91 protein-coding genes and 4 pseudogenes (1 of these 95 running past the window's edge) are annotated in these 96,257 nt (G+C 70.1%); 26 read left to right on the forward strand and 69 right to left on the reverse strand.

The window, feature by feature from the left end:
* A protein-coding gene (locus ACZ4SA_RS15775) for a MerR family transcriptional regulator (protein ID WP_468274389.1) crosses the window boundary here: on the forward strand, positions 1-347 show its 3' portion. Its footprint begins 76 nt before the window's first position; the window shows 347 of its 423 coding nt (coding positions 77-423); its start codon lies off the left edge, out of view; its stop codon occupies positions 345-347.
* A gap of 93 nt (positions 348-440) precedes the next feature.
* On the opposite strand, the gene ACZ4SA_RS15780 is transcribed toward ACZ4SA_RS15775, so the two are convergent.
* The 8 genes from ACZ4SA_RS15780 to ACZ4SA_RS15815 all read right to left on the reverse strand — a co-directional run bounded on the left by ACZ4SA_RS15780 (position 441) and on the right by ACZ4SA_RS15815 (position 7,634).
* The gene (locus ACZ4SA_RS15780) at positions 441-1,322 is read right to left on the reverse strand and encodes a cytochrome c biogenesis CcdA family protein (protein ID WP_468274391.1); all 882 of its coding nucleotides are present in this window, start codon (positions 1,320-1,322) and stop codon (positions 441-443) included.
* Between the two features lie 5 nt (positions 1,323-1,327).
* Positions 1,328-1,900 carry a redoxin domain-containing protein gene (locus ACZ4SA_RS15785; protein ID WP_468274393.1) on the reverse strand — a complete coding sequence of 191 codons (573 nt, stop codon included), beginning with the start codon at positions 1,898-1,900 and terminating at the stop codon, positions 1,328-1,330.
* A 91-nt stretch (positions 1,901-1,991) separates the two neighbouring features.
* Complete coding sequence (locus ACZ4SA_RS15790; RefSeq protein WP_468274395.1) at positions 1,992-2,693, reverse strand: Crp/Fnr family transcriptional regulator; 702 nt, start codon at positions 2,691-2,693, stop codon at positions 1,992-1,994.
* A 176-nt stretch (positions 2,694-2,869) separates the two neighbouring features.
* The gene (locus tag ACZ4SA_RS15795) at positions 2,870-3,355 is read right to left on the reverse strand and encodes a hypothetical protein (RefSeq protein WP_468274398.1); all 486 of its coding nucleotides are present in this window, start codon (positions 3,353-3,355) and stop codon (positions 2,870-2,872) included.
* A 295-nt stretch (positions 3,356-3,650) separates the two neighbouring features.
* A complete protein-coding gene (locus ACZ4SA_RS15800) occupies positions 3,651-4,457 on the reverse strand; it encodes a class I SAM-dependent methyltransferase (RefSeq protein WP_468274400.1) in 807 nt (268 codons plus the stop codon).
* On the reverse strand, positions 4,454-6,028 hold the full coding sequence (locus ACZ4SA_RS15805; protein WP_468274402.1) for a radical SAM protein: 1,575 nt from the start codon (positions 6,026-6,028) through the stop codon (positions 4,454-4,456). Before ACZ4SA_RS15805 ends, ACZ4SA_RS15800 begins: the two co-directional genes overlap by 4 nt.
* Before the next feature lie 329 nt (positions 6,029-6,357).
* Positions 6,358-6,813, reverse strand: coding sequence for a MauE/DoxX family redox-associated membrane protein (locus ACZ4SA_RS15810; RefSeq protein ID WP_468274404.1), 456 nt, complete (start codon positions 6,811-6,813; stop codon positions 6,358-6,360).
* 251 nt (positions 6,814-7,064) lie between these two features.
* Entirely contained in the window at positions 7,065-7,634 is a 570-nt protein-coding gene (locus tag ACZ4SA_RS15815; RefSeq protein WP_468274406.1) for an SRPBCC family protein, read from the reverse strand.
* 637 nt (positions 7,635-8,271) lie between these two features.
* On the opposite strand from ACZ4SA_RS15815, the gene ACZ4SA_RS15820 reads away from it, so the two are divergent.
* Positions 8,272-9,543 carry an APC family permease gene (locus ACZ4SA_RS15820; protein WP_468274409.1) on the forward strand — a complete coding sequence of 424 codons (1,272 nt, stop codon included), beginning with the start codon at positions 8,272-8,274 and terminating at the stop codon, positions 9,541-9,543.
* A gap of 26 nt (positions 9,544-9,569) precedes the next feature.
* Positions 9,570-9,725 (forward strand): hypothetical protein, encoded by a 156-nt coding sequence (locus ACZ4SA_RS15825; protein WP_468274411.1) that lies wholly within the window; start codon positions 9,570-9,572, stop codon positions 9,723-9,725.
* Here ACZ4SA_RS15825 and ACZ4SA_RS15830 read toward each other — a convergent pair whose 3' ends face one another.
* The 4 genes from ACZ4SA_RS15830 to ACZ4SA_RS15845 all read right to left on the reverse strand — a co-directional run bounded on the left by ACZ4SA_RS15830 (position 9,726) and on the right by ACZ4SA_RS15845 (position 12,218).
* Positions 9,726-10,031, reverse strand: a complete 306-nt coding sequence (locus tag ACZ4SA_RS15830; RefSeq protein WP_468274413.1) for an Rv3488 family transcriptional regulator — start codon at positions 10,029-10,031, stop codon at positions 9,726-9,728. It lies immediately after the preceding gene.
* 115 nt (positions 10,032-10,146) lie between these two features.
* Positions 10,147-10,851, reverse strand: coding sequence for a cation efflux transmembrane domain-containing protein (locus tag ACZ4SA_RS15835; RefSeq protein WP_468274415.1), 705 nt, complete (start codon positions 10,849-10,851; stop codon positions 10,147-10,149).
* Positions 10,852-10,853: 2 nt separating this feature from the next.
* Positions 10,854-11,189 (reverse strand): ArsR/SmtB family transcription factor, encoded by a 336-nt coding sequence (locus ACZ4SA_RS15840; protein WP_468274417.1) that lies wholly within the window; start codon positions 11,187-11,189, stop codon positions 10,854-10,856.
* A 354-nt stretch (positions 11,190-11,543) separates the two neighbouring features.
* On the reverse strand, positions 11,544-12,218 hold the full coding sequence (locus ACZ4SA_RS15845; RefSeq protein ID WP_468274420.1) for an ArsR/SmtB family transcription factor: 675 nt from the start codon (positions 12,216-12,218) through the stop codon (positions 11,544-11,546).
* A gap of 83 nt (positions 12,219-12,301) precedes the next feature.
* Here ACZ4SA_RS15845 and ACZ4SA_RS15850 point away from each other — a divergent pair, with 83 nt between their 5' ends.
* The gene (locus ACZ4SA_RS15850) at positions 12,302-13,684 is read left to right on the forward strand and encodes an MBL fold metallo-hydrolase (RefSeq protein ID WP_468274423.1); all 1,383 of its coding nucleotides are present in this window, start codon (positions 12,302-12,304) and stop codon (positions 13,682-13,684) included.
* Positions 13,681-14,958, forward strand: coding sequence for an MFS transporter (locus ACZ4SA_RS15855; protein ID WP_468274425.1), 1,278 nt, complete (start codon positions 13,681-13,683; stop codon positions 14,956-14,958). The genes ACZ4SA_RS15850 and ACZ4SA_RS15855 overlap by 4 nt, the downstream gene beginning before the upstream one ends.
* Before the next feature lie 416 nt (positions 14,959-15,374).
* On the opposite strand, the pseudogene ACZ4SA_RS15860 reads toward ACZ4SA_RS15855, so the two are convergent.
* The 3 genes and pseudogenes from ACZ4SA_RS15860 to ACZ4SA_RS15870 form a co-directional block, all read right to left on the reverse strand.
* Positions 15,375-15,696, reverse strand: a pseudogene (locus tag ACZ4SA_RS15860) (MFS transporter); the annotation flags it as partial.
* Positions 15,693-17,090 carry an NAD(P)-binding domain-containing protein gene (locus ACZ4SA_RS15865; RefSeq protein WP_468274588.1) on the reverse strand — a complete coding sequence of 466 codons (1,398 nt, stop codon included), beginning with the start codon at positions 17,088-17,090 and terminating at the stop codon, positions 15,693-15,695. The gene ACZ4SA_RS15865 and the pseudogene ACZ4SA_RS15860, both read right to left, overlap by 4 nt.
* Positions 17,091-17,120: 30 nt before the next feature.
* Positions 17,121-17,330 (reverse strand): hypothetical protein, encoded by a 210-nt coding sequence (locus ACZ4SA_RS15870; RefSeq protein WP_468274428.1) that lies wholly within the window; start codon positions 17,328-17,330, stop codon positions 17,121-17,123.
* A gap of 123 nt (positions 17,331-17,453) precedes the next feature.
* On the opposite strand from ACZ4SA_RS15870, the gene ACZ4SA_RS15875 reads away from it, so the two are divergent.
* Positions 17,454-18,044 carry a hypothetical protein gene (locus tag ACZ4SA_RS15875; RefSeq protein WP_468274430.1) on the forward strand — a complete coding sequence of 197 codons (591 nt, stop codon included), beginning with the start codon at positions 17,454-17,456 and terminating at the stop codon, positions 18,042-18,044.
* A gap of 362 nt (positions 18,045-18,406) precedes the next feature.
* On the forward strand, positions 18,407-19,513 hold the full coding sequence (gene pstS / locus ACZ4SA_RS15880) for a phosphate ABC transporter substrate-binding protein PstS (protein WP_468274433.1): 1,107 nt from the start codon (positions 18,407-18,409) through the stop codon (positions 19,511-19,513).
* 9 nt (positions 19,514-19,522) lie between these two features.
* Here pstS and ACZ4SA_RS15885 read toward each other — a convergent pair whose 3' ends face one another.
* The 3 genes from ACZ4SA_RS15885 to ACZ4SA_RS15895 are packed head-to-tail and all read right to left on the reverse strand — an operon-like array spanning position 19,523 to position 21,977.
* Positions 19,523-20,587, reverse strand: coding sequence for an ArsO family NAD(P)H-dependent flavin-containing monooxygenase (locus tag ACZ4SA_RS15885; RefSeq protein ID WP_468274435.1), 1,065 nt, complete (start codon positions 20,585-20,587; stop codon positions 19,523-19,525).
* Positions 20,584-21,666 carry an ACR3 family arsenite efflux transporter gene (arsB, locus tag ACZ4SA_RS15890; RefSeq protein ID WP_468274437.1) on the reverse strand — a complete coding sequence of 361 codons (1,083 nt, stop codon included), beginning with the start codon at positions 21,664-21,666 and terminating at the stop codon, positions 20,584-20,586. Before arsB ends, ACZ4SA_RS15885 begins: the two co-directional genes overlap by 4 nt.
* Entirely contained in the window at positions 21,663-21,977 is a 315-nt protein-coding gene (locus ACZ4SA_RS15895; protein WP_468274440.1) for an ArsR/SmtB family transcription factor, read from the reverse strand. The genes arsB and ACZ4SA_RS15895 overlap by 4 nt, the downstream gene beginning before the upstream one ends.
* 91 nt (positions 21,978-22,068) lie before the next feature.
* Here ACZ4SA_RS15895 and ACZ4SA_RS15900 point away from each other — a divergent pair, with 91 nt between their 5' ends.
* From ACZ4SA_RS15900 to trxA, 3 genes are read left to right on the forward strand one after another with little or no spacing between them, the layout of a single operon-like run.
* The gene (locus ACZ4SA_RS15900) at positions 22,069-22,482 is read left to right on the forward strand and encodes an arsenate reductase ArsC (RefSeq protein WP_468274442.1); all 414 of its coding nucleotides are present in this window, start codon (positions 22,069-22,071) and stop codon (positions 22,480-22,482) included.
* 8 nt (positions 22,483-22,490) lie between these two features.
* Complete coding sequence (gene trxB, locus ACZ4SA_RS15905; RefSeq protein WP_468274590.1) at positions 22,491-23,474, forward strand: thioredoxin-disulfide reductase; 984 nt, start codon at positions 22,491-22,493, stop codon at positions 23,472-23,474.
* A gap of 20 nt (positions 23,475-23,494) precedes the next feature.
* Positions 23,495-23,830 carry a thioredoxin gene (gene trxA / locus ACZ4SA_RS15910; RefSeq protein WP_468274445.1) on the forward strand — a complete coding sequence of 112 codons (336 nt, stop codon included), beginning with the start codon at positions 23,495-23,497 and terminating at the stop codon, positions 23,828-23,830.
* Positions 23,831-23,961: 131 nt separating this feature from the next.
* Here trxA and ACZ4SA_RS15915 read toward each other — a convergent pair whose 3' ends face one another.
* A complete protein-coding gene (locus tag ACZ4SA_RS15915; protein ID WP_468274448.1) occupies positions 23,962-24,333 on the reverse strand; it encodes an ArsR/SmtB family transcription factor in 372 nt (123 codons plus the stop codon).
* 147 nt (positions 24,334-24,480) lie between these two features.
* On the opposite strand from ACZ4SA_RS15915, the gene ACZ4SA_RS15920 reads away from it, so the two are divergent.
* Positions 24,481-25,146: an arsenate reductase/protein-tyrosine-phosphatase family protein gene (locus ACZ4SA_RS15920; protein ID WP_468274451.1), complete on the forward strand. Its 666-nt coding sequence runs from the start codon at positions 24,481-24,483 to the stop codon at positions 25,144-25,146.
* Positions 25,147-25,462: 316 nt separating this feature from the next.
* On the opposite strand, the gene ACZ4SA_RS15925 is transcribed toward ACZ4SA_RS15920, so the two are convergent.
* From ACZ4SA_RS15925 to ACZ4SA_RS15945, 5 genes are all read right to left on the reverse strand, one after another.
* On the reverse strand, positions 25,463-26,254 hold the full coding sequence (locus ACZ4SA_RS15925) for a response regulator transcription factor (RefSeq protein WP_468274453.1): 792 nt from the start codon (positions 26,252-26,254) through the stop codon (positions 25,463-25,465).
* Between the two features lie 54 nt (positions 26,255-26,308).
* A complete protein-coding gene (gene pstB / locus ACZ4SA_RS15930) occupies positions 26,309-27,157 on the reverse strand; it encodes a phosphate ABC transporter ATP-binding protein PstB (protein WP_468274593.1) in 849 nt (282 codons plus the stop codon).
* Between the two features lie 68 nt (positions 27,158-27,225).
* Positions 27,226-28,134 carry a phosphate ABC transporter permease PstA gene (gene pstA / locus ACZ4SA_RS15935; protein ID WP_468274456.1) on the reverse strand — a complete coding sequence of 303 codons (909 nt, stop codon included), beginning with the start codon at positions 28,132-28,134 and terminating at the stop codon, positions 27,226-27,228.
* On the reverse strand, positions 28,131-29,081 hold the full coding sequence (gene pstC, locus ACZ4SA_RS15940) for a phosphate ABC transporter permease subunit PstC (protein WP_468274457.1): 951 nt from the start codon (positions 29,079-29,081) through the stop codon (positions 28,131-28,133). Before pstC ends, pstA begins: the two co-directional genes overlap by 4 nt.
* Entirely contained in the window at positions 29,078-30,052 is a 975-nt protein-coding gene (locus ACZ4SA_RS15945) for a PstS family phosphate ABC transporter substrate-binding protein (RefSeq protein ID WP_468274459.1), read from the reverse strand. Before ACZ4SA_RS15945 ends, pstC begins: the two co-directional genes overlap by 4 nt.
* Before the next feature lie 415 nt (positions 30,053-30,467).
* Between ACZ4SA_RS15945 and ACZ4SA_RS15950 the strand changes: the two genes are divergently transcribed.
* Entirely contained in the window at positions 30,468-32,546 is a 2,079-nt protein-coding gene (locus ACZ4SA_RS15950) for a PhoX family protein (RefSeq protein ID WP_468274461.1), read from the forward strand.
* Positions 32,547-32,826: 280 nt separating this feature from the next.
* Here ACZ4SA_RS15950 and ACZ4SA_RS15955 read toward each other — a convergent pair whose 3' ends face one another.
* From ACZ4SA_RS15955 to ACZ4SA_RS16015, 13 genes are all read right to left on the reverse strand, one after another.
* Entirely contained in the window at positions 32,827-33,849 is a 1,023-nt protein-coding gene (locus ACZ4SA_RS15955) for an ABC transporter substrate-binding protein (RefSeq protein ID WP_468274596.1), read from the reverse strand.
* Between the two features lie 15 nt (positions 33,850-33,864).
* Positions 33,865-34,650: an ABC transporter ATP-binding protein gene (locus ACZ4SA_RS15960; RefSeq protein WP_468274464.1), complete on the reverse strand. Its 786-nt coding sequence runs from the start codon at positions 34,648-34,650 to the stop codon at positions 33,865-33,867.
* A complete protein-coding gene (locus tag ACZ4SA_RS15965; protein ID WP_468274466.1) occupies positions 34,650-35,759 on the reverse strand; it encodes a FecCD family ABC transporter permease in 1,110 nt (369 codons plus the stop codon). The genes ACZ4SA_RS15960 and ACZ4SA_RS15965 overlap by 1 nt, the downstream gene beginning before the upstream one ends.
* 529 nt (positions 35,760-36,288) lie before the next feature.
* A complete protein-coding gene (locus ACZ4SA_RS15970; protein ID WP_468274469.1) occupies positions 36,289-37,824 on the reverse strand; it encodes an ABC transporter ATP-binding protein in 1,536 nt (511 codons plus the stop codon).
* Complete coding sequence (locus ACZ4SA_RS15975; protein ID WP_468274472.1) at positions 37,821-38,606, reverse strand: ABC transporter permease; 786 nt, start codon at positions 38,604-38,606, stop codon at positions 37,821-37,823. The genes ACZ4SA_RS15970 and ACZ4SA_RS15975 overlap by 4 nt, the downstream gene beginning before the upstream one ends.
* Positions 38,603-39,556: an ABC transporter permease gene (locus tag ACZ4SA_RS15980; RefSeq protein WP_468274475.1), complete on the reverse strand. Its 954-nt coding sequence runs from the start codon at positions 39,554-39,556 to the stop codon at positions 38,603-38,605. Before ACZ4SA_RS15980 ends, ACZ4SA_RS15975 begins: the two co-directional genes overlap by 4 nt.
* Positions 39,553-41,160 (reverse strand): ABC transporter substrate-binding protein, encoded by a 1,608-nt coding sequence (locus ACZ4SA_RS15985; RefSeq protein ID WP_468274477.1) that lies wholly within the window; start codon positions 41,158-41,160, stop codon positions 39,553-39,555. The genes ACZ4SA_RS15980 and ACZ4SA_RS15985 overlap by 4 nt, the downstream gene beginning before the upstream one ends.
* Before the next feature lie 72 nt (positions 41,161-41,232).
* The gene (locus ACZ4SA_RS15990; protein WP_468274479.1) at positions 41,233-42,027 is read right to left on the reverse strand and encodes a class I SAM-dependent methyltransferase; all 795 of its coding nucleotides are present in this window, start codon (positions 42,025-42,027) and stop codon (positions 41,233-41,235) included.
* A 14-nt stretch (positions 42,028-42,041) separates the two neighbouring features.
* Positions 42,042-43,301 (reverse strand): MFS transporter, encoded by a 1,260-nt coding sequence (locus ACZ4SA_RS15995; RefSeq protein WP_468274481.1) that lies wholly within the window; start codon positions 43,299-43,301, stop codon positions 42,042-42,044.
* Entirely contained in the window at positions 43,298-44,356 is a 1,059-nt protein-coding gene (locus ACZ4SA_RS16000) for an enolase C-terminal domain-like protein (protein WP_468274483.1), read from the reverse strand. The genes ACZ4SA_RS15995 and ACZ4SA_RS16000 overlap by 4 nt, the downstream gene beginning before the upstream one ends.
* Positions 44,353-45,444, reverse strand: coding sequence for a PLP-dependent cysteine synthase family protein (locus ACZ4SA_RS16005; protein WP_468274486.1), 1,092 nt, complete (start codon positions 45,442-45,444; stop codon positions 44,353-44,355). Before ACZ4SA_RS16005 ends, ACZ4SA_RS16000 begins: the two co-directional genes overlap by 4 nt.
* The gene (locus ACZ4SA_RS16010) at positions 45,441-46,274 is read right to left on the reverse strand and encodes a Rossmann-like domain-containing protein (RefSeq protein WP_468274489.1); all 834 of its coding nucleotides are present in this window, start codon (positions 46,272-46,274) and stop codon (positions 45,441-45,443) included. Before ACZ4SA_RS16010 ends, ACZ4SA_RS16005 begins: the two co-directional genes overlap by 4 nt.
* Positions 46,271-47,527, reverse strand: coding sequence for an ATP-grasp domain-containing protein (locus ACZ4SA_RS16015; protein WP_468274490.1), 1,257 nt, complete (start codon positions 47,525-47,527; stop codon positions 46,271-46,273). The genes ACZ4SA_RS16010 and ACZ4SA_RS16015 overlap by 4 nt, the downstream gene beginning before the upstream one ends.
* Positions 47,528-48,025: 498 nt before the next feature.
* Between ACZ4SA_RS16015 and ACZ4SA_RS16020 the strand changes: the two genes are divergently transcribed.
* Together ACZ4SA_RS16020 and ACZ4SA_RS16025 are read left to right on the forward strand one after the other, a co-directional pair.
* Entirely contained in the window at positions 48,026-48,574 is a 549-nt protein-coding gene (locus ACZ4SA_RS16020) for a GNAT family N-acetyltransferase (RefSeq protein ID WP_468274492.1), read from the forward strand.
* A 47-nt stretch (positions 48,575-48,621) separates the two neighbouring features.
* A complete protein-coding gene (locus tag ACZ4SA_RS16025) occupies positions 48,622-48,834 on the forward strand; it encodes a transcriptional repressor (protein ID WP_468274494.1) in 213 nt (70 codons plus the stop codon).
* A gap of 238 nt (positions 48,835-49,072) precedes the next feature.
* Here ACZ4SA_RS16025 and ACZ4SA_RS16030 read toward each other — a convergent pair whose 3' ends face one another.
* Together ACZ4SA_RS16030 and ACZ4SA_RS16035 are read right to left on the reverse strand one after the other, a co-directional pair.
* Positions 49,073-49,858, reverse strand: a complete 786-nt coding sequence (locus ACZ4SA_RS16030) for a TIGR03943 family putative permease subunit (protein ID WP_468274496.1) — start codon at positions 49,856-49,858, stop codon at positions 49,073-49,075.
* Positions 49,825-50,862 (reverse strand): permease, encoded by a 1,038-nt coding sequence (locus ACZ4SA_RS16035; RefSeq protein ID WP_468274499.1) that lies wholly within the window; start codon positions 50,860-50,862, stop codon positions 49,825-49,827. Before ACZ4SA_RS16035 ends, ACZ4SA_RS16030 begins: the two co-directional genes overlap by 34 nt.
* A gap of 166 nt (positions 50,863-51,028) precedes the next feature.
* On the opposite strand from ACZ4SA_RS16035, the gene ACZ4SA_RS16040 reads away from it, so the two are divergent.
* Positions 51,029-51,172 (forward strand): hypothetical protein, encoded by a 144-nt coding sequence (locus tag ACZ4SA_RS16040; RefSeq protein ID WP_468274502.1) that lies wholly within the window; start codon positions 51,029-51,031, stop codon positions 51,170-51,172.
* 21 nt (positions 51,173-51,193) lie between these two features.
* Here the strand turns inward: ACZ4SA_RS16040 and ACZ4SA_RS16045 are convergent, their stop codons facing one another.
* The 7 genes from ACZ4SA_RS16045 to rpmG all read right to left on the reverse strand — a co-directional run bounded on the left by ACZ4SA_RS16045 (position 51,194) and on the right by rpmG (position 54,941).
* The gene (locus ACZ4SA_RS16045) at positions 51,194-51,328 is read right to left on the reverse strand and encodes a hypothetical protein (protein ID WP_468274504.1); all 135 of its coding nucleotides are present in this window, start codon (positions 51,326-51,328) and stop codon (positions 51,194-51,196) included.
* A 272-nt stretch (positions 51,329-51,600) separates the two neighbouring features.
* On the reverse strand, positions 51,601-52,785 hold the full coding sequence (locus ACZ4SA_RS16050; RefSeq protein ID WP_468274506.1) for a GTP-binding protein: 1,185 nt from the start codon (positions 52,783-52,785) through the stop codon (positions 51,601-51,603).
* A 6-nt stretch (positions 52,786-52,791) separates the two neighbouring features.
* The gene (gene rpmF / locus ACZ4SA_RS16055) at positions 52,792-52,962 is read right to left on the reverse strand and encodes a 50S ribosomal protein L32 (protein WP_468274508.1); all 171 of its coding nucleotides are present in this window, start codon (positions 52,960-52,962) and stop codon (positions 52,792-52,794) included.
* An 86-nt stretch (positions 52,963-53,048) separates the two neighbouring features.
* On the reverse strand, positions 53,049-53,294 hold the full coding sequence (gene rpsR / locus ACZ4SA_RS16060) for a 30S ribosomal protein S18 (protein ID WP_468274509.1): 246 nt from the start codon (positions 53,292-53,294) through the stop codon (positions 53,049-53,051).
* A 39-nt stretch (positions 53,295-53,333) separates the two neighbouring features.
* Positions 53,334-54,485, reverse strand: a complete 1,152-nt coding sequence (locus tag ACZ4SA_RS16065) for a CobW family GTP-binding protein (protein ID WP_468274511.1) — start codon at positions 54,483-54,485, stop codon at positions 53,334-53,336.
* Positions 54,485-54,730 (reverse strand): type B 50S ribosomal protein L31, encoded by a 246-nt coding sequence (locus ACZ4SA_RS16070; protein ID WP_468274513.1) that lies wholly within the window; start codon positions 54,728-54,730, stop codon positions 54,485-54,487. The genes ACZ4SA_RS16065 and ACZ4SA_RS16070 overlap by 1 nt, the downstream gene beginning before the upstream one ends.
* A 46-nt stretch (positions 54,731-54,776) precedes the next feature.
* Positions 54,777-54,941: a 50S ribosomal protein L33 gene (gene rpmG, locus ACZ4SA_RS16075; RefSeq protein WP_383254956.1), complete on the reverse strand. Its 165-nt coding sequence runs from the start codon at positions 54,939-54,941 to the stop codon at positions 54,777-54,779.
* Between the two features lie 69 nt (positions 54,942-55,010).
* Between rpmG and rpmB the strand changes: the two genes are divergently transcribed.
* Both rpmB and rpsN read left to right on the forward strand, forming a co-directional pair.
* Entirely contained in the window at positions 55,011-55,247 is a 237-nt protein-coding gene (gene rpmB / locus ACZ4SA_RS16080; protein WP_365936277.1) for a 50S ribosomal protein L28, read from the forward strand.
* Positions 55,247-55,552, forward strand: a complete 306-nt coding sequence (gene rpsN, locus ACZ4SA_RS16085; RefSeq protein ID WP_468274515.1) for a 30S ribosomal protein S14 — start codon at positions 55,247-55,249, stop codon at positions 55,550-55,552. The genes rpmB and rpsN overlap by 1 nt, the downstream gene beginning before the upstream one ends.
* Before the next feature lie 891 nt (positions 55,553-56,443).
* On the opposite strand, the gene ACZ4SA_RS16090 is transcribed toward rpsN, so the two are convergent.
* From ACZ4SA_RS16090 to ACZ4SA_RS16135, 10 genes are all read right to left on the reverse strand, one after another.
* Positions 56,444-58,108, reverse strand: coding sequence for an FAD-dependent monooxygenase (locus ACZ4SA_RS16090; protein WP_468274517.1), 1,665 nt, complete (start codon positions 58,106-58,108; stop codon positions 56,444-56,446).
* Between the two features lie 189 nt (positions 58,109-58,297).
* Positions 58,298-59,140, reverse strand: a complete 843-nt coding sequence (locus tag ACZ4SA_RS16095) for an SAM-dependent methyltransferase (protein WP_468274519.1) — start codon at positions 59,138-59,140, stop codon at positions 58,298-58,300.
* A gap of 141 nt (positions 59,141-59,281) precedes the next feature.
* Positions 59,282-59,893, reverse strand: a complete 612-nt coding sequence (locus ACZ4SA_RS16100) for a dTDP-4-dehydrorhamnose 3,5-epimerase family protein (RefSeq protein ID WP_468274521.1) — start codon at positions 59,891-59,893, stop codon at positions 59,282-59,284.
* A gap of 55 nt (positions 59,894-59,948) precedes the next feature.
* A complete protein-coding gene (locus tag ACZ4SA_RS16105; RefSeq protein ID WP_468274523.1) occupies positions 59,949-61,058 on the reverse strand; it encodes a DegT/DnrJ/EryC1/StrS family aminotransferase in 1,110 nt (369 codons plus the stop codon).
* A 100-nt stretch (positions 61,059-61,158) separates the two neighbouring features.
* Positions 61,159-62,160 carry an NAD-dependent epimerase/dehydratase family protein gene (locus ACZ4SA_RS16110; RefSeq protein WP_468274525.1) on the reverse strand — a complete coding sequence of 334 codons (1,002 nt, stop codon included), beginning with the start codon at positions 62,158-62,160 and terminating at the stop codon, positions 61,159-61,161.
* Positions 62,157-63,596 (reverse strand): NDP-hexose 2,3-dehydratase family protein, encoded by a 1,440-nt coding sequence (locus tag ACZ4SA_RS16115; RefSeq protein ID WP_468274527.1) that lies wholly within the window; start codon positions 63,594-63,596, stop codon positions 62,157-62,159. The genes ACZ4SA_RS16110 and ACZ4SA_RS16115 overlap by 4 nt, the downstream gene beginning before the upstream one ends.
* A gap of 82 nt (positions 63,597-63,678) precedes the next feature.
* Positions 63,679-64,506 carry an SAM-dependent methyltransferase gene (locus ACZ4SA_RS16120; RefSeq protein ID WP_468274530.1) on the reverse strand — a complete coding sequence of 276 codons (828 nt, stop codon included), beginning with the start codon at positions 64,504-64,506 and terminating at the stop codon, positions 63,679-63,681.
* A 41-nt stretch (positions 64,507-64,547) separates the two neighbouring features.
* On the reverse strand, positions 64,548-65,804 hold the full coding sequence (locus ACZ4SA_RS16125) for a cytochrome P450 (protein WP_468274533.1): 1,257 nt from the start codon (positions 65,802-65,804) through the stop codon (positions 64,548-64,550).
* Between the two features lie 59 nt (positions 65,805-65,863).
* Positions 65,864-69,211 (reverse strand): ferritin-like domain-containing protein, encoded by a 3,348-nt coding sequence (locus tag ACZ4SA_RS16130; protein ID WP_468274535.1) that lies wholly within the window; start codon positions 69,209-69,211, stop codon positions 65,864-65,866.
* Positions 69,142-70,590: a flavin monoamine oxidase family protein gene (locus ACZ4SA_RS16135; protein WP_468274538.1), complete on the reverse strand. Its 1,449-nt coding sequence runs from the start codon at positions 70,588-70,590 to the stop codon at positions 69,142-69,144. The genes ACZ4SA_RS16130 and ACZ4SA_RS16135 overlap by 70 nt, the downstream gene beginning before the upstream one ends.
* 490 nt (positions 70,591-71,080) lie before the next feature.
* Here ACZ4SA_RS16135 and ACZ4SA_RS16140 point away from each other — a divergent pair, with 490 nt between their 5' ends.
* A complete protein-coding gene (locus tag ACZ4SA_RS16140; RefSeq protein ID WP_468274597.1) occupies positions 71,081-72,331 on the forward strand; it encodes a glycosyltransferase in 1,251 nt (416 codons plus the stop codon).
* Positions 72,328-73,554: a cytochrome P450 gene (locus ACZ4SA_RS16145; RefSeq protein ID WP_468274541.1), complete on the forward strand. Its 1,227-nt coding sequence runs from the start codon at positions 72,328-72,330 to the stop codon at positions 73,552-73,554. Before ACZ4SA_RS16140 ends, ACZ4SA_RS16145 begins: the two co-directional genes overlap by 4 nt.
* Positions 73,555-74,221: 667 nt before the next feature.
* Here ACZ4SA_RS16145 and ACZ4SA_RS16150 read toward each other — a convergent pair.
* Together ACZ4SA_RS16150 and ACZ4SA_RS16155 are read right to left on the reverse strand one after the other, a co-directional pair.
* Positions 74,222-76,990: a LuxR C-terminal-related transcriptional regulator gene (locus tag ACZ4SA_RS16150; protein WP_468274543.1), complete on the reverse strand. Its 2,769-nt coding sequence runs from the start codon at positions 76,988-76,990 to the stop codon at positions 74,222-74,224.
* Between the two features lie 836 nt (positions 76,991-77,826).
* Positions 77,827-78,240 (reverse strand): DUF302 domain-containing protein, encoded by a 414-nt coding sequence (locus ACZ4SA_RS16155; RefSeq protein WP_468274545.1) that lies wholly within the window; start codon positions 78,238-78,240, stop codon positions 77,827-77,829.
* 134 nt (positions 78,241-78,374) lie between these two features.
* On the opposite strand from ACZ4SA_RS16155, the gene ACZ4SA_RS16160 reads away from it, so the two are divergent.
* The 3 genes from ACZ4SA_RS16160 (at position 78,375) to ACZ4SA_RS16170 (ending at position 80,906) form a co-directional block, all read left to right on the forward strand.
* On the forward strand, positions 78,375-79,733 hold the full coding sequence (locus ACZ4SA_RS16160; protein WP_468274548.1) for an MBL fold metallo-hydrolase: 1,359 nt from the start codon (positions 78,375-78,377) through the stop codon (positions 79,731-79,733).
* Between the two features lie 67 nt (positions 79,734-79,800).
* Positions 79,801-80,166, forward strand: coding sequence for a rhodanese-like domain-containing protein (locus ACZ4SA_RS16165; RefSeq protein ID WP_468274600.1), 366 nt, complete (start codon positions 79,801-79,803; stop codon positions 80,164-80,166).
* Complete coding sequence (locus tag ACZ4SA_RS16170; RefSeq protein WP_468274550.1) at positions 80,163-80,906, forward strand: sulfite exporter TauE/SafE family protein; 744 nt, start codon at positions 80,163-80,165, stop codon at positions 80,904-80,906. The genes ACZ4SA_RS16165 and ACZ4SA_RS16170 overlap by 4 nt, the downstream gene beginning before the upstream one ends.
* Before the next feature lie 20 nt (positions 80,907-80,926).
* On the opposite strand, the gene ACZ4SA_RS16175 is transcribed toward ACZ4SA_RS16170, so the two are convergent.
* Positions 80,927-81,214 carry a metal-sensitive transcriptional regulator gene (locus ACZ4SA_RS16175; protein ID WP_468274552.1) on the reverse strand — a complete coding sequence of 96 codons (288 nt, stop codon included), beginning with the start codon at positions 81,212-81,214 and terminating at the stop codon, positions 80,927-80,929.
* 82 nt (positions 81,215-81,296) lie between these two features.
* Between ACZ4SA_RS16175 and ACZ4SA_RS16180 the strand changes: the two genes are divergently transcribed.
* The 3 genes and pseudogenes from ACZ4SA_RS16180 to ACZ4SA_RS16190 all read left to right on the forward strand — a co-directional run bounded on the left by ACZ4SA_RS16180 (position 81,297) and on the right by ACZ4SA_RS16190 (position 83,069).
* On the forward strand, positions 81,297-81,872 hold the full coding sequence (locus ACZ4SA_RS16180; RefSeq protein ID WP_468274554.1) for a rhodanese-like domain-containing protein: 576 nt from the start codon (positions 81,297-81,299) through the stop codon (positions 81,870-81,872).
* A 253-nt stretch (positions 81,873-82,125) separates the two neighbouring features.
* On the forward strand, positions 82,126-82,518 hold the full coding sequence (locus ACZ4SA_RS16185; protein WP_468274556.1) for a hypothetical protein: 393 nt from the start codon (positions 82,126-82,128) through the stop codon (positions 82,516-82,518).
* 5 nt (positions 82,519-82,523) lie between these two features.
* Positions 82,524-83,069, forward strand: a pseudogene (locus ACZ4SA_RS16190) (nucleotidyl transferase AbiEii/AbiGii toxin family protein).
* Positions 83,070-83,777: 708 nt separating this feature from the next.
* Here the strand turns inward: ACZ4SA_RS16190 and ACZ4SA_RS16195 are convergent.
* The 4 genes and pseudogenes from ACZ4SA_RS16195 to ACZ4SA_RS16210 form a co-directional block, all read right to left on the reverse strand.
* Complete coding sequence (locus ACZ4SA_RS16195) at positions 83,778-84,176, reverse strand: hypothetical protein (RefSeq protein ID WP_468274559.1); 399 nt, start codon at positions 84,174-84,176, stop codon at positions 83,778-83,780.
* Positions 84,173-85,027 (reverse strand): annotated as a pseudogene (locus tag ACZ4SA_RS16200) (IS5 family transposase). The gene ACZ4SA_RS16195 and the pseudogene ACZ4SA_RS16200 overlap by 4 nt, the downstream one beginning before the upstream one ends.
* A 102-nt stretch (positions 85,028-85,129) precedes the next feature.
* Positions 85,130-85,357 carry a hypothetical protein gene (locus ACZ4SA_RS16205; protein ID WP_468274561.1) on the reverse strand — a complete coding sequence of 76 codons (228 nt, stop codon included), beginning with the start codon at positions 85,355-85,357 and terminating at the stop codon, positions 85,130-85,132.
* A gap of 74 nt (positions 85,358-85,431) precedes the next feature.
* Positions 85,432-85,575, reverse strand: coding sequence for a hypothetical protein (locus tag ACZ4SA_RS16210; RefSeq protein ID WP_468274563.1), 144 nt, complete (start codon positions 85,573-85,575; stop codon positions 85,432-85,434).
* A 256-nt stretch (positions 85,576-85,831) separates the two neighbouring features.
* On the opposite strand from ACZ4SA_RS16210, the gene ACZ4SA_RS16215 reads away from it, so the two are divergent.
* Positions 85,832-86,344: an SMI1/KNR4 family protein gene (locus ACZ4SA_RS16215; RefSeq protein ID WP_468274565.1), complete on the forward strand. Its 513-nt coding sequence runs from the start codon at positions 85,832-85,834 to the stop codon at positions 86,342-86,344.
* A gap of 73 nt (positions 86,345-86,417) precedes the next feature.
* Here the strand turns inward: ACZ4SA_RS16215 and ACZ4SA_RS16220 are convergent, their stop codons facing one another.
* The 6 genes and pseudogenes from ACZ4SA_RS16220 to ACZ4SA_RS16245 all read right to left on the reverse strand — a co-directional run bounded on the left by ACZ4SA_RS16220 (position 86,418) and on the right by ACZ4SA_RS16245 (position 95,695).
* Positions 86,418-90,902, reverse strand: coding sequence for a golvesin C-terminal-like domain-containing protein (locus ACZ4SA_RS16220; RefSeq protein ID WP_468274567.1), 4,485 nt, complete (start codon positions 90,900-90,902; stop codon positions 86,418-86,420).
* Positions 90,903-90,919: 17 nt separating this feature from the next.
* Positions 90,920-91,900: a hypothetical protein gene (locus ACZ4SA_RS16225; protein ID WP_468274569.1), complete on the reverse strand. Its 981-nt coding sequence runs from the start codon at positions 91,898-91,900 to the stop codon at positions 90,920-90,922.
* 69 nt (positions 91,901-91,969) lie between these two features.
* Positions 91,970-92,798, reverse strand: a pseudogene (locus tag ACZ4SA_RS16230) (ABC transporter permease); the annotation flags it as partial.
* A 399-nt stretch (positions 92,799-93,197) separates the two neighbouring features.
* Positions 93,198-93,593, reverse strand: coding sequence for a hypothetical protein (locus ACZ4SA_RS16235; protein ID WP_468274571.1), 396 nt, complete (start codon positions 93,591-93,593; stop codon positions 93,198-93,200).
* A gap of 248 nt (positions 93,594-93,841) precedes the next feature.
* A complete protein-coding gene (locus tag ACZ4SA_RS16240) occupies positions 93,842-94,258 on the reverse strand; it encodes a hypothetical protein (RefSeq protein WP_468274573.1) in 417 nt (138 codons plus the stop codon).
* An 810-nt stretch (positions 94,259-95,068) separates the two neighbouring features.
* On the reverse strand, positions 95,069-95,695 hold the full coding sequence (locus ACZ4SA_RS16245) for a hypothetical protein (RefSeq protein WP_468274574.1): 627 nt from the start codon (positions 95,693-95,695) through the stop codon (positions 95,069-95,071).
* Positions 95,696-96,257 lie beyond the last annotated feature (562 nt).

A 96,257-nucleotide genomic window follows, 5' to 3' on the forward strand; every position in this document is an offset into this window, starting at 1 on the left:
AGGAGACCCGTCTGGTCGTCCCCTCCGCGCGCTCCCAGGGCGGCTTCCGCCTCTACACCGAGACCGACGTGCAGCGGCTCATGGTCATCCGCCGCATGAAGCCCCTCGGCTTCACTCTCGACCAGATGCGCGACCTCCTGGACGCCACCGACCGCCTCGACGCCGACACCGGCCTCGACGCCGACGAGCGCGAAGCCCTTCTGGAGCGCGTCCGCAGCTACGAACAGGCTGCCATCGAGCAGATCGACAAGCTCCGCGTCCAGCTCTCCCGCGCCGAGGACTTCGCCACCACCCTCCGCACACGCCTGGAACCCGACGCGATCGACGCCGGAACCCGAAGGAGATGAATTCGCCGGCCGGCCAATGGCGTTCTCCGCATGCCGCCGGGACTTCGCAGCCTTTCAGGCATCCGCGCAGAGCCGCTTGTGACGCTGCCGTCGTCAGGCCGGGTGGCGCGGCCCGTCCGGTACTTGCGCACGGTCTTGGCGCTGTCGGCGGCGGCGCAGCGTGACGGCAGTGAGCAGCAGCGCGGCGAAGGCCGCGGCGATCACGGGGATGCCGATGCCGTCCAGCAGGCCGGCGATGAACTGCTGGACGGTGCCTGCTGTCTCGATGACGGGGTCGCTGGTCCGGGCGTCGCGCAGGACTCGGATCTCGTACCAGCCGTAGTACGCGACGTAGGAACCGACCAGGAGAAGCAGGATGCCGCCGAGGCGCGAGGCGACGGAGCCGAGTTGGCGCAGCCGGCGTACGCGGGCGGTTCGGGTGAGGGCGACGGACAGGGCGGCGACGCCGACGACCAGACCCATGCCGGCCGCGTACGCCGTGAACAGGAAGGCACCTTCGAGAGCTGAGCCGCTGCGGAAGGCGGAGACGACGATGGCGAGGAAGGGGGCGATGGTGCAGCCGAGGGACGCGATGGCGTAGGCGGCGCCGAACAGGGCCATCGACGGCACGGAACGGGTCACCGTGGGGGCGCGTCGGAGTTTCGGAAGCAGGGTGGGCAGGTCCCGTCCGGCCAGCAGCCAGCCGCCGGCTACGGCCAGGAGGAGGCCGAAGGCGATGGTGAACCAGGGCAGATGATGCTGGACCTGGCCGGCGACGGGCGCGACGGCGAGGCCGAACAGGGCGAACACGGCGGCGAATCCGGCGGTCATGGCGGTGGTCGCGGTCAGCGCGCGGGTGACGGCCGCGGTGCGGGTGGGTGTGTCGTCGCCGAGGACGAGCAGGGAGAGATAGGCGGGCAGGAGGGCAAAGCCGCAGGGGTTGACGGCGGCGAGCATGCCCGCTGTCAGAGCCAGGGCGAGAGGCAGGTCCGACACGGCGGTCAGCCCACGAGCGGGCTGATCTTGTCGGCGAGCCCCTTGCCGGCCGGGAGGCTTCCGGTGAAGACGGTCTTGCCGTCCTTGTCGAGGACCACGTAGAAGCTCTGCTGGGTGATCTCGAACTTCTTCCAGATCTCCCCGCGTTCGTCGGACAGATTCGGGAAGGCGCCGACCTTGGTGTCGGTGACGAAGTCCTTCATGGCCTGCGGCTTGTCGAGTCCGGCCACCCCGATCACGTTCGCCTTGCCGCGGAACTGGGCGGCGACCCTGGCGGTTTCGGGTCCCTGGGCCTTGCAGGTGGGGCACCACGGGGCCCAGAACCACAGCACGGTGGGCTTGCCCGCCAGTGTCGCGGCGTCGAAGGGCCGGCCGTCCACGGTCGTGCCGGTGAAGCGCAGCGCCTCGGGTACCGCTGAAGCCCCGGACTGCCCGCCTGCCGGCGCGGAGGAGCCGGAGGCCGCCGGAGCGGCCGTATCCGCTGCGCCGCGGGGGGAGGCGCCGTCGTCGCTGCCGCAGCCGGCCAGGGTGAGTGCGGTGGCGGCCACGAGGCCGGGGAGGATGAGGCGGGCACGCATGGGTTGGTCGCTCCTGGAGGTCGGGGTCGGCTGAACTGTAGGCCGTGCGGACGAGTTGGGTGCGGTCCTGGTGGCTTACGGTTCGGTGACGTCAGCCCGCGTGATCGGCAAGGCGCTGCGGGTCGAGGACGGTGATGCGGCCCCGGGCGAGGCGGATGAGGTGCTGGTCGGCGAAGTCACGCAGCACCTTGGTGGTGGTCTCCCGGGAGGTACCCGCCAGAGCGGCGATCTGCTGGTGGGTGAGCGCGATCTGCGGGCTTCGTGCACCGAGCACCCTGGGCCGGGTCTCGGCCGCGAGGGTGAGCAGGGTGGTGGCGATGCGCTGCGGCACGGACTTGAAGACGCTGTCGGACAGGCGCTGTTCGAGGTCGGTGAGGCGGCGGCCGAGAATCTCGGTGATGCGGGCTGAGATGCGGGCGTCGGTCAGCAGGAAGCGATGGACGTCGGCGCGGCTCATGACGCAGACGGTGACGTCGTCGAGGGCCTCGGCGAAGTTGTCGTACATCCTCTGCCCGAGGAGGACCATCTCGCCGAAAATGGTGCCCGGGCTGATGATCGCGCAGGTCAGGGCGCGGCCGTCGGCGGAGACCCGGAAGATGCGGACGCGGCCCTTCTTGAGGATGAACAGCACCTCGGAGGGCTGGGAAGGTGAGTACAGCAGTTCGCCGGCGCTGTAGGCCTTCATCGGAGCCGCGGCGGCAATGGCGTCCATCTCCGCCTCGTTCAGGTCGCGGAAGATGTCGACCTCGGAGATGCACCAGGTCTTCTCGGTGTCGTCACCGGTGTGGGTCATGTGGTGTGTTTCCTCGCGTCGTCCCGGTGCCCACGGCGGAGGCACGGATCCCCACGGCGGGCTGGCCAGCGCTCCCGCGCTGTCGGCCAGACAGTAGTGCTCCGGGGCACCGAGGAAAGGTCCAGCACCCCGGAACGGTGCGCCGGGACCAGGTGTTGACGCCGGTGATGGCGGTGTCATCCCGTGGCCCGGCCGGTCCGCTTGTCTGCCATCGTTGCGATGCAGGAGAAGGTGAGTCCGGCCAGGAGGCCGAAGACGAGGTGGCCGCCGAGGCTGGAGGCGGTGACGTCGTTCCATTCGAAGACGGGCATGCCCATGTTGGCCGGCATGATCCACAGGGCTCCGAGGAACCACCACACCCCGCCGTAGACCAGGCCGAGGGCGACAGCGGGCGCGAGCCGCTGCGCGAGGTGGCCGAACACGACGCCGAAGACCGTGCCGGCCGCCAGCGCGATCGCGAGGTGGATCAGCCAGCCCACGAACGCGTTGGTGGAGCCGAGCAGGCCCGCGACCATCGTGATCATCGCGGTGTCCATCATCGGCCGGGAGACCGACATCCAGATCCCGAATCCGATTCCGCCGACCAGTCCGGCCGCGGCACCCCACACGGCGTGGACCGGGACGGCGGCGGTCTTGGGGGATACATCTGCTGCGGTGGCCATACTGATCATCCCATCCGGTGTGTTCGCTCCGGTGCTTTCGCCACTGACGCTAGGACGCATGGCGTGGACAGGTATGTGACCGCCCTTACCTACGCACCGGTAGACCACCACACCACGGCACACGAAACCCGGCGGACGCGACTGCTGGGCATCGGCGGCGGCCGGCATCCGCGCGACAGCCGGCGTGCGGCCCACCGGGCAGCGCGTCCAGTTGCCCACTGGTACCCGCCGGGGCTGCTGGAGCAGGGACGCGGGCGGCGGCGCCTGACGAACGGCGCCGCGGAGCCACAGGCGATCAGGCGTCCCCGTCCTTCTCCGCGCTCAGCAGGACATAGCCGAGGGCACTGTCCGCCACGGCCGTACGAGCCGCTTCGAGGGCGACGGGGGCGGCGTCGAGGTCGACGCCGGCGGCGGTGAGCTTGTCCACGGCGGTCATGCGCAGCAGGTTCAGTCTCGCCTCGATCTGGTCGATCATGCGCAGCATGGCCTCGTCGTGGCGATCGGTACGCAGGGTGCGCAGGCCCGCGGCAGCCAGGAGCTCTGTGTACTCGTCCAGCGGCCGGGCGTCGGCGACGCAGGCGATACGGCCGCCGAGTCCGGTGAGTTCGGGCGGGAGGCGGTCGGGGTCGATGGTGACGTCGGTGATGCCCAGTCGGCCGCCGGGTTTCAGGACGCGGGCGAATTCGGCCGCCGCTTGCGCCTTGTCCGGGAAGGTACACAGCGCGCACTCGCACATGACCGCGTCGAAGACGCCATCGGGGTACGGGAGTTGCTCGGCGTCGCCGGTGGTGAAGCGCACCCGGTCGGCGAGCCCGGCAGCCTGGGCGGCGCCCTGGGCGAGGGCGGTGTTGGCGGCGGAGTAGTCCACCCCGTCAACCTGTGCGCCGTAGGCATCGGCGACGAGCAGGGCGGTGGTGCCGCGTCCGGAAGCGACGTCGAGAACACGTGCCCCCGGGGCCACGGCGAGGACGTCGGCGAGGCGCCGGGTCAGGGCGGTACCGCCGGGGTGGTAGGAGTCGCCGAGCAGCAGGGCGACGATGTCGGACGAGTACGCGGCGGCGCAACATGCCTTCAGCTCCTCGCCGGTGGGGGGCTGCGTCATGACGGGGACTCCCCTGCTCCGATCGGGGTGGTGGCGGTCTTCGACCCGTACGGGGTTGCGGTGAGACGGTCGGCGAGCGGCAGCGCGTTGGGTACGACGTCCGAGACCGGTACGCCGGACATCTGCGCGCGGACCTGTTCGCGGTAGCCGACCGAGTTGTACGCGCAGAACGGGATGAGCCGGCCGTCGGGGGTGATCTCCTCGACGCAGCACTTCATCAGCTGCTTGACGTTGAGTGTGTACGGGTCCTGGAAGTCCTGAACCACGATCATGAACGCCTTGTCGTTCAGGTCCTTCACGGCCTCGGGCAGGTCGATGCCGCATGAGTCCGCGCAGTCCAGGGCCTCGGCAGCCGCCCGCAGCTTCTCCTCCGTCGTGGTCGTGCCCATGAAAGCGGAGGCCGACCACAGCTTCTCCAGGGCCTCGCGGATCCCGGCGTCGGGCATCACGCGGTTGGTGACGTAGTCGAGGTGGTCCTCCACGTTCAGCAGCCGCGGGATGGGCACGATGGTGCGGTTGCCCGGCTCGCCGTCGACAAGCAGATAGGTGATGGAGCGGCAGGTCGGGAAGCAGCACGGAACGGGGAAGAAGTCGCCCTTGGCGAACCAGTCCGGCCTCTGCTCATTGATCAGCTTGATCACGTCGGGGTTGGTCAGCCGGTTGAGCGGGTCGAAGGCAAGATGCCGGCCGGAGTGGGTGACCGGCTGGAAGGCGACCGAGCGGACGGCGGGGTGGTCGATGCCGTATTCGATGATCGCGCCGAGTTCGTGTTCGTTGAGGCCGCGCTCGACGGCGGCGACGAGGGTGACGGTCAGCCCGGCCTCGGCGCAGTTGTCCAGTGCCCGCTGCTTGAACGTACGCAGGTCACGGCCGCGGATTTCCAGGTGGGTGCGTTCGTCGAAGCCGTCGAACTGGAGGTAGATGTTCACCGAGCGGCCCGCGACCTGGTTGCGATTGCCGAGTTCGCCGACGAAGGTCTTGTCGGTGGCCAGGCGGATGCCGTTGGTGTTCAGGTTGACGTTCTTGATCGGGCGGGCCTGGGCGAGGTCGATGAAGTCGAGGATGTGTTTGTGGATGGTGGGCTCGCCGCCGGAGAACATCACCACCTCCGCCTCGCCCTCGCTCTCGACGAAGACGTCCAGCATCCGCTCGCACTGCTCGCGCGTGATCGAGTAACCATCCGGCTGGTGGCCGGAGTCGGCGAAACAGATCGGGCAGTCCAGGTTGCAGCCGGTGTTGACCTCGATGATGCCGAGACACGCGTGCTGCTTGTGCTCCGGGCACAGCCCGCAATCGGACGGGCAGCCGTCCCTCACCTCGGTCTGGAAGGTGAGCGGGATGGTGCCCGGCTTGTTGAACCGGGCCGAGGACAGGTACTCCTCCGCGTCCCCGTAGACCAGCGCCTCGAACTCACCGTGCTCGCGACAGCGTTTACGCAGGTAGACCTTGTTGTCGCGGATGTTGACCTGGGCGTCCACGGAGGTCTTGCACATCGGGCAGATGGACTTGGTGAACTCCAGGAACACCTCGTCCCGGTCCACCTTGCGCCGCGGCGCCGGTGCCTGAGTCATAGGGGGAACTCCTCTTCCAGGGGGTGGCTGCAGCCGTTTCACCGCGCGTCGCGGCCGGGGGTGTCCTCTGTCTGTGGCGGGGGCGGTTCCGGGACGGTCGGGCAGCAGTCCTCCGGTCCGGCGCCGCGGCGCCGTCGCGCCCGGCACCGCAGGGCATAGCCGGCAGAGGCGACCGGAACCAGCGCACCGACCGTGTTGCCACGGGTTGCGCAGAGCGCCGCCGACGGCGCCGAGCGCCCCGCCCGGCCGGCAGCAGCGGGCCCGCGCAGCACACCACCGTGCAGCGGCCCGGTGCCCACGACGGCCACGATCCCCCGAGGCCGGCGCACTCACGGGATGCGGGCATGACGGCTCACTTCCGTGCGATCGGCTCGCTCAGGGGCGGGAGTCCTGCGGGCCTGGCGCAGCAGCAGCCACGCGTAGAACAGGGTGAGAGCATCCTGGAGCAGGACGAGCCAGCCGAGCCGCTGGGTCAGGTAGATCCCGAAACAGCCGCAGTTGGCCACTTCCAGCCCGCGTGCGTACGCCTGCACGGCCAGCAGCGACCACACCAGTGACACCGCGCCGTACACCCATACCGGCGTGAGGGCCTTCGAGCGGGGGCGGGCCAGGAACCAGATGCCGCACACCAGCTCCCCTGCGATCACGACGGCGGCGAGTGCGGTCGCGGCGCTGCCGGTCACCAGCCCGTACGCGGACAGGATGGCCGGCATGCGGCCGAAGGAGGCGAGCTGGCCGATGGCCATCGCCGTGTACACCGCGCCCAGCACGATCCTCAGCACCATGATCCGAACGTAGGCCCCGGTGCGGCGCGAGAACTGTAAGCGCGCTCACCGACCAGCCACCCGGCTCGCGGCACGATCGTCCGTACGAAGCCGTGTACGAGTACCGCCGAGCCCCCGGTGTTCCAGGAGATGGCGGCGCCATCGGCGTGGAGTCGGCCCAGGTGTCCGCCCGGTTCGGGACGGTCGTGACCGTCGTGGAGGCGTGCCCTGGGGGTGGGCCCCGCCGGGGCCGCTCCACAGCATCCCGTGCCTTACCGGAGGGCCGAGCGCCGCTCCGCCTCCTTCTTGACCGACGCCAGCGAGGCGGCGACCGTCTCCTCCCAGTGCGCGGCCACCGCCGCGCCCCAGCGCTGCCCCGGTCCCCACAGGTCCGTGCCCAGCTCTCCCTCGTACACCAGGCACGTTCCGGCCCCGTCGTCGGTGAGGAGGAAGGACTCCACGACGTGCGGGACGGGTCCCCGCACCAGCCGGAAGTCCACCCGCTCGGGCCGGGTGAAGCGCACGGTCTCGACGGTGACGGCCGTCAGCCTGCCGCCGGCCACCGGGGTGGAGTGCGCGGCGAGAACCATGTCGGCACCGCGCTCCAGAACCCTCACTTTCTCACGCATCGCCCGGGTGGCCCGCCCGAGATAGGGCTGCGCGATCACGTCGAAGACCAGCTCCTTAGGGGCCTGGATACCGACCACCTGCGGCCCCAGCGGCCGGGTCCGCCGGCCCACGCCCACATCCAGCGGCAGTGCCCCGGTGACCAGCCCCAGATATCCGCCCGCGGCGGCGCCGCCCAGCGCGGCCACGCCCACCAGCTTCGCAAGCCACGTCATGTCCCGCTCCCTCTTCCGCGCGCCGGTCCGGCTTCCAGGAACGACGCTACGGGCAACGCGTCCGCGTGACGGTAAGCGCGCTCACCTTCGCCCCTCGGGCAGGCCGTCTACCGTGAGCGCAGTACCTGTCGCGGGTGAAGCAAGGTCGGCCCACGTGCCCGGCCGGGCGCGGAGACGTGGACATCAGCGAACGCGCTCAGCGCATCCGCGCCGGACTCCCGCGGGGCTCTGTCGTCGACTCGTCTACAAGTCTCCGATGGACAGGGCCCAGCACGACGCCGACCGCGAACGAGTTCTACGAGAAAGTCCGTGCACGCGGAGACATCCCCGGCAGCGAGCGACGGCCGCGCCGGCGGATCCGCAGGCTCAAGGAACTGCCCGCCGCGGATGCCGAGGAGCTTCGCCAACTGCGTGAGGACAACGAAGCCCTCGTCGGAGCACTGCACCAGGCCGTGGCAGAGAACCGGCTCCTGCGCCGGCAGGCCGCCGAGCAGCACCGCAACGTCCGCGTCCTGCCCACCCCTGCGGCCGGTGGACAAGCCGGAGCGTCGTTCCCCGTCCAGCGGCAATCACCGGCTCATATATCGTCTCCCGATATCGGAGTCCGTAGGACCGGCTGTGGCCGAGGAGTGAACTCATGAGCAAGCCATCGCCCGCCGCCGGGATGCCGGACGAACTGCACCGGCGGCTGGGGGTGCCGGATGCCGTCGTGATCGGTCTGGGATCGATGATCGGCGCCGGGATCTTCGCGGCGCTCGCCCCGGCGGCGCGCGCGGCCGGTTCCGGGCTGCTGATCGGCCTGGCGCTTGCCACCGCGGTCGCCTACTGCAACGCCACCTCCTCCGCGCGGCTCGCGGCCCGGTATCCGGCGTCGGGCGGCACGTACGTGTACGGCCGCGAGCGCCTCGGGGCCTTCTGGGGCTACCTGGCGGGGTGGGGGTTCGTGGTCGGCAAGACCGCCTCCTGCGCGGCTATGGCGCTCACCGTCGGCTCGTACGTGTGGCCCGGGCAGGCGCACGCGGTCGCGGTCGCGGCGGTGGTGGCGCTGTCGGCGGTGAACTACGCCGGGGTGCAGAAGTCCGCGCTGCTGACCCGGGTCGTCGTGGCCGTGGTCCTGGCGGTGCTCGCCGCCGTGGTGGTCGCAGCCCTGACCTCCGGTGCGGCGGACGCGGCCCGGCTGGACGTCGGCTCCGACGCCACGGTCGGCGGGGTGCTCCAGGCGGCGGGCCTGCTGTTCTTCGCCTTCGCCGGGTACGCGCGCATCGCCACCCTGGGTGAGGAGGTACGCGACCCGGCCCGCACGATCCCGCGGGCGATCCCGATCGCGCTGGGCATCACCCTGGTCGTCTACGCCCTCGTCGCCGTGGCCGTCCTGATGGTGCTGGGCGCGGACGGGCTGGCCGAGGCGGCCGCCCCGCTGTCGGATGCCGCACGGGCCGCGGGCGCCGCATGGCTCGTCCCCGTGGTCCGCGTCGGTGCGGCCGTCGCCGCGCTCGGCTCCCTGCTCGCCCTGATCCTCGGCGTCTCCCGCACCATCCTGGCCATGGCCCGCGACCGACACCTGCCGCACGCCCTGGCCGCCGTCCATCCCCGCTTCAAGGTTCCCCACCGCGCCGAGCTCCTCGTCGGCGCCGTGGTGGCCGTGGTCGCCGCGACGGGGGACGTCCGCGGGACGATCGGGTTCTCCTCCTTCGGGGTCCTGGTCTACTACGCCGTCGCCAACGCCTCCGCCTGGACCCTCACGCCCGACGAGGGCCGCCCCCACCGCCTGATCCCCGCCGCCGGACTGGCCGGCTGTCTCGTCCTGGCCTTCGCCCTGCCCGTGCCGTCGGTCGTCTCCGGGGCCGGGGTGATCGCTCTGGGTGCCGCCGTCTACGCAGTACGTCGCGCCCTCACCGCGCGGGGCTGACCCCCTTCCGGTCGTTCCCCAGCCCGGTGGGAACGGCCGGGCCGCACGAATCACGCACCGACCTCGCACAGCCGTGCGGCAGCCTCTTCCTGCTCATCGTCGGCGCCGGCGCCCACTCTCTCGACGCCCGCCTCGCCCGGGCGCAGTCCGCGGTCCTGGCCGGGGCGACGACACGCGACTGATCAGGGCGCGTCGTCGGCCAGGACCTCGCGGGCCAGCTCCGCCAGCGCCCGGCGGTCCTCCGCCAGGGCCTTCTTCCCGGCCTCGGTCGCCTTGTAGACGCGCCGGGTGCGGCCGTCGACGACCCGCTGCTCGGAGACCAGCAGCCCGTCGGCCTCCAGCCGGTGCAGCGTCGGATACAGCGTGCCGGGGCTGATCGGGTAGCCGTGGGAGGCCAGCTCCTCGGTCATCCACGCGCCGTGGATCTCCTCCTCGGCCGCGTGATGCAGGATGTGCAGCCGCACGGCGCCCCGCTGGAACTCCCGCACCCTGGCCCACCTCCGGCAGTGACGAAACCGATATCGGTTCTCGATCCTAGCCGTCCCGAGCACACCAGACGGGCCCCGGCGTGATGCCGGGGCCCGCTTCGCGCTTGGCAGGCGGTCAGCTGCAGCAGTCGCAGCCGGGGCGGCAGCCACACGCGTCCGTCTCGGTACCGGCGGCCGTGGTCGCGCAGCAGCCCTTGCCCTGCCAGGCGTCGCGGCCTTCCTTCACGGCGATGGCGGCGATGACCAGGGCGGCAATGGGGTCGGCCCAGGACCAGCCGAGGGTGGCGTTGAGGACCAGCCCGGCCAGCAGCGCGGCGGACAGGTAGGTGCACAGCAGGGTCTGCTTGGAGTCGGCGACCGCGGAGGCGGAGCCGAGTTCACGGCCGACGCGGCGCTGGGCGGCGGACAGGAACGGCATGACGGCGAGGGAGAGTGCGGCGATGACGATGCCGGGGATGGAGCGTTCGGCCTCGCCGGTGCCGGTGAGCGCGCGGACGGCGTCGAAGGTGATGTACGCGGCGAGCGCGAAGAAGGAGACGGCGATGATACGGAGGGTCCGCTGCTCGCGGGCCTCGCGGACGGCGTGGTCGGAGGCGGAGAACTGCCAGGCGACCGCGGCGGCGGAGGAGACCTCGATGACCGAGTCGAGGCCGAAGCCGATCAGGGCGGTGGAAGAGGCGAGGGTGCCCGCGGTGAGGGCGACGATCGCCTCGACGAGGTTGTAGGTGATCGTGGCCGCGACCAGCAGCCGTATCCGGCGGGTGAGCGCGTCACGACGGGCCGGTGAGGGGCCGAGGGACATCGACATCTCGGCGGTCATGGTCAGCAGCAGCCCTTCGTCTCGGCGTCCGGGCAGGTGCGGTCGGCCTCGACGGCGACCACGGCGGTGCGCAGGTCGTCCAGCGCGTGGCCCAGACGTTCGTCTGCGAGTTCGTAGCGGGTGCGGCGGCCGTCGGGCACGGTGACCACCAGGCCGCAGTCGCGCAGGCATGCAAGGTGGTTCGACAGCCGGGTGCGGGAGACGCCGAGCGCGTCGGCGAGGTCGGCCGGGTAGGCGGGTGCGTCGCGCAGGGCGAGCAGGATGCGGCAGCGGATCGGGTCGGCGAGCGCACGGCCGAACCGGGCCAGCACCTCGATGTCAGAGGCAACGGTCAACACACCACGACAGTACAGGTGATCCTGAATTCACGAAACCATGGATCATTTCGTCGTCTGCTCCAAGAATCCCCGCCTTGCCCTTCAAGCCGAGTCGAAGGCATGGCCTCGGTGATGTGAGCACCATGGCGGATCCCCCAGCTCGCCGAACACTCCGGCGTTCCGGCCACCACGCCGCGGTTCCACGAGAGCGCCGGACCGTTGCCCGCCGACCGGTCCCCGGCCGGCTACCGCCCCTACGGCAAGGACGCCGTGGAGCGCCGCGCCTCGCGTTCATCGGCGCGGCCAAGGTGTAGTCGAGATACACCGGCCCGCGTGCGAGTCCGGGGTGCGGCGGGAAGCCGGCGGCGGGGGTTGTCAGGTCAGATCCGCGGCGTCGACGGGCAACTCCGACAGGCGCCACTCCAGCATCCCGTCGCCGAGACGGATGGCCCGCCGGCCACGATCGGTCAGCAGCCGTACGGCGTCGTAGGCGAGAACGCAGTACTCGCCGCGGCAGTAGACGACGATCTCGGTGTCCTCGGGCAGCTCGTTGATCCGGTCGGCCAGCTCGCCGACGGGGATGGAGATCGCGCCGGTGATGTGCCCGGCCCCGTACTCCTCCACCGGCCGCACGTCGAGCACGACGACGTCCCCTGCTGCCACGCGGGCTCGCAGTTCCTCGCGGCTCATCTCGGCTGTGGTGTCCTCGCCGAGGTAGGCATCGCGGGCGGCGGGGACGGCGGCCTGGTGGCGGTCGGCGACCTTCCGCAGCAGCGCGAAGAGCTGGGCGACGTCCTCGCCGGCGAGACGGTAGTGGATGCGTACGCCCTCGCGGCGGGTCGCGACGAACCCGGCGTGCTTCAGCGTCTGCAGGTGTGCCGACGCCGTGGTCAGGTTCAGCCCGGCCGCCTTCGCGAGTGCGTCGACGGTGCGCTCGCCCTGGGCGAGCAGATCCAGCAGCTCCAGGCGCTTTCCGTTGGCCAGCGCCTTGCCACTGACCGCGAACGCGTCGTAGAGGGCGGCCTTGGTGCCGCTCGTGGTGGCCCGCATTGCATCCTCCAAATATCTATGGATTACTGTAACTGATGCCCGGCGGAACCGCTCCCGCCCAGCACCCGTTTCGGGAAGGACACATGATGGGCTTCGCTGACGACCACCTGATTCCGCTGGTCGACGAGGGGCTGGGCAACAGCGCCTACCTCGTCGATCTCGGCGACGGACGTGCCCTCGCCGTGGACGCGAGCCGGGACCTGCGGGCCCTGAAAGCGACAGCCGCCCGGCGCGGGCTGCGGATCGCGTTCGCCGCGGACACCCACCTGCACGCGGACTTCCTCTCCGGCGCCGTCCAGCTCGCCCACGACGACGGGGCGAGCATCCTGGCCTCCGCGGCCGGGCGGCGGGTCTTCCCCCACACGCCGCTCGCCGACGGGGACGAGACCCACCTCGGCGGCCTGACCTTGCGGGCACTCGCCACCCCTGGCCACACGGACGAGCACCTGTCCTTCCTGCTGCTCGACGGCGATCGGGAGCTGGGCGTGTTCACCGGCGGTTCGATGATCGTGAACTCCGCCGCCCGCACCGACCTTCTCGGCGCCGACCGCGCCGAGGAACTGGCCCGTGCCCAGTACCGCTCACTGCGCCGGCTCGCCGCACTGCCGGACGCCACCGCCGTCTGGCCGACCCACGGAGCGGGGTCCTTCTGCTCTGCCCCGCCCGGCGCCGAACGCACCTCCACCATCGGCGACCAGAAGCAGACCAACCCCCTCCTCGCCGCCGCGGACGAAGACACCTTCGTACGACAGCTGGTAGCGAGCCTCGGCAGCTACCCGGACTACTTCGACCGCCTCGCCGAGGCCAATCGGCGCGGCCCCACCGTCCTCGCCGCTGCCCCACTGCTGCCCGCCCTCACCACCGGGCAGGTCAAGACCCTGCTCGCCGACGGCGGCCATCTGGTCGACGTGCGCCCGGCTGCCGACTACGCGGCCGGCCACATCCCCGGCTCCCTCTCCATACCGCTGCGCGGCCAGTTCGGGACCTGGCTGGGCTGGCTCCTGCCCGACACCGCCCCGCTCGTCTTCGTCACGAACGACGACCAAGACCTCAGCGAGATCGTCTGGCAGGCGTACAAGATCGGCTACGAGCGCCTCGCCGGGCGCCTCGCCGGCGGCATGTCCGCCTGGCGCGCCGACGGCAACACCCAGACCACCACCGCCTTCCTCACGGCCGACCAGGCGGAGAACCGCCCGTATCTCGACGTGCGGCAGGAGGCGGAGTTCGCTGCCGGACACGTCCCCGACGCCCTGAGCATCGAGCTCGGCGGCCTCGCCGCCGGCGCCCTCGACGCCCCTGACGGGGCGGTCGTGGCCTGCGGCCACGGTGAGCGCGCCATGACCGCCGCCAGCCTCCTCGAACGAGCCGGCCACACCGACGTCGCCGTCCTCGACGGCGGCCCCGGCGACTACGCCGCCGCCCACGGCCAGAAGCTCGTCCAGGGCACCGAGGACACGCACGCGTGAACACCACCACCTCAGCCACCACGCCGACCGACGCACACGGCCGGCCCGTACGCCTCGGACTGCGGGAGAACTGGCTCCAGTTCACCCTGCTGGTCATCGTCAACATCTGCGTCGGCGGCCTGGTCGGCCTGGAACGCACCACCGTCCCGCTCATCGGCTCCGAGACGTTCGGCCTGACCAGCGACCTGGCCGTCTTCTCCTTCATCATCGCCTTCGGCGTCACCAAGGCGCTCACCAACCTCGCCGCAGGAGCCCTCACCGCGCGCTTCCGCCGCAAGCAGCTCCTCGTGACCGGCTGGCTGATCGGCATCCCCGTGCCCTTCGCCCTCGCCTGGGCGCCCTCCTGGGGCTGGATCGTCGCTGCCAACGTCCTGCTCGGCCTCAACCAGGGCCTGACCTGGTCGATGACCGTCAACATGAAGATCGACCTCGTCGGCCCCTCCCGGCGCGGACTGGCCACCGGGCTCAACGAGGCCGCCGGCTACACCGCCGTCGGCGTCACCGCCCTGCTCACCGGCTACCTCGCCACCAGCTACGGCCTGCGCCCCGTCCCCGAGCTCATCGGCGTCGTCTTCGTCATCGCGGGCCTCGCGCTGGCCCTCGTCGTCCGCGACACCGCCGCCCACGTCGCCCTCGAACTCGCCCACCACACCAAGCCCCTGCCCACAGGCGAGAACACCGGCTTCAAGGCCACCTTCGTCCGCACCTCCTGGCACAACCGCTCTCTGCGCGGCGCCAGCCAAGCCGGACTGGTCAACAACCTCAACGACGGCCTCACCTGGGGCGTCTTCCCACTCCTGTTCACCGACCACGGCCTCGGCCTGGCCGCCGTCGGCGTCATCAAGGGCCTCTACCCGATCCTGTGGGGCATCGGCCAGATCCCCACCGGCCACGTCGCCGACCGCATCGGCCGCAAACCCCTGATCGTCTACGGCATGCTCGTCCAGTCCGTCGGCTTCGTCCTCGCCCTCGCCCTCCTCGACCGCCCCCTGCTCGCCGGCGTCCTGTCCGCTGTGGCACTCGGGCTCGGCACCGCCATGGTCTACCCCGCCCTCATCGCCTCCGTCTCCGACCACGCCCACCCCGCCTGGCGCGCCAACGCCCTCGGCACCTACCGCTTCTGGCGCGACATCGGCTATGCCGCCGGCGCCCTCGTCGCCGGCATCCTCGCCGACGCCCTCGGTCTCAACGCCACCGTCATCGCCGCCGCCGCCCTCACCGCCGGCTCCGGCCTCCTCGCCGCCCGCTGGATCACCGAACACCCCAACCGCTGATCAGCCCGCGAGTCCGCCTGTCCTGCGCATACGGGATTCCTGGGATCGCAGCGGCGAACCACACCCTCGAGACGGCTGGTGGAAGCCGGCCAGGCCCGCGAGCGCAGGCCGCTGAGAGCGATCCGGCCGGCTGCACCGACGCCGAGGTCAGCCGCATCCTCATCGGGACGAACGGCCGGCGCCCATGGTGAGCGCCGGTACCGAACCGGCCCGGCGCAACAGACCGTGCGGGAGGGTGAGCTCGGTCAGGGCGCGTGGGCGGTTGGCTGCTTGCCGTAGTGATCTGTGGGCGGCACCGGTGGGGAGCGTCATTGCGTTCGCGCTGCCTTCCGCCGTACCCACCGAGGTGCGCTGCCGAGTGCCGTCATGGCCGCCAAGAGCGAGAGCGCGGCAAGCAAGAGGAAGAGAGCCGGCGGCGGCCACGACGAGGAGGCTGAGCACGCCGAGGATGGAGCCGGTGGTCATTACGGCGCGGGGACCGCGGGAGTCGAGGATGCGGCCCACGTGGATTCCGGCGACGGCGGAGACGAGGAGCGCTGCCGAAAAGGCGGCGGTGGTCGCGCCGACGGGCCAGCCGGTGGCGGCGGTGATCTGGGGGTTGAGGACGGGGAAGGCGTAGTAGACGATGCCCCAGCTGGTGACCTGCGTGGCGCAAAGCGCGGGCAGTGCGGCGCGGGGCCGCGACCGAGTCCCTGTCCCGGTCGCGGGCCCGTCGGCGCGGGTGGGGAGGCTGCTCACGAGCCGCAGCAACCGCCCGCCGCGGCTTGGTCGGCGACCGCTGCCGGGGCAGGTGCACCGACACCGAGCTGCACGAGCGCGGGCGCCGGAGCGCGGCAGCCTCCACCGTCCGCCTGCCCGGCAGCCGGGTCGTCGAAGAGTCCGGCGCCGCCGCAGACCCCGGTCTCGGGGAGGGCGAGTTCGACTCGGTCGGCTGCTTCGAAGTCGCCGGCCAGGGACGCGGCGACGGAGCGGACCTGCTCGTAGCCGGTCATGGCGAGGAAAGTGGGGGCGCGGCCGTAGGACTTCATGCCGACCAGGTAGACGTCCTTCTCGGGGTGGGACAGTTCGCGGTGGCCGTGGGGGTAGACCGTGCCGCAAGAGTGCTGGTTGGGGTCGATCAGCGGGGCCAGCTCAACGGGTGCCTGGAGACGGTCGTCCAGGTCGAGGCGGAGCTCGTCGAGGAAGGTGAGGTCGGGGCGCAGGCCGGTGAGCACGAAGACCTCGTCGACCGGGTCGAGACGTCGGCCGTCGTCGCCGACGAGGACCAGGCGGCCGTCGCCGTCGCGGTCGATCGCCTCGGTGCGGAAGCCGGTGACGGCGTCGGCGTAACCGTCGTCGACGGCGGCCTTCGCGGCGAGGCCGAGGGCGCCGCGGGCGGGGAGCTGGTCGGCTTCGCCGCCGCCGAAGGTGGAGCCGGAGATGCCACGGCGCAGGATCCACACGCCGTGCGTGCCAGCGCCGTCGTCCGCCTTGGCCAGGTCGGCGAGGCTGGCGAGCGCGGTGAAGGCGGAGGCGCCGGAGCCGATGACCGCGGTGCGCCTGCCCGCGTAACGGGCCCGTACGGCAGGGTCCTTGAGGTCGGGGACGCGGTAGGTGATGCGGTCGGCGGCCGCCTTCTCGCCGAGCGCCGGGAGGCCGCTGCCGCCCGCCGGACTCGGGGTGGCCCAGGTTCCGGAGGCGTCGATCACGGCGCGAGCGAAGACACGGTCCTCGCCGCCGTCAGCCGTGCTGACGTGCACGACAAAGCACTGCGCCTCCCGGTCGGCATCGACGATCCGGTCACGACCGCTGCGAGAGACACCGGTGACCCGGGTGCCGAAGCGCACTCTGTCGCCGAGGACGTCGGCGAGCGGCCGGAGGTACTGCCGGGCCCATTCCCCACCTGTGGGGCAGGTGCCCGCGTCGGGCTTCACCCAGCCGCTCGGGGCCAGGAGCTTCTCGGCTGCCGGGTCGACGACTTCGCCCCAGGTGGAGAACAGCCGCACGTGCGACCACTCACGCACGGCCGCACCGGCGGCGACGCCTGCTTCCAGGACCAGGGGCTCGAGGCCGCGCTCGAGGAGGTGGGCGGCGGCCGCAAGTCCGGCCGGACCTGCTCCGATCACGACGACGGGAAGCTGCTGAGGGCTCATGGTGCTCGGGTCTCCTCGGTGCGAAAGGGGTCAGCGTGCGCAGATCAGGGCGGTCAGCTGCGCGTGCTGTTGATGTTGTGTCGCTCGGTCGACGTTGTCGCCGACCTGGGCGCAGGTGTCGCAATAGCTGATGCCGGCCAGGTGGCGGGCGGTGCGGCGCGAGCGGCGGCGGCGGCGGTGAGCGCGGTACGGATTGCCGTTGTCATGAGACGCCTTGATTCGATGCCTGTCGATGTCCAAGGTTGGCACTTGCTTCGACGCGTGTCAACATAGACGCACATCGAATTCAGAACTTGTGGGGCTGCCCGTCCTGCAGGAGGAGGCCGTGGTGGCCGTGCTGCGCAGCACCCACTGGGGCGGGATGTGCACTGGTGGTTCAAGCACACCCGCTTCGACATCGCCCCTCGCTGGCCGGCGAAGGTGCCGGTCCCCGTCCTCGACGACGGGGGCTACCGCACTGCCCTCGAGGAGTACGGCGTGGACCGACGGGAGATGTTCACCCGCCTCACCCAAGACGGCGTGCCGTGGGGCGACGGCACCAAGGATGCGATCGACACGGTCATCTGGGCCACCGGCTACAGACTCACCTTTCCTTACCTGAGCGGCAGCGGCGCCCTTGACGCTGACGGCCCGCCCCGGCGCCGAGGGGGCATCGCCACCGTGCCGGGGATCGGGTTCGTCGGCATGGAGTTCCAGCGCAGCTTCTCCCCCAAGACGCTGCGCGGTGTCGGCCGCGACGCGGCGCACGTCCCGGCCCAGCCGGACACGCTGACCGCACCGTCCTCAAGGGCGCGGTTCCACCCTTCGCTGCAGACCCGCAGTTCTTCCTCGGACAGGTCGAGGTCGCCGTGTACGCGCACCGTGCTGGTGTCTCACGGCCGCAGGCCGTCGCGGCACGGGGTGAGCAGGACCCCGAGGGTGGAGGATTCCTCGGTTCGCCCGTTGCGGAGGTGACTTCGTGGTGCCGCAGCTGCGAGCTCGTCAGAGATGCCGAACGGGGCAGAGCCTCCAGGGTGCGGGTGGATCACCACCACACGTGACTCGTCCGCCCGGCCCGATGCCGGTCGATGATGCGCAACTCTGCACGCCCGCAGTTGAGTCGCGAGAGCAAGGCCGGTCGGCCCCGCACCCACGACCAACACGTCGAGCGACGGCTCGGCAGCCATGACAGCAGTCCGCCGCGTCACGAGCAAGCCATCCTCCGAGCCGCCGCGCGTCAGCCGATGTTCGTCAGCGCGTCACCCCCGGCACACGTACATCGGCAAATATCTATGTTCATGGCCCTCCGGAAAAAGACCGCGGTGCACCACCGACCCATGGACCGCAAACGGCTGTACAGCGTCGCCGCGGCGGCGATGGTCGGCGCACTGAGCCTCGCGGCATGCGGCCGCGGCGATGCGAGCAGCGACGACCGTCCGTCCGAGACTCCCAACAGTCGCATTGACTGCGCCGAGTCGGGGAAGATCGCCGGCTCGGGTTCCACTGCGCAGCAGAACGCGATGAAGCACTGGATGCAGGAGTACCAGAGCGCGTGCCCTGGGGTGCAGATCCGCTATGTGCCCATCGGATCCGGTGGCGGTGTTGCCCAGTTCATGCGCGGAGCCACGAACTTCGGCGGGACCGATGCCCCTCTTTCGGAGGAGGACTTCGAGTTCTCCCGCAAGACGTGCCCGGGGAGCAGGGCCATCGACCTGCCGATGGTCGGCGGTCCCATCGCCATCGGCTACAACCTCGACGGCGTGGACAGCCTTGTCCTTGATGCTCCGGCCATCGCGCGGATCTTCGACTCGCAGATCACAAAATGGAACGACCCCGAGATCCAGCGTCTGAATCCTGGCGTGGAGCTGCCGGCTACCGAGATCAGCGCGGTGCACCGTTCCGACAACTCGGGCACCACCCAGAACTTCAACGCATATCTGGCGGAAGCCGCGCCGCAGGACTGGCCGTACGAGAAGGAGAAGGCGTGGCAGGCCAAGGGCGGTCATTCAGCGGCCGGTTCTGACGGGATCGTCTCGACCATGCGCAGCAGGGACGGCTCCATCGGCTACTTCGAGTTGTCCTTCGCCGAGGCGGAAGGCATGTCCACCGTCAAGCTGGACACGGGTGCACCGGAGCCGGTCGTCGTCTCTGCCAGGACTGCGTCCGCCGGTATCGCCGCGGCCCATGTCGCCGGAAGCGGCAAGGACATGACGCTGGAGTTCGACTACCGGACCAAGGCTCCGGGCGCTTATCCGATCGTCCTGGTCACGTACGAGATCGTCTGCGCCGGTGGGAACCAGGCCGATGTCCTGCCTGCGCTGAAGTCCTTCCTGACGTACACCGCGAGCGAGGAAGGCCAGAAGGACCTTGCCCGTATTCACTACGCCCCGCTGCCCGAAGTCGTGGCCGCGCGGGTCCGGCATGTGGTGAGCACACTGTCCTGATCCGCAGGGTCACACGGTCTGCAACAGTGCTGAGATCTCCCGGGCGGCGTCGCGGGCGGGGCGTCCGACGCCGATGAGGGTTGCGGAGGCGGGTCCGGTCCAATCGCCGTAGCCGAGCAGGTGCAGCCTCGGTTCGGCGGTGGCGCGGGTGCCGGTGGTGGGGATGTGACCGCGCGGGCCGCGCAGGCCGAGGGGCGCGAGGTGGGAGAGTGCCGGTCGAAAGCCGGTGCACCAGATGACCGCGTCCGCGTCGGCGGTGGTCCCGTCGGCCCACTGAACGCCGTCGGCGGTGACGCACGTGAACATCGGAGACGCCTTGAGCAACCCGGCGTCACGGGCTGCTCCTACGGGCGGTACGGCGACGATGTCGCCGAGCGAGGCGACTCCGCCGGTGTCGGAGCAGCCTTCGTCGAGGGCGCGGCGGCGGGCGGTGGCCGCGTCGAACAGCGCGCGGCCGTCGATGTCGTCGGCGAGATACCGGGGCGGGCGCTGGGTGACCCAGGTGAGGTCGACGCCGGCCAGCGCGAGGTCGGCGGCGATCTGAGCGCCGGAGTTGCCGCCACCGACGACGATGACGCGCTGTCCTGCATGGTCGGCGGGGTTGCGGTATGCGACGGCGTGCAGCCGGCGGCCGGTGAAGCGGTCGCGGCCCGGGACGGCGGGAAGGAAGGGCTGGGACCAGGTGCCGGTGGCGCTGACGACCGCCCGCGCCGACCAGTCCCCTTCAGCGGTCTCCACGCGGAGCCGATCACCGTCGCGGCGCACGGCCTGGGCCCGGATCCCGTGCTGGACGGGCAGTTCGTAGCGTTTCTCGTAGTCCGCGAGGTAGTCGACGACGTGCCGCGCGTCGGGGTACGTCTCGCCGGACTGCGGCGGCATGATCCGTCCCGGCAACGAGGAGTAGGCGGCCGGGGAGAACAGGCGCAGTGAGTCCCAGGTGTGCTGCCAGGCGCCGCCCGGCGTGGACTGTGCGTCGAGAACGACGAAGTCCACGCCGAGGCGGCGCAGGTGGTAGCCGGCGGCGAGCCCGGACTGGCCGCCGCCGATCACCACCACATCGGCGCTCTGTGTCACAGGGCCGTCGTGAACTTCTTGCGCCAGGCCAGCGACACGTATACGAGCGCCACAAGGACCGGGACCTCGATGAGGGGGCCGACGACGCCCGAGAGGGCCTGGCCGGAGGTCACGCCGAAGGTGGCAATGGCGACCGCGATCGCAAGCTCGAAGTTGTTGCCGGCCGCGGTGAACGCCAGTGTCGTCGTGCGCTCGTAGTTCAGGCCGATCATCTTGCCCAGCAGGAAGGTGCCGAACCACATGACCGCGAAGTACACCAGTAGCGGCAGGGCGATGCGGGCGACGTCGAGCGGCTGCGAGGTGATGGTCTTCCCCTGCAGGGCGAAGAGGATGACGATCGTGAAGAGCAGGCCGTAGAGCGCCCAGGGGCCGATCTTCGGGAGGAAGTTGCTCTCATAGCTCTCGCGGCCGAGCTTCTTCTCGCCGATGCGGCGGGTCAGGAAGCCGGCAAGCAGAGGTACGCCCAGGAAGATGACGACGTTGAACGCGATCTCCCACATGGAGATGTCGAGGGACTCACCGTTGCCGAGGCCGAGCCAGCCGGGCAGCAGGTCGAGGTAGAACCAGCCCAGCACGCCGAAGGCGATGACCTGGAAGACGGAGTTCAACGCCACCAGGACGGCGGCGGCTTCGCGGTCGCCGCAGGCCAGGTCGTTCCAGATGATGACCATGGCGATGCAGCGGGCGAGGCCGACGATGATCAGGCCGGTGCGGTACTCGGGCAGGTCCGGCAGGAAGATCCAGGCGAGCGCGAACATCACCGCCGGGCCGAGGATCCAGTTGATGACGAGCGACGAGATCATCAGCCTGCGGTCGCCGGTGACGGCGTCGAGCTTGTCGTAGCGGACCTTCGCCAGGACCGGATACATCATGATCAGCAGGCCGACGGCGATCGGCAGTGAGATGCCGCCGATCTCGACCTTCGCCAGGGCGTCGTTCAGGCCGGGGATCAGCCGGCCGAGCCCGAGTCCCAGGCCCATGGCGATGAGGATCCAGACGGCGAGAAAACGGTCGAGCGTCGAAAGCTTCGCGACGACCGAGGCTTCCTCGGTCGTCGCGGGCGCTTCGGTGCGGGTCACGGACATGCCCTCTTCGTGTCGGTGGCTTGGGTGGCACGGGCGGCCCTGGCGAGCTCCGCGAAGGACCCCGCCACGGCCTCGATGACGTCCGGGCGCAGCTTGTAGTACGTGAAGCGGCCGCACGGCTCGGACTCGACGACCCCGGCCTCGCGCAGCACCCTCAGGTGATTGGAGAGGTTGGTCTGCCGGGCGCCCGTCTCTTCCACGAGATGGGTTGTGCAGAGCGTCTCTTCGGCGAGGAGGGTCACGATCCGGAGCCTGAGCGGGTCGGCGAGCACCCGGATCAGTTCAGTGTCGACTGACGTCATCATGGGCTGATACTGTCACATCAGTGGCCGCTGACGCCACCGGGTGCTGATGTCACCGGTGCCTGATCGACGTGAGACAAGAGAGACCCGCCTGATGTCCGAGAAGCCCTCTGTGCTGTTCGTCTGTGTCCACAACGCCGGCCGGTCCCAGATGGCGGCCGCATGGCTGAGCCACCTGGCCGGCGACCGCGTAGAGGTCCGCTCGGCCGGGTCCGCCCCGGCCGACCAGGTCAACCCGGCGGCCGTCGAGGCGATGCGCGAGGTGGGCATCGACATCACCGCCGAGACGCCGAAGATCCTCACGGTCGACGCGGTCAAGGCGTCCGACGTTTGCATCACCATGGGCTGCGGCGACACCTGCCCGGTCTTCCCGGGCAAGCGCTACCTGGACTGGACGCTCGAGGACCCGGCCGGCCAGGGCGTCGAGGCCGTCCGCCCGATCCGCGACGAGATCAAGAAGCTCGTCGAGGGCCTGATCGCCGAGATCGCCCCGGAGAAGACCGCGTGAGCGAGAACGTGGACGAGATCCGGAACGTCATCGTCATCGGCTCCGGGCCCGCCGGCTACACCGCCGCGCTGTACGCGGCCCGGGCCCAGCTGAAGCCGCTCGTCTTCGGCGGCGCGATCTTCGTGGGCGGCTCGTTGACCACGACCACCGAGGTCGAGAACTTCCCCGGCTTCCCTGAGGGCATCGACGGCCCCGCCCTCATGGAGAACATGCGGGCCCAGGCGGAGCGTTTCGGTGCCGAGATCGTCGAGGACGATGTCGTTTCCGTGGACCTGCTCGGCCGCGTCAAGGAAGTCACCGACTCCACGGGCACCGTCCACCGGGCGCGCGCCGTGATCGTGGCGACCGGCTCCGGCTACCGCAAGCTCGGCCTCCCGAACGAGGAGGAGCTCTCCGGCCGGGGTGTGTCCTGGTGCGCGACGTGCGACGGGTTCTTCTTCCGGGACCGCGACATCGTCGTGGTCGGCGGCGGCGACACCGCGATGGAGGAGGCCACCTTCCTCACCCGCTTCGCCCGCTCGGTCACCGTCGTCCACCGGCGCTCCACGCTGCGCGCCTCGCAGGTCATGCAGAACCGGGCGCTCGCCGACGACAAGATCTCCTTCGCCTTCGACAGTGAGATCGCGGAGATCAAGGAGGAGAACGGCATGCTCGCCGGCCTCGTCCTGCGCGACACCTTCAGCGGCGCCACCCGCGACCTCGACGCCACCGGCCTGTTCATCGCCATCGGACACGACCCGCGCACCGAAATCTTCCAGGGCCAGCTCGACCTGGACGACGAGGGCTACCTGCTGGTCGCCTCCCCGTCGACGCGTACGAGCATCCCCGGCGTCTTCGGCGCCGGCGACGTCGTCGACCACACCTACCGCCAGGCCATCACCGCCGCCGGCTCCGGCTGCGCCGCGGCCCTGGACGCCGAGCGCTACCTCGCCGCCCAGGCGCACGAGGAGCCCGCGGAGCCGGAGAAGACTCCGGTCGCGGTCAGCGTCTGACTCGTTGAAAGGAGGCCGCGATGGCCCTGAAGACCGTGACCGACGATTCCTTCGAGTCGGACGTCCTGAGCAGCGACAAGCCGGTACTGGTGGACTTCTGGGCCGCGTGGTGCGGCCCGTGCCGCCGGCTCGCACCCTCGCTCGAGGCGATCGCGGCCGAGCACGGTGACGCGATCGAGATCGTCAAGCTCAACATCGACGAGAACCCCGCCACCGCTGCGGAGTACGGTGTGATGTCCATCCCGACGATGAACGTCTACGTGGGCGGCAAGGTCGCCAAGACGATCGTCGGCGCGAAGCCGAAGGCAGCACTTGAGCGCGACCTCGGGGAATTCCTTACCGGGCAGACCGTCTGACGCGCGGAACGACAGGGGTGCTGTCGGGTAGGGGCGGATCCCGGCCCGGCGGCACCAGGCCGTGCTGCCGCTGATGCCGCCCGGGCGGTTCAGCCCACTGTGGCGCGGCGAAGTGAGAGCGAGCGACGGGATCAGACCCGTACGGGTTCGAGGATGTCGCGGATGCGACGCAGTCCCTCGTGGTTCACGGAGAACCAGGCCCATGTACCCCTGCGCTCGCGGTCGAGCAGACCGGCCTCGGTCATGATCTTCAGGTGGTGGCTCACCGTGGGCTGACGCAGGCCGAGGCAGTCGGTCAGGTCGCACACGCACGCTTCGCCGGCCGGTGAGCGTTCGATCAGCCGCAGTATCTGCAGCCGTGTGGGGTCGGCGATCGCCTTGAGCGTGGCGGCCATGCGCTCGGCCTCTTCACGGTCGATCAGCAGGCATGCGAGATGAGACCCGCAGGTCGACGCGTCGTCATCCGCGACCGTCTCCGTCGCCTCGTATGCAGTGATAGCCATCTATTCACCATAAGTGCCGAGCGGTGGCGCACCCGGGCTCCGAACGCCCCACAGCTCCGAATTCACCGACCGTTCACTTTCGACCGAGGCAGGACACAAACATAGATGGTCACCTATGATTAGGTCCGGCCTGCGGAAAGGTGCGCCATGAGTGAACAGTCGCCGCTCGGTCCGGCCACACCGCCGTTGCGTGACACCGGCGCCCTGCTCGCCCGGATCGCCGCCCGACTCGCTGCCCGTCACAGCCGCGCCTTCTCAAGGGCGACGGTCGAGCAGTACGTCGAGGAGTGCGCCCTTCTCCTGAACGACAGCGCCCGTACCGACCGCCACCTTCCCGTTCTCATCGAACGCTTCGCCGACCACCGGCTGCGTGCCCTCGCGCGCGCCCGAGGTCTGTCGACCGGATCCGCGCCCGCGGTGCTGTTCGTCTGCACGGAGAACGCCGGGCGCTCACAGCTGGCCGGCGCCCTGCTGCGCCACTACTCCCAGGGAGCCGTTGTCGCCATGACCGCGGGCTCGGGGCCCACGGCGGACATCTCGCCTGTGGTGCTGTGGCTGCTGGCGGAGCAAGGGCTCGACATCGGCGAGGAGTTCCCCAAGCCGCTCACCACCGAGGCCGTCGATGCCGCGGATGTGGTGGTGACGCTCGGCTGCGGTGACGCCTGCCCCGTCAGGCCGGGCCGCCGCTACCTCGACTGGGACCTGCCGGACCTCAGCGGCCTCGACATCGAGAGCGCGCGTTCCGTACGGGATGCGCTGAAAGTGCGCGTCGAACAGCTTGTGGGTGAGCTGCGGGCGCAGGCAGCGGCCTGAGCGGCCGACCCGCCGGAGCAGGCCCGGACGACTGTTCCAAGCGGCCGTCCGGGCGCATGCGCGCGAGAGCCCGACATCAGTTCGTGGCACCGGACTTGGACGAGCGCAGCCGTTGTTGGCGGAGCATGTGACCTTGAGCATCTTGCGGTACGTCCGTGCGACCCTCTCGCAGGTCGCCGAGTGCGACCGTGCGCCGGCCACGAAACTGCCGCCGCCCCGGCCGTGGATGAAGAGCGCGCGGACGTTCTCCAGACCGGCTGACCCGCCTGCGTCTCGCTCCGCCATTTCCCCCACCCCCATTTCGCTGCCCAACAGCCTATGGCTTCGGGCTCGAGCGGGCAGGCTCGGGGTGCGCTCCGGCGGACCGGGACGAGCCGCACTCCAGGCGGTACCCCATCCCTCGGATCGCGTCGATGGTGCAGCAGCTCCCCGCGCCTTCCCGGAGCCGGTTGCGCAAGCGACGGACGTGGACGGTGAGCGTGTTGCTGTCCAGGGTGTCCGTGCCCCACAGCGCCTGTGTCAGCTCCCGGCGGGAGACGAGCCGGTTGGCATTCTCCATCAGGTGGCGCAACAGCATGAATTCACGTACGGGCAACTGGAGCGAGCGGCCCCGTACGTGCACGTGAAACCCGGCCGGATCAAGCTCGATGTCACCGACGACCAGCATGTCGGCCGACCCGTCACCCTGGGCCAGGCCGGTGAGGAGCGGCAGTATCTCCTCGATCCGGTACGGCCGGGTCACATACGCCACGGCGCCTGCGGACAGGGCGGCGGTGGCTTCCTCCGCCCCGTCCGGCCCGGCGCCGACGATGACGGGCACCGGGCTGAGGCGGCCGACGAGCCGGGTGACGTCGGCGGCCCCGACCACCGGCAGCGGAGCTCCGAGGAGGACCGCGCCGGGGTGCTGGGCTCCGACCTGGAGCAGCGCTTCGGCGCCGTCGTGGCAGGTGATCACGGTGACGCCGGCCGCCGCGAAGCGAGCCATGGCGCGGGCTGCGAGCTTCTCGTCGGGCTCGGCGAGCAGCAGTGCGGGCCGCTTGCCCTCCAGCGCCTCGTCCGGCTCGGCCTGGCGGGCGCTGCTCGGTGGTCGTCGTGCGTCGGGGTTCACCCGGGAACTCCTTCACGTGATGCGCGCAAAGGCGGGGATGTCGGGGACGGCATGTCAGCCGAAGCGACCCGAGATGTAGTCCTCAGTGCGCTGGTCGGAGGGGTTGGAGAAGATGCGCTCCGTCTCGTCGTACTCGACGAGGCGTCCGTGGCGCACGCCGTGGTCATCGACGTCGGCGGTGAAGAAGGCGGTGCGATGGGAAACGCGCGCGGCCTGCTGCATGTTGTGCGTGACGACGATGATCGTGAACTCCTGGGCGAGGTGCTCCATGAGGTCCTCGATCTTGGCGGTGGCGATCGGGTCCAGTGCCGAGCAGGGCTCGTCCATGAGGATGACCTCGGGTTTGACCGCGATGGTGCGTGCGATGCACAACCGTTGCTGCTGGCCTCCGGACAGGGCCAGGGCGGAGGTCTTGAGCTTGTCCTTGACCTCGTCCCACAGTGCGGCATGGGTGAGCGTCTCCTCGACGAGGTCGTCGAGGTTGCCCTTGAAGCCGCCGACGCGGGGGCCGTAGGCGATGTTGTCGTAGATCGACTTGGGGAACGGGTTCGGCTTCTGGAAGACCATGCCGATCCGGCGGCGGACCTCGATGGGGTCGACGTCGCGGCCGTACAGGTCCTCGTTGTGGTAGTGGACCTTGCCGGCCACGCGGGCGGTGGGGACGAGGTCGTTCATGCGGTTGAAGCAGCGCAGCACGGTCGACTTGCCGCAGCCGGACGGGCCGATCATCGCGGTGATCTGGCGATGCCCGATGTTCATGTTGACGTCTCGGACCGCTTCGTGGTCCCCGTAGAAGACCGAGAGGCTGCCGACCTCGAAGACGGGGCTGACGAGGGACGGCGCTTCGCGGAAGGTGACTTGGGGGGAGCGGGTGCCGCCGGGGGCGTCGGAGGGAGGGGTCATGGCGGTCTCCTGCGGATTCGGAGAGTCGGCGGGCTGGTGGAGCTGGTCGCTCACGGAGGTCATGGCGGTCACCAGGTGCGGGAGTAGCGGTTGCGCAGCCAGATCGCCAGGGAGTTCATCGCCAGCAGGATCGCCAGCAGGATGACGATGGCGGCGGAGGCGAGGGAGACGAACTCGGCGCGGGACTGGCTGATCCAGTTGAAGATCTGGATGGGCAGGACGGTGAACTGGCTCTGCACGCCGCTGGGGTTGAACGTGATGAAGGTCAGACCGCCGAGCAGCAGCAGCGGGGCCGCCTCACCGATGGCGCGGGACAGGGCCAGGATGGAGCCGGTGGCCATGCCGGGGACGGCGGAGGGAAGGACCTGGCGCCAGATGGTCTGCCACTGGGTAGCGCCCAGGGCCAGGGATGCCTGGCGGATGGACTGCGGTACCGCCCGGATGGCCTCGCGCGAGGAGATGATCACCACGGGCAGCACCAGCAGGGAGAGCGTCAGCGATGCGGTCAGTACGGTCTGCCCGAAGCCCAGGCCGCGGGAGATGACGCCGAGGCCGAGGATGCCGTAGACGATCGACGGAACGGCGGCCAGGTTCTGGATGTTGATCTCGATCGCGCGGTTCCACCACCGGTCCGGATCGGCGTACTCCTCCAGGTAGATGGCGGTGAGGATGCCGGTCGGCAGGCAGTAGACGGCGGTGAAGCCGATGACCCAGACCGTGCCCATGATCGCCGACTGGGCACCGCCCTGCGTCGGGTCGATGTAGTCGGGGAAGTTCATCCACAGCCGCGGGTCCAGGCGCGACCACCCCTCACTGATCACATAGGCGAGCAGCGAAGCGAGGAAGACGACGGCGACGGCGAGCGAGGCCAACAGGCTCAGGTGGAAGAACCGCTCGCGAAGAGGCGTCCCCCTGTCTTTCAGCCGGGGAGCGTCGTCATGGAGAACGACATCTCGGTCGATGACTTTGGAACTCATTCGTACACCTCGCGGTACTTGCGCACCAGACGGATGCTGAGCAGGTTCATCACCAGGGTCATCACGAAGAGCAGTGCGCCCACGGCGAAGATCGTCTGGTAGCCGGTCGAGCCGGTGGGCAGGTCGCCGATGCCGGCCGCGGCGATGAACGCGGTCATCGTCTGCATGCCTTCGAGCGGGTTGAAGGACAGGTTCGGCTGTCCGCCGGCCGCGATGGCGACGATCATCGTCTCGCCCAGGGCCCGGGAGATGCCGAGGACGACGGCGGCGACGATGCCGGAGAGCGCGGCGGGGAACACGACGCGGGTGGAGACCTGCATACGGGAGGAGCCGAGGGCGAAGGCGCCGTCGCGCAGCGCGCGGGGCACGGCGCTCATCGAGTCCTCGGCGAGCGAGGCGATCGTGGGGATGATCATGATGCCCATGACAAAGCCCGCGGCGAGCGCGTTGAAGATCTGCGGTCCGTCACCGGCGGGCCAGATGCCCTGCAGCAGCGGGGTGATGGCCTTCAGCGCGAAGAAGCCGTACACGACGGTGGGGATGCCCGCGAGTACCTCGAGCAGCGGCTTGAAGACCTTGCGGACGCGCCGGTTGGCGTACTCGCTCAGGTACACCGCCGCACCGAGGCCCAACGGGACGGCCACCAGGAGGGCGATGAGGGTGACCATCAGGGTGCCGCCGACGAGCGGCAGAACGCCGAAGGACGGCGGCTTGAACAGCGGCGACCAGTTGGTGCCGGTGATGAACTCACCGAAGTTGACCTTGGAGAAGAACTCGCCGGCCGGGGGGATCAGGGCGACGACGATGCCGATCGTGGTCAGCACCGAGACCAGCGAGGCGGCTACCAGGAGAACCTTGATGACCTTCTCGCCGTAGCGCGGCTGGGACCGCTTCAGGAAGCCGGGGCTTCCCGAAGCGGCCCGCCGGTCGGAGACGCTTGAACTCACTTCCGTGCGGCCTTCAGCGTCTCGAGGTCCTTCTCCAGCTCCTTCTGCTGCTCGGCGTTGAGCGGCACGAACTGCGCCTTCTCGGCAATCTCGGCACTGTTCTCGACGTAGTACTCGACGAACGCCGCGACCTCCGGCTTCTCCAGGGAGGACGCCTTCGGGTAGATGAACAGCGGCCGACCGAGCGGGGTGTACGTGCCGTCCTGGACCGTCTGGACGCTGGGCGCGACACAGCCGGCGCCGCCGTCGATCTGGACGGCCTTCAGCTTGTCCTTGTTCTCCTCGAAGTAGGACAGGCCGAAGTAGCCGATGCCGCCCTTGGAGCCCGACACGCCGGTCACGGTGACGTTGTCGTCCTCGCTCGGGTTGTAATCGGTACGCGAGGCGCCCTCCTCACCGTTGATCGCGTCGGTGAAGTAGTCGAAGGTGCCCGAGTCGGTGCCGGCACCGAACAGTTCCATCTTCTGGTTCGGGAACTTCGGGTCGACCTGGTTCCAGTTGTTCACCTTGGAGCCGGGCTCCCAGATCTTCTTCAGCTGCTCGACGGTGAGGCACTCGACGAAGTCGTTGTCCTTGCTCACCACGACGGAAAGCCCGTCATTGGCGACCGTGAACTCCTCGAACTTCACCCCGCCCTTGTCACAGGCGGCCTTCTCCTCGTCCTTGATCGGGCGGGATGCGTTGGAGATCTCGGTCTCACCCGCACAGAACTTCTCGAAGCCGCCGCCCGTGCCGGAGGTGCCGACCGTGACCTTCACTCCCGGGTTCGCCCCCTGGAAGAGCTGGGCCGCCACCGTGGACAGCGGGGCCACCGTGCTCGAACCGTCAGCCTTGATGCTTCCGGACAGCTTGTCGCCGTCCCCGCCGCCGGAGCCGGCATCGGCGCCGCCGCACGCACTCGCGGCCAGCATCACAGCAGCCGTCAGAGCCAGGGGAGCCTTGGCCCGGCGCAACGAAGTGGAAATGTTCACGACTCTCGACCCTCGTGTCTGCCGGGATGGTCCCCGGCTGTCTGGATCAGGTGCGCAGCGCGCTCCGTTCGGACACCTGGATCGAAGCTGGCCTATATGAACACGCGGTGTACGGGAGGGCCATCAGACATGAACGATAGCTGGTCATCTATATAGATGGATCATGTTTCAAGGTGACCGCGGATCCGGGGCCCGGCCGCCACCTGCGCTTCGCGTGACCTCCTGCAGCCGGTAGGGCGACGGGGGCGACGCGGGGCACCGACGAGCAAGTCGACCACCAGCCGGGGCACCTACGGCAGAGTTCGGCCGCCGTTCACCACCCGGCCGCCTATGAGTGAACCAAGTGCGCCTAGCGTCACGGATCGACGGTCACCTATATGGCCGGTCTTCGCCCCCAATCAGCGTGGAGGAACTCGTGCTCGATCAGCCCGACGGCCGCACGGACCGCTCAGCAGACCTGCCCGTGCTGCCCAGCCACAACACGGCGCGGTCCGCGCTCACGTGCCGCTACCGGTGCGGCGACGCCTGCTCCCACGACGCCCCGAACCGCTCGCTCAACACCTACTTCGGCGACATCGTCCACCAGGTGTCCCGCCGGGGCGTGCTCAAGACCGGCACGGTGCTCGCCATCGCTGCCGCCGCCGGAACAGCGGCCGCCCCCGCCGCGGCGAGCACGGCGACCAGGAGCGGCACCCACCGCGGCGAGGACCGCCTGCCCCGCGGTCTGCGCTTCGACGCCGTACCGCCGAACACCGCCGACGCCGTGACCGTCCCCGCCGGCTACGCCCAGCAGATCGTCATCCGCTGGGGCGACCCCGTCCTGCACGGCGCTCCCCGCTTCGACGCCCGCCGCCAGAGCGCCCGGGCCCAGTCCCGCCAGTTCGGCTACAACTGCGACTACATGGCGCTGCTCGACCTGCCCCGCCACCGCCACGGCGACCAGCTGCTCGTCGTCAACCACGAGTACACCAACGAAGAAATCATGTTCTTCGGATACGACCCCGCGAACCCGACCCGCGAGCAGGTCGAGATCGCCTGGGCCGCCCACGGCCTGACCGTCCTCACGGTCCGCGCCGACCGCCGTTCCGGTCGGCTGTGGCCGGTCACCGGCGACGCGCTCAACCGCCGCATCACCGCCACCACCCCGTTCGAGCTCACCGGCCCGGCAGCAGGCAGCCACCTGCTCAGGACCAGTGCCGACCCCACCGGCCGCACCGTCCTCGGCACGCTGAACAACTGCGGTGGCGGCGTCACCCCCTGGGGGACCGTCCTGTCCGGCGAGGAGAACTTCAACCAGTACTTCGCCAACGCGGCCGCCGTCACCGACCCCACCGCCAAGCAGCGCCTCGCGCGCTACGGCCTCCCGGCCGGGACAAGCGGGCGCCGGTGGGAACTCTTCGACGACCGCTTCGACCTCGCCAAGGAGCCCAACGAGGCGAACCGGCACGGCTGGATCGTCGAGATCGACCCGTACGACCCCACCTCCGTGCCGCGCAAGCGCACCGCACTCGGCCGGTTCAAGCACGAGGCCGCCGAGCCCCGCCTGACCCGCGACGGCCGCGTCGCCCTCTACATGGGCGACGACGAACGATTCGACTACCTCTACAAGTTCGTCTCCACGAACCGGTTCAAGAAGGGCAACAGCCGAGCCGCCCGCGAGCACAACCTGCGGCTCCTCGACGAAGGGACCCTCTACGTCGCCAAGTTCACCGGCGACAGCCCCGCCGCCGAGATCGACGGCACCGGCACGCTCCCCGACGACGGCGACTTCGCCGGCTCGGGCACCTGGATCCCCCTCGCCACCGGCAACACCTCCCACATCTCCGGGATGACCGCCGACGAGGTCTACGTCTTCACGCGCCTGGCCGCCGACAAGGCCGGCGCCACCAAGATGGACCGCCCCGAAGACGTCGAGCCCCACCCGCACACGGGCCGCCTCTACGTCGCCCTCACCAACAACAAGGACCGCGGCGCGGCCGGCAAGTCCGGACCGGACGAGGCCAACCCGCGCAACGGCAACAAGCACGGCCACATCCTCGAACTCGACGAACACCGCGGCGACGCCGCCGCCACGTCCTTCGCCTGGCGGCTGATGCTGGTCTGCGGCGACCCCAAGGACCCCTCCACCTACTTCGCCGGCTTCGACAAGAACCAGGTCAGCCAGATCTCCTGCCCCGACAACATCGCCTTCGACGAGCACGGCAACCTCTGGCTCGCCACCGACGGCGCCGCCCTCGGAGCCCACGACGGCCTCTTCGCCGTCCCGGTCAAGGGCCCGCACCGCGGCCACGTCAAGCAGTTCCTGACCGTCCCCAAGGGCGCCGAGACCTGCGGCCCGATCATCACCGACGACCGCATCCTCATCGCCGCCCAGCACCCGGGCGAACTCGACGGCGCCACCGCCGAGAAGCCTGCTTCCCTGTGGCCCGACGGGCCGGGCAGCATCCCGCGGCCGTCGGTCGTGGCCGTGTGGAAGGCCGGCCTCCACAACTGACCCCACCCGCCATGCCCGGCCCGCCTCACGGCGGACCGGGCATCGCTCATATACGAGTCCCAGCTCCTCCCGGAGCGACAACCATCGAACGGGGCCGGCATCGACGCGCCGGGGAGCGCTGCCACTATTGATCGCGAGGCTTCACCGTTCGCTTCACCGGAGCTCAGCCGATTGCGCACCAGTCGTCGCCACGATCGCTGCTCGCCCGGTCCGGATTCCGTCGCTTCCCTGCTGGTGCTCCTCGCGTGTTGAGGCAGCCGAAGCCCCTCTGCCGGTCAGGTCACGAAGCGAATCTCCTCAGGTCCGCGGCAAGCGAGGCGATGGCCGCTGGATTGCGCGGGCTTTCCACCAGCTCCGCGTAGTCGAGGACCACGATCCGGTCGTTCTTGACGGCCGAGACGCCGGCGAGTGGGGGGTAGGACTTCAGGAACTTCCGCTTCTGGTCCGCGGTGGTGTCTCCGTAATCGTTGATGACGATCACCTCGGGGTCGCGCTCCACCACGGTCTCCCAGCCGACCGTCGCCCAGCTGTCCTTGAGGTCCTTCATGACGTGATCGCCACCCGCCCTGGTGATGATGTCGTGCGGCCCGGCGTACAGACCCGAGGTCAGAGGCTTGTCCTGCCCGTCGTCGTAGAGGAAGACGCGCGGGCGGTCAGCGCCCTTCAGGGCCTTCGCCTGCGCTTCGGCCACCTGCTTCTTGAAGTCCGCGACGAGGGCCTCCGCACGGTCCTCGACGTCGAAGATCTTTCCCAGGTTCCGCAGATCGGTGTACAGCGCTTCGAGCGGCGGCATCACCCCACGCGCCTTTGCCTGCCCGTTGCGGCACGATTCGCTCAGCAGATACGAGTCGATGCCCACCTTCTCCAGCTCGGCGGGACTGAAGCCCTCCCCCTCGTTGAAGCCGTAGTTCCAGCCCGCGAAGACCAGATCGGCGCGGGCGTCGAGGACCAGCTCCTTGTTGATCGTCTTCTTCGAGAGCCACTTCGTCTTCTGGTAAGCGCCCTTCCAGGGAACGGCTGTGAGGTCGCCCCTGTCGTCGGGCATCACGTAGCCCGCCATATGGCCCTCGAGTCCGAGCGCGAACATGATTTCGGTGATGCCGACGTCATTGGTGACCACACGCTGTGGCGCCTTGTCGTAGCTCTTCTTCTGGCCGCAGTTCTCGATGGTCACCGGATAGTGGTCGCCGCGTGCCTTGGCACCGCCCCCCTCCCCGTCCCGAGTGGTGACCTCCGCGCCGCATCCGGTGAGCACCAGGGCGGCGGCGAGTGCGACTGCTGCGGGGCGTACGAGATTCGGCATGATGGCCATGACTCCTCAAGAAGCGGGCTGAGTGGGCAGGAGACGGTCGAAGAGCAGTTGTACGGCGCCGGACTCCGGATGCGGTACACGGTGCGCCCGTACGCCGAAAACCTCGGCCAGCAGCTCGGGCGTGAGCACGTCGTGCGGTGCGCCGGAGGCGACGATCCGGCCGCTGTCGATGACATGGAGCAGGTCGCAGTGGAGCGCGGCGAGGTTGAGGTCGTGCAGCGCGGTGAGCACGGTCAGCCCACTGCCGCGCACCAGAGCCAGGACTTCCAACTGCTGGGCTATGTCGAGGTGGTTGGTGGGCTCGTCGAGTACCAGTACGCGCGGCTGCTGCGCGAGCGCGCGGGCGATCAGGACCCGTTGCTTCTCGCCGCCGGAGAGGGTGAGGAAGCCGCGGTCGGCGAGGTGGCCGGCGCCGACCCTCACCAGCGCGGTCTCGCACGCCTTCCGGTCCTCGTCGGTGGTCCGGGCCACCGACCCCTGGTGCGGCAGCCGCCCCATCGCCACGACCTCGGCGACCGTGAAGTCGAACTCGGTGACCGCCTCCTGGGGCAGGGCGGCCAGCCGGCGGGCGCCTTCGCGCGCACTCAGGGAGTGCAGGTCCTCACCGCCGAGCCGGACCGTACCTGCCGAGGGGCGCAGGGCCCGGTAGACGCACCGCAACAGGGTGGACTTGCCGCTGCCGTTGGGCCCGACGAGGCCGACGACCTGCCCGCTGCCCGCTCGGAGCGTGGCTTCCCGCACCAGCCGCGTGCCGGCGATCTCGACCGTCAGTGCATCTATCTCGACCCGCATCACGCGCCTCCGAAGGTGTAGGAGCGGCGGCGCATCAGCAGGACGAAGCACGGCACGCCGATGACGGCGGTCAGCACACCCACCGGCAGCTCGACGGGCGCGAGCACCACACGTGACAGGATGTCCACCCAGATCAGCAGGACGGCGCCCGCGAGTGGGGCGACGGCCAGCAGCCGGCGATGGTCCGCGCCGACCAGCATCCGTGCGGCGTGCGGAACCATCAGGCCGACGAAACCGATCGCACCGCTCACCGCGACCACCGCCCCCGTGACGGCGGCACAGACCAGGAACAGCTCCTTGCGCAGCCTCCCCGCGTCCACCCCCAGCGCGGCCGCGGTCTCGTCACCCATCGCCAGGGCGTTCAGGCGACGCGCCGACACGGTGAGGTGGACGAGGCCGACGAGCACGGCTCCCGCCGCGATCGGCACGGAGGCCCAGCTGGCTCCGCCGAGGCTCCCGAGCAGCCACATCATCGCGGAGCGGGCCGCCTCGCCGCGCTCGGCCGCGAACACCATGAATGTGGTGACGGCCGAGAAGCCGTAGTACATCGCGGTGCCCGTCAGGACGAGCCGCAGCGGGGTCAGACCATCAGCGGTGCGGGCGATCGCGTACACCAGCGCCATGGCGAGGAGCGCTGAGAGGAACGCCGCCGTGGACAGGGCCCACAGACCGAGAGCGCCGAAGGCTCCGAAGAGGAGGACGGCATTGGCGCCGACGGCCGCGCCCGAGGAGATACCGAGGACGAACGGGTCGGCGAGGGCGTTGCGGACCATGGCTTGCACGGCGACGCCGACGGCTGACAGGCCGGCCCCGACGACGGCGGCCAGCACGGCTCGTGGAAAGCGCAGTTCCCACACGATGGTGTACGCCGAGACTTCGTCATGGGTTATGGATCCGCCTGTCAGCCCGGCCCACAGATGACGCAGCACCTCGCCCCAGGACAGCCCCGACGCCCCGATCCCCGCCCCACAGACGATGGAGAGTACGAGCGCGGCGCACAGGGTGGAGAAGAGAAGGGGCAGTGATACCCGCTTGGGCGGCGCGGGGCCGACGCCGCTGCGCGCCGTGTGAGGTGGCGCGGCCGGTTCGAGTTCGAGGGGGGTGGCCACGGGCGGATCGCCTTCGCCTCGGGCCGTGCACCCATGTGAGTACAGGCGCGGCCCGGGACGCGGGGCGCCCTGTGCAGCACCCTCTCGCAGTCCACGGCGAATTGACAGGAGCCTTCACCACCGCGGGTAATCGGGCTCACAGAGCCGCGTGTTGGGCTCCGCCTACCGTTGCGGGTCAGCGCCGGACTTCGACCGGACTTCCCCCGCGGGGCGGCTTGCAGCATAGCGTGTGCGGAAGGGTGCCCCTTCCGTCATCGAAAGGATGTCGCTCTCGACAGGGATCGGGAGAAGCACCGGGGCATACCCGGCTGAAGCTCTCCATTTGAGCGACACCGGTTCCTTGGTTCGGTGTGCCGGGCCGAGGGACCGAATACGGTGCACGTCCAGTACGGAGCGTGAACGGCGGAGTCGGTCGTGTGGCCCGGCGGCCGTACCTGGGAATCTGCCGGCGCGCGGCCCGCGCCGCGATCGTGCCGGCATCGTGGTGCGGGGTCTGTCGGCCCCTTGGGCCGAGCCGGACAATGATGTCTCAGACGCGCGTGCGGGCCGGCAGGCGCGCGGTGGTCTCCATCAGCCGGACGCTGAACGGGTGCTGGGGAGCGGTGAGGAGCTGCCGCGCCGGTCCCTCTTCGACCAGGTTGCCGGCCTCCAGTACGGCGATGCGGGTGGCCAGTGCGGCCGTGGCCAGGTCGTGGGTGATCAGCACCAGGGACAGGTCGCCACGGTCACGCACGAGTCCGGCGAGCGTGTCGAGGATTCCCTGCCGGGTGACCGTGTCGAGGCCGGAGGTGATCTCGTCGCAGATCAGCACACGCGGCCGGGCCAGCAGGGCGCGGGCCAGCGCGGCGCGCTGGAGTTCACCGCCGGACAGCCGGCCGGGGCGACGGCGTACGAGGTCGTCGGTCAGGCCGAGGCCGGCGAGAGTGGTCAGCGCTTCGGCCAGGGCGTCCGCCTCGGCCTTCCCGCGCAGCCGCACCGCCGTTCGGGCCACCTGGTGGAGGACCGTGCGGTGTGCGTCGAACGCCGCCCTGGCGTCCTGGAAGACGTACTGAACCGCGGCGAGTTGCTGACGCGTGCGGCCCCTCAGGCTGCGCGGGAGAGGGGTGCCGTCGAGGAGGATCTCACCGTCGTGGTTCCGGTGCAGGCCGGCCAGGCAGCGGGCCAGGGTGGTCTTTCCGCTGCCCGAGCGGCCGACGACAGCAAGGCATTCGCCGTCGCGGAGGGTGAGTTCGGGGGCGCGGAGCACAGCCGTCCGGCCGTGGCGGGCGGTGAGGGGCCCGGTCCGGAGGACCGCGCCGCCCTCGGATTCCGGCTCGATGCGGGTGGTGGCGGATTCGGATGCCAGGAGTTCGGCCGTCCAGGGGTGCCGCGGTGCGAGCCACAGGCGCTCGGCCGGCGCGGATTCGACCACATGCCCGTCACGCATGACCAGGACCTCGTCGGCGAGAGCGCGTACGACGTCCAGGTCGTGGCTGAGCAGGACGACGGCGATCCCTTCCCGGGAAACGGCGGCCAACTGGTCGACGATGCTCCGCTTCGTCAGGGCGTCCTGGCCTGTGGTGGGCTCGTCGGCCACCACCACCCTGGCACCGAGCAGCAGCGCCTGGGCGAGGACGACGCGCTGCTGCTGGCCGCCCGACAACTGGTGGGGGAAGCGCCGCAGCATCGCCGCCGCGTCGGGGAGCTGTGCCAGCGACAGGGCCCGAAGCACTCGCTCGCGGACGGCGGTCCGGCGCTCCCGCAGCGGCAGACGGCGTACCTGCGTACGGGCGATGTCGCACAGCAGCGCGCCAGTGCGGCGTGCGGGATTGAGTACGGCGCCCGGGTGCTGCGGGACGTAGCCGACCAGGCCGTCGGGGACGCGCACGTCACCGGTCACGCGTGCGCCGGCCGGGTACTCGCCGAGCAGGGCGAGGCCCGTGGTCGTCTTGCCGCTGCCGGACGCGCCCACCAGGGCGGTGATTCTGCCGGGGAGCACTCGGAGATTCACTCCGTCGACGATCGCCCGGCCGCCGATCTCCACGCGCAGGTTCTCGATCTCCGCGACCGCGTTCACGGCGTTCACGTCCGTTTCCTCTTCTTCAGTCCGGCGTCGACGAGCAGGTTGGTGCCCATGGTGAGGGCGACGATGAGCAGGGCGGGCACGACCACGGCCCAGGGCTGGACGAACAGCCCGATGCGGTTGCGGTCCACCATCACCGCCCAGTCGGCCGCGTCGGGCTCGACGCCGACGCCGAGGAACGCCGCGGTGGCGACGAGGTACAGCACACCGGTCAGCCGGACGCCCGCGTCGGCGGCGAGCGTGCGGGTGAGGGACCGGCCGACGTAGCCGACGGCCGTGCGCCACCACGTCTCGCCCTGCATGCGCAGCGCTTCGACCGCGGGGCGCGACGCGGCCTCGGCCGCCGCGGCCCGCACGATCCGGGCGGCGTCGGGGATGTTGACGAGCGCCACCAGCAGGGTGAGGCCGACGGCACCCGGCGTGAAGACGGCGGCGGCGAGCAGGATCATCAGCAGCGACGGCACGGCGAGCAGCACATCGAGGGGCCGCATCAGCAGCTCCTCCAGCCAGCCGCGGTGAGTGAGCGCGGCGAGGAGCCCGACGGGGAACGCCACGAGGTAGGCCAGGCAAGTCGCGGCCAGCGCCACGAGCACCACGGAACGCCCACCGAGCAGGATCTGGCGCCAGACGTCCCGGCCGACGAAGTCGGTACCGAGCCAGGGTCCGCCGCCGAGTGTGAACGAGGCGGCGCGGGGCCCGGGGTCGCCTGCGAACACCGGCCCGAGGAGGGCCAGGGCGAGCGGTACGCCGACGACGACGGCGCCGAGTGCGAACCGGGATCTCACGCGGCCACCTCCGACCGGGGGGCGAGGCGGCGCGCGACCAGGTCGGCGCCGAGGTTGAGGACGACCGTGGTGACGCCGAAGACGACGGCCAGGCCCTGGACCACGGGGACGTCGCGTTCCGCGACGGCGTTGATCAGGACGGTGCCGAGGCCGGGGATCACGTACAGCGCTTCCACGACGATGACACCGCACAGCAGCCAGTCGACGGTGCGGGCCAGTTGCTGGGTGGCGGGCGCCATGGCGTTGGGCAGGGCGTGTCCGTACCGGATGCGCAGGCCGGGGATGCCGTAGCGGCGGGCGTGTGCCGCGTACGGCGAGGCCAGCGCGTCGATCATGCCGGCGCGTACGAGGCGGGCGAGGGAACACACCGGGCGGGAGAGCAGGACGAGCACGGGGAGGACCAGGGCTGCGGGGTGGGCGAGGAGGTCGGTGCCGTATCCGACGGCGGTCGGCGGGAGCCAGCCCAGGCGCAGGGCGAAGACGGTGACCAGCAGCACACCGAGGGCGAACTCGGGTACGGCGTACACGCCGAGCGTCACCGAGCTGACCAGCCGGTCCACGAGTCCGCCCTCGTGGCGGGCGGCGAGCACGCCGAGGCCGACACCGATCGGGACGAGGAGCGCGACCGTCAGGGCGGCGAGCAGCAGTGTCGGTCCGAAGCCGTCCGTGACGTACGTGCTGACGGGCCGCCCGGAGGCCAGGGAGGTGCCGAAGTCGCCGTGCAGCAGCCCGGCGGCCCAGTCGGCCAGACGTTCGTGCGCGGGCCGGTCGAGTTCCATCGCCTCGCGGATGGCCGCGATGCGCTCCGGGTCGGGCTGATCGCCGGCGAAGGCGACGGCGGCGTCGCCCGGCAGCGCCTCGGTGAGGGCGAAGACGAGCAGCACGACGGCTGCCGTCTGCGCGACGCCGAGCAGCAGCCGCCGGGCGACCCAGGACCGTGGTCCCGTCACGCGAGCCATGCCTTGTCGAAGCGCGCCCAGTCGAGGGAGTTGGCCGGCGCCTTGGCCTCGACGCCCTTGACGTTACGGGCGGTGCCGAGGATCCAGTCGGCGAAGCCCCAGATCAGGAAGCCGCCTTCGGCGTGCAGGCGGCGCTGCATGCGCTCGTAGACGGCGGCGCGGGCGGTCTTGTCCTTGGTGGACTGAGCCTGCTGGTACAGGGCGTCGAAGTCCTTGTGCTCCCACTTGGTGGCGTTGGTGGTGGAGCCGGTGAGCAGGCGCTGGGAGATGTGGGCCTCGATGGGCATCGCTCCGGAGCGGTAGGAGGCGAACGTCCCGGAGTCGAGGATGTCCTTCCAGTAGCTGTCCTTGCTGCCGGTCCTGACGGTGACGGTGACGCCCGCCTCGGCGGCCTGGTCGCGGAAGATGGTGGCGGCCTCGGTGAACCCGGCGGCGACGGGCGAGGTGTCGAGGGTGACCTTGAGGCCCTCGGCCCCGGCCTGCTTGAGCAGCGCCTTGGCCCGGTCGAGGTCCTGTTCCCGCTGGGGCAGGCTCGCGGCGTAGTACTCGTAGCCCTTGCCGAAAAGGTCGTTGCCGATCTCGCCCGCGCCGGAGAGGGCGCCGTCGACCAGTTCCTGACGGTCGGCGATCAGGAAGAACGCCTCCCGTACCCGCTTGTCGTCGAACGGCGGGCGGTCGGTCTTCATGACGAAGCCCTGCATGGCGCTGTTGCGCAGCCGGACGATCTCGATCTGGCCCTTGCCCTCGTGGGCACGGGCAGTGGTGGGATTGAGCTCGTGGGCGTACTCGATCTGGCCGCCGAGGAGGGCATTGACGCGGGCGGACTCCTCGTTGGCGACGACGAACTCCAGCTCGTCCAGGTAGGGGGCGCCGTCCCAGTGGTCCTCGTTGCGCTTGAAGACGGCGGACTTGCCGGGGGCGAAGGAGACGAAGCGGAAGGGGCCGCTGCCGACCGGCTTCCTGTCGAAGTCCTGCTCGCCCTCGGGCACGATGTAAGCGCCGAACGCGGCGAGCACGTTGGGGAACTCGGCGGTCGGGCGCTTGAGGACGAACTCGACCGTCCGGTCGTCCAGCGCGCGGCTGGCCCTCAGGTCGATGGGCTCCAGCGACGCCTTGGCGCGGAACGCCTTCTCCGGGTCGGTGATGCGCCGGTAGCTGTAGAGGACATCGGCAGCGGTGACCGGCTTGCCGTTGTGGAAGTCGGCCTCCCGGAGCGTGACCTTCCAGCGGTCCAGGCCGGCGCCCGGCTCCCACTTCGCGGCGAGCCGCGGCTGGGCGGACAGGTCGGGGCCGTAGTCGGCGAGCTTGTCGAAGAGGGCCTTGGCGCGGGCCACGTCGACGAAGAGGTTGGCGAGGTGCGGGTCGAGCGTCTCGCTCGCGCCGCCGCCGGCGAACGCCGCGCGCAGGCGTCCGCCGCGCCGGGGCTTGCCGCCGCCCTTGGCCGTGTCGGCGGCCGGCCCGGACCCGGCGCAGCCGGCCAGGGCGAGGGCCCCCAGGCCGGCAGCGCCTCCGGCGGCGGCGAGGAAGCCTCTGCGGCGCAGACCGGGGAGGCGTGGGTCGTTCACGGGACTTTCGTTCACGGGGACGTCGTTCATGGCGGTGTTCCTTGCTGCTGTGCGAGCGGATGGACGCGTGGGGGGGGCGGATCAGGGTGGAGCGCGTGGGGTTCAGGGGGTGCGGCAGGCGACCAGGTGAAGCCGGTCGCCGTCGGCCGTCGCGGCGGGCAGGTCGCCTTCCTGCCACGGCGGTTCGGTGCGCGGGCCCGGCCCGTCGTGCAGGGCGAGCACCTCGAAGCCGTGGGCCGCGAGGAGGCGGCGCAGCTCCTGGGGGAAGAGCAGGCGCCACGCGGAGCGCTGCTCGACCGGCGGGGAACCGTCGTCGGCGGTCCACACCCGCGTGCGGCGCAGCAGTTGGGCTGCCCTGTCCACGTACAGGGTGGTGGTGGAGCGGTAGGCGGTGCCCTGCCAGGTGAAACCGCTGACGGACGGGGCGTCGAGGAGTTCCGTACGGCCCAGGAAGAAGGCGCCGTTGCGCATCTCGGCGACGAGCAGGCCACCGGGCGCCAGCGATCGGCCGCAGGACGTCAGGAAGCCGCCGAGCTGGTCGTTCGTGTGGCAGTACAGCAGGGCGCTGTCCAGGCACACCACCGCGTCGAAGGCCCGCTCCCCCAGGTCGAACGCGTGCAGGTCGGCCCGGACGTACGCGGGGCCGGGGTGCTGGACGCGGGCGTACGCCAGCATCGCGTCGGACAGGTCGGCGCCGGTGACGCTGCGGCCGGCGCGGTGCAGGTACGCGGCGTCGCGGCCGGTGCCGCAGCCGATGTCCAGGACGCGCGGACCGGGCGGCCCGTACCGGCGCAGGCAGTCCTCGGTCCAGCGCCCGGCAAGCCGTTCGGGGTCGGGGAAGCGGGCCTCGTACAGCGTGGGGTTGTCGGTGAGCAGGTTCGCGGTGGTGGCGGTCATGCGTGGCGCGCTCCTCATACTGTCGCCGGTGCGGTCGCGGGGCGGGCGGGAAGGACCCGGCGGCGGTGCAGCCAGGCGACACCGGCGGCGGACGCGAGGCCGAAGACCAGGCAGCACGCCCACGGCAGCCACGGCGTGTCCGTGCGCTCACCCGCGTCCATGGCCCAGCCGACGATCGCGTTGCCGACGGCGGCGGCGATGCCGGAGACCACGTAGAACAGGCCGAAGTAGGTGCCGGTGAGTTCGGGCCGGCCGAAGCCGGGGATCAGTTCCATCACGAACGGCTGGGCCATCATCACGCCCAGGTAGAGCAGCAGGGCGCCGGCGAGGACGGGCAGCGCGCGCAGCGCCGTGTCCGCGAGGCCGTCGGGGGCCGTGCCGTACCCCGACACCGCCATGGGTGGTACGAAGGACAGCCCCATCAGTCCGAGTCCGGCGCTGATCCAGCGCGCCCAGCTGCCCCGTTCCTTCAGCGCGCGCGTGACGCGCAGCTGGAGCCAGAGGTTGGTGAGGGTGCCGACGAGGAGGACGAGCCCGGCCGCGCCCTCCCAGCCGGTGGCCCGCCGGGCGCCGTCGGGAAGCAGCAGGTACAGCTGGTTCTCCATGGTGAACATGCCGACCATGGCCAGGGCGAAGGCCAGGAAGCCCCGGTTGCCGATCACCTCGCGCCAGTCGGCGACGACGCTGTTGCCGGTCGGCGCGACCTGGCGGGCCGGGAGCACCAGTGCCTGGGCGACGGTGAGCACCGCGAAGATCCCGGCCGCCGTGAGCGCCGAGGCCCGGAAGTCGACCAGCAGCAGGGCGCTGCCGAGCAGCGGCCCGATCAGGGCGCCGGTGGTGGCGAAGACGTTGAACAGGGCGAACGCCTCCGCCTTGCGCTCCCCCGCCTCCAGGGCGAGATAGGCCCGCACGGCCGGGTTGAAGAGCGCCCCGGCCAGGCCGCTGAGCACGGAGGCGGCGAGGAGTACGGGCAGCCCGTCGCCGAGCGCGAACAGCCCGAAGCCGACGGTGCGCAGGGCGCATCCGGCGATGATGACGCCGCGCGCTCCGAGCCGGTCCGATGCCGTTCCGCCGATGAGGAACAGCCCTTGCTGGCTGAGGTTGCGCACGCCGAGCACGATGCCGACGACGGCCGCCGACATCCCCAGGTCCTCGCTCAGGTGCAGGGCGAGGTAGGGCACGAGCAGGTAGAAGCCGGTGTTGACGCCGAGCTGGTTGACCAGGAGGAGCCGGATCGCGAGCGGGAAGCCGCGTATCTCGCGCCATGTCTTCATGCCGGGGCCTCCGCGGCGTCGCGCCGGCGTACCCCCAGGCCTGGGCCCGAGCTCGCGCGTACGGTGCCGTCGGTGCCACCGATACCCGTCCACGGATCGTCGGCGAGCAGCAGATGGCCGTCGAGGTCGACCCAGCGGGCTCGGTCGGCGAGGTGTACGGCAGGGGCGATGCCGAGGGTGCTGGCGGTCAGGCAGCCGAGCATCAGCTCGGTTCCGGTGCCCGCGATCAGTTCGGCGATCCGCAGGGCGGCGCTGACGCCACCGCACTTGGCGAGTTTGACGTTGATTCCCTGGACGCGTCCCGCAAGGCGGCGCGCGTCCTCGTGGTCGACCGCGTCCTCGTCGGCGATGACCGGCAGTGGCGAGCGCTCGGCGAGTTTCGCCAGCGCCTCCGGATCGCCCGGGGCCAGGGGTTGCTCGACGGCCTCGACACCCAGCTCCGCGAAGAGCGGCAGCAGCCGCTCGGACTCCTCGACGGTCCACGCCCCGTTGGGGTCCAGCAGCAGCCGGGCGTGCGGTGCTGCGGCGCGGACAACCCGTACGCGGGCCAGGTCCTCGGCCGGGTCCGGGGCGCCGGCCTTGAGCTTGAGGACGGAGAACCCGTCCCGTACGAGGCGCGCCGCCTGTGCTTCGGCCCGTCCCGGTGTGGTGATGCCGATGGTGCGGGCGGTCGCGGCGGAGGGCGGGGTTCCCTGGGCACCCAGGAGCTGGTGGACCGGGACGCCCGCGCGCTTGCCGACGAGGTCGAGCAGCGCGGACTCCACGGCCGCGCTCACGGCCGGCGGGGCGGCCGCCTTCCTGGTACCGGTCCGGAAGGCTTCGAGGGCGGTCTCGGGATCGGCGAAGTGGGCCAGCCATCGGGATTCCGCGTGCAGCAGCCGCCCGAGGGTGCCGGCGTCGAGGCCGTAGTACGCGCTGGTGACGGCCTCTCCGTGGCCGCGCCGCCCCTCGTGTTCGATGGTCAGCCATACGGCCTCGCGGGCCGCCATCGTGGAGCGGGAGATGCGCAGCGGCTCGGTGAGTTCGAGGCGTGCGGTGCGCTGACTGGCCTTCACGGGTTCTCTTCCGGGGTCGTGGCGAGCGGGTCGGTGACGGTGCGGCACCGGGCCCAGCCGGTGGCCTCCACGGCCTTGGGGTGCGGTATTTCCACGGGGCGGGTGGCGGCGGTGGCCGGGTCCGCGCCGTGGGCGGTGGTGAAGTCGTCGTCGAACACGTTGCCGAGGTAGCGGTGCGGCCCGTCGGGGAAGACCGTGGCGACGACGGCGCCCGGGTGAACACGGGCGGCCCACGCGGCGACGAGGGCGACGGCGCCGGTGCTCCAGCCGCCGCTGACGAAGTTGCCGTAGGCCAGCCTCCGACAGGCGTCCGCGGCCTCGGCGGGGCCGACCCAGTGGACCTCGTCGAAGGCGTCGTAGGCGACGTTGCGCGGGTGGATGCTGCTGCCGAGGCCGCGCATGAGCCGGGGCCTGGCCGGCTGGCCGAAGATGGTGGAGCCGGTGGCGTCCACGCCGATGAGCAGCAGGCCGGGCCAGTGACGCCGCAGCGGGCCGACGATCCCGGCGCTGTGGCCGCCGGTTCCGACGCTGCACACCAGCACGTCGAGGTGGTCGAGCTGGGCGGCCAGCTCGGCCGCGAGGGAGGCGTAACCCTCCTTGTTGTCGGGGTTGTTGTACTGATCGGGCCAGTACGCGTCCGGGAGCTGCGTGAGCAGTTCGCGGAGCCGGGCGAGTCGGGCGGCCTGCCAGCCGCCCTCGGCCGCCGGGCGGTCCACCAGTTCCAGCCGGGCCCCGTAGGCCCGCAGCAGCTGCCGCATCGACGGCTCCAGTTCGGTGTCCCCGACCAGGACGATGGGGTGGCCGAGGGCCTGTCCGGCGAAGGCGAGTCCGATGCCGAGCGTCCCGGAGGTGGACTCCACCACGGCTGCGCCGGGGCGCAGTTCACCCCGTTCCTCGGCGCCCAGCAGCATGGAGACGGCGGCCCGTGCCTTCATGCCGCCGACGCCGAGTCCTTCGAGCTTGGCCCAGAAGCCCGGCTGCGGGCACGGCAGGTCGACTGTGACGCGGGCGAGCGGGGTACGGCCGAGCAGGCCGAGGAGTTCCCGGTTGCCCTCTGTGCGCGCGGGTTTGAGGACGGCCGTGGTCACAGGGCGGCTCCGTAGCGGTGGATGGTCCCCGGGCCGCCGTCCAGCCAGAAGAAGGGGTACGGCTCCGCGCACACCCCGCTGACGCCCGCACCGATCAGGCGGGGCAGGACCGCGCTGCCGGTCTGCGCGAACATCACCAGGGGTGTGCCGTGCCGCCGCGCGTGCTGTCGCAGCGGCTCGAAGCTGCCGTTGCCGAGGGTCATGCCGGAGGCGAGGACCGCGTCGCAGCGCTCCAGCTCCGCCAGGGCGTCGGTGCGTACGGGCTCGCCCCATTCGGTCGTGCCGCCCTTGAGGTCGCAGGGGATGTACGCGAGACCGCGCGCCCGCAGGGCCTCCAGCAGCGAGTTGACCACGCCCACCACGAGCACGGTGGCGCCGGGCGCCACGTCGACGAGGTCCACGACGGCTTCGGCCCTGGCGCGGGACTTCTCCAGCGACGTGCCCGCGGGTAGCGGGAAGGGCCGCGCGCCGTTCGCGGGACCGTGGGGCAGGGCGTGCATCAGGTACGCGTCGAGGGCGGCGACCCGGACCGGCGGCAGCTCGTGTGCCAGAAGGCCCGCGATGTCCGCGCCGACGCAGTCCTCGACGGCGCCGTCCGGCAGTTGGCCGGGCTCGACCGCGCAGGAGCCCACGGCTTCGGCGAGGCGCAGGCTGAGCACTTCGTTGCGGTAACCGGAGCCGCGTCCTTCGTGTCGTACCGCCTGACGGGTGGTGAAGGCCACCGCGATCCGCTGGGTGCGCGGGTCGGGGCCGATTCCGCCGGCCAGAACGCGCTGGACGAGGTCGTCGTACGAGGAGGCCAGGACGCGTATGCCGGTGCGGGCGGTCATCGGGTCACCACCCGGGGGCGCAGCTGCGCGAGAAGGGCCTCGACTCGGTCGCGGGCGCCCGGACCCTGAGCGTCGCCGGCCATGACGTGGCCGAGGTACTCGTTGTTGCTGCCCGCGGCCTTGACGGCCTTGCCGGGGTCGGCGAGCCGGAGTTCCAGCAGGCCGTCCGCCGCGCGGACCGCGTCGGAGCCGTCGACGGCCTCCAGGACTCCGTCCTGGTCCGGCACCAGGAAGCCGATCGCGGCGCTGGTCAGTCCGGTGGCGCGGCGACTCAGGTCCGGTTCGCGGCCGAGGGCGACGTCCACGCAGACGGCGGCGAGGTCGATGCCGGTCACGTGACGTATGAGCTCGGTGATGCGGTTGCCGGCCGGCCGGGGGTTGACCTCGACCAGGCGTGGCCCGTCCGCCGTCAGTTTGACCTCGGTGTGGGCGACGACCCCGTCCAGTCCGAGCGCCTTGAGCGCCTGGCGCGCGGTCTCCTCGACGGCCTGGGTGTCCGCCGGGTCCAGGGCGGCCGGGAACATGTGCCCGGTCTCGATGAACGCGGGAGTCCCGCCGATGCTCTTGTCGGTGATGCCGACGATGTGCACGGCCCCGCCGTACGACACGGTCTCGACGCTGACCTCGGGACCGTCAAGGAGCTGTTCGAGCAGGACCACGGGGTCGCGGCGCTGTCCGCGGGCGTTGACGGGGAAGGCGGCGAGCGCGCGGTGGGCGTGTGCCAGCGCGGCCTCGTCGTCGACGCGGCGTACGAACATCCCGGCGCACAGGTCCACGGGCTTGAGCACCAGCGGGTAGCCGATGTCGCGAGCCGCGGCGGCGGCCTCGGCCCAGTCCGTGCACACCACGAAGCGCGGTCCCGGCAGACCGGCCTCCGCCAGCACCCGGCGGGTCGCGTCCTTGCGGCACGCGTTCTCGACCGACTCGGGCGTGGGGCCGGGCAGTCCGAGGCGCCCGGCGATCCGGGCGGCCGTCCGGAGGTAGTAGTCGCATGAGGTGATCACCCCGTCGAAACGCAGCAGCTCGTTGGCCCGCTCGACGAAGGACAGCAGCGCGTCGGTGTCGTTGGTCTCCGTGGTGAGCACATGGCGGGCCGCGAGGAGCGGGTGCGCGGTGCCCTCCGGGGCGGAGCGCAGGTAGTGGTGCAGGTCACGGGTCAGGAAAGTGAACTCGTGACCGGCCTCGCGGACGGCCCGTGGCAGCAGCCTGCTCATGGACCCGACCCAGCTCTCGACCATCAGCAGATGAGCCACGACTTCCCCTTCACACAGACGCTATTGAGGTTGGTTCAGGTCGTGGCGGCGGCGCCGTCGACGGCGCGCTCGCTTGACCGAGGAGGACATTATCGATAATCGTTTTCATTGTCATCTGTCGAAACGCAGCTTCTCTGAATGCGAGACACGTGCCAGCCGCCGTACGCCCCCGGAACGCTCCGCGCGCCCCCTTGCCACGACCGCCGCGCCTGCGGCACCCGGAACGGACCGGACGGCGAACGGACACGTCTTGCCGTTCCGCGGGTGCACGCCTCCGGTACGCCCGGGGAGCGCCGCGGTGTTGCTCCGGAGACCCCGGAAGCTCCCGGCACGGCGGGCCAGGGCCGTCGTACGTAGTCCGCGGCAACGCGTGCGGGGACGGAGCGGCGCCTGCAGATCTGTTCGACGGCGCGCTACCGGCGGTGCCCGTGCACGGAACCGGGTCCGGATTGCCGACACCGTGAGCCCGTACCCCTCAGACATCTTCGGGAGAGTTCAGTGAGCCACCCCCCGCACCCGTCCTACACGGTGCGCCCCGCCACATCAGCCGATGTGGAAGGCGCCCGCCGGGTCATGCTCGACACCTTCTACCGGGACTTCGGCTACGGCTACGCGCCCGCGTGGCACCAGGACGTCATCGACATCGAGAACACCTATCTGCACGACCCACGCCACGTTCTGCTGGTCGCCGTGCATGACGGCGAGGTCGTGGCCACGACGGGCATCCGGTCGACGGGGCCGGCCCATCCGCCGCACCCCCGCTGGCTCGCCGAGCGCTATCCCCCGGGCACCACCGCGCAGCTCGTACGGGTCTACGTACACCCGGAACACCGGCGGCACGGCCTGGCCCGCACCCTGGTGTACCGGGCATGCGCCTTCGCCGCCGAGACTCCTGGCTACGACCGCATCTACCTGCACACCAACGTCAACGTCGAGGGCGCCGAGGCTTTCTGGCGCAGTGTCGCCAAGGAGATCTTCGACGCCCGCACGACGGGAGAGCACGGGCCTGGCGTGGGCACCGTGCACTTCGAGATCCCGCTGCCGTAGCGCGGACGGCCGGCATCACGGTGACGAGCACGGAGAGGAGCAGGCGCATGACGCGCCGACGTGCGGTCGTCGTCAAGGCGCTTGCCGATCGCGCCGACTTCGCGTCCGCCCAGGAGCTCCACGCCAGGATGGGCGAGTCGGGCATCCGCGTCGGGCTCGTCACCGTGTACCGCGCGCTGGAGCCTCGCAGCCGCGGTCGCCAGGGCCATGCCACCTGCCGGACGCGGTGCCGACCGAGGACCGGCACAGCTGGTGGGTGAATGCGGCAGCGATGGAGGAGTTGCGCGACCCCCTCCGGGAACGAGACCGGCGCGGCCTCGACCCGGGCAGCGACAACGGACTCACGGCCCAGCAGCGCACCGCGCCGATGGGCGAAGCGGGCTTCGACGCGGTCGGGTGTGCGGCAGTACGCAAGCAGTTGCGTACTGGCGGCCGTACACACCTGAAGCCACTCCGACCACCGCGGTGTGCCGACCGGCGGGCGGAAGCCCGTCGGCCTCAGCCGCTGTCGGAGGGCGCTCTGTCGGTGTAGGGATTTGCCGGTTGAGCGATGCGCTCGACGCGGGCCGCGTCGAGCGCCGGCGCTGCCGACACGGTTCCGAGGACGCCGCGGGGACGCCACGTGCCGGTCACCTTGACCCAGGTGTCGGCGGGTGGTGCCGCTGCACCACGGATGGCGACCGTCAACGACTGGGAGTCCGCGGCACAGCAGGCTACGAGAAGCCGGGTCAGATCCCAGTCGCCGTCCTTGCGCGGTGTGACGAACCCCTGCATGACGACCGTGCGGCCCTTGAGGCTGCCTGTCCCGTCCTGCTGTACCCGTGCGATGAACTCGGTCAATGACAACCGGACCGGCCCCTCTACCGCGAGGGGCTCGAAGTGCTCGTACTCTTCAACGATCAACGGAGCGTCACGAGCGGCGGTGTACGCCCCGAGGGCCGGCGGCGCGAAGAGCAGCAGTGCGAGCGCGGGCGGCAGAAGCAGCCAGGCGACCCGGGACCCGTGGGAGTGGTCGTGCCCGTGCTCTGACGGCACCACTCGACCTGTCCCATCCGTCTCCGTCACATCGGCCTTGAGCGATCTGTCGCGAAGAGCGCCGATGACGCCCGAGACGAGCAGGACGATCCCCGCGGCGGCGACGTAGGGCTGCAGACCTTCCTTCACGTACCGCAGGCTGATGTCGCTGAACAGGGACACCCGTAGAACACCCGCCCCGAGGACCATCAGCAACACGTTCTGCACCGTGTGCCTCACAGCAGCCAGCACCCGACGAGTGCGCTGCACGCGACGGCCACCACAGCCGTGGCCGCGGAGAACCGCAAGGCGAACCCACGGCCGAACGTACCCGCCTGCAGAGCGATCAGCTTCACGTCCACCATCGGTCCCACCACCATGAACGCGAGCCGAGCAGTGGGCGAGAAGCCTGTGAGCGAGGCGGCGACGAAGGCGTCCGCCTCGGAGCAGACAGCCAGCACGACCGCCAGCGCGGCAAGGAAGAGGACGGACAGCCACCGTGAGTCGGAGAACGTCTCCAGTACCGAGCGCGGCACGGCGACATTGAAGGTGGCCGCAGTCATCGCCCCGACGACGAGAAACCCTCCCGCGTGCAGGAAGTCGTGCCGGAATCCGAGCCGGAACTCCTCCCAGCGGCTGTGCCCCTGCCGGTGGCCGGTGTGCCGGACCGGCATCTGCAGCCACCGTGAACGGCCGAACCGCAGCCAGATCCACCCCATCGCCACGGAGACGGCGAGCGAGGCGAGGAGCCGCGCGGCCACCATCTGCGGACTGCCCGGAAAAGCGACCGCCGTCGACACCAGCACGATCGGGTTCACCGCCGGCGCCGACAGCAGGAACGCGAAGGCCGCCGCCGGCGGCACACCACGACGGATGAGACTTCCTGCCACCGGCACCGATGCGCACTCACAGCCGGGCAGCACCACACCCGCCGCACTCGCCACGGGCACCGCGAGCGCAGGATTGCGAGGCAACGCCATGCTGAACACATGAGCAGGCACAAAGGCGTTCACCGCACCCGAGACCAACGTCCCCAGCACCAGGAACGGCAGGGCCTGGACGGTGATGGCCACACAGATCGTCTGCCAGGCCACGACGCCGGGGTGGGCAAGCCACTCCGGCATACCAGCGGCCCAGAGCAGCGCCCCGACAGCCAGCAACGATACGGCGCCGGCGCCGAGCATCCCCACCGAAGCGGTGCGCGCGGGTGCGGTCCGCCCCGGCCCCTCTGCCGGGTGGGTCCGTTCCGCCGTCACACCGTCCGCTCTGCTCACTGACGCGCTCCCTTCCGAGCCGTTCAGCGATGCTATACAAATGGAAACCACCTTCAAGAACGGCAGACGCATGGCTGACCCGACGGGCCCGCTGCCTCGCACCGGTGGAGGACGGCGTGGAGTGCGCGTGCTGAGCGACGGTGCGTGAAACGGGGCGACGAAGCCCGTGGCAGAACCCGGTGCCAACTACCGCGTACCGCTGGACGCAGTTGTCTCCTCACCTGCCCGTCGCTCGCGGCGCGGCCTGTCACCGGGCGAGACGGGTGAGAGCCGCGCGGGGCCCTCGCTCGACAACGTCGAGAAGCTGTGAGCGGGAAGCCGGGCTGCGGCTCTACGGCAGCTGAACGAGATTGAGCCGGTACTGCTCGACCTGCGGAAGACGCTGCTCCGCGAGACCGGTCAGCATCTCCTGATATCCCGCGGGCAGTCGGCCGAACATGGCCGGGGCAAGCTGGCGAGCGTACACGTGGCCGGCAGGCGTCCGCCGGGCACCCATCCGATGATCTCGGCCGGATCGCCGCACGCCCACCGCATACGGGCCTGGACCTTGCTGAGTCCGTCGTGCTGGTCCTGGGAGTCGATGATGCCCGGTCCGGCGGTCTCGAGAGCGAGAAGGGATCCGGGGAAGCGTTCGGCGATCAGGGCGAAGACCTGCCGGACGTCCGCCTCCTCCGGGGCGGCCGGTGCTGTGCCGGGCCGGGCGGTGCCGTGGCTGCGACCACCGCCCGGCCCGGAGTATCAGGTGCGAGCGACGCTCACGGACACCGGTCCGGGTTGTTCGTGCTCACACGCGTCGTCGATGCCGTACGTCTCCCAGGCCGGGAAGGCGTCGTTCTCTGGCACCGGTTCGCCGTCGGCCAGCAGGCAGTCGGCCAGGGCCGCTTGCAGCTCTCGGTCCCGCAGCCCGGTGCCGATGAAGACCAGCTCCTGCCCCTGCGAGGTGCCGGCATTTCGGGCCCCCGAAGGTTCGAAGCGCGCGACAGCACCCGCCTGCGACCACAGTCCCGTCACCCGCGGACGGCTGGCCAGCCAGAAGAACCCCTTGGAACGGAGAACCTGCCCGAACCGACCGCTGTCGAGTTGCTCGGTCACCAGGTTCCACAACCGGCCCTGGTGAAAGGGCCTGTCGGCGCGGAACACCGTGGAGGAGATGCCGTACTCCTCGGTCTCCGGGACATGGTCACCGTTGAGTTCCATGACCCAGCCCGGCGCCTGCTGAGCACGCTCGACGTCGAAGAGCCCGGTACCGAGTACGTCACGCAGCTCCACCGTGCCATGGATCGCGGGGACGATGCGAGCGACGGGGTTGAGCCGCACGAGCGCGGCCCGGAGCCGGTCGGCGTCCTCTAGGGGGACGAGGTCGAGCTTGTTGAGCACGATGACATCGGCGAACTCGATCTGGTCCATCAGCAGATCGCTGACGGTCCGCTCGTCGTCCTCGTACTGGTCCAGCCCGCGCTCGGCCAGTCCGTCCCCGCCGGTCAGCTCCGGCAGGAAGTTGGCTGCGTCGACGACGGTGACCATGGTGTCGAGCCGGGCGAGTTCGCCGAGAGTGACGCCGTCGTCCCGCGCGAAGGAGAAGGTGGCCGCCACCGGCATCGGTTCGGAGATGCCGCTGGACTCGATGAGCAGGTAGTCGAAGCGGTCCTCGCGCGCCAGGCGGTCGACCTCTTCCAGCAGGTCGTCGCGCAGAGTGCAGCAGATGCAGCCGTTGGTCATCTCGACCAGGCGTTCCTCGGTGCGCGAGAGGGCTGCCTCGCCGCCGCGGACGAGGGCTGCGTCGATATTGATCTCGCTCATGTCGTTGACGATCACAGCGACACGAAGACCGTCACGGTTACCCAGGACATGGTTCAGCAAGGTGGTCTTGCCCGCGCCGAGGAATCCGGACAGCACGGTGACGGGCAGGCGGTGGTGGCTCACGTTCGCTCAGCTCTCGGGGTGCAGCAGGCCGCGCTCGTACGCCTTGACCAGCCGCTGAGGCACCAGATAGCTGGAGCCGTCCACCGTGATCGGTACGAGCTGGGGCGTGCTGGCCTTCCACTGGGCGCGGCGGTGACGAGTGTTGCTGCGGGACATCTTCCGCTTGGGAACAGCCATTGTGAGTCTCCTCGGTTCTTGACGCGCATCAGGTTACATGAAAATGGATACCATTTCCATCTGCTCCTCTGTCGTGACACCGGGAGTCAGCGGCCGTTGGGGCCCGCACAGGGCAGCAGGGCCATCTCGCGGGCGTTCTTGATGGCGGCGGCGAGTCGGCGCTGCTGCTGGGCGGTGACGCGGGTGACGCGGCGACTGCGGATCTTGCCGCGGTCGGAGAGGAACTTGCGCAGCAGGTCGGTGTCTTTGTAGTCGATGTAGGTGATCTTCGCCGCGTCGAGCGGGTTGGGGCGGGACTTGACGGGCTTGCGGGATTCAGGGCGGCGGGCCATGGGTGTTGCTCCTTGGGGTGGTGGGAGTGCCCGGAGGGGTCAGGCAGGGTCGAGGAGGGCGTCGAAAGTGGCGGGGAGGTTCTTCCACGCCTCGCGTCCGGCGGCGTATTCGGCGTCCGTCAGCAGGCAGGACTCGAGGAGCTGTTCGAGCCCCTCTCGGTCCAGTCCGGGAGACGTGAAGACGAGGTGCTGGCAGCAGTCGCCGTGTTCGGGGTGCCAGTCCAGTGATGCGGCGGCCTGCCGCATGGGCGGGATCATCTCCCAGGCCGCGTCGGGCAGAGAGGCCAGCCACGGGCCGGCGTTCTCCACACACAGCGCGCCACCCGCGGCGTCCCAGGCGAGCAGGGTGTCGGGGCGGTCGGCGAGCCAGAACCGGCCGCGGCTGCGCGCGGCAGCGCAGCACAGGTCCTCCAGCGCTTCGTAAAGGCGCCCGGGGTGGAAGGGTCGGCGACGGCGCCAGACGAGCGTGGTCACCCCGGCCTCGTCGGCTTCCTGAGGCAGGAGCGCGCATGCCGGATGCTGGGCGGCGGCTGCCGTCTCCACGTCGAAGCCCGCGAAGGCGACCTCGGCGAGTTCTCCGGATCCGGCCGACACCTGGCGGGCGGTGGGGTGCAGCTGCGCGAGGAGAGCACGGTCCTCACCGTCCGCCTCCTCGTTGTCGACCAGGGCGAGGACGGGCGCGTATTCCAACTGGCGGGCCCAGGTGTCGCCGACGGTTCGCTGATCCGTGGGGGCGGCCTCCAGACCCGCTTCGACCAGGTCGTCGCCGTTGGCCAGGTAGGGCAGAACGAGTGCGGGATCCACCGCGGTGATCACGTTTGCGAGGACCAGCTCACCGCCTTCGTGCGCCGCGACCACCTCCGCCATCGCCTTCGGCTCGACCGAGTCCCACAGCTCGACGACGGCGAGCCGCGTCAGGCCGCTGCCGGCCAGCCGCTCCAGCTCGGGGACGAGATCCTCGCGCAGCGCGCAGCACGCACAGTCGTTGATCAGCGGCGTCTCCCCCTGAGAGAGGTCGCCGGAGGCGTCACGGATCAGGCGACGTACGGTCCCACTGCCCGCGCCGGTCAGGTCGTGGTGCAGAGCGACGCTGTCGGGAACTGCCCGCAGGAGCCGGTCGACCACCTCCCTGCGGGCGTCGGTGTGCAGCCCGGCGACGAGAACGACGGGCATGCGGGAGTCCTGCTCCATCACCGGGCTCCGTAGCGGCGCTCGAAGCGTTCGACGCGGCCGGCGGTGTCCAGGACACGGGCGGTGCCGGTGTAGAAGGGGTGGCTCACCGAGGAGATCTCGACGTCGACGACCGGGTAGGTGTGGCCGTCCTCCCACTCGATCGTCTTCTCGCTGGTCATCGTGGACCGGGTGAGGAAAGCGTGGTTCGAGGCGGTGTCGCGGAAGACGACGGGGCCGTAGGCGGGGTGGATGCCGGGCTTCATGACTGAGGCGGGCCTTTCGGGGCGGGGCGTTCGGCGGAGGAGGGTGTCAGCGCTCTTCACGGAAGTCGACGTGGCGGCGGGCGACGGGGTCGTACTTGCGCAGCACCATCCGGTCGGGGTTGTTACGGCGGTTCTTGCGGGTGACGTAGGTGAAGCCGGTGCCCGCGGTGGAGCGCAGCTTGATGATCGGGCGGAGTTCGTTGCGTGCCATGAGGCTAGTATATGGGAACGATTTCCATTACCAATACGTAGTGGACGCAGAGAGAGGCAGGTAACACCCATGTCCGCCCACTGCCAACTGACCGGCGCGAAGCCGGGCTTCGGCAACACGATCTCCCACTCGCACCGGCGCACCTCGCGTCGCTTCGACCCGAACATCCAGCGCAAGCGCTACTGGCTCCCGAGTGAGGGGCGCAACGTCCGTCTGACCTTGAGCACCAAGGCGATCAAGACGGTGGACGCGATCGGCATCGAGGCGGCCGTGGCACGGATCCGGGCGCGCGGAGGGAAGGTCTGATGGCGAAGAAGAGCAAGATCGCACAGAACGAGAGGCGCAAGGAGATCGTCGAGCGGTACGCCGCCCGGCGGGCCGAGCTCAAGGAGATCATCCGCCGCCCCTCGTCGACGCAGGACGAACGCCGGGCCGCGCTGGCGGAGTTGCGCCGGCAGCCGCGCAACGCCAGCGCCACCCGGGTGCGCAACCGCGACAGCGTGGACGGCCGCCCCCGCGGCTACCTGCGCAAGTTCGGTCTCTCCAGGGTCCGGACCCGGCAGCAGGCGCACGCCGGCTTCCTGCCCGGTGTGACCAAGTCCTCCTGGTGACCGGACTCCGCTGACACCAAGGCCGCAGTCGCACCCTGCCGTCGCACGCGTCGGCAGGGCGCCCGCCTCGCAGCGGTGTCCGTCGCATCCGGTGTGCCGACGGGCCGCGTTGGGTGTTCCGGCGCTACGAGCAGCGCCGGACCGAGTCGCAGAGTGCGTGGCGGTGGCTCGCCCAACTGCGCGGTCCGAGCGCCCCGGTGCTCTGCCGGGGACGGCAGACTGCGGCTTCGGCCCGCGCCATGGCGCGGGCCGAAGCCGTTGTGCGAGCAGGACACTGCCTGATGCTGGACGGCGGCCGCGTCGTGGCGGCGGGGCCCCCTTCCCACGTGCTGGTAGAAGTCGAGCGGGAGCACCTGGCACAGCCTTTCGCCCGGCCCTGAAGACACACGCGGCCCCTATGGCTCCGGGCGGTCGCGGTGCGCCCGTCGCACTGCCGTACCGAGGGAGCCGGTCGGGACGAGGGCGGGGCCGCGCGCCACGGCGACCCAGGGTTCAGGCCGGTCACAGCGGGCCCGTCGTCGCCCTGTTGTCCGATGTCGAGGCGCCGCCGAGCTGCACTTCGGTCTCAGCACGGTCAAGAGCCATGTCGCGCACCTGATGGACAAGCTCGGCGCTCGCAACCGTGTGGAGATCGCGACAGGGCCTACGAGACGGACCGCTCCGGGAGTTGACCCCCCTCGCTGCCGGGGCCGGTCGGCGGCATGCGGTGACGGCCGCCGGTCGGCTGCATGCGGTGCGGCTGGAACCGCTGGAAACGGCCGGAGAGGCGTGCGACTCCGCGCAGAGGGGCCGGGGTTGATCGGGTCGCGGTCCTCCGACCCGACGAACGGCAGACAGACCCCGCACTCGGTCCGGGGTCTCCTGCCGTCGACGACTACCCGGCTCGACGGGTCACCGGTCTCCCACCGCCTCGGCCCGGTCGCCCCGTACGGTATCGACGAACGCCACCGCGTCCCGAGGCAGATCGTCGCCGCGCCACGCCACATGGCCGTCAGGGCGGACCAGCACGAAGGACCGTTCGTAGAGCTCGGAGAGATGCCCGTCACCCACGTCGCTCCCGTTCCGTACGGTCAGTTGCACGCCCCGCCCGGCGAACGCCCGCTCGACTCCCTCGAGTCCGGCGTGCCCGGCGTGCCCGGCGTGCCCGGCGAAGCACAGCAGAACGAAACCGTGCCCGAACAGGTCCAGCGTGGAGGTGGTGGCGTCCCACCAGGCGTGCGCGGCGCGGTAGCCCGGCTCGCTGCCGGGGCGCCAGACGGCGTCCGGCTTGCCGTGGCGTACCGGCACGTCGTGGTCCTCGATGATGGCCGGGGAGCGGTAGCGCAGCCCGAAGTGGATCACGGGGGCGTCGAACTCCCGCTGCACCCCGCTCTTTTCCAGCCGCTCTGCCATCTCGGTACGAGCCCGGTCACCCTCGGGCCCGTCCAGACGGACCTCGGGCGGCAGTTCCCTGCGCAGGGTGCGTTGCAGATTGAGGTTGGCCTCGTTCAGACTCTCCACGGCGATCGGCCTGCGCTCGGTCTCGTAGGTGTCGAGCAGCCGGTGCCCGGCCCAGCCGTTCAGCGTGGCGGCGAGCTTCCAGCCCAGGTCGGCGGCGTCGCCTATGCCGGTGTTGAGTCCGAAGCCGCCTGAGGGCGACAGCGTGTGGGCGGCGTCGCCGGCCAGGAAGACACGCCCGGCGCGGTACCGGTCGGCGACGCGGTGGGTGAGATGCCACTCGCCTTCGCCCAGCAGCTCCACCGGGGTGTCGAGGGCAAGGGCGTCGCCGATCAGTGACAGCGCGTCGACACGGTCTGCGGCCTCGTCGTCCACGCCCACGACCAGGTTGTAAAGGTCGCTGCCGTTCAGCGAGCGCATGGGGAAGCGCAGTGTGGACGACAGCATGAGGAAGTAGACCAGGGCGGCGCGGTCGCCGAGCCGCTTCTTGAGTTCGGGGGCGCGGAAGAGGATGTTGCGGAAGACCTGCGTACGGTGGCGAGCCGGCGCTTCGATGCCGCAGGACCAGCGGATGGGGGAGGCGGCGCCGTCGCAGGCGACCACGAACCGCGCCCGGACGGTCCCGGTCGTACCCGTGGCGAGGTCGGTGAGGGCGGCGTCGACGTGGTCGTCGGCCTGTTGCACCCGGTCGACGGTGGTACGGAGCCGTAGCGGGCCGTCCGGATGGACGCCGACGGCCCGCATGAGCACCGGATTCAGCCAGTGCGCCGGGCAGATCTGGTCGGGCTCGGGAGTGTGCGAGAAGGCCGGACGGTCCCCGGCTGTTCCACGGCGGTAGCGGTAGATCTCGTGGCCGCCGACCTGGGTGACCCAGGCGATGTCCAGAGGATGGTCGGGGGGCCATCCGGCGCTGCGGACGGCGTCGGCGACACCCCAGCGGCGGAACAGCTCCATCGAGCGGGGACCGATCGTGCTCACCTTGGGATGGCGGACCTCTCCGTCACCGGCGTCGACGACCATGCAGTCGATCCCGCGGTACGTCAGGTCCAGCGCCAGCGCCATCCCGACCGGGCCACCGCCCACGATCAGCACGTCGGTCCACTCACCCGGATGCTTCATGTCGTCCTTGCCTTTCTTCGTTGGGCCCGTCCTGGACGTTCGCAGGGTCGGGACCGGGGTCGGGGTCGGGGGCCGGAGAAGTGGAACCCTTCGGGCCGGGAGGGCGCGCAGGGCCACCTCCCGGCGGTTTCAACGGCGGCTCAACGGCGCGGCGGCCAACGGTTCGGCGGCTCCCAGCGGTTCAGGGGTTCAGGGGCGTTCCGCGATGACCAGAAGGCAGCCGAAGTCGTCGACGCCCTCCAGGTCGGACGGCCGGAAGGCGTCGTCGCTGAAGTCGAAGTTGCCCTCGTTCATGGCCGCGGGGAGGTCCTCCGCGGACGCCACCTTCGCCAGCTCGTCGGCGAGGCGCAGCGTGGTCTGCTCCGTGATGTCGAGGATGCCGCGCAGTCGCAGGCCGGAACGGTGGAGCAGCGCGACGTAGTCGTCGATGTCCGCGGTGGTGGACATCAGGTCACGGCAGAACTTGTCGATGCCGGGGTGCCGTACCTCCTTGCGCGGATGGCGCTCGAACACGTCGGTCAGAACGAGCCGGCCGCCGGGGGCCAGCACGCGGGCCACTTCGGTGAGCACCTCCTGCCGGTCGGGCATGTGGCAGAGCGACTCCAGGGCCATCACGGCGTCGAACGACGTGTCGGGGAAAGGGAGTTTCATCGCGTCGCCGTGCTGGAACACGGCCCGCTCGGCGAGGCCGGCCTCGGCCGACAGCCGGTTGGCGGTCTTGATCTGCTCCGCGCTGATGCTGATGCCGGTGACCCGCGCACCGGTGTGCGAGGCGACCCGCAGACCGGGGCCGCCCACCCCGCAGCCCAGGTCGAGGACATGGGACGACCCGTCCGCCTTGAGCCAGTCGATGAACACGTCGGTGAGCCGGTCCATCGCCTCCTCGATCGTGGCCTCGGAATCCGGTGTGTCCCAGTAGCCGATGTGGACGTTGGGGTTGAAGCTGCCGTCGTTCATCGCGCTCAGCGTCAGCCGGTCGTACAGCTCGCCGACGGCTCCCGGCACGGGCGGCGTCTGGGTGGAGTGGGTCATCTCAACGGCCTTTCGGTTCGACAGGCGTAGTTGGGCAGGTGTGCTTCGACAGGTGCGAGGCGGTGGTGCGGTCCGGTTCCGGTGCGCTCACGGGGTGCGCTGGTGGCGGCTGCCAGGCGTCCGGATGCCCGGTGTACGTGATCATCGCGACGTCGGGAACCCTCCTTTCTCGATCTCCCGGCACCGGGCGTAGTCCGGTAGCAGGCCCCGCTTCTGCGCCTCGGCGAGGGTGATCGCCGCACGGTCCCGCTCGGAGAGGATCGGTTCGGTGTCCACGGCGACGGGCAGCCCGAGGGCCGGATCCAGAACCGACAGGGCGAGTTCGTTCTCCGGTACGTAACGCTCGGAGAGCATGTACGACATGACGGTGTCGTCCTCCAGCGCCACGAACGCGTGGCCCACCCCCACAGGGAGGTAGCCGGCCCGGTGGTCGCGCCCGTCCATGAGCACCGAGTCCCACTGCCCGAACGTGGGCGAGCCGACCCTGATGTCGACCACGATGTCCAGGGCCTTTCCGCGTGCGCAATAGACGTACTTCGCGGTACCGGGGGGCGTCATGGTGTAGTGGATTCCCCGGACGACGCCGCGCCGGGACATGCTGTGATTGGTCTGCGCGACCCGGAAGAGCGGGCCGCCGTGCGCCTCGGCGAACGCCTCCTCCTGGAACGGCGAGATGAACAGGCCGCGTTCGTCGGGGAAGACGCGAGGGGTGAACTCGAGTGCTCCCTCGACGGCGAGTGTGCGCGCTTTCATGTCTGCTCCCGTGACTGGGTGTACGGCTCGGCGGATGGTGGTGGTCAGCGCGGAGTCACAGCGTCGTCAACACCTCACGCACCGCGTGGATGACCTTGTCCTGCAGGTCCGGGGAGAGGGAGGGATACATCGGCAGCGAGAAGATCTCGCCCGCCAGCGCCTCCGTGACCGGGAGCGAGCCCGTGGCGTATCCGAGGTGGGCGAATCCGGACATGGTGTGCACCGGCCACGGGTAGCTGATGTTCAGATGGATGTCGTACGCCTTGAGGCGCTCGATGATGTCGTCGCGCCGGGGATGGCGCACCACGTACACGTAGTACACGTGCTCGTTGCCGGGGACGGTCCGCGGGAGTGCGAGAGAGGTGTCACCGAGGCCGTCGGCATAGCGCCGCGCGACGGCCCGGCGGCCGGCGACGTAGGTGTCGAGCCGCCCCAGCTTGCGCCGCAGGATCTCGGCCTGGACCTCGTCCAGACGGCTGTTGTGGGCGGGCGTCCGGACCGTGTAGTACCGCTCCTCCATGCCGTAGAACCGCAGGCGCCGCAGCCGTCCCGCCACGGACTCGTCCGGGGTGAGCGTCGCGCCGGCGTCGCCGTACGCGCCGAGCACCTTGGTCGGGTAGAAGGAGAAGGCGGCCACGTCACCGGTCGAACCGGCCAGTGCGCCGCCCTGCCGGGCTCCGTGCGCCTGGGCGCAGTCCTCCAGGACGGCCAGCCCGTGCCGTTGGGCGAGCTCCTTCAGCGGAGCCATGTCCACACACTGTCCGTACAGGTGCACGGGAAGGAGGCAACGCGTGCGGTCGGTGATCGCCCCCTCCACCAGGCTGGTGTCCATGAGGAAGTCGTCTGCGCGAATGTCGACGAAGACGGGGGTGGCGCCCGTGGAGTCGATGGCGACGACGGTCGGCGCCGCGGTGTTCGAGACGGTGATCACCTCGTCACCCGGTCCGATGCCCAGCGCCTGGAGGCCGAGCTTGATCGCGTTCGTTCCGTTGTCGACTCCGACGCAGTGGCCCACCCCGTGGTAGGCGGCGAACTCCTCCTCGAAGCCGCGCACACTGTCGCCGAGCACGAGCTGTCCTGAGGTGAAGACCGTCTCTACGGCGTCGAGGATGTCCAGCCGCTCGGCCTCGTACTCCGCCAGGTAGTCCCATACGCGCGTGGTCATGTGCGGGCCTCTCCAGAACTGCGGCGAACGGCCCTGCTCAGGCCGGACGTCCGCGGGGGTGTGATGGGTGTGGTGGTGCGCTGTCGGGACGTGCGTGCCGTCACCGGGCCTCTTCCTGCTGCCGGGCCAGGGCCGCGACCGTGCGGCGCACCCCTTCGGTCAGCGGTATCCGCGGCTGCCAGCCGGTGGCCGCCCGGAACGGGGAGGAGTCGATGGTGACGCTCCTGAAGTCCGTCACGGGGGCGTGCGCGGGCGGTTCCACGGACTCCACGGCGACCGGGGCCAGCCCTGTCTGCCCGGACACGGTGCGGGCCAGGAGCCGGAAGACGTCGCCGAGTGCGTGGCCCCGGCCGGCGCCGATCAGACAGTGGTCGCCCACCAGCGAGTCAGGGTGATCGAGTGCCGCCGCGAACGCCGCCGCCACGTCCTCGACATGGACCAGATCGCGCCGGACCGTGCCGTCGTGCCACATCGTGAGGGTGTCGCCCGCGAGTGCCCGCCGCGCCATGCCGGACACGATCCCGCGGTCCCGGGCGCCGGGCGCCGCGCTCTCACCGAAGACCGTGGGCAGACGCAGGCTGACGCCGCGTACGAGGCCCTCGGCCGTGGCCTTCTTGAGGAGCTGCTCCGCCGTCAGTTTCTGCCGGTCGTAAGCGGTCTCCGGGTGATCGGGCTCGCTGCCGTCGAGCGGTTCCCGCGGCGGCACACCGACCTGCGACGCGGCGCCGCCGTACACCACCAGCGGAGGCTTCCCGTCGCCGTCGCCCGGCCGGATCACGTCGATGAGGTCCCGCATGACCCCCACGTTCACGCGCTCGGCCATCGGCTCGTTCTCGGCCGCCCGCCACCCGCCGTCCGCCAGGAGCAGATGCACCACCGCGTCCGCTCCCGCCACCGCCGCGGCGAGCGCGGCCCGGTCGGTGAGGTCGGCGGTGACGACGGCCGTCCCGGCCGGGCCGGGAGGGATCGGGCTCGGCCTGCGCGCCACCGCCCGCAGGCGGACCGGCCGGCGTGCCAGTGTGTGGAGGACGGCGGAACCGACGAAGCCGGAGGCTCCGAGCACGGTGATCAGCGGTACGGGAGACTGCGGCGTGCTCCTCACGTCATCATTCCTTTCCGCGGGTGCACGGCCGTGGCGTTGAGGCAGGCCAGCAGCGTCCGGGCCTCCACGTTGAGGTAGTGCCCGTGCCGGGTCAGAGCTCTGAGCTGGGACGGGGTGACCCAGACGTAGTCGGGCGGCGGGTCGATCGACGCCTCGGTTCCTTCGGCGTCGATGACGAGGTACCGGCACCTGGCGTTCAGGAAGCGCCCGCCCTCCTCGGAGTGGACGGCGTCGTATCGGATGCGCGACGGGGCGGCTGCCAGGACGGCGCCGAGCAGGGGTGGCCGTTCCGTCGCCGGCAGATGGGCGTAGTTGCCGGGCGTGCACTGGACGGTCGGGGCCAGCTCGACCGTGTCCAGGAAGCCGGCATCGGCGCGGGCGTGCACCAGCACGTGCTGCACCCCGTCGATCTCGCGCACGAGGAACGCCGTGACCCCGACTCCGACCGGCTCGATCAACGGCTGCGTCCAGCGCACCACTTCGCGGTTGCCTGCCCGCACGGAGACGGCGGCGACCTTGAAGTAGCGGCCGTCCTCGTGCTCGATGGTCTCGCTCCCCTGCTTCCAGCCGCGTACGGAGGCGAGCGGGATGCGACGGGCGCGTACGTCACGGCGTGAGCGTTCGCCGGTGAACCACGACAGGAGCTGGGTGTCGGAGAGCAGCGCACCGGCCGTCGTGTCCCGGTACGGCACGCACGAGAGCACGGTCCTGGCGTTCATGTTGACGATGTCGTCCTCGTGCAGCAGCTCGCCTATCTGACCCAGGGTCAGCCAGCAGAAGTCGTCCGGCACGGGGACGTCGTCGGTCGTCTCGACGAGCATGTTGCGGTTGGACTTGTGGAAGAACCAGGAGCCCTGTTCCGACTGGAGCACGTCCACGAAGACGCGCTCTGGGTCGGGCCGGACGAAGTGTTCGAGGAACTTCACGTCCGTGCCCCGGTGGGCCTTGGTGTAGTTGCTGCGGGTGGCCTGCACGGTCGGCGAGAGCTGAAGCGGATTGGCGTTGCCCGGCTCCATCTTGGCCTGCATCAGGAAGTGCAGGACACCGTCGAACTCCTTGCACAGGATGCCCAGGATACCGACTTCGGGCTGCCTGATGACGGGCTGCTCCCACTCCCGGCGGGGTCCGTCGCCGTACGGTCCGTCGTTCTCCACCACATGCAGGCCCTCGATGGTGAAGAACCGTCCGCTGCGATGCACCAGGTCGCCGGTGCCGGGCTCGAACCGCCACGCGTCCAGCTTCGCGAACGGTATGCGTTCCACCTGGAAGACGTTGGCCCGGCGGCGCTCGGCCAGCCAGCCGTGGACCTCCTCGGTCCGCAGATGCACCCCCTGGCCGGCCGCCGCCGAAACGGCGAGGCGGTCGGCCGGCTCGCCGTCCTCGCGCGGGCGCAGGAGGGCGGGGGCAGCGGCCGGTTGAGCGTTCACGTACGACATCCAAGAACTCCCTGTCTGAGGGGCGTCGGATCCGAGCGGTGCCGCCCGGCCGGCATACGACCGGCCGGCCGTGTTCGTCGGGTCAGGACCGCTGTGCGGTGATCAGGACGTAGCCGGCGTGCGGGTGCCTGCCGAACGCCTCCATCAGGGCGGCCGCCGCGGTGATCTGCTCCGCCGCGGGACCGTCGAGGGACGCGGCGATCTTCCGGAAGGCAGCCGACACATGCCCGTAACTGGCGCGGACCCGTTCGCCGATGTCCGTCAGCTCCAGCAGCTCCCAGCCCGCTGCCGCCAGATGTGCGCGGTGCTCCTCCGGCGTGTTGATCGCGGCGATCTCGTAGGCGCGCAGCATCCCGTCCAGCACGGCCCGGTCGTCGCCGGCGAACGGCTCCCGCCGGCACAGGTCGGCGACGACGACACGGCCGCCGGGGCGGACGACGCGGCGGATCTCCGTGAGGGCGGCTGTCTGGTCGGGCATGTGCAGCAGAGACTCGATCGCCCAGGCCCCGTCGAAGGAACCGTCGTCGAAGGGGAGGTCCGTGGCGTCCGCGAACCGGAAGGAGGCCCGGTCCGCGGCGCCGGCGCCGTGCGCGCACTCCGACGCCTGGGCGACCTGCTGTTCGCTGACGGTCACGCCGGTCACGCGTACGTCGTGCATGTCGGCGATGCGTACGGCCGGGAGGCCGTTTCCGCAGCCCACGTCCAGCAGCCGCTGTCCCGGGCGGAGGGCCAGGCGCTCGGCCACGAGGTCGGTGAGGCGGTCGGTGGCCTCGTCGATCGGCGCGTCCTGGCCGTCGTCCCAGTAGCCCACATGGATGTTGCCGCCCAGGGCGGTCGTGGCGCCGGCGTCGGCGAACGCGTCGTACGTCCGGCCTACGGAGCCGGGGGTGGTGTCGGACTGCTGCGTCATGGGTGCCTTCTTCTCGTACGGTGTCGGTCTGTCGCCGGGGGTCACGGGAGGTCGGACGTGCCGAGTACCAGACGGGTCGGCCCGTGGAAGACCATGTCGTCGGCCCAGCTGACCTGCGCAGGGCCCCCGCGCAGTGCGGGAAAGCCGTCCAGGAGCGCTTTGAGGCCGATCTCCGCCTCCGCGCGGGCCAGCGTCGCGCCGAGGCAGTAGTGGATGCCGAGGCCGAAGCCCAGATGCCGGTCGGCGGGGCGGCGGACGTCCAGGTCGTCGGGGCGCGGGAAACGTGCGGGGTCCCGGTTCGCCGAGCCCAGCAGGGCGACCACCCGGCTGCCGCGCGGCACCTCCTGGCCGCCGATGAGGCTGTCCTCGTACGACCATCGCGTCACCGCCTGCACCGGCGGGTCGTAGCGCATGAGCTCCTCGACCGCACCCGGCAGCAGCTCGGGAGCGGCGCGCAGCCGCTCGAGGACCCGCGGGTGTGCCCGCAGTGCCAGGACCGCCTTCGCCAGCAGGTTGGTGGTGGTCTCGTGTCCGGCGGTGAGCAGGTGCACGCAGGTCCCGACGATCCCGTCCACGCTCAGCGGCGCACCGCCGTCCCGGGCGCGGACGAGCAGCGTGAGCAGGTCACCGCGATCGTCCCCGGCCCGCCGTCCCACCTCCCGCCGGAAGTAGCGGTCGAACGCGGCGGCGGCTGCCTCGGCCCGTGCGTAGCCGCCCGTGCCGTTGCGCGACCGGGTGGTGCCGGCCTCCTGGAGGGCCATCGCGTTGGCACGGAGCCATCCGTGGTCCTCCCGGGGAATGCCGAGCAGTTCGGAGATGACGAGGATGGGGTAGGGCGCCGCGAAGCCCTCGACAAGGTCGGCCTGACGCTGCTTCCCAAGCCGCGCCAGGAGCTCGTCCGCGATCTGCGCGATACGGGGCCGCAGCCCGGTGACGATCGAGGGGGAGAACTCCGTGGTGAGCAGGGAGCGCAGCTCGGTGTGGCGCGGCGGGTCCAGGAACACCAGCCAGTTCTCGACGACGGTCCGCAGCGCGCGGTGCTCGGCGGGGACCGGGACGGGCGCCGTGGTGGCTTCGCCGGACGCGACGCGTGCGTCCCGGCCGTACCGCCGGTTCGACAGCACCCGGACGACCTCGTCGTACGAGAAGACGTAGAAGGTGTCGGGACCGTTGGTGCCAGATGCCCCGCGGTGGACCGGTGCGGTCTCCCGGTAGCGCCGGTACACCGGGTACGGGTGGGCGATGTCCTTCGTGTCCCAGCCCAAGAGGTCGAACCGCGGCAGCGTCGCGGATGGCATGCGGTCTCCTTCGGTCGGCGGTGGTGGCGTTGCCGCTTCGTGTACGACGCGGGGGCGCCCTAGCGGCGCGGGGGCCGGAAGTGGTCGGCCCAGAAGGCGCTCATCTCTCCCACGCGGGCGGGCACCAGGGGGTGCTTGCCGCAGGCGGCGGCGAGATGGTCGAGGCGCAGCGCGATGCCGCGTCTCGCCACGTCAGGGCGGGACACGTGCGCGGGCCGCTCGGGCAGCTCGAACGACGGCCCGGCGGTCGTGCCCCGCCGTCCCGACGGCATGGTCACCAGCAGCTCCGCCAGCGGGCGCATCAGGCCGGTCATCATGTCGATCGCCGCGTTCATCAGGTCGGACCGGCGCAGGCTCCCGTCCGGGCACTCACCGAAGTGCTGGACCATGAGCTGCAGCGCCATGAAGTAGGAACGGTTGAACAGCTCCATGACCGACCGGGCGTCGGGGTCGGTGACCGTCTCCGTGGCGTGGTTTCCGTGCCCGAGGCTCGGATTCCGTACGACCGGATAGGCCGGGTTCCACCGCTCGCCGCCCGGCCGCGTCCCCGCGGCCGGTGCGCTGCGCAGCAGTTCGGCGATGCGCAGGAACGAGGTGTAGTGGGACTCCTCGGCGGCTTGTGGGGCGAGCACCCCGCCCTCGCCCTGCTCTGTGATGACGTCGATCGCGAACAGTGCGCTGGAGAGGTCGTCGACCTCCAGCTGGTAGTCGGGATGCTGCCGGTTGACCGTCTCCCGCAGGAAGAGGTGGTGCTCCCCGCCTCCCCTGCCCCTGTCCACCATGAACAGGTCCGGGACGCGTTGCAGGCCCTCCCGGATGTCCGCGTACAGCTCGCTCAGCGAGGCGTAGGGGTGCCTCTCGTCGTACGCGGCGGGGGCCGCGGCCGTGTCGCCGCGCCGCACCTCGCCCACGAGGTCCTCCGGCCGTTCGATCACCACGAAGCGTTCGACGCTGCCGGGACTCAGCTTCTCCAGGGCGAAGTCCAGCGGCACGGGCAGCTCGTGGTTGACGGTGCCGAAATCGACCGCGGGCACGTGGAAGGGCTCACCCACCGCGGTGAGGACGTTGTTGACGAGGAGGAAGTGGATCATCTCCTCGCGGGCGATGTTCAGCAGGATGCTGCGGATGCCCTCGTCGAGGGTCTCTCCGCCGTCACCGCAGGCGAGCCGGAGCTGCTCCGTCGTCCACACGCCCCGCCGCACGTACTCCAGGCCGGCGCCGTGGGTGGGCACCGAGTAGGCGGCGTACAGGTACTGGAGCATGACGGCCAGTTCGATCGCGGCGGCGTCGCGCAGCACCCGGACGAGCTCGCCGCGGGTGGTGATCCTGCCGCTCCTGCGGCCGGCCGCGGGCTCCGTGAGGAGGACGGTGTCCGGCACCTGCTGGGCGCGCAGAAAGGTCAGCAGAAGCTGTGCCTTCGGCTCGGACAGATCCCGCGTAGGCGGCATGTAGTAGGTCTTCGCCTTGTTGCGCGGGTCGCACATCTGCCAGATCAGCTTCGCGTAGGTCTCCACCTTGCACCGGTCCGCGAGGCTGAACACCTCCGCCTTCATGAAGGAGTACAGGTGCTCGTAGAACGCGAAGACCTCCCTGTACACCAGGTCGAAGGTCGCCTCGTCCTGACCGGTCCCGGCCAGCCGCCAGTCGTCGGGAAGCACCCGCACCGACAGATACCCTGCGCCGGGCCAGTATCCGAGCGCGTCGTCGAGGTCGTGGGCGAGGGCCGCGGAGCCGGGGAGGTCCAGGTCGCACGGCAGGTCGTCGGCGCCGGCGGACAGCAGGACGCGGGTGGTACCGGCCGCCGCGCCCCGCAGGGTGAACCAGCCGTTTCCGGCGTCGTCCGTGTCCAGGACACAGGCACTCGACCAGGTGCCGCCGGCGTCCCGCCGTCCCGCGCGCAGCCGGACGATGTCGACATCGGAGCACCGCGCCTCGGGGGAGCGCGCGGACGGATCGCGCGGGAGGGCCGCGGGGTTGAAGAACTGCCGTATGCCGATCCCGCCGACGGCGCCCGGACGGCCCCGTACGAAGGAGCGTACGGGCACCTCGATGTCGTGGTCCGCGTCGTCGGCGTCCCGAGGGTGCTCCAGGAAGAGACACGCGTCGTCGACCTGGACGTTGATCTCCTTCTCGCGCAGGTGCACCACCGGGCCGTCGGGGCCGGTGCCCACCAGGTGCAGCGCCTCCTCGGCCGCGGCGTGCGCCGGCATCTCGCTGGGAACCGTCACCAGGCCGCCGGTCAGGCCGTACGCCTCACCGAGATACGCCTGCCGGGGTACGAGTGCCACCAGCCGGTCGCTGTCCGCCGTACGCAGTTCGAGATCGCCGACGTCGACCGGCACCGGGGGGCGGGCCGCGGGGTCCTGCACCGGACCGGGCACGGGCACCGCGGTGATCATGTTGAGGGTGACGTGTTCGTCCGTCAGCTCGACGGAGAGGTTGTGCAGCCCGCCGGGGGGCCGGCCCGAGGCGCGGCGGTCCGGGACGAGCAGACGGCCCGCCGGGTATGTGCGCGACTCGTGCGGGCGCCAGGGGGCGATCGTCCCGCGCAGCTCCCACCGGCCCGGCCGGTCGGGAGCCTCGGGAGCCGACAGGTGGCCGAGTGCGAACTGCACCACCAGGCCGCCCACTTCCTCGGAGGCCACCGTGGCCCGCAGTCGCCGTACGGCCGGGGAGAGCGCCGCCTCGTCGAGCCACGTCAGGTCGTCGTCCTTGGTCACGACGAACTGGTGGACCACGGACCGGCGCAGCCGCTTCGCCAGCCAGTGATCACCGACGCCGGTGGCATGGCCGGTGTTGTGCCACCTCGGGGGGTGGAAGCCGGTGACGGCTCCGGTGGCCATGTACCCGACATCGTGGGAGCGTCCCTCGCGCCCGAAGCAGAACCGGCCGACCATGAGCGTCGTGGTCCAGTCGCAGGACGGATCGATGTCGAAGACGCGGGCCCGGTTGACCGTGGTGGCCAAGTACTCGTTGTAGTGGCCCCACATGTCGACACCGCGCCCGACCACCGGGTCGGTGGTGTCGACGTCGCCCGCGCCGCCCTCGACGCCGACGATCCGCGCGTCGACCGCGAAGTGCCCGTTGCCGGCGAAGTCCTCGCCCTTGGCCGCGTTGAACGGCCCGTCCGGCGCGGCGCGTCCCGTGCTGTCGTACCACGGCCCCAGCCCGTCAAGATGGTCGTGGTATTCCTGGGGTGGGCGGTGCGCCGGGAAGGGCTGCCCGTCGTCGGTGAGCGCGGTGTTCGTCGCCAGATCGACGAGACCGCTGCGCGGGCCGGTGGGCAGGTGGGTCGTCGCCACTCCGCGGAAATGCAGCCGGGGCAGGTCGAAGACGCTCACGCGGACCTGACCGAGCGGCTCGTCCGGGTGGCGGCGAACACGCGGCTCGTCCGCGGCTCGTACCATTCGATCTCGTGCGCGGCGTCGATCGCCGACTCGATCGCGCCCTCGATCCACGCGGGCTTCGACGAGCAGTGCTCGCCGGCGAAGAAGAGGCCTTTCTGCGGCCTGGCCGCCTCTCGTCGCTCCGCTTCGCGGAGTGCGGCTTCCTGGCCCCAGCGGACGGTGGCCGCTCCCCAGGACCATCGGTGGTCGCCCCAGGCCATGCCCGCCACGCCGAGGACCATCCCCGGTCTGCGCAACTCGGGATGCATCGCGCTCAGTTCCCTGGTGACGACCGCGTCCCGCTCCGACGTGCTCAGCCGGTCGAGCGCGTCGGCGTCCGGACCGATGGTGTAACTCGCGAGCAGCACCGCGCCGAGCGCCGGATCGCCTTCGGCGGGCGGGTAGTAGGTCTGCCGCACGTGTCCGCCGGTGAAGGAAGCACCCCCGCTGATGCCGTCCTTCTCCCAGAAGGGCTCGCGGCAGTGGAAGGCGATCTTCGTCGCCGCCCAGTACTTCGTCTCATGGACGATGTTCAACTTGTCCTGGTCGAAGCCGGTCAGCCGCATCCTCCGGAGCACCGTGAACGGAACGGTGCACACCACGTAGTCGCAGGTCTTGATGAGGGTCCTGGCGCCTTCGCGGATATGCAGGGTCACCCCGTCGTCGCGGACGCCGATGCCCACCACTTCCTGGCCGGTCGAGATCTTTCCCCTGATCCGGGACGCGAGCCGCCGGGGGAGCATGTCCATCCCGTCCCGCAGCCGCACGATGGTGGCGCTGGTCTCGTCCAGCACATCGTCGAGAAAGCGCTCGAGGCGCGGCGGGCAGAACGACCGCACCTGGGGGTGGTCGGCGAAGAAGGCGTGCAGGTCGATCCTTTTCTCCGAGCTGCCGCACCGGTAGGGCGTCAGGTCGATGTGATCGACGAGATTCAGCAGTTCCACATCTATCTCGTTGTGCAGCTCACCGTAGAACGCACGGGGGGCAATGGCCCTGATGCTGGCATCCAGCCAGGCCCCGAACAGCAGCGTGTTGTCCCGGTAATGCCGGTTCGGCAGCCCGGCGGCGAATTCGTCGACAAGGGCTTCATGCGCGTCGCGCACGCGAAGATATCCGGAAGAACTGGGCAGGTAGGCGGCGTCGTCGGAGAAGAGCGTCCGGAATTCACGCACCTGGTTCTGCAGGCCGAGTTCAGCAATGTAGTGCATGGTCAGCCGGTGTCCGGCGGGGATGCGCATCGCCCCGAGCTCGGCGAACGGACCGGCCTGACCGCCACCCGCAAAGCGATGGGTGCGAATACGCCCGCCGACCTCGCCGCTTCCTTCGATGACCTCGACGTGATGTCCGAGGCGTTCCAGTTCATAGGCCGTCACCAGACCGGCGATGCCGGCGCCGATCACGGTGACCTTCCTCGGTCCACCGGCGGCACCGTCCGGCCTGTCAATCTCCTGCAAGGGTACCGTCACAGGTTTCCTCCAGTACGCGAAGTTCAAGGCTCAAGGCCGGGAGCATGTCCTGGATGAACCCAGCTCCCTTCCCGGTCCTGGAAAAGGGCGATGCCGGGGATTGCTCGTCGGCCCAATGCTTCCGCGGTGGGAGCGCGTTCATATCCCCCGGAGGACCGGGGCACGGATGGTTTGATCCGTGATCCGCCGACGCGATCGGGGTGGCGCGGCGACACCACCCCGCACGAATGTGCGGGGTTTACCCCCGCGCCGCCGTCCGGGGCCCTGGGCGGGCCGATGCTGAGGTGATGGCCGGACGGCCGGGTCCGTGAGTGACCGGGCCGACCGGCGGAGGCAGTGTCACCAGACCCTGACGGAGGCGACGTTGACGCGAGTGTTGATCGCTACCACACCGGCACCGGGGCACGTTGTCGGCTTGCTGGAGGTGGCGCGCGAACTGACCCGGCGCGGCCACGAGGTGTGGTGGTACACGGGCCGCGCCTTCCAGCAGCAGGTGGAGCAGACCGGGGCGCGCTTCGAACCCATGAGCGCCGAGATCGACTTCGGCGGCCGGAGCCGGGAGGAGGCCTTCCCGAGCCATGCCGGGCTGACCGGGCTCGCCGACTTCAAGACCGGTGTCCGGGACATCTTCTACCGGAGCGCACCGCGCCAGATGGATGACCTGCTGGCAGTGCTCGAACGGTTTCCGGCCGACTGCATCCTCGCCGACGACATGTGTTACGGCGCGTGCTTCGCCGCCGAGCGCACCGGGATACCGCTGGCCTGGCTGAGCAATTCGATCTACATACTCGGCAGCAGGGACACCGCCCCGATCGGCCGGGGAATCCAGCCCAGTTCCTCGCCGCTCGGCCGGATCCGCAACGCGCTGCTCCGGTTCGCCGGGGACCACCTGCTGATGCGGGACATGCGCCGGGAAGCCGACCGCACGCGTGCCCAGGTGAATCTGCCCCGGCTCGGCACGGGCGCCATGGAGAACATCGCGCGACCGCCGGCCCTCTATCTGGTGGGCACCGTACCGTCCTTCGAGTACCCCCGCAGCGACCTCCTCCCCGGAACCCACTTCGTGGGCGGGCTCCTCGGCCTTCCTCCGGAGACCTTCGACCCGCCCGGCTGGTGGGACGAGCTGCGCGACGACCGGCCGGTGGTGCTCATCACCCAGGGCACCACCTCCGACGCCGTCGACTGGCTGCTCGTCCCCGCCGTCCGGGCACTGGCCGACCAGGACGTGCTCGTCGTGGTCACCACCGGGAGCGCCCTGGACGTCGACCGGCTGCGCCCCCTGCCGGGCAACGTCCGTGTGGAACGCTTCATCCCCTATCACCACCTGCTGCCGCACGTGGACGTGATGCTGACCAACGGCGGCTACAACGGCGTCAATGCGGCCCTCGCCCGGGGGGTGCCCCTGGTCGTCGCACCGGGCACGGAGGAGAAGCCCGACGTCGCGGCGCGGATCAAATGGGCGGGGGCCGGTGTCGTCCTCAGCAAGCGGGCCGTGTCCGCGGCCGGCCTGCGCGACGCGGTGAACACCGTACTGAACGACGACCGCTACCGACGGCGGGCAGCCGAACTGTCCCAGGAATACCGGAAATACGACGCCCCGCGACGGGCCGCCGAGCTCATCGAGTCCATGGCCGATTCCCAGGGCCAGATCCCCACTGGAGGTGTCACACGTTGAACGCCACGACCAAAACCGGCCTGGCAGAAGCCCCCGAGACGACCATGCCGACGGATCCCGGGCCCTTCGACTGCATGCCGGCCCTGCTGGCAGCTGCGCGGGTGGCGCCCGTCGTCCGGATCCCCTACCTCGAGCACCACGCCTATGTCGTGTGCGACCCGGAGCTGGTGCGGACCGCGCTCACGCACCCCAACCTGCTCAAGGACGTGACACTGGTCCCCGACTGGATGCGCAAGCCGGGCCTGATGGTGGGATCGCAGCCTCCCCCGGAATACGCCCGCGCCATGATCATGAGCGATGGCGAGCACCACGCCCGGATCCGGCGGATGCACGCACCGGTGCTGAGTCCGCGCAACACCGAGAAGTGGGGTGAGCGGGTCGGCGTCAAGGTCGAGGGATTCCTCGACGAGCTGGAGCAGGCCCATTCCGCCGCCTCCTCCGAAGTCAACGTGGTCACGGACTACACGCACCGGATTCCGCTGGCCTTCATCTCCGAGATGCTCGGCCTGCCCCCCGCGGCGGAGCGGCAGCTGCGCAGCATCACCGACGTCATGCTCTACTCCTCCGACTATCCTGCGCGCACCGCGGCGGTCGGGGCGCTGTACGCGGCGGTCGAAGGCTGGGTGCGCGACCCTGCCCCGCTGGCCGACGGGGTGATCACGGGTCTGCTGGCCTCCTCCGACGGGCCGGACGCGGCAGTCACCGAGGGCGAAGTCATCGTCTGGACGCTGGGGATGATCATCACCGGCTACGAGACGACCGGGAGCCTGATCTCCGCATCGATCTACGAGGCTCTGCGGCATCCGCCCGAGGAGCGCCCGCAGACCGAGGACGAGATCAAGGCGTGGATCGAGGAGACCCTCCGAGTGCACCCGCCGTTCCCGCACCCGACCTGGCGCTTCGCCGCCGAGGACATCGACCTCGGCGGATATCTGATCCCCAAGGGCGCCCCGTTGCAGGTCAGCATCGCGGCGGCGAACCGGCAGCCGGACGAGGAAGCCGACAGCTTCGCCGCGGAGCGGCAGGGGCAGGGCCACATCACCTTCGGTCTCGGCATGCACTACTGCATCGGCGCCTCGCTGGTCCGGCTGGAGGCCCAGATCGCGTTGGACGGATTCCTGCGCCGATTCCCGAAGGCGCGGCTGAGCACCGCCACCGACGTCGAGTGGGAGTCGGAGTGGATGATCCGCCGGCTGGCCGTCCTGCCCGCCGTGCTGGCCTGAGTGAGGACCTCGGGCCGTCCCCGCGGAAGCCCGGCGCGACCGTGTCCGGCCGGGTCGGCACCGAGCGGTGCGCACGTCGCAGGCCGGCCCAGGCGACCGTATCGAGCGGAGGCGCGAGGCGATCGCAGCGCGCACCGGCACACCCGGCCGGTGCGGACCGCCCGGCCGAGTCCGGTGACCGTATGACGTGGCATCGGTGTGGCCTTCCGCTCGCCACGACCCGGTGAGCGGACGGGGTCGGCCCAGACCGAGTCCGTACCGTCGCGCGGGCCGAGTCCACGGTCGCGCGGGCCGAGGACGTGGTGGCCTACGGCAGAACGACCGGCCGACCCCCAGAGCCCACACGTGCCGACCGACCGCTTCCGGGGGTTGCGAGGCTCGTTCGGGCTTACCGGCACGAGTGGTGAGCCCGGTCCTTCCCTTCCACGGATGGCCGGGGAGACGGCTCCTGCCATGACACCCGTGTGCCGAGAGGTCACGAGGTGCCGCAGATCCTTTGGGGCCGGGCCTTGCCGAGACCGTCGCGTGATACGCCGCCAACCGCCGGTGGTGAGCTGCTGAAGACGCGCGTTCATGAGGTGGTCCGGGCATGAACCGGGCCGGGCACGAGGTGATCCGGTCGTGGGCCGATCCGGCGGGGGCGGGGCTTCGGGGGGCGGGGTTTGTGCTACGCCTTGGACCGGATCAGAGCCGTACGGGACCGTATCCCGAGCTTGCGGTAGATCTGCCGCAGGTGAAACCCAACCGTATGCGGGGAGATGAACAGGTGGCGGGCGGTCTGGCGGTTGGTGAGCCCGCTGCCCACCAGTTCCGCCACCTTCCGTTCGGTCTTGGTGAGGCTCTCCCAGCCGGAGACCGGGCGCTTCTCGTGCGTCCAGTGCCGGCGCCGCACACCGAGACGGCGCAGCCGGGCCCGTACACGTGCTGCGTCCCGCTCGCCGCCGAGTGCGCCGTAGGCGTCCAGCGCACGCTCCAGCTCACTGATCGCGATCTCGTTCTCTTCGTCGCCGCGGTCGAGCAGCAGACCGGCGCGGTCCTCGGCCGCAGCGGCCCGCGCCCACGGGTTCCGGTGCAGTCGGCCCGCCCTGTCCAGGGCATCCGCGTCTCCTTCGGCGAGAGCGCGCGCATGCATGGCCGCTGCGAGCACCGCGGGAACGCGCCGGTTGTGCGTGCGGAGGTACTCCGTCGTCTCGACCACCGTCCGGACCATCTCCGGCCTGTCCACCGCGAGCGCACAGCGGACGCACCATGCGGCGGCGGCCGGATCCTCCAGAACGACTTCGCGCAGCGCACCGGCCTGCGCCGCGATCTCCGCAAGCAGTTCCGCCGCTGCCCGGGGGTCCGCCTGGGCCTCGGCCAACTGCGCGTTCAGCAGAAGGCGGGCCGCCCACCAGGGACTGGACGGATGCTGCGGGAAGTCCTTCTCCAGGGTCTTGATGTGATCCTCGGCCTGGGTGAGCGCTCCCTGGCGCAGTGCGACGGAGGCCAGCACCAGCCACGCCTGTGGGGCGAGCATCGGTACGTACGGCCCCTCCGGGCCCACACCGGCCCTCGCCGCCTCCTCTGCCTCGTCCAGGCGTCCCTGGGCGAGATGCAGCTGTGCCCGGAGTACGGCCGGGACGGCGGCGGCCAGCGTCCTCGCGTCCGAGGCGGTCGTGCGGGCGGAGCTCTGGACGACCACCTCCGCCTCGTCGTACTCATCGGTCCTGACGAGCGCGAAGCCGAGGAACCAGCGCGGATCGAGGAACTGCAACCGCGCGCCCTCGCCGCCCCGGTCGAGTGCCACCGCTTCACGCAGGCTCTCCACCGCGGCACCCACCTGACCGTCGCGCCACTGGCCGAACGCGCGGAAGGTCATCGCGCCCACCTGCACGGCCTGTGCGTGGCGGTCGGGCGCGCCAAGGATCGTCTGCGCTCGTTCCACCGCGGTGCTGTCGCCCGTCAGGTAGGAGGCGGCGAGATGGGTGATCACGGCATCCCCGTGCTGGAATCCGCCCTCGTGCCCCACGAGCGAGTCGTGTGCGGTCCGGCGTGCCGTCTGCACGTCTCCGAGCAGCAGCAGCACCGCCGACATCGACGCCTGCAGCGCGGCGATGTCTCTGGCAAGCTCCGCCGAAAGCGGGGCCGCGAGCCTCGTGGTCTCCTCGATCGTGCCCTTGGCCAGGGTGATCGCCCGGTCCAGGTCGCCCGCCCTGGTGAGTGCCTCGACCGCTGTCTTCGCCAGGCGTACGCGCTCGGTCTGTCCGGGATCCATCAGCTCCATGCAGCGGGTCGCCAACGACGCCGCGGTCGAGGGGTCGGCGGACAGCAGCCTCTGGGCTCCTTCGGCGATGATGCGCAGTTCCTTCACGTTGCCGGGCTGGGTGATGTGCACCAGTTGGAGGGCGGCGCGCTCGATGCCGCCGGGACGTGCGAGCAGCATCTCCGCCGCCTGTCGGCGCAGCAGTGCGCACACAGGTGGCGGCACGGTGTCGAGCAGCACACGCCTGATCGGCTCACTGCGGAACGCGATGTCGTGCTCACCGCAGACCAGAAGCCTCCGGCTGACCGCCTCGTCCACCGCTGCCAGCAGGCCGATCGGTGCTTCGCCGAGCATGGCCGACAGATCCTCCGGCGCGAACGGCGAACCGAGCACCGCTGCCAGCCTGAGCGCCTTCATGGTGGGCTCGGAGAGCGATCGCAGATCCTTCTGGATCAGCGCGGAGAAACGCTTCGGCAGCAGCGACGGCAAGCACCCGCCGACCCCGACGGGGGCGCTGCCGGGTGGCTCGGCCTGCAGCCGGGAGGCACCGTCGACCACACATATGTCGCCGTTCTCCACGAGCCCGCGCATCAGCTCGATCACCGCACGGGGCGTGCCGTTGACGCTGTCCGCCAGGTCGAGGAGCGCCGGGTCGGGGGCGGCACCGGTACAGTCGGCGATCAGCTGCGCCAACGCCTCGCCCGCGAGGGGCCCCAGCTCCCCCAGCGGCTCCACGGGGAGCCTGCCCCGGAGCTTGCCGAGCAGGGTCCTCACCGGCTCGGACGGCACGGTGTCCCGGTCCGAGGCGACGGCGAGCAGCCAGAGGACCGGGCGACCGCTGCGGGCCACGACGAGTTCATGCAACCTTGTTAATGCGTGCGGGCCTGCCAGGTGCAGATCGTCCAGAACGACGATGGTGCGGATGTGTTTGGCGTCGTTGCGCAGCCATTCCCTCGCTGCCTCGATCGCGGAAGCCGCGCTCGGACTGTGTGACCGGTCTTCGGCAGTGTCCGACGTCCCGGCAGACACCAGAGCCGCCCTGGGAGCAGCGGCGTCGGAACAGGCCGATACGCCGTTGACGACCGCGAAGCCTTCTCTGTCGGCGATGCCGACGGCTTCCAGGAGAAGGCGGGTCTTTCCCGCACCGGGCACCGCCTCCACCAGAAGGACCTTGCTCCGCCGGGCACTTGTCACGCTCTGCAGGTTCGCCCTTATCTGCGCCAGCTGTCTCCCTCGGCCGCGCACCTGCGGTGGCACTTGTACGTAAGGACCCATGACGCTCCATATCGCGATCTCGAGGGTGACGGAGACGAGTACATCGCCCCCGGCGACCTGCACGGGGTGCAGGACCGGGCGTCATGGGGGGCGGTGCTTGGGGCTTGGCAGTACGCACGTTGAATGGTCAACCGTGCAGCCCGGCACTGATGGCGCAGTCCTCCACCTCACTTCCAAATTCCAGCTTCCAAAGGGGAATACACTCTCCTGCGGCATTTCCTTCATCGCCAGGGCGCAGCGGCCGAAATCGAACGAAAGCCGCCGACTGCCGCACCTACCCTCGATCTTTGAGCTCCCAAGGGCCGGCCGCCGCATGGAAGCGCGTGCTTTCCGCCCGATCGTGCTCCAATATTTGGCGTGATCTGTGCGTGACAGAAGGGCCGCCGAGGAATGGACGGTTCACAAAAACTGCTTCTATACCCTCGCGCCACACAATGGGCGAGTGTGGACAAATTGGCCAGGCTTGGTCGCGGCCGACGGTGGGGAGTGTCGGCGGGAACCTCGACGGGTCGGCGCAGGAGCCGGTGGTACGCGTCCGGTTGCGCCGGGCGGGCCCGGAGCCCGTGCCGGACGTTACCGACCCGGCGGGCATCGGGGCGCACCTGCCCGTCCGCTCACACACCGCTCAGGCACACGACCGGAAGTCCAGGGCCCGTTGAAGCCCTTTCCCAGGGCCTGCCTTTTCAGCTCCCCCTACCCGGCCATCGCCCGGGCGACGTCGGCCGGGGTGAACCTCTCGCCGGCGGAGGCGGTGGTCAAGCGTGGGCTTCCTCGAGGGACGCGAGAGCCGCGTCGAGGCGACGGGTGGCTTCTTCGGCGACGGGTGCCATGGCTTCGAGCCCGGTGAGGGCCACCATGGTGCCGGGGTCGATGGCCTGCACGACGACCTGGTGGCCGTCGGCCCGGACAACGACGTTGCAGGGCAGCAGAAGCCCGATCGAGCGGTCGGCCTCCAGTGCCCGTCGGGCCAGGGGCGGGTTGCAGGCGCCGAGGATCAGGTACGGCTCCATGTCGTGGCCGAGCTTGGCCTTGAGGGTTGCCTGGACGTCGATCTCGGTCAGGACGCCGAAGCCCTGCTCGGCCAGGGCCTGCCGGACGGCCTGCTGGACCTCCTCGAACGGGCCCTCCAGGTTCACGGTGCGGTCGCAGGACACGGTCTCCCACCTCATTTCCCGTACGGCCGGTGCCTCCGGCGCGCGGTGCGCGTGTGACGGCTGCCACCCTTCGGAATATACCCCGGGGGGTAAGGATGTTAGGGTGAATGAAATACCCCTGGGGGTAATTTTGGAAGGGAGTATCGCCCGTGTTCTTCGTTGACACCATCGAGCTCGAGGGTCTGGGTAACCACAGCTACCTCGCCGGTGGCGAGCAGGCGGCGGTGGCGGTCGATCCGCCTCGCGACATCGACCAGGTGCTCGCGGCAGCCGCACGACGAGGCGTGCGGATCACCCACGTCGTCGAGACGCACATCCACAACGACTACGTCACTGGCGGCTTGGAGCTGGCACGGATCACCGGGGCCGCCTATCTGGTCCCGGCCGGGGCACGGGTCTCGTTCGCCCGGACCGCCGTGGCCGACGGCGACACCGTCGACGTCGACACGGAACTGGCCCTGGCGGCCGTGGCGACGCCGGGTCACACTCCGCATCACACCGCGTACGTGCTCAGTGAGGCGGGGCGCCCGGTCGCCGCGTTCACCGGCGGCTCCCTGCTCATCGGCACGGTCGGCCGTCCGGACCTCGTCGAGCCTCGTCTGACCGAGCAGTTGGCACGCGCCCAGTACGCCTCGGCTCATCGCCTCGCCGACGCCCTGCCCGACGACACGGCGGTCCTGCCCACGCATGGCTTCGGCAGCTTCTGCTCGTCCGCGCAGGCCGACGGCGACACCACGACGATCGGGAAGGAGAAGGCCGCCAACACGGCCCTCACCGCCGACGTCAACACGTTCGTCGCCGACCTGCTCGCGGGTCTGGAGGACGTGCCCGCCTACTACGCGCACATGGGCCCCGCCAACGCCACAGGCCCCGACCCCGTCGACCTGACCCCGCCCGCGATCGCCGATCCGGACGAGATCGCCACACGGCTCGCAGCCGGTGAGTGGGTGGTGGACCTGCGCAACCGGATCGCGTTCGCCGAGGGACACGTTGCCGGTTCGTTCAACTTCGAGGCCGACGGCAAGCTCGCCACGTACCTGGCCTGGATGATCCCCTGGGGCAAGCCTGTCACTCTGCTCGCCGAGTCGGCCGGGCAGCTGTCGGCCGCTCAGCGGGAGCTGGTGCGCGTCGGCATCGACCGGCCGGCAGCCGCCGCGACCGGCGGTCCCGCGACCTGGCTCCGCGACGGCGAGAGCGCCGCGTCCTTCCCGCGCGCCACCTTCGCGGAACTGGCGGAGCGGGACGAGAACGGCATGGTCGTGCTGGACGTACGCCGCGACTCCGAACGCGCCGACGGATGGATAGCGGGATCGGTCCACATCCCCATCCACCAGGTCCACCGCCGCATCGGCGAGGTGCCCGACGGCACGGTCTGGGTGCACTGCGCCGGCGGCATGCGCGCCGGCATCGCCGCCTCCTTGCTGGACGCAGCCGGACGACGAGTCGTCGCCGTGGACGACGGCTTCGACGCCGCAGCCGAGGCCGGACTGACCGTCGTCACCGGCTGAACCCAGGAACGCCCGGCCGCCGGGCCTGTGACAAACCGAAAGAGAAACGAGAAAGGTGACGTCGACGATGTTCCTCTTCCGTAGGAGCGAACAACGCCTGTCCGTGGCCGAGGCGCGCGCCCGCACCGGCGGTGACCGGCCCGAGGCCGTGCTGCTGGACGTGCGGGAGAAGCCCGAGTGGAAGGCCGGACACGCTCCCCACGCGGTGCACGCCCCGCTGACCGGGCTGGTCGAGGGCGCCGCGCTGCCCGCAGGGGCCCAGGGCCGCCCGCTCGTGGTGATCTGCCGCAGCGGGCACCGCTCGCAGCAGGCGGCGAAACTCCTCGCCGAACGGGGCGCGGAGGCGGTGGACGTCAAGGGCGGCATGAACGCGTGGGCCGCCGCCGGATTCCCGGTCGTCGACGAACGCGGGAACACCGGCTCGACAACGTGAGTGTCCTGATCCTCGCCCTGGCCGCCGGGGCCGCCATCGGGTTGGCCCTGGGCGCGCTCGGCGGCGGAGGCAGTGTCCTGGCGGTTCCCGCGCTGATCTACCTGCTGGGGTTCTCCCCGGCGGCGGCGACCACCGCCAGCCTGATCATCGTCACCGCGACCTCTGCCACCGCCCTCTACGCCCACGCGCGAGACGGCAGCGTGGCATGGAAGACCGGGGCACTCTTCGCGGCAGCGGGCGTCGTACCGGCGTTCCTCACCGGATCCGCCGCCGGGCTCCTCCCGGCAGCGGCACTCACCGCGGCTTTCGCGGTCATCGCCGCGCCGGCCGCCCTGCGGATGCTGAACCCCTCACACTTCGAGCCGCCGGAGCGGATACGTCCCGCCAAGGCGGCGGGAGCGGGTGCCGGGCTCGGGGCCGTGACGGGACTCCTCGGCGTCGGCGGGGGATTCCTCGCCGTCCCCGCCCTGGTGAGCGTCCTCGGCCTGCGCATGAAGCAGGCCGTGGGCACCAGCCTGCTGGTCATCACCGTCAACTCCCTGGCCGCGCTCACCGCACGGACGGGAACCGGCGGGGACCTGCGATGGGAGGTGGTCGCCCCGTTCACCGGTGCGGCGATCCTCGGCGCCTGGGACGGAAAGCGCCTCGCTGCGAAGATCACCGGGCAGGCCCTGCAGAGGATCTTCGCGTTCGTTCTGCTCGGGGTGGCGGCCTTCATGCTCGTCGACGTGATCGTCTGAGCACGCAGGCCGCTGCGGGTTCAGGCCAGCGAGAGGAACAGCTTCTCCAGCCGGCGTCGCATCTCCTCCCGGTCCTCACCTGAACGACGGCCGCCCTCCACCTCGGTCAGGCACTGCTGCAGTCCAGTGGCGATGATCGCGAACCCGGCCCGGTCGAGAGCCCGCGACGCAGCCGCCAGCTGTGTGACGACCTCCTCGCAGTCCCGGCCCTCCTCGATCATCCGGATCACCCCGGAGATCTGCCCCTGAGCCCGGCGAAGCCGGTTCAGGACGGCCTTCAGCTCAGCTCCCGCCAGATCAAGCTCCATTACCACTCCTCATGAAATACCCCCAGGGGTAATATACTCCCCGCGTGGGGGGCACCTCCGAAAGAGAAGGATGACACCTGCCATGACCACGCCCACCGCCCTCAGCACCGGCGAAGCCCGCACCCGACTGCACGAACTGACCGTCATCGACGTCCGCACGCCCGGCGAATACGCCGGCGGGCACCTACCCGGCGCGCTGAACATCCCCCTCGACCAGATCAAGCGGGCGCTGCCCGCCATCCGTCACGCGGCCGACCGCGGTGACGTCCTGGTGGTGTGCGCGTCCGGCGCCCGGTCCGAGAACGCCTGCCGCATCCTCGCCGAGAACGGCGTCGACACCGCCACCCTCTCCGGCGGCACCGGAGCCTGGGCGGCCGACGGCCACGACCTCCACCGCCCCCAGAGCACCACCCGTGCCACCTGGGGCATGGAGCGACAGGTCCGCTTCACCGCCGGCACCATCGTCCTCCTCGGCCTCCTGCTCGGCCTGCTCGTCCACCCCGCCTTCCAGATCCTGTCCGCCGGCATCGCCGCCGGACTGGTCTTCTCCGCCCTCACCAACACCTGCAGCATGGCCGCCACGCTCGCCAGACTCCCCCACAACCGCCCCCGCGCCGCCGACCTCGACAACGCCCAGGCCCAACTCCGCAACCGCTGACACACGGATGGACGGGGGCGGCCCTCCCAGCAGGTGCGTGTCAGTCGCGGTCGGGGTGGCGGCGGACGAGTAGCCGTCGTGCCAGGCGGATTGGGTGCGGGAGTCGCCGATTCGGCAGACCTTTACACCCGCGCCGACTCCGAAGATGAGGGACTGCACTGCGGCGGTGAGACACAGAAGGATGCCCTCGCTCGCTCCGGACGCCGACCCGCATCATGACCCGCACCACCTCTCCGGCCGCCATAATGGGGGCATGCCCTCCAGCCCGCCCCACCCCGCACCCGCGTCGAAGAACCTCTCGGGCGCGGACGCAGAGGACCTCACGCTGTACCGGGAGAAGTTCCGGTGCCGTCTGCCGGAGTCGCTGGACGAGTTGCACGGCCCGACCCAGGGGGTCGTCGAGCTGCCGCTGCACATGGCCTGGTCCGGGATGACCTCGTACGACCTGGGCAAGCCACGCCAGCGTATGGGCCTGTACCGCACCGTCCTGCACGAGGGGCTGCGCGAGGACCTGCCCCGCTACCTCAACCAGGACCTGCTCCTCCAGCTGTGGCCGGTGCTGCGCACCCTCGTCGGCCGCACCGTGCGCACCGTGTGGGAGGACGCCTTCGCTCAGCTCGCCTCCCGCACCCAGGCAGCCGCGTGACGGACATGCCGGAGCTGCACACACGGCTCCTGGCGGATGTGATCGCCCTCGGCTCCCCGTACCCCCTGGTCCTCACCGGCGGCTATGCCGTGCGGGCGCACCGCCTCGTGAACCGCCCCAGCCAGGACCTCGATGTCGCCACCGAGAACCCGGCAGGACTGCGAGGTCGACATCCTCAAGGAGATCTTCTGGCGGCCGGTCGCCCAGAGCCCGTACGGGCCCGTCCTCGCGGAGGAGGACGTGATCGGGACCAAGGTCCGCGCCCTCGCCGACCGCGGAGCGCCCCGTGACCTGATCGACGTGTTCGCAGCCTCCCGCCGTTGGAACACCGCCGATCTCGAGGAATTCGGCCGTCGCCACGCCCGCGGCCGCTTCGAGCGCGAAGACCTGCGGGCAACCTCGGCGGAGCCGAGTGGACCGATGACGAAGCCTTCGCCGCCTACGGCCTGGGCCAGGCCACCATCACCGCTCTTCGTAACTGGGCCGTGGAATGGGCCGACGACCTCGCGACCCGACTCCTCGAAGAGTCCGATGATCCGGATATCGACTGATCGCGTCCGGCCGACCACAGGAAGCGGGAGCCGTCGGGGAATCGAGCGCGGGGCGACGGCAAGTGCGGTGCCGTGGAAAGATCTCCATGGCACTGGGCACACTGGCCGCGATCACGGGCGATACGGCAAGCGACCACGCCGGCAACGTGTCGGGCGCCTTCATGGTCCGGTAGCTCCTCGCGGCGTCACCGCCACGCCCGCCCTGGCGCAACTTTCGCCAACAATTGTTCCTCAATGTAGTTGCCTGTCGCGTGGTGACACCACCACGCTCATCCACTCCGCAAACGGCCGCGACATGCAACCGGCGCACCTTCCGGCCACGGGCAACCATGACCGGTACGGGAGGTCGGACTACAGCGGCGCGATCCGGCAGTCCGGATACGTACGTTCTCGTTCGCGACTAACGACCACATGGTCTGCGGCCGGCCACCACCACCTCGAACGAGCGTCAAATGAGCGTCAAGATATCGCCCGTAACGCCCACATCACACATAATGCGCACGCATAAAACCGCAGGTCAGGAGCCCTTTGCGGCCGGTTCGAGGATGGCGACACACACCACGTGGTGGGTCATCGGAAAGATGTCGGCTTGAAGGGATCAAGCAAAAGCCCAGGTCAGAGCGGGGTTCTCAGCTTATCGACCTTCGTGCAGGCGCCCAGAGCGTCAAACGAGCGTCAAGGCCGAGAGTCCGCCCCACTCAGTGGACGTTAAGTCCGTTTCTGGTAGCGGCCGCGTTCGGGTTGGGTGAGGAAGCCTTGGCGGGTGAGGCGTCCGAGGCGGCTGCGGGTGATGTTGACGGACGCCTCATGGGTGGGCATGCCGAGGAGCTCGTGCAGCTCGCGAGCCCTGAATGCCTGGTCGGGGTGCTGGTTGAAGGCGTTCACAATGGCCTGGTAGGCGGTGTTCGTCTCGGTCGGATCCGGCTCGTCTCGGGTCGGCGCGAGTTCCGCGATGACCTTCCGGGTGGTGGTCAGATCCGTAAGTCGCGCTTCGGTCTCGGCCAGGGCGGCGGTGAGGTGCTCGATCTGGCCGCGTAGTTCCCCGGCTCGGGCGGTGGCCTCGTCGTGGTGGGCATGGAGGCCGGCGAGGAGTTCGGCGACGTTCACGCGGCCAGTCCGAGGGGGTCGCTCCAGGCGGGACTCGGTGTGGTGAGACGGCAGGTCATGTTCGCGATGGAGGCCCAGTAGACGCGTGAGGCGGAGGTGTCGGGCCGGTGGTCGTACTCACGGGTCAGACGCCGGTGCAGCATCAGCGTGCCGTTCGTCTGCTCGACCACCCACCGCTTGGGCTGAGGGACGAAGCCTTTGCCCTGGTCAGCAGGGTTGCGGCAGACGACCTCGACGTCGATGTCCAGTAGGGCGCCGTGGATGATGACCTCGCCCTTGAAGCCCTGGTCCACCAGGGCCTTCTCCAGACGCATCCCGCACCGCTCGGCGGCCTGGTCGAGCAGGGCGGTGCCGGCGGCGTTGTCGTGGGCGGAGGCGGCCAGCACGACAACACCGATGATCAGCCCCAGAACGTCCACGGCCAGCCCCCGCTTGCGCCCCGACACCTTCTTGTTCGCGTACAGCCCCGTCGTGGTCTTGGGGACACCGGCGGCCGCGCGGACGGACTGGGTGTCGATGATCACGAGGGACGGGTCCTCTAACCGGCGGGCCTTCTCCCGCAGCTGGCAGCGCAGGAGTTCCTGGATCCGCTGGTCCAGCCCGTCCTCACGCCACAGGCGGAAGTAGTAGAACACCGCCGACCAGGCCGGCAGATCGTGCGGCAGCAGGCGCCACTGGCAGCCCGTCCGGTTCTGGTAGAAGATCGCGTTCACGACTTCCCGCAGGTCTCAGGACCCGGGATTGCCAGTCGCCGACCGCGCCACCCTGTCCTGCTTCCAGGCCGTGATCATCGGCTCGATCAACGCCCACTGCTCGTCCGATAAGTCGCTGAGGTATGGCTCTCTCTTCACGCCCCGCATCTCAACATGGACATGCTCACGAGGCGGTCCGGACCGCGATCAGTACCACGATCGAGCGACCACGAACCGAGGAAGATCGGACTTAACGCCCACTCAGTAGTCCTCGAAGCAGTGCTGCACGTTGGGCCAGGACAGGCCCAGATCCCGGCCAGCCTGCACCACCGATCGTCCGCCGCCACACACTGCGGCCCCGGCCGCCCGCCGAAGCGCCCCGGTCGTACGCATCCGCGCGGGTACCTGGCCTATGGACTCGGTGAACGAGCGGCGGTCGCAGTCGAGTTGGGTGCAGTGCCAGCGCGCCTTGCGCCAGCGGATACTCACCGGGCGCAAGACAGGTGTCTGGGGGCGGTGGTGCGGTAGTCCTTGAGCCTGGTGGAGAAAACCCCGCACGAGGGTCAGGCCCTCGCGGACTCCTCGTTCGTCACGACGTACACCGTCGATCCGCCCGCCTTGTCGTCCTTGACCTGCGTCACACTCACCCCCTCCAGCCCAAGCAGTCGCGTCGCAGCCTCGTTGGTCCCGGTATCGTCGATGCTCAAGCCCGTGGGTTCTTCATGATCGGTTGCCTAGACAACAACCATGATCACGAAGACCCGCGGGCTCCTTGCGTCCAGGCCACCCACACCCCAGGCCCGTCACGCTCGGTGACCGAACATCAGGCCGTCACCGCCACACCCCCACTAAATTCGAAGACCCGCTATCCGGCTACAGTAGGTGAGCCCGTTGGATGGCATAGCGAATCCGTGCAGAGAGGGGCAGCGGGGAATGAGTGTGGTGGAGAGCTGGTCCCGCGTAATGAATCTCCTCCGGGAGCATGCTCCGGCCGATCACGCGGACCTGCCCGGCCCGGCCCCGGAGCGGATACTCGCGGCCGCCGAGGAGCGCATGGGTGTCTCATTGCCTCAGGAAATGCGTGCATGGCTCCTGCGGAACAGTCTGGATCTTCCCGAGGAGGACGCCGACGACGACGTGGCCTGCTGCGGCTTCGACGGCTTCCCGGACGAGGGGAGCTTCTTCCTCGGCATCCGCGCCATGGAGAAGCTGTACGCGAACCACCCGATGGCGGGATCGGACGACTGGCACAGGGAGTGGGTTCCGTTCCTGTCGGACCAGGACGGCTGGGCGGGCAAGTTCATCGACGTGCGGGACGGCCGTATCGGCAGATGGTTCGTGGGGGAGATCCCGGTCATGGGCGAGTACGCGTCGCTGGCCGACTACTTCGACTCCGTCGCGCAGCTGCTGACGAGGGTCGGCGACGGAAGCCACCCGGTCTGCTCAGTCGTCGACGGACGGCTCCACTGGATGTGACGCAGGCCGCACAGCCCTTCGAGCGACGAAAAGCGCCCCCGGGAATGACCGGGGGGCGCTTCTCATGACGTGCTTACGGCGTGGGCGCCGTGAACCCGTCCAGGTCGAGCCAGTAGTCGTCGTCCTCCATCAGACGCTGTTCCTTGATGAAGTCGCCGAACGGCCGCATCGACTGGGTGTTCTGCCAGTTCGACATCGAGGACCGGCCACACGGCTCCTTCCACGTCGGTGCCGGGGCGCCCGGGCGCAGATGGAGCGTCATGGTGTCGTCCGCGTTGCGCCTGACGTACGTCTGCACGCACTCCTTGCCGCTGTAGGCGACGGGGTTGGGGCCCGCGGAGTTTCCGGCGCTCTGGACCGCGTTGGCGAAGACGAACTCGTCACAGCTCCTCTGGTCGGTGCGCGGTTCCCCTGCCTCCAGGGTCCACATGTCGCTGAACAGGCCGGTGCCGCTATAGGTCTTCCACTGCCTGCTGCAGATGAGCTGGCGGTTGCGGTCCGACTGGATCTTGCCCGAGCCGTCGACGGACATCTTGTTGCCGAGGTAGGTGAGCGGCTTGCCGCTGCTGCGCTGACCCCACTTGATGTTGGTCTTGCGCCACATCATGTCGATGTGAGCCGCGGCCCCGGGGAACTTCTTGGAGTTCATGACATACGTCGGCTTGTAGCCGGAGAACACACAGCCGGTACCCGCGCTGGAGACCTCGGAGTCGCAACGGATGGTCAGCTTGGCGCTCTCGAATTCGGACGGATTCACGACCGAGGTGCTGTTGACCTTACCGCCGAGAGACAAGTACGGGGTGATCGTGTTCTTGGTGGTGCCGCTGGGCGTCCACTTGAACCGCGTAGTGACGGTCCGCAGGAGCGTGTCGCCCTTGGCGAAGGTCTTCGACCCGTTCCAGTCGACGCTGGTGACGTCGCAGTAACCCCGGCACTTGGCCGCGTAGTCGAAGGTGGCGGTGTTCACCGTACCGTCCATCGACTTCAGCCGGATCGTGGTGACCTGCGAGAACTCGGCACTCTTCGGGTCGAGGTAGTACGTGATGTAGAGGTCGAAAGCCGCGCTTCCGACCGGGACGGTGTTCGAGTACTCCGTCATCCCGTAGTCGCTGTGGATACAGGCGGTGGTGCGCTTGCGGCTGAGGGAGTGGTTGACCGTCGAGCATGACGCGGTGCTCGTGGCGGCCATCGCCATCGGCGCCGCCGTGGCGGTGTTTGCCGAGGAGCTGCCGGCCGCGGAGAAGAGGCCGTCGGTGATGTCCTCGTTCGGCTCGACCGGCGCCGGCTCCGGAGCGGTCGGGTCGACCGTCATATTGCCGGTCAGCTTCAGGCCGTTGTACGTGCCCGGCACGAACGCCACCGCGTCGAAGGCGATGTCCGCCGACCCGCTGCCGCCGTTGAAGTTGTCGAGCCGCACCTCGGGGATCTGGTCACCGAATTCATAGGCACCCAGGTCCACCCACTTGTTGGCCTGGTTCGCCGTCTGCGAGATGGCCGCCTCCTCCTCCCCCTCCGGGGTCTGGATCCGGTAGACGGCGTTGGTGGTCTGCGCCCCGTGGTCGGGGATGTGCGCGAAGATCTTCGCCTGGCGGGTCGTGTTGGTCAGCGGAGCGTTCAGCTTCCAGGTGCCGGTGACCTTCATACGGTTCGCGTTGGCCGGGTAGGACTCCGGCGAGCGGGTGTGCGTGAACCAGAAGTGGTTGCCGTAGCCCGCGCCGATCTGGTGCGTGTCGATCTTCCCCGGATATGTGGTGACAGTGGTCGGGTTGGCCGTACCGTCGTGGGTGAGATCCATCTGGGTGTCCCACGGCACGTAGCTGAGGCTGAACGTGCCGTTCGACTTCACCGCTCCGCAGCCGCGGCTGGTGTCGACTCCCGCGGGGATGGTGCCGTCGGGCAGGTCGTCGACCACCAAGGTGTGGGCGGGCAGGGACCCGATGGAGCAGTTCGGCGGGTATGAGCCGGCGTCCGGCTGCTCGCCGTAGGACGTGGTGAAGCGGTGCACGCCGTTTCCGCACTCGGCGAGGCGTTCACAGTCCTTCCACTGGTCCTTGGTGATCTCCTCGTGCCACCAGCAGTGCAGCCAGTGCGGGTTGGTGTCGCTGTCGCCCGAGTCGGCGGTGCAGGCGCCCATGCCCTGGTCGTTGGAGTCGTGTTCGCCGATCTTGGACGGGTCGCAGTAGTTCGACCCGTTGCAGAACAGGTCAACCGGCGGCTTGGCGTTGGATCGGTCCGCGTTGGTGGTCCACCACGCGGCGCGGTAGCCGGCCTGGAAGTCGCCGGGCGCGAACATCGCCGAGATCGGGCGGGCCGCCCAGCCGATCACCTTCTCCTGGTACGGCCAGTCCTGCGGGTGCGCGGCGTGGCTGTAGTCGTCCCCGGCGGGGTTGGTGGCGTTCTGCAGGAAGGGGACGCGGTTGGCCTTCCACAGCGGGTTGGCCGGGTTGTTGGTCCAGCCGACGCCCCAGTGGCCCTGGGAGTCCGCGGTGCTGTAGAAGCCGGAGTTGTACGCCCACAGGGCGAAGAACCAGTTCTCGATCCACTTGGGGTGGCCGCCGTTGATCTTCATCCCGGCGTTGTAGGTCTGGTTCCACTTCTCGGACAGGATCCGCACACCGGCGGCGATGTTCGCCGTGTAGTCGAGGGCGACGGCTTCCTGCGCGAGCGTCGACAGAGCGGTCTCGCCCGGCTTGGTCTTGCCCGCCAGCCGCATACCGTCGGTGGCCTGGGTGATGCCGTAACCGCAGTCGGCGTCTGCCCAGTTGATCCGCCAGGGGTCGAGCTGCTCGCCCGAGGCGGCGTAGTCGACACCGTAGTAGTTGCCGATCAGGGAGTTGGCGGTGACACCGGGCACGGCGAAGCGGGTGGCCTGCCACATGTTGGACTCCTGCGCGGTGATGCCGAGCATCACCTGCGCGGGAATGTGCCACTTGTCGGTGACGTCCGGGTCCTCGTTGTCGAGGGCGCCGTTGGGGTCACCGGCGAGCACGGTCGGCGGGAACAGGCCCTGGGGCTGGTAGCCGCCGGTGCCGGTGCTCTTCCAGTCCGGCGACCGGTAGAAGTTCAGCTCGCCGACGACGGCCTGGTCCACGGCCCATTCGACCTGGCGCGGAGTGGGCTGGAACGCCTGCTTCTTCGCGTCATTGCGGGCCACCGCGCAGTAGCGTTCCCCGGTGCCCTCGCTCGGGTTGTCAGCCTGCGCGGTGAGGGCCTGGGTACGGACGGTCTGCGTGGACAGGCCGTCTGTGCTCTTCTTGCCCATGTCCGGGCCGGAGTCGACCGGGCCGCCGGTGGGTAGAGCGGGGGACAGGGCGTGCCCCTGTGCCTCGTCGCCCACGCGGTGCGCACCGGGGCGCAGGTCGAGGGTTACGGACTTGCCCGAGACCAGCATGCGCAGGGCCGTACGGGCGGGGCGCGGCTTGGCGGCGTCCTCCGGGTTGACCAGGGTGGTCTTCCCATCGGACCAGGTGGTGGTCAGGGCCGCCTGGGCGTGGCTGGAGATAGCCGCGCCCTTGGGGAGCTTGCCGGGGTTGTGCACCCGCTTGGGCAGGGCCTTGGACGTGGCGTCACCGGTGACGAACACCTCGCCGCGTGCCGAGCGGGTCAGGTCCCAGGCGTGCAGCCCGCCGGAGGCGACGGTGACGGGCTCGGTCTTCTTGCCCTGCCTCACCTTCGTACGGTCCAGGTGCTTGGCCCAGGCGGCCGGCTTGTCGGACGCCTTCTTGTCCAACTCGCGGTCGATGAAGGTGATACCGCCGTCGCCGTCGGCGGTGATCTGGAACGGCACCGTGGTGGTGGACGCCAGGGTCTTCTCGGCCGTGCCGTTGATCCGTACCAGCTTGTTGCCGTGGGCGGCGACGATGCCCGCGTCGGTGGGGATCGCCGAGGTGATCTGCCCGGCGAGCGTGACCGGCTTCGACTCCTTGCCGGTGGCCGCGTCGACGGTGATCAGACGGGTCTGCTGCTTGTCGTCACCGTCATGGGTGAGCTGGGTGAACACCGCCTGATCGCCCTGGCCGCAGCCGGGCGAGAAGTAGGCGAGCGACGACTGGAACGGCAGCTTGGTGACCTCGCCCGAGGTCAGGTCCACCACCGCGGTGAAGGCACCGCGCACCATCAGCTCGGGCTTGTTGGTGAACATCCGCGGCGCGTACGAGACGGCCGCGTACTTGCCGGACTCGGTGACGCAGTGGTTGCCGATCCAGGTGTCCGAGGCGAAACCGTCCTCGAACAGACTTGCCACCGTGCGGAGTTGGTAGCCGTCCTTCTCCTTGCCCGCAAGGAGGTGGAAGCCGGTGCCGTCACCGGTCGCGGTGACCGCGGTGTCCGCGGACTTCTCGTAGCCCTTGCCGAGCAGGCCGGCGCGGTCCTTCGCGGGGATCGCGGAGGGCTTCAGGGAGAGCTTCTTCTGCTGCTGGGTGGTGTCGCTCCACCCCTGCGCCGCACCCTTGGGCGGCCTTGGTGCCTCGGCCTGCGCGGGCAGGCTCAGCGGTATCGCCAGCGCGGTGGTCACCGCAAGGGTGACCGGCACGCGCAGACGGATACGTATCTGTCTCAACTGTTTTCCTTCTCTGGTTACTTGGTGGCCTTCGCGGTCTCAAGGACCTCGCCCATGCGCTTCTTGATGGCGGCAAGCTGGTCCTTGTTCTCCTCGATCAGCCGCTTCTGGACGGCCGACTCCTCCGTGAACCAGACCTCGATCAGACGGGTCTGCTCCTTGCAGTCGATGTCGTCCAGCGCGAGCTCGATCGCGTTCTTGGTGGTGCCGTCGCCGTCGGCGTAGCCCTGCTCCATCGCCCGGTACGGATCGGCAGCCTTGCGGCCCTTGTCCTTCATGCAGGCCGACCAGCTCTTGAGAGCCTTCTCGACCGGCTTCAGCGGCCGGGACTCGGAGAGGCTTGTCGAGGCGAGCCCGGAGACAAAGCCCGCATCCTCCTCGTTCACCTTGAGCCGCCGCTTCGACCAGCCGGCGCAGCCGCCCTCGTGCAGCTTCTTTCCGTTGTGCTCTGCGCGCGCGGGCTCCGGGACCCTGCCGAAATGGCCGTCGCTGACCTTGGCGCCCTTGGGCGGGGCGAACTCGGGCTTCTTCCGCCCGGTCAGGACCTCCACCTCGATGCCTGAAAGCCCCTCCTCGACGGATTCGAGGCTCCGGGTCAGCTCCTTCGGCAGCCCGTACCCGTACTTCTGTGCCTGTGCGCGGTCGCTGAGGCCGTAACGCCGCTCGATCGAGACGGCGTTGCTGTGGGGCGGCGGGTTCGCGCCGGGACGCGGCAGATCGACGGTCAGCCCGTACTCGGACATGCACCGCATCTGCAGGGTGCGCAGCGCGGTGTCGACGGCGACCTGATCCGCGTAGGAGGGCAGGTAAGCCTCGAGCGGCAGCTCCAGGCCCTTGACCAGTCCGGAAGTAGGCACCTCAGCAGGCCAGTTGGTTCGGTCGATGGGAGCCTTGTCCTTCGCCGAGTCGGAGGCCGATCCGGACGAGGAGCAGGCACCGAGCGAGATTGCCGCGAGCATGACAGTGGTGGCGACGGTCGTTCGCCTGAGGACGTGCATGAGTTTTCCTTCTCTACGTGACGCGAGGTGGTCCGCGTGCGTGGCGCATGCCAGCCGCGCTCCTTGCGCTCAGCGGCGCAGCGCCTCTACCGGCGTGATGCGGGAAGCTCTCCAAGCCGGATACAGGCCGGCCAGCAGACCAGTCGCCAGGCCGATGGCGGGCGCGGTTGTCACCGTCATGGAATGGATGACGGGCGTCCAGTCCCGGGCGATCGCGACTCCGACAACAGTCAGCGTGCCAAGGGAGGTACCAACGAGGCCACCCAGGGCCCCCAAGGTCGCGGATTCCGTGAGGAACTGAGTGGTGATGTGTCGGCCGCGTGCTCCCAGCGCACGCCGCAGCCCGATCTCACTCGTGCGTTCCAGCACTGCCACGAGTGTGGTATTGGCGATACCGACGGCTCCGATGAAGAGGCAGATCGCCGCAAGGAGGAGAAAGAGCTGGTCGAGGTCCCCCGTGACCTTGACCCGCAGGCTCCTCGGATCCGGCGGGGGGGATGGCCTTGAAGTACTGGGGATGAGCAGGGTCGAGCGCCATCGGGGACTCCTGGGCCACCTGGGTCGCTGCTCCCAGACGGGTCGACACCAGCATCTTGGCACCATCTTTGGGAGTACCCCATATGTGCTGTTCCGTTGAGCGAGGGACGACAACAGACAGGAGAAGATCTGCCTTGCGTTCCACATCACCGATCACACCGATCACGGTGAACGCCTCGTCGCCGATGAAGACTGCCGGCTGAGTCTCGACGGTTGAGATACCGAGCTGGGCAGCGACCCCTGACCCAACAACTGCCACACGCTGGCGGGTTCTGTGGTGCCAGACATCAAAATTCCTGCCCTGGACAATCGAGGGACCGGCGGCATCGAGGACACCTGAGGAGGCGGCAACGACTTGGATGACAAAGTCGCCGCGGTCTTCCAGCCATACCCGTCTGCGCCTTCAGCCGTCAGCAGATGAAACCCGGTGACGTCCCCGGACGTGGTCAGAACCCGGTCATCGGCGCTGCCAGCGATCTCCTTGCGCTTGCTGCCGGGGATCGCCGAGGGATAGTCCTTGTCCGAACCCTTGGGCTTGGCCATACCGTTCGCAGCACCCTTGGGAGGAGCGGGCTCACCTGCCTGCGCCGGCAAGGTAAGCGGCACGGACATCACGGCCGCGGTGGCGAAGGCTACAACTAAGCGCCCCCGTCTTGTCTGGCCTATCAAAACATCTCCCATTCGTGTTCCTCATAGGGATCAGGGCCGGAGTACGCGTACGGTGCGTGCTCCGGCCCTGGTGGTCTTTGGGGTGTGGGGGTCAGCCACGGAGGACTTCGCGCGTGGTCTCCACGATCGAGACACGCGGATGGTCGGGCACCGGCTTGCCGGGGTCGGTAAAGGTCAATTCCGTCGGCCACGACCCGCCCGGGTAGACGCCAACGGTTCCGGTTTCCATGGAAGCCTTCGCGTCGAACCCGCCGGGACCGGTGACACGGACCTCCACCCGGTAGACGGCCCGCCCGCTGCCGGTATTCGTTATCTTCAGCGGAACCTTCAGCGCATCTCCCTCCCTAACCGGAGAGAAAACGCTCACATCCCCCCGGGTCGCGACGGTCCGTCCGAAGTCTTCACCTCCCGATACACTGCCTCTGGGCCTCAGCGAGGGCGTGACCGGCTCCCCGCTCGCCGCGGCGGCGGCCCGCTCCCTGCTCACCTCGTCCGTCCACTTTGGGGCAGGGGCAGGGCTGGTGCCGGGCGATGTCGGGGCAGTGGCTGCCAGGCTCGGAGAGACCCGCGCGGACGGCGTCTTCGGGGCAGAGGCCGACGCGTCGGCCTGTGGCCCCGCGCAAGCAGTACACAGAACGCCGACCGCCACAACGGCCGTGCTCACAGCGAAAGATGCGCGGCACCAGAGGGGCGGGCGCGCAGTAGTACGGCTCATCATGTGACGTCCGTGCCCTGTCAGTTGCACGGAGGGACGTGGAACTGACGGTTGATAAGCGCGGTGGTGGAGGTCTTGGAGTTCTTCATGATCGCGGTGACCTTCGCGCACAGACCATCGGTTACACGGACCGGGCCGGCGTACTGGCTGAAGTTGCCCTCATCCACGCTGCACGGCTTGCTGAGGTCGTTCGGACACAGCTTGAGTTTCATGTACATCGTGGTGCCGAGGTTGTTGTCGAAGATCGCGCAACTGTTGAAGGGTGCCACGTTCTTCTGGTAGGTGAACAGGGTTCCCCACCGCCGCTCGTCGGGAAGCTGCTCGGCGTACTGGAGGTAGTAGCCGGATCCGCACAGGTTTGATGTGGCCTGGACTGCCTGAGGGTCAGATGCGGCGATCGTGCGCGTGGTGCTGGTGGCTGTGGGAGAGATGGGCACCCCCGCGACGGTGGTTACGGAAGCGGCAGAGTCCTTCGGATCGCTCTTCATCGAAGCGGCGCTGACGGTGGCAGGGGACTTGACAGTCTCCTCCCCGGCGGCAGGAGAGGCGTAGCCGGCCGCCAGGAGACCGACGGTTGCAGCTCCGGCGGCTATACGGGCCGTCTGGGATCGGGCAATGGTTCTTAACTGCATGGTTTCCCCTCGGATTCACGTGAAGGCGTGCGAACAACCACGCCATGGCAATGCGCCCCGCTGCCGGACAGTCGCCAGGGGCGGGACAGTTGACGCCCTTTGCATCGGTTGAGTGTTCGAATTCTGGCCTGACGAGGGGTGAGCTTATGTCCACGTCTGCCGCCAGGGCAACGAACTTCCTGCCCGTGCACTCGCGTACGGCCCGTAGCAATGGCCTGATCGCGCGGTACCAGGTTCCCGGGACCCGGCGCCGATTGGTCACTCCTGTCACGAGTGGAGACCCTCGCATCAGGCGTTAAACAATCGATAGACGCCGCGGCCAGCGCTGGAGTTAGTGGGCAGCGTTGAGGATGGACGTGGCAACCGGGCAAGCGGCAGCACCTCCGTGCCCGCCGGACTGCACAACCACCGCTACGGCCGCTTCTCGCGGAATGCGACCTACGAACTGTCCGGATACGTCTGGCCGGCGGCCTCAGCGGATTGACCTGAACCTGCCCCTAACAGCGCGGCAGTCCTTGCCGGCCCGTGTACCTTCCCATCGAACCTGGGCAGACCGGTGTTCCAAGTCACCCCGGCCGGTCCCGCAGTAACTGCGGCCGGTCGCCATGGCCGGTGTCATGGCCAGCACCGCGGCGGTGTCGGGTCCCACCGCTGCGGTGAGCTCTTCCGGATCGACCTGCCAGCCCCCGGGCGTGGGGGTGCACGGAACGTGGTGGGGAACTCCCACCACCAGCCGAATCCGGTTGACCAACCCGCGTACACCGGGTCGCAGACGACGACCTCCTGACCGAGCTCCACCGTGGCCAGGAGCACGTTCAGCAGCGCGTTGAGCCCTCGGGCGGCGCTCACGCACTCGGTGGCCGGATCGTAGTGGATCCTGGACAGCCGGGAGACATGGGCGGCGTCCGCCTGCTCTGCCTTGCTCGTCAGCCAGGGCATCGCCAGGGCCAGAACGTCCGGCAACCGTATGGCACTGCCATTGTGGGCGACGAGGAGTTCCCGTCCCCTCGTCAGAATGCGTACGTCGGTGGCGCCGAGGTCCTCGGCGTTCTGCACGATCTCCGAGAGTCCCTGGAGACGGTCGCTCGACAGATTCCCCGCGTGGTCTCGGGTACGTCTCAGCGCGTGCCGTACTTGACCGTCCAGTCGCGCGAACCGGCTGCCGAGTCGCTCGACCGCCGCCTCAGTCGCCGCCTCACCCTCCGGCTCCGGTACGACGGCTCCTTCTGGGATGCCCTCCATGGAGAAGAGCGCATCGGCGGACGCAATTCCCCGCTCCACCGCAGCCGTTCGACGCACCGCATCCCCCGTGCTTATCTCCGCCCCCACGTACCTCGCCACTCCCTGCGACACAGGGTAACGAGGCCAGCGCAATCAGCACACGTCCATCCGAGACCTGTCGCTGTATAGCCCAAGCCCAAAGAACAGACCCAACGTGCTACTCGACGGGTAGAGCCCGCCAAGTCGATTGACCCGCGCCATCTGATCCAGGAAGACCACCTCACACTCCGTCAGAAACAGCGTCGAACGAGCGTCAAGACATTTCCCGAACCCGTCTCTGACGGAGTTGAGCAGAGCGTTCTGGACTCACACTCCCGCTGCGAAACCGCAGGTGAGCCACGTGGCGGCTATCTACAACATGCTCCACGCGGTGAACTTCGGGAAACAGGTCGAGCACCACCGGCCACATCTGGAAAACACAAGAAAGCCGCAGGTCAGCAGCGCAGCGCGCCTTCGGCGCGCGCCGTGGGCGTGGTAAATCCCGTGGCGCGCGCCGGGGGTGCTTCTGTCTGCCCTGACGTGA

The organism is Streptomyces sp. NPDC027962, from assembly GCF_055566095.1.

Excerpts from the sequence above, each read along its gene's own strand:
- ACZ4SA_RS15865 (WP_468274588.1), bottom strand. The coding sequence starts at position 17,090 with ATGAGCCCTCAGCAGCTTCCCGTCGTCGTGATCGGAGCAGGTCCGGCC.
- ACZ4SA_RS15915 (WP_468274448.1), bottom strand. The coding sequence starts at position 24,333 with ATGGCTATCACTGCATACGAGGCGACGGAGACGGTCGCGGATGACGAC.
- ACZ4SA_RS15845 (WP_468274420.1), bottom strand. The coding sequence starts at position 12,218 with ATGCGGGCCACCACGAGCGGCACCAAGGCCGCCCTCTACGACGCGTTC.
- pstA (WP_468274456.1), bottom strand. The coding sequence starts at position 28,134 with ATGAGTTCCAAAGTCATCGACCGAGATGTCGTTCTCCATGACGACGCT.
- ACZ4SA_RS16070 (WP_468274513.1), bottom strand. The coding sequence starts at position 54,730 with ATGAAGCCCGGCATCCACCCCGCCTACGGCCCCGTCGTCTTCCGCGAC.
- ACZ4SA_RS16120 (WP_468274530.1), bottom strand. The coding sequence starts at position 64,506 with ATGACGCAGCAGTCCGACACCACCCCCGGCTCCGTAGGCCGGACGTAC.
- ACZ4SA_RS15995 (WP_468274481.1), bottom strand. The coding sequence starts at position 43,301 with ATGAAGACATGGCGCGAGATACGCGGCTTCCCGCTCGCGATCCGGCTC.
- ACZ4SA_RS15985 (WP_468274477.1), bottom strand. The coding sequence starts at position 41,160 with ATGAACGACGTCCCCGTGAACGAAAGTCCCGTGAACGACCCACGCCTC.
- ACZ4SA_RS15955 (WP_468274596.1), bottom strand. The coding sequence starts at position 33,849 with ATGCCGAATCTCGTACGCCCCGCAGCAGTCGCACTCGCCGCCGCCCTG.
- ACZ4SA_RS16010 (WP_468274489.1), bottom strand. The coding sequence starts at position 46,274 with ATGACCGCCCGCACCGGCATACGCGTCCTGGCCTCCTCGTACGACGAC.
- rpsN (WP_468274515.1), top strand. The coding sequence starts at position 55,247 with ATGGCGAAGAAGAGCAAGATCGCACAGAACGAGAGGCGCAAGGAGATC.
- ACZ4SA_RS15920 (WP_468274451.1), top strand. The coding sequence starts at position 24,481 with ATGAGTGAACAGTCGCCGCTCGGTCCGGCCACACCGCCGTTGCGTGAC.
- rpmF (WP_468274508.1), bottom strand. The coding sequence starts at position 52,962 with ATGGCTGTTCCCAAGCGGAAGATGTCCCGCAGCAACACTCGTCACCGC.
- ACZ4SA_RS15835 (WP_468274415.1), bottom strand. The coding sequence starts at position 10,851 with ATGACCGCCGAGATGTCGATGTCCCTCGGCCCCTCACCGGCCCGTCGT.
- ACZ4SA_RS15850 (WP_468274423.1), top strand. The coding sequence starts at position 12,302 with ATGATGGGCTTCGCTGACGACCACCTGATTCCGCTGGTCGACGAGGGG.
- ACZ4SA_RS16065 (WP_468274511.1), bottom strand. The coding sequence starts at position 54,485 with ATGGAGCAGGACTCCCGCATGCCCGTCGTTCTCGTCGCCGGGCTGCAC.
- ACZ4SA_RS16180 (WP_468274554.1), top strand. The coding sequence starts at position 81,297 with ATGACCACGCCCACCGCCCTCAGCACCGGCGAAGCCCGCACCCGACTG.
- ACZ4SA_RS16115 (WP_468274527.1), bottom strand. The coding sequence starts at position 63,596 with ATGTCGTACGTGAACGCTCAACCGGCCGCTGCCCCCGCCCTCCTGCGC.
- ACZ4SA_RS15805 (WP_468274402.1), bottom strand. The coding sequence starts at position 6,028 with ATGACTCAGGCACCGGCGCCGCGGCGCAAGGTGGACCGGGACGAGGTG.
- ACZ4SA_RS16185 (WP_468274556.1), top strand. The coding sequence starts at position 82,126 with ATGCCCTCCAGCCCGCCCCACCCCGCACCCGCGTCGAAGAACCTCTCG.
- ACZ4SA_RS15810 (WP_468274404.1), bottom strand. The coding sequence starts at position 6,813 with ATGGTGCTGAGGATCGTGCTGGGCGCGGTGTACACGGCGATGGCCATC.
- ACZ4SA_RS16090 (WP_468274517.1), bottom strand. The coding sequence starts at position 58,108 with ATGAAGCATCCGGGTGAGTGGACCGACGTGCTGATCGTGGGCGGTGGC.
- rpmG (WP_383254956.1), bottom strand. The coding sequence starts at position 54,941 with ATGGCACGCAACGAACTCCGCCCGATCATCAAGCTGCGCTCCACCGCG.
- ACZ4SA_RS16025 (WP_468274494.1), top strand. The coding sequence starts at position 48,622 with ATGACGCGCCGACGTGCGGTCGTCGTCAAGGCGCTTGCCGATCGCGCC.
- ACZ4SA_RS15990 (WP_468274479.1), bottom strand. The coding sequence starts at position 42,027 with ATGACCGCCACCACCGCGAACCTGCTCACCGACAACCCCACGCTGTAC.
- ACZ4SA_RS16175 (WP_468274552.1), bottom strand. The coding sequence starts at position 81,214 with ATGGAGCTTGATCTGGCGGGAGCTGAGCTGAAGGCCGTCCTGAACCGG.
- ACZ4SA_RS15820 (WP_468274409.1), top strand. The coding sequence starts at position 8,272 with ATGAGCAAGCCATCGCCCGCCGCCGGGATGCCGGACGAACTGCACCGG.
- ACZ4SA_RS15895 (WP_468274440.1), bottom strand. The coding sequence starts at position 21,977 with ATGATGACGTCAGTCGACACTGAACTGATCCGGGTGCTCGCCGACCCG.
- ACZ4SA_RS16100 (WP_468274521.1), bottom strand. The coding sequence starts at position 59,893 with ATGAAAGCGCGCACACTCGCCGTCGAGGGAGCACTCGAGTTCACCCCT.
- ACZ4SA_RS15790 (WP_468274395.1), bottom strand. The coding sequence starts at position 2,693 with ATGACCCACACCGGTGACGACACCGAGAAGACCTGGTGCATCTCCGAG.
- ACZ4SA_RS16225 (WP_468274569.1), bottom strand. The coding sequence starts at position 91,900 with ATGCACGTCCTCAGGCGAACGACCGTCGCCACCACTGTCATGCTCGCG.
- rpsR (WP_468274509.1), bottom strand. The coding sequence starts at position 53,294 with ATGGCCCGCCGCCCTGAATCCCGCAAGCCCGTCAAGTCCCGCCCCAAC.
- pstS (WP_468274433.1), top strand. The coding sequence starts at position 18,407 with ATGGACCGCAAACGGCTGTACAGCGTCGCCGCGGCGGCGATGGTCGGC.
- ACZ4SA_RS15815 (WP_468274406.1), bottom strand. The coding sequence starts at position 7,634 with ATGACGTGGCTTGCGAAGCTGGTGGGCGTGGCCGCGCTGGGCGGCGCC.
- ACZ4SA_RS15800 (WP_468274400.1), bottom strand. The coding sequence starts at position 4,457 with ATGACGCAGCCCCCCACCGGCGAGGAGCTGAAGGCATGTTGCGCCGCC.
- ACZ4SA_RS16125 (WP_468274533.1), bottom strand. The coding sequence starts at position 65,804 with ATGCCATCCGCGACGCTGCCGCGGTTCGACCTCTTGGGCTGGGACACG.
- pstB (WP_468274593.1), bottom strand. The coding sequence starts at position 27,157 with ATGACCCCTCCCTCCGACGCCCCCGGCGGCACCCGCTCCCCCCAAGTC.
- ACZ4SA_RS16215 (WP_468274565.1), top strand. The coding sequence starts at position 85,832 with ATGAATCTCCTCCGGGAGCATGCTCCGGCCGATCACGCGGACCTGCCC.
- ACZ4SA_RS16095 (WP_468274519.1), bottom strand. The coding sequence starts at position 59,140 with ATGACCCACTCCACCCAGACGCCGCCCGTGCCGGGAGCCGTCGGCGAG.
- ACZ4SA_RS16245 (WP_468274574.1), bottom strand. The coding sequence starts at position 95,695 with ATGGAGGGCATCCCAGAAGGAGCCGTCGTACCGGAGCCGGAGGGTGAG.
- ACZ4SA_RS15960 (WP_468274464.1), bottom strand. The coding sequence starts at position 34,650 with ATGCGGGTCGAGATAGATGCACTGACGGTCGAGATCGCCGGCACGCGG.
- ACZ4SA_RS16105 (WP_468274523.1), bottom strand. The coding sequence starts at position 61,058 with ATGACCACGCGCGTATGGGACTACCTGGCGGAGTACGAGGCCGAGCGG.
- rpmB (WP_365936277.1), top strand. The coding sequence starts at position 55,011 with ATGTCCGCCCACTGCCAACTGACCGGCGCGAAGCCGGGCTTCGGCAAC.
- ACZ4SA_RS15785 (WP_468274393.1), bottom strand. The coding sequence starts at position 1,900 with ATGCGTGCCCGCCTCATCCTCCCCGGCCTCGTGGCCGCCACCGCACTC.
- ACZ4SA_RS16130 (WP_468274535.1), bottom strand. The coding sequence starts at position 69,211 with ATGGTACGAGCCGCGGACGAGCCGCGTGTTCGCCGCCACCCGGACGAG.
- ACZ4SA_RS15900 (WP_468274442.1), top strand. The coding sequence starts at position 22,069 with ATGTCCGAGAAGCCCTCTGTGCTGTTCGTCTGTGTCCACAACGCCGGC.
- ACZ4SA_RS15795 (WP_468274398.1), bottom strand. The coding sequence starts at position 3,355 with ATGGCCACCGCAGCAGATGTATCCCCCAAGACCGCCGCCGTCCCGGTC.
- ACZ4SA_RS16165 (WP_468274600.1), top strand. The coding sequence starts at position 79,801 with ATGTTCCTCTTCCGTAGGAGCGAACAACGCCTGTCCGTGGCCGAGGCG.
- ACZ4SA_RS16155 (WP_468274545.1), bottom strand. The coding sequence starts at position 78,240 with ATGAGGTGGGAGACCGTGTCCTGCGACCGCACCGTGAACCTGGAGGGC.
- trxA (WP_468274445.1), top strand. The coding sequence starts at position 23,495 with ATGGCCCTGAAGACCGTGACCGACGATTCCTTCGAGTCGGACGTCCTG.